The sequence below is a fragment of the Pseudomonas sp. Snoq117.2 genome, from assembly GCF_900110545.1.
In the GTDB taxonomy this organism is placed as follows: Bacteria; Pseudomonadota; Gammaproteobacteria; order Pseudomonadales; family Pseudomonadaceae; genus Chryseomonas; species Chryseomonas benzopyrenica.
Genome location: NZ_FOED01000002.1, coordinates 166,873 through 279,708, shown reverse-complemented (window position 1 = coordinate 279,708; position 112,836 = coordinate 166,873). Strand labels below are relative to the sequence as shown.

Here is a 112,836-nt window from a genome sequence, read left to right as displayed (position 1 = left end):
ATCTCAATGCGCCCTATGGCCTGGCCTTCGCTAACGGCCGGATCTACGTGGCCAACCAGGATGCCTTGGTCAGCTTTCCCTATCAGGACGGCCAGACCCAGGCCAGCGGCGCGCCGGACAAGCTGGTCGAGCTGCCGGCGGCGATCAACCACCACTGGACCAAGTCCCTGGCCGCCAGCGCCGATGGTCGCTATCTCTATGTGGGCATCGGCTCCAACAGCAACGTTGGCGAGCGCGGCATGGACGTCGAGGTGGATCGCGCGGTGATCTGGCAGATCGATGCCCAGAGCGGTGCGCACAAGAACTATGCCACCGGGGTGCGCAATCCCACCGCCCTGGCCATACAGCCCGACAGCGGCCAGCTCTGGGCGGTGGCCAACGAGCGCGACGAGATCGGCCCGGACTTGGTGCCGGACTACCTGACCTCCATCCGCGAAGGCGGCTTCTATGGCTGGCCCTACAGCTACTGGGGGCAGAACGTCGACACCCGCGCCCAGCCGCAGGATCCGGCCAAGGTGGCCGCCGCCATCAAACCCGACTACAGCCTGGGCTCCCACGTCGCCGCCCTGGGCGTGACCTTTTCCACCGCGGCGGTGGGTGGGCAGTTCACCGATGGCGTCTTCGTCGGCGAGCACGGCAGCTGGAACCGCGACAAGCCGGTGGGCTACCGCGTGGTCTTCGTGCCCTTCCAGCAGGGCCGTCCGGCCGGCGAGCCCATCGACTTCGCTACCGGGTTCTACGGCGACGACGGCAAGACCCGCGGCCGACCGGTCGGGGTGGCGGTGGATCAGCGCGGTGGCGTCCTCATCGCCGACGACCTGGCCAACACCGTCTGGCGCGTGACGCGTACCCAGTAAGGTGCGAGAAGGATCGGCTTGCCGCGCAGTCGGGCGGCAAGCCGATCAATGCATGCGGTGCTGCAGATCGCCGAGCACCACCAGGCTGCCCACCACCATCAGCACCAGGATCAGGCTGGTGAACAAGAGCAGATAGAGGTCGTGGCGGTGCGAGCGGCCCAGGCTGATATGCAGGAAGCAGCGCAGGTGCACCAGGATCTGCAGCAGACCCAGGCCGAAGATGACCCCCAGGGTGGTGCCGCGCGGCCAGCTCGGGAAGAGCACCAGACCGATGGGGATCAGGCTCAGCGTCACCGCCAGCAGCAGGCCGATCACGTAGCTCGTCAGCTCCCGACGATAGTCATCTCTCTTCATGGCAGCAGCCCCTGCAGGTAGACCACCGAGAGGATGGCTACCCAGACGATATCGAGAAAATGCCAGAACAGGCCCAGCCGCATCAGCCGGGTCTTCACCGGCGTATCCAGGCCGAACACCCTGAGTTGCACCAGCATCACCACCAGCCACAGACAGCCACTGGCGACGTGCACCCCGTGCATGCCCACCAGGGCGAAGAAGGCCGAGAGAAAGGCGCTGCGCTGGGGCAGGGCGCCCTTGTCCGCCATGCTGAGGAAGTCGTGCACCTCCAGGCCCAGAAAGACCAGGCCCAGCGCCAGGGTCACCAGCAGCCAGGTCACCAGGGGCCGCAGGCGACCCTCGTGGTACTTCATGGCCAGGGACGCCAGGCCATAGGTGAAGCTGCTGGCCAGCAGCACCAGGGTCTGCAGGGTGACACTGCCGATCTCGAAGACGTCCCGGGCGACCGGGCCCCCGGCGGTGGCGTGCTGCAGCGTCGCGTAGATGGCGAACAGCAGCGCGAACACCAGGGCGTCGCTCATCAGGAAGATCCAGAAGCCGAACAGCGAGTATTCGGCCTCGGCGTGGGTCGCGTGATCGGTGTGACCGACGTTGAGGCCGGCGTGGTTCATATCACGCGAACTCATGGCCCCATCTCCGCCAGGCCACGATTGCCCGGCCCGGTTTCCTCGTCGCGCGTGACGGGGCGGGTCGCGGCGACCTCATCCAGCCAGGCCTCATGTTCGCGCCGAACGTCCGCCGCCGAGATCAGTCGCTCGGTATCGCGCTGGAAACTGCGGGCGATCACCGCCCCCCAGGCCACCAGCAGCCCCAGTACCGCCATCCAACCGATGTGCCAGACCAGGCCGAAGGCGCAGGCGAAGCCCGCCGCGCCGACGATGACCGGGACGGCACTGTTCTTGGGAAGCACCAGATCGGCATAGGTCCGCGGCCGGTCGTAGGCCAGGCCCTGTTCCTTGAGCCAGGTGAAGGGATCCCGGTCGTTGATCGGCAGCGGCACGGCGAAGTTGTATTCCGGCGGCGGCGCGGCCACGGCCCATTCCAGGGTGCGGCCATTCCAGGGATCGCCCACCGGCACCCGCGTACTGTCGCGCCGGCGGATGCTCACCACCAGCTGGATCACCAGGCTGGCCAGGGCGGCGAGCAGGATCACCGCGCCCAGCTCGGCGACCCACAGCAGCGGGGCGAAATCGGGATTGTGGATCGCCTGGCTGCGCCGCGGCAGGCCGGAGACGCCCAGCACGTACAGCGGCATGAAAGCGAGCAGGAAGCCCAGGCCGAAATTCAGGGCGGCGATGCGGCCCCAGCGCTCGTCGAGGCGAAAGCCGAAGGCCTTGGGAAACCAGAAGTGATAGCCGGCCAGCATGCCGAACAGCATTCCGGGGATCAGCATGTTGTGGAAGTGGGCGACCAGGTACACGGTGTTGTGCACCTGATAGTCCACCGGCGGTGTGGCCAGGGTGATGCCGGTAAGGCCGCCGATGACGAACAGCATGATGAACATTACCGCGTAGATCAGCGGCGTGGTCAGGCGGATGCGACCGCGGAACATGGTTGCCATCCAGTCGTAGATCTTCACCCCGGTGGGAATGCCGATGAGCATGGTGGCGATGCCGAAGGCGGCGTTGATCTTGGGGCTCTGGCCCATGGTGAAGAAGTGGTGCAGCCAGACGGTAAAGGACAACACGGCGATCACCAGGGTGGCCCAGACCAGCGAGTGATAGCCATAGAGACGCTTGGTGGAAAAGGTGGCGAAGACCTCGGAGAACACCCCGAAGGCCGGCAGGATCAGGATGTACACCTCCGGGTGGCCGAACAGCCAGAACAGGTTGATGTAGTTCATCAGGTTGCCGCCCTGGGTATTGGTGAAGAAGTGGAAGTCCAGGTAGCGGTCCAGGGCCAGCAGCAGGGTGGCCACGGTCAGCGGCGGCATGGCGAAGATCATCAGGATGCTGGTGCATAGTGCCGTCCAGCTGAACAGCGTCATATGGAACAGGCGCATGCCGGGCGCCCGTTCCTTGTAGAGGGTGACGGCGAAGTTGAGGCCGGTCAGGGTGCTGCCCAAGGAGCTCAGGGTCAGGGCCCAGATCCAGTAGTCGGGCCCGACGCCGGGCTGGTACTCGGCACCGGTGTAGGGCGGATAGCCGCTCCAGCCACCGGTGGAAAAGCGCCCCAGCACCAAGGACACCATCACCAGCGCCGCCCCGGCCACGGTCAGCCAGAGGCTGATGGCGTTGAGCAGGGGAAAGCGCACGTCGCGGGCGCCGATCTGCAGCGGCATGACGAAGTTGATCAGCCCGGTGAGGAAGGGCATGGCGACGAAGAACACCATGATGGTGCCGTGGGTGCTGAACAGCTGGCCGAAGTGTTCCGGCGGCAGATAACCCGGCGCGTCGATGGCCAGGGCCTGCTGGGTGCGCATCATCACCCCTTCCACCACGCCGCGGCTGAACATCACCAGGGCCAGCACCACATACATGATGCCGATGCGCTTGTGGTCCAGGCTGGTGAACCACTCCTGCCAGAGATAGCGCCACTTGCCGAGCCAGGTGATCACCCCGGCGGTAGCCAGGGCGCCGAGGATCACCACGCTGGCGCCGCAGGTGGCGACCAGGCTGTAGAAGGGCAGGGCGTCGTAGCCCAGGCGGCCGAACAGCAGATGCCAGAGGGCCGAGGAATCAGTCATGGGCGGCTCCGGTGAAGGTATCGCAGGCGGGTACCGGATCCTGGCGATAGCGCGCCAGCACCCAGGTGAAAAGGGCGGGTTGGGTCAGGCGCAGCTGGGCGGCCTGCTCCAGGGTGCCGGGACGGGCCAGCACCTGGTAATGAGCGCAGTCCAGTACCTCGCGAGCCTGGCTCATGTGCTGGGTCCAGGCCTGGAAATCCGCCTCCGCCAGCACCCGGATCGGGAAGTGCTGATCCTGGAAGCCCTCACCGCTGTACTGGGCATTGCGACCCTCGAACTGGCCGGGCACGGGAATCTGCAGATAGCGCTGGGTCTGCATGCCGGCCATGGCATAGATCTGGCCCCCCAGGCGCGGCAGCAGCAGGGACTGCATCACCGTATCGCTGGTGAGCCTGAGCTGCACCGGACGACCTGCCGGCAGGACCAGTTCATTGACCGTCGCGATCCCCTGTTCGGGATAGAGGAACAGCCACTTCCAGTCCAGCCCGATCACCTGGACCTCCAGCGGCGTCACGCCGGGTGTCGGCGAGCGATAGGGGTCCAGGCTGTGGGTGCGGGTCCAGACCAGCACCGCCAGCACCGCGACGATCAGCGCCGGCACGCCCCAGGCGAAGATGTCCAGCAGCCAAGAGAATTCCCAGCGTGGCCGGTAGGCGGCGCGCCTGTTGCCGTGGCGATAGCGCCAGACGATCAGCGGGGTGAGCAGGATCACCGGCAGGACCACCACCAGCGCCAGGCCGACAATCCACAGCAGCAGGTCGCGTTCGCCACTGGCGGCGAGACCGGCCGGGGCGAGAAAGCCGTGCTGCAGCGGCGAACAGCCAGAGAGCGAAGCGGCCAGCAGCAGGCCAGCCAGGGGCCCGACCGCCAGGCGGCGCCTCGAGGTGCTCCCCGGATGGAGAGAAGAACGACGCGACTTTCGCGCAAGGGACATGAGCGGACCTGACCGTAACCAGTTGTTGCAGCCAACAGACCGCCCGAGCAGGCGAGCCGTTCACTGGATACTGGCGCTTGGCCGCCCCGGCCCGGGGCGCGCTGGTGTGCAGGCCGCGAGCTAGGGCTGTTCGGTCTTCCACTGACCGAGCAGGATGGCGACGAATTTTTCCGCGGCGGGCGACAGGGAGGCGCCGCGGCGCGAGACCAGGCCCAGGGTCCGGGTCACCTCCGGATCGCTGAGGGGCACGCTGACCAGGGTCGGGTGGTCGGCGTCCGGCATGGCCAGACTGGGCATGGCCGAGACGCCGAGGCCGGCTTCCACCATGCCCAGGGAGGTGGACAGGTGCTGCACCTCATAGAACCACTTGGGGCGGATGCCGCGGGCGGAGAGAGCATGGTCGAGCAGCACCCGGTTGCCGCTCAGGCGCCCCACACCGATCAGCCGGTGCTCGACCAGCTCGGCCCAGCTGATCGAGGGGCGCCCGGCCAATTCGTGGTCACGCCGGCAGGCCAGCACGAACTGCTCCTGCACCAGGGGCACGAACTCGATGTCCGGGTGCTGGCCGCTGAGCATGTTGATACCGAAGTCCGCTTCACCACGCAGCACGGCTTCCAGGCCGTCGTTGGCGCTGAGGTCCAGCAGGCGGATGCGGATCTTGGGGTAGTGCTCGTTGTACTGGCGGATCACCGAGGGCAGAAAATAGAAGGCCGCGGTGGGGATGCAGGCCAGGGTGACCTGGCCGGTCTGGCGTTCGGCCAACTCGCGGATGCTGAGGATGGAGTCCTCGAAGTCATCCAGCAGGCGCCGCGCCTTGGGTAGGAAATCGCGTCCGACGCTGGTGAGACCGACGCGACGGGTGGTGCGTTCGAGCAGGGGGGTGCCCAGACCGTCTTCCAGCTTCTTGATGCGTCGACTGAGTGCCGGCTGCGACAGGTGCAGGGCGTCGGCAGCCTCATGGAAGCTGCCCAGTTCGGCGATTTTCACGAAAGATCGAATATCTTGCAGCTCATAGTCCATGAACAGCCTCTGATCGAGCGTCTCGAGTATTGATTATCCAAGTGGAATAATAGCGACGATATTTGCATTGGATAGATTTATCTACGGCTGCCAATCTTGCCCCTAGAACATCAATAAACGCTATTGATCAACAAGAGACAGCAGTCATGCAACGTATTCCCTGCGTTCTCATGCGCGGTGGCACCTCCAAGGGCCCCTTCTTCCACGCCAGCGACTTGCCCAGCGATCCCGTCCAGCGCGACGAGATGCTGATCGACCTCATGGGTGCCGGTCATGAACTGGAAATCGACGGCATTGGTGGCGGTAGCCCCCAGACCAGCAAGGTCGCCATCATCAGCCCGTCCAGCCATCCCGATGCCGACGTGGACTATCTCTTCGTCCAGGTGATGGTCGCCGAGCGCCGCGTCGATACCGCGCCCAACTGCGGCAACATGCTGTGTGCCGTGGGTCCCTTCGCCGTGGAGCAGGGGCTGGTCGCCGCTGAAGACGGCAAGACCCTGGTGCGCATCCGCAACCTCAACACGGACAGCTTCGTCGATTCGCTGGTGCACACGCCCGGCGGCGTGGTGCGCTACGAAGGCGATACCGTCATCGATGGCGTGCCCGGCACCGCGGCACCGGTCCAACTGACCTTTCTCGACGCCGTGGGCAGCAAGACCGGCAAGCTGTTTCCCACCGGCCAGGCTACCGATGTCTTCGACGGCGTGCCGGTGACCTGCATCGACATGGCCATGCCGATGATGATCGTCGACGCCCGCCACCTGGGCGTGACCGGCAGCGAGCGCCCGGCCGAGCTGGACGCCGACTCCGGGCTGCTGGCGCGGCTGGAAGCCCTGCGGCTGCAGGCCGGCCGGGCCATGGGCCTGGGCGATGTCAGCGGCAAGGTGATCCCCAAGCCGGTACTGGTGTCTGCACCCCAGCACGGCGGCACCCTGCAGGTGCGCTATTTCATGCCGCACAGCTGCCACCGCGCCCTGGCCATTACCGGTTCCATCGGCCTGGCCACCGCCTGCGTCACCGCGGAAACGGTGGTGATGGCGCTGCTCGGCGAGTCGGCACGAGAGCTGACCGACGTCCGCCTGGAGCATCCCAGCGGCGGGATCGACGTCGTGCTGTCGCGCGGCGGCGCGGACGGCACTACCATCCAGGCCTCGGTCGTCCGGACCGCGCGCCGCCTGTTCGCCGGCCACGTGTACGCGCCCACCGCGCGGAGGCTCGCCAGCTAAAGCGATATCCCCCCAACCACCAGCGCATCCGCACAACTTCAATAAACGGTGATGCCCCATGAAACTTGCCAAATCGCTGTACTTCCAGATCCTCTGCGCCGTGGTCCTCGGGGTGCTGGTCGGTCACTTCTGGGCGCAACAGGCCGTCGCGCTCAAGCCCCTGGGTGACGCCTTCATCAAGCTGATCAAGATGATGATCGCCCCCGTGGTGTTCTGCACCATCGTCACCGGCATCGCCGGCATGACCGACAAGAGCACCCTGGGTCGGCTGATGGGCAAGACGCTGCTGCTGTTCCTGGTGCTCACCGTCATCAGCCTGTTCATCGGCCTCGGCGCGGTCTATCTGTTCCAGCCTGGCGTGGGCATGAACATCGATCCCGCGACCCTGAGCACCGCCAGCATCGCCCAGTACACGGCATCGGCGGCCAAGCTCAGCGTGGTGGACTTCTTCATGCACATCATCCCGGACACCTTCATGGGGGCGTTCAACAAGGGTGAGGTGCTGCCGGTGCTGTTCATCGCCGTGCTGTGCGGCTTCGCGCTGTCCGCCATGGGCGAGCGCGGTCGGCCGGTGCTGGACGTGCTGGAGTCGGCCTCCCAGATGGTCTTCCGCATCTTCGGCTACCTGATGCGCTTCGCGCCGGTGGGTGCCTTTGGCGCCCTGGCCTTTACCGTCGGCCAGTACGGCATCACCTCGCTGGGTTCCCTGGCCAAGCTGATCGCCACCCTCTACATCGCCTGCGCCTTCTTCGTCTTCGTGGTGCTGGGCGCGCTGTGCCGCTCGCGCGGCTTCAGCCTATGGAAGCTGCTGCGCTACTTCCGCGAGGAATTCCTGGTGGTGCTCGGCACCTCGTCCACCGAGCCGGTGCTGCCGCGCATGCTGCAGAAGCTCGAAGGCCTGGGCTGCAAGAAGGGCGTGGTCGGCCTGGTGCTGCCCACCGGCTACTCCTTCAATCTGGATGGCACCGCCATCTACCTGTCGCTGGCCGCGGTCTTCATCGCCCAGGCCTGCAACATCGACCTCACCATCGGCCAGACCCTGACCATGCTGGCGATCATGCTGCTGTCCTCCAAGGGTGCGGCAGGGGTGACCGGCAGCGGCTTCGTCGCCCTGGCCTCGACCCTCACCGTGATCCATGACATTCCCCTGGCCGGTCTGGCGCTGCTCATCGGCATCGACCGCTTCATGTCCGAGGCCCGCGCCCTGACCAGCCTGGCCAGCAACGCCGTGGCCACGGTGGTGATCGCGCTGGGCGAGGACGCCTGCGATCGCGAGCAGCTGATGCGCGCCCTGGAAACCGGCAAGGCCGAACCCCTGGCGCTGCCCGAGGCCGCCGAGTGGACGGCACCGGACGTTCGTCCCCACGCCTGATCGTTTAAACCCCGCTACCGCTGCAGTCCCACCTCCGCGCCGTCAGCTGGCCGGAGGCGGGGATCGGCTGGCCTGCGTCTGGCCAGGCACACGACAAGAACAAGGGATATGCCTATGCTCGCGCTTCTCGGTCTGATCATGGTGGTGACCTTCACCTACCTGATCATGAGCAAACGTCTGTCGCCCATCGTGGCGCTCACCGTGGTGCCCATCGTCTTCGCCCTCATCGGTGGCTTCGCCCCCACCACCGGCAAGATGATGCTCGACGGCCTGAAGATGGTGGCGCCCTCGGCGGCGCTGCTGCTGTTCGCCATCCTCTTCTTCGGCCTGATGATCGATGCCGGACTGTTCGATCCGCTGATCCGCAAGATCCTCAAGCGGGTCAACGGCGACCCGGTGAAGATCGCCATCGGCACCGCGCTGCTCTCGCTGCTGGTGGCCCTGGACGGCGACGGCACCACCACCTACATGATCACCTGCGCGGCCATGCTGCCGCTGTACAAGCGCATCGGCATGAATCCCATGGTGCTGGCGACCGTCTCCATGCTCTCGCTGAGCATCATGAGCGGCATGAGTCCCTGGGGCGGCCCGGCCACCCGCGCCATCGCCGCGCTGGGGCTGGACGCCACCGCCTACTTCATTCCCATGCTGCCCACGGTGATCGGCGGGGCGGCCTGGGTGGTCTTCACCGCCTTCCTGCTCGGTCGCCGCGAGCGCGCGCGCATCGGCAACGTTGCCCTGGAAAGCGGCGGGGCGGCGGGCGGCAAGTGCTATATCGAGGAGATCCTCGGTGACTCGCCGAACAAGCGCCCCCGCCTGGCCTACGTCAATCTGGTGCTGGTGATCGCGGTGATGACCGCCCTGGTCATGGGCGTGATGCACGCGGCCATCCTGTTCATGATCGGCTTCGTGCTGGCGCTGATGATCAACTACCCGCAGCTGGAGTTGCAGAAGGAGCGCATCCTGGCGCACTCGGGCAACGCCATGACCGTGGTGCTGCTGGTGTTCGCCGCGGGCATCTTCGCCGGCATCTTTTCCGGCACCAAGATGGTCGATGCCCTGGCCCAGACCCTGGTCGACTGGATTCCGCCGGCCTGGGGCCACTGGTTCCCGCTGGTGGTGGCCATCACCAGCATGCCGCTGACCTTCGTGCTGTCCAACGATGCCTACTACTTCGGTGTGGTGCCCATCCTGGCCAATGCCGCCGCGGCCTATGGGATCGATCCGGTGGAGATCGCCCGCGCCTCGGTGCTCGGCCAGCCGGTGCACCTGATGAGTCCGCTGGTGGCCTCGACGCTGCTGCTGGTGGGCATGGTCGACCGCGACATCGGCGATTTCCAGAAGGCCACCGTCAAATGGGCGGTACTGACCTCCCTGGTCATCACCGCCATCGCACTGCTCACCGGCGCCATCTCCTTCTTCGTCTGATCCTCCTGGCGGGCGGGCATGGTCGTGCCCGCCCGCTGCAATCCCACTCCAAAAACAACAAGAGACGCCCTCATGTCCCAACTCCTCAAGGGTGGCGCGGGTTGCGCCGCCCTGTGCGCCTGTATGCCCTTCGCCGACGCCGCCGGCTTCCTCGAAGACAGCAAGCTCAAGCTGCAACTGCGCAACGTCTACTTCAACGAGAACTTCCGCGACGAACAGGGCCTGAGCGCGCGCGCCGCTGCCACGGCCAAGAGCGAGCGCACCGAGTGGGCTCAGGGGTTCCTGCTGGACTACCGCTCGGGCTTCACCCAGCGCACCCTTGGCTTCGGCCTGGACGCTCTCGGCCTGCTGGGCGTGCGCCTGGACTCCGGGCGCGGGCGTAGTGGTACTGGATTGTTGCCGGTGCACAGCGACGGGCGGGCGGCGGCGGAGGCCAGCGCCTTCGGCGCCACCGCCAAGGCGCGGCTGGGCAAGACGGTGGTCAAGCACGGCACCCTGTTGCCCAAGACCCCGGTGCTGGTCTACAACGATGCCCGCCTGCTGCCCCAGACCTACCAGGGCACCCAGGTCACCAGTGACGACATCCAGGGCCTGACGCTGACCCTGACCCACCTCGATCGCTTCAAGCTGCGCGATTCCACCGACAGCAACGGCCTCTTTCCCGACGGCTACGGCGGCAGCCAGTCCGGCAATTTCAGCTACGGCGGTGCCGAGTACCAGGTGAGTAAGAGCCTGAGGCTCAGCTACTTCCACGGTGAGCTGAACAACTTCTATCGCCAGGATTTCGCTGGCCTCCAGCATGACCTGCCGCTGGCAGGGGGCGTGCTGACGGGCGACCTGCGTTACTTCAAGAGTCGCGATACGGGCGCGGCCTACGCGGGCAAGATCGACAACGACATGCTCAGCGGCCAACTGACCTATTCCCACAGCGGCCATACGGTCGGCGCGGGGTTGCAAAAGCTCAGCGGGGATGCCGGCCTGCCTTACATCAGCGGTGCCACCGTCTATTCCTTCAGCAACGTCGGCATCGGCAAGTTCATCGAGGAAGACGAGAAGACCTGGCTGCTCAGCTACGTCTACGACTTCAAGACGCTGGGGCTGCCCGGGCTGACCTTCATGACCCGCTACATCAGCGGCGAAAACAGTCGCTCCGGCAGCGAAGGCCTGCACGAGTGGGAACGCGATGTGGAACTGGCCTACGTGGTGCCCAAGGGCTCGCTCAAGGGGTTCGGGGTCAAGCTGCGCAACTATGTCTATCGCGCCGACTTCGCCCGTGGTCGGGACAGCAATCGCCTGTACCTGACCTACGACCTGGCGCTCTGGTAGCAGAGGGGAGGAGGGGAGTCGCGAGGGCGACTCCCCTGGGGTTCACTGCGCGGGGATGGGCTTGAGGCCGCTGTCCTGGATGGCCTTGGCGGCGTCCTTCGAGGCCAGGTACTGCAGCAGGGCGCGGGCCGCATCCGGGTGCGTGCTCTTGCTGACCACGGCGCCGGAATAGAGGGTCATCTTCTGCGCCTGGTCGGGGATCAGGCCGACGATGTCGATGCCTTGCACGGGCTTCAATTCGCTCAGTTGCTGGAAGCCCAGCTGCGCGTCACCGCGGGCGACGACTTCGCCCACCGGCTCGGCGGGGATCATGCGCGCCTTGGCCTTGAAAGCATCGCTCAGCTGCATGCGCGGGAACAGGATGTGCGCCAGGTAGACGCCGCTGGCGCTGTCAGAATAGGCCACCGACTGGGCGTTCTCCAGGCTCTGCTTGAAGGCGTCCATGGTGGAGATGTCCGGCTTGGGCGCGCCCTTGCGCACCGCCAGGGCGATGAACGACTGGCCCAGGTCGACGCGGCTGTCCTTGAGCGCCTGGCCGTTGGCGACCAGCTTGTCCAGCGCCGAACCCACCATCAGCACCACGTCGGCCGGCTCGTTGCGGGCCAGGCGCTGGGGGATGGCCTGGGGCGTGTCGCCCATGGACGGCGCGGCGGCGATGTCCAGTTTCACGCCGGTGGCCTTTTCATAGGCCGGCGCGACCTCGCGGATGGCGCCCATGATCCCGCCCGAACTCAGCACCGTGAGGGTGGTGGCGGGTTGCGCCGCCAGCAGCGGCGTGGAAGCCAGCAGCAGGGCGCCGAAGGCGAGGGTGGGCAAACGTCGAAACATGGTGATGACTCCAGGGTGAAAAGACCGACGATAGACCGCGGGCGAGGCGGGAGCGCGTTAGTCCGAATGAAGAAAAATTTAGTTTACCGGCCTGGTGGTTTTCCCTAGGGTGTCCGGTCCGCCAGACCGGGCGCCAGATCCAGAGGCCGCTATGACCCAGGCTTTGGTCATCGAAGACGACGAGGTGACCGCTCACGCCATCGCCAGCGAATTGCAGGCGCAAGACTATCAGGTGCGCTGGGAACGCACCGGCCGCGACGGCCTGGCCGCGGCCATCGCCGGCGGCCACGACATCATCACCCTCGACCGCATGCTGCCGGATTTCGACGGCCTGACCATCGTCAGCACCCTGCGTGGCCTCGGCATCGCCACCCCGGTGCTGATGCTCAGCGCCCTGTCCGATGTCGACGAGCGCGTCCGCGGCCTGAGATGCGGCGGTGACGACTACCTGACCAAGCCCTTTTCCCTGGTGGAGATGATGGCCCGTCTGGAGGCACTGCTCAGGCGGCCGGTGGCCCAGTCCGCCAGTCACCAGCTGCGGGTGGGCGAGCTTACCCTGGACCTGATCGAGAACACCCTGACCCGCGCCGGCGAGGCCATCGCCCTGTTGCCCACCGAATTCAAGATCCTCACCTACCTGATGCGCAACGCCGGCCAACTGGTGACCCGCACCATGCTCTTCGAGCAGGTCTGGGGCTATCACTTCGATCCGGGCACCAACATCATCGACGTGCACATGGGGCGGCTGAGACGCAAGATCGAGCGGGCGGGGCGGCCGCTGGTGCATACCGTCCGCGGAGCCGGCTATGTCCTCGTCGTCCCGGACTAGGGCCGGCAGGCGCTGGCGCTCGGGGAGCAGTCGCCTGCTGGCGCTCTATGCGCTGCTCTTCGTGGCCTGGGGTGCGGTCTTCACCGGGGTGCTCTACTGGCAGATCTCCGGCTATCTGGGTGCCGTGGCGGAGCGCACCCTGCTGCAGCGGGCGCACTACTACGGCAAGGTGGCGGATGCCGACCTGCTGGGCGAGCTGCAGGCCAGCGAGGTCTATTCCATGCCCGGTATCGACGCCTACGGCCTGTTCGAAGCCGATGGCCGCTATGTCGCCGGCAACCTGGTCAAGCTCTTGCGCAACCTGCCGGACGATGGCCGGGTGCACTACCTGCAGCGGGGACTCCGGACCTCCGACGCCCTGGACCAGACGCGCAGCAGCCATGCCTTTCTGCAGCGCCGCGCGGACGGCCGCATCCTGGTGCTGGCCCGCGACGGCGGTTCCATTTCGGCGGTGGGCGGCATCATCGGCCAGGCGCTGTTCTGGGGGCTGTCGCTGACCTTGATTCCCGGGCTGATCGGCTGGCACCTGTTGCGGCGGCGCCCGCTGCGGCGCGTCGAGCGACTGCAACGCAGCCTGGAGCGGATCGTCGCCGGTCATCTGGAGGAGCGGCTGCCGCTGTCACCGCGGCACGACGAACTGGACATGCTGGCCGACGCGGTCAACACCACCCTGGCGCAGCTGGAGCGCTCGATGCACGAGGTGAAGGGGGTCTGCGACGGCATCGCCCATGACCTGCGCACCCCGCTGACGCGGCTGCGGGCGCGCCTGCACCAGCTGCAGCAGCTGCCGCTGGCCGAACCCCAGGCCGACAGCCTTGGCGAGGCGCTGGCCGAGACCGAGGCCATCATGTCGCGCTTCCAGGGCCTGCTGCGCATCTCCGAACTGGAGGACACCCGACGGCGCATGGCCTTCGCGCCCCTGGACCTGGCCGCGCTGCTGCGCCAGGCCCATGACTTCTACGAGCCCCTGGCCCAGGAAAAGGCCCAGACCCTGAGCCTGGAACTGGGCGAGGCGTTGCCGGAGGTGCAGGGCGACGCCGAGTTGCTGTTCGAGGCGCTGGTCAATCTGCTCGACAACGCCCTCAAGTTCGCCCCCGCGGGGGGACGGGTGCGGCTGGTGGCGCGCGGCGTCGGCCTGGCGGTGCGCATCGAGGTGATCGACGACGGCCCCGGCATTCCCGAAGCCGAGCGCGAGAGTGTGCTGCGGCGGCTCTATCGCGGCGATGCCAGTCGCCAACAGCCGGGCTACGGCCTGGGCCTGTCGCTGGTGGCGGCCATCGTCCGCCTGCATGGTTTCAGCCTGAGCATCGAAGCGGCCGAGCCGGTGGGCGCCCGGGTGGTCATCAACAGCGCCGGCTGAGGCGCGGCTTCCTAAATTTTTCTTCACTTTCCTTCATTTGAGACCGGGGCAGGGCGCTCCCAGGATGGCGGGCCCCACTGCCACACCGGATCCGTCGCCCGTGAAACACCCCTTGCTCTGCCTCGGTCTCGCCGCCCTGGGTCTCGCCTGGCTCGGCCAGGTCGAGGCCGCGCCCGCCGCTGCGCCCGCCGCTGCGCCCGCCGCTGCGCCCGCCGCCAATGTGCTCATTCCCTCGCCACCCCAGCTCTCGGCCAAGGCCTGGGTGCTGATGGATGCCACCACCGGCCAGGTGATCGCCGAGGAGGATTCCCACGAGCACCTGCCGCCGGCCAGCCTGACCAAGCTGATGACCGTCTATGTGGCGACCCGTGATATCCAGGCCGGCCAGCTCAAGGCCGACGATCAGGTCACCGTCAGCGAGCACGCCTGGCGCACCGAGGGCTCGCGGATGTTTCTCGATCCGCGCACCCCGGTGTCGGTGCATGATCTGCTGCAGGGCATCGTCATCGATTCGGGCAACGACGCCAGCGTGGCCCTGGCCGAGCACATCGCCGGCAGCAACGAGAGCTTCGCCAGCCTGATGAACGCCACCGCGCAGCGCCTGGGCCTGCACGACAGCCACTTCATGAATCCCACCGGGCTACCCGACCCCGAACACTTTTCCTCGCCCTACGACATGGCGCTGCTGGCGCGGGCCATCATCCAGGACGAGTCGGCCTACTATGAGCTCTATGCCAAGAAGTACTTCACCTGGAACGGTATCCGCCAGCCCAATCGCAATCTGCTGCTCTGGCGCGATCACAGCGTGGATGGTCTCAAGACCGGTCATACCGAGGCGGCCGGCTATTGCATGGTGACCTCGGCACTGCGCGATGGGCGCCGGCTGATCACCGCGGTGTTCGGCTCCAACTCCATCAACAACCGCGCGGCGGATACCCAGAAGCTGCTGACCTACGGCTATCGCTTCTTCGAGAACCAGACCCTGGACCAGGCCGGCGTCGCCCTGGGTACCCCGGCGATCTGGGAAGGCGAGCAGTCGACCTTGCCGGTGGGGGTGACCCAGGACGTGGTGCTGACCCGCCCCAAGGGTCAGCAGCCGCCCGAGCGTCGGCTGGTGCTGGAGGAGCCGCTGGTGGCGCCCATCGCTCAGGGCGCGGTGGTCGGGCGCCTGGAGCTGGTGGCTGGCGAGCGCATCCTGCAGACCCGGCCGCTGGTAGCCCTAGAGGCGGTGGAGCAGGCCGGCTGGTGGTCACGCTGGCCGGAGCATCTCTACCGGCTGGTGCTGCACTGGTTCGGCCGGATCTGACCGGCGCGGGCGGCCCTAGGCCTCGTGCTGCAGATGCTCGCGTAGAAAGGCGTTCATCCGCGTCAGGGTCAAGCGCACGCCTGGCAGCACCCCGAGCATCTCGATGAAGCCATGGATCATGCCCGGCAACTCGTGGTACTCCACGGCGTTGCCGGCGCCGATCAGCGTCTGGGCGTAGAGGCGGGCGTCATCGCGCAGGGCGTCGCATTCGGCGCCAAAGATCAGCGCCGGCGGCAGGTCGGCGTGGGAGGGGGCATGGAGGGGTGACACCCGCGGATCGCGGGTATCCACGTCCCGCAGATACATCCCGGAGAAGTAATCCATCATCGGCCGGGTCAGGGGCGGGACCTCGGCATTCTCGATGCGCGAGGGGTGGTTCCAGGCGTCGGGCGTGTTGTCGACGCCGGGATAGATCAGCACCTGGGCCTTGAGCCGGAGCGGTCCTTCGCGCAGGTGCAGGGCAGCCATGGCCGCCAGGCCGCCGCCGGCGCTGTCGCCGGCCACGGCGACGCGGTCGAGATCGAGATTCAGGGCGCTGCCGGCCTGGGCCAGCCAGTGCAGGGCGGCCAGCACATCGTCGGGGCTCGCCGGTGCCGGATGCTCGGGGGCGAGAGCATAGTGCACCGCCAGCACCGCAAAGCCGGTGCCCAGGGCGATCTGGCGGCAGAGCGAATCATGGCTGTCCAGGTCGCCGATCACCCAGCCACCGCCGTGCAGATAGACCACCAGCGGGCGCGGTCGATCGTCTTCCGCATAGGGGCGGTAGAGGCGCAGCGGGATGGGGCCGAGCGGACCGGGAGCGCTGAGTTCGTCCACCCGCGTCACCGGCGCCGGCGGCAGGCCGAGGGCGCGATTCAGCTGCACATAGGCGGCGCGCGCCTGCGCCGGGGTGAGGCTGTCCAGCGGCGGCTGCGGGTGGGCGGCCAGCTGCGCCAGCAGGCCGGCAACCTCGGGAGTGAGGCGCGCGAAGACGTCGGGCATGGGGCTTCTCCTGTGGTCCCGGGCGCCAGGATGGACGCCGGGTCGCCGCCAGCCTCGCCGCAGACTTTGGGCGGGTCTATCGATCAGATGAACGATGGCGACCGGCGTTGGACCCCGGTTCGCGCGCGGCCGTTGCGCGGACGCGCGGGTAGCAGAGGGCGGCCTATCCTGCATCTGAACGATAGGCGCGCCGCAGCGGTACGGTAGACTCGGACCCAAGCCAGGCCCCGTCAGGGGGCCGGCATCCTACCCAAAGACAATCAAAACAATGGGGGTAGCATGGATCAGTCAGCCGTCGTTTCCTGCAGCGTGCCCAGTGCGGTGGTCGCTCGCTTCAGCCAGGTCGTCCTGGCGCTGCAGGCCCGCCTGCGTGGCGGGGCCATCACCGAATTCCATGCCCAGGCACTGGAGCAGCTGCAGCGCCTGGTCGCCTTCGACAAGGCCTGGTGGGGCAACTCCGCCTGGCGCGACGGCGTCCCCGTGGCGCACAGCACCTTCCTGTTGGGGCTGCCTGGCAGCTATACCCAGGAATGGGATGCCCTCAAGGCCGAGGACCACGCCCTTGGCGACCTGCATCAGGAGCAGGGCCGCTGTCAGCTGTTCGATTGCCGGGACCAGAGGGCCGCGCCGGCCCTGGCCGCCCTGGGGCAGCGGTATGGACTGGCGCATGGCCTGCGCATCGTGCTCACCGACGACCAGACCCGCCTGGGCGTGCACCTCACCCTGTTCCGCGAGGATCCCGCCGCCCCCTTCACCGCCCTCGAATGCCAGCTGGTGGAATGGCTGATGCCGCACCTGCTGCATGCCGAGCGCGAGAGTTGCCTGCGCACCCTGGCGACCCTGAGAGACAGCCAGGGCAGTTTCGACGAAACGGCCCTGGCGGTGTGCGATCGCTATGGCGTGCTGCTGTCCATGGAGCCCGGCTTCGCCGCCCTGCTGGCCGGCGAGTGGGAGGGTTGGCAGGGCAATCGCCTGCCGCCCGCCTGCGATCCTCAGGGCACCTACCAGGGCCGCACCCTGCAGCTCGATGCCCAGCCGCTGGGCGATCTGCTGCTGCTCAAGGCGCGTCGGCGCAGTTCGGCGGAACGCCTCAGCGCCCGAGAACTGGAAGTGGCCCAGTGCTTCGCCCTGGGCCAGACCTACAAGGAAGTCGCCCGCAGCCTGGGCATGGCGCCGGCCACGGTCCGCCATCACCTGAGGCGCATCTACGAGAAGCTCGGCGTCAACCGCAAGGCGCAGATCGCCCAACAGGTCGCCGCCGCGCCGGACTGATCCTCCCCCGATCCCCTATGCCAAGACTGGGCGCCGCCCGTGCCCGGTGAGGCCTCGCTCGCCCGCTCGAATGCCCTGAGGAATCCTGCCATGCCGTCTCTGCCCGGAATGCTGACTCGCGCCGCCGTCCTGTCGCTCGCCGCGCTGGCCGCCACCACCCACGCCACCGAAAAGGGCATGCCGACCACCGCGGCCGGGGTGCAGGACTTCGGCGCCGGCTTCATGCCGCCGTCGACGCCCTTCGGTACGGTCGGCCTGCGCTTCAGCGACTATCAGGCACGGGTGATCAAGGACAGCCATGGCAAGGACGATGGCAACGATTTCAACATCAACGTCCTGGCCATCGGCCTGGCCTACCTGCGCATGACCGACCAGCAGCTGTTCGGTGCGCGCTACGGCTTCGGCGCGGTCTCGGTGTTCTTTCGCATGGACGCCGATCTCGGCATCAACGCCGGCGGCCAGCGCGTGTTCAGCGACAGCGCCGAGCTGTTCCGCCCGGCCGATCTGCAGCTGATTCCGCTGATCCTCGCCTGGGAGCCAGCGCCTGGCGTCGGCATCAACACCCAGCTGTCGATCCAGGCACCTACCGGCGACTACGACAAGGATCGCCTGGTCAGCCCCGGGACCAACCACTGGACGGTCTCGCCGATCCTCAACGCCAGCTATATCAGCCCGAGCGGACTGGAGCTGTCGTCCAGCTTCCAGGTCGACCTCAATGCCCGCAACGCGGCCACCGACTATCGCAGCGGGGTGGAGTATCGCCACGAATTCGCCGTCGGCCAGCATTTCGGCCCCTGGACCGCGGGCCTGGGCGGCTACTACTACCGCCAGCTCAGCGACGACGACGCCCCCGGCCTGACCCGCGGCAACCGTGCCCGGACGCTGGCACTGGGGCCGGCGCTCAGCTTCTTCGAGCCCACCTCGGGGCTACCGGCCATCTGGCTGCACGCCTACAAGGAATTCGAGGCGCGCAACCGGGCAGAGGGCTATACCGTGGCGCTGAAGCTCGGCGCCAGCTTCTAGACCGCACCCATCATCTCGCGCACCCGCGCCGCCAGGGCATCGACGGCGAAGGGCTTGGTGAGGATCTCCATGCCGGGATCCAGATGGCCATTGCCGATGGCGGCGTTCTCGGCATAGCCGGTGATGAACAGCGTCTTGAGCCCCGGGCGTGACTGGCGCCCCGCATCGGCCATCTGCCGCCCGTTCATGCCGCCGGGCAGGCCGACGTCGGTGATCAACAGGTCAAGGTGCACGTCCGATTGCAGAATCTTCAGACCCGTCAGGCTGTCGGCCGCTTCGATCACCGCGTAGCCGAGGTCTTCGAGAATATCCATGACCAGCATCCGCACCGTCGGCTCGTCGTCGACGATCAGCACCGTTTCGCCCTGGCTGGTACCGGCCACGTCCAGGCGGGTGGCCAGGCCTTCGGCGGCCGGTGCCTCGCCCAGGTAGCGCGGCAGGTAGATGCACAGGGTGGTGCCCTGGCCGACTTCGGAGTAGAGCCGCACCTGGCCGCCTGACTGACGAGCGAAGCCATAGATCATCGACAGGCCCAGGCCGGTGCCCTGGCCGATGGGCTTGGTGGTGAAGAAGGGTTCGAACACCCGGGCGGCGACCTCGGGCGGTATGCCCACCCCGGTATCGGTCACGCACAGCGACAGGTATTGGCCTTCCGGCAGGTCCTGAGCGCGGGCGATTTCACGATCCATCCAGCGATTGGCGGTTTCGATGGTGATGCGACCGCCCTTGGGCATCGCGTCGCGGGCATTGATGCAGAGATTGAGCAGCGAATTCTCCAACTGGCTGGGGTCCACCAGGGCGGGCCAGAGGCCGGCGGCGCCGACGGTTTCCACCTGGATGCCAGGACCCACGGTGCGCTGGATGAGTTCGGTGAGGCCATCGATCAGCTGGTTGACGTCCACCGGGCGTGGCGCCAGGGTCTGGCGCCGGGAGAAGGCCAGCAGTCGGTGGGTGAGGGCGGCGGCGCGCTTGGCGGCGCCCTGGGCGGCCACCAGATAGCGATCGAGTTCGCGCAGCCGTCCCTGGGCGATGCGCGTCTCCATCAACTCCAAGGCACCGGAGATGCCGGCCAGCAGGTTGTTGAAGTCGTGGGCGAGGCCGCCGGTCAACTGGCCGACCGCCTCCATCTTCTGCGACTGGCGCAGCTTTTCCTCGGCCTGCATCAACTCGGCCGAGCGTTCGGCGACCCGGATCTCCAGGGTCTCGTTGAGGGTCCGCAGGGCGGCCAGGGCCTTGTCCCGCTCGGCTTCGATGGCTCGCCGCTCCTCGACGTCGATGAGCACCCCGGGAAAGTGCAGCGGGGTGCCGTCGGCGGCGTGATCGACCCGGCCATTGGCCTCGATCCAATAGTAGCGGCCATCGGCGCGCCGTACCCGGTACTGGTGGGCGAAGGGACCGCCCTGGGCGATCACGACGTCGATGGCGTGGGCGAGACCGTCCTTGTCGTCGGGATGGACGTTGGTCACCACCTGGGCCAGGCTCAGACCTTCGCGACCCAGGCGCGGGTCGAGGCCGAAGACCGTGGCGAAGGCCTCGTCCACGGTGAATCGGTCGGTGGGCAGGTCCCAGTGCCAGGTGCCGATGATGGCGCCAGCGGACAGAGCCAGCTGCACCCGCTCGATGTTTTCCCGCGCCAGGGCCTCGCTGATGCGCAGCCGTTCCTCGGCGTTGCGCCGCTCGGTCACGTCGCTGAAGAGGATGGCGATCTGGCGTTCGTCGGGATCGCCCACCCGCACGGCGCGGACATCGAACCAGCGCTCGAAGGTGTTGGCGTAGTTCTCGAAGGTCGCCGGCTCGCCGGTCTTGGCCACGTGGCCGTAGGTATCGAACCAGAACCGTTCCAGGTTGGGGGCGAATTCGGTCACCCACTTGCCGCGCAGGTTGACCCCGGCTTGGCGTTCGAAGGCCGGGTTGGCCTCCAGGAAGCGGTAGTCGATGGGCTTGTCGTCGGCGTCGAACTTGACCTGGACGATGGCGAAGGCCGAGCCGATGGTCTCGATGATGGCGCGAAAGCGTTCCTCGCTCTTGCGCAGGGCGGTTTCGGCGGTCTGCAGTTGGCTCATGTCCAGCATGGCGCCGATCATCCGCGTCGGGCGGCCGTAGCTGTCGCGGATCACCCGGCCGCGATCGAACACCAGGGCGTAGGAGCCGTCGGCCCGCAGGAAGCGGTACTCGTCGGTCCAGACCACGCCGTCGCCATCAATCACCCCGTGGATGGAAGCATCGATCCGTGCGCGGTCGTCCGGGTGGATCTGGCCGAGCCACCAGCTGCCAGTGGGTTCCACGGTTTCCGGCAGGTGACCATAGGCCGTGGTCAGGGCTTCGTTCCACAGGACCTGGCCACTGTTGAAGTCCCAATCCCAGATGGCGTCGTTGGTGGCTTCGGCCACCAGGCGATAGCGCTCCTGGGTTTCCTTGAGCGCCAGGCCCGCCAGGTGTTCGACGGTGCGATCGCGCAGGATCTTGACGAAGCCCAGGGGCTCCCCGTCTTCGTCGGTGAGGGCCATCATCTCCCCCGAGGCCCAGAAGCGCTGGCCGTCCTGGCGCAGGTGCCAGCGCTCGTCTAGGGCGCTGCCGTCCCTCAGGGCCTTGGCCATCTCGTATTCGGCGCGATGGTTGGCGCGGTCTTCGGGGGTGAAGAAACGCGAGGCTTGCTCGCCGATCATCTCCCGAGCGCTCCAGCCCATGACCTGCTCGGCACCCGGATTCCAATCGGTGATGCGCCCCTGACGGTCGCTGACCACGATGGCGAATTGGGTAGTGCTTTCCAGCACCGCGCGACTACGAGCCTTGCTGGAGCGGGGCGCGGCAGGCTGCAGGGCGGCACGCAGGCGCAGAACTTCGGCTTCGAGCTCTGCGCGGGTCAGCGTGGCCAGGGGTACCTCACTCATCTTGCTGGAAATCCTCGGCGAAAGCGGTCACGGGAGGGTTGGACCGCGAAAAACGCCAGAGTGTGGCGGGCGCGCTTCGGGCAGAAAAGCCTCTGCCGCTGATCGGCAAGCCGACTGGATGAGAGGACGCTCCAGCGCGAGAAAAGCACTGCGCCTTAGAGCGAGACGGCGACCTGGTCCAGTCGCCTGGCCTAGAGCAGGGCAAGCGAGGCGGGCAGGGCAGCGAAACCGGCACGTCCGAGCGACGGCCAGGCCTGCAAGGCGCCCGCAGGTTCGCTGGATGAACGGTCCGCGCCTGGAACCCGGTCGTCGCCCGCGCTCTCTACGGTTGCACGAGACGGACCCGGCAAGGGTTCGCCGCTTTCCCTTCGATCGCTCAAGGAGCACCACCGCATGGCCCAGGAATCCTCAGCCGCACCGGGCGCACTCAAACGCGCCATCACCCTGCCCATGCTGTTGTTCTTCATCCTGGGCGACGTTCTGGGCGCGGGCGTCTATGCCCTGGCGGGCACCATCGCCGGCCGGGTCGGCGGCGCCATCTGGGCACCCTTACTGATTGCCCTGCTGTTCGCCCTGCTGACCGCGGCCTCCTATGCCGAGCTGGTCACCAAGTACCCCAAGGCCGGCGGGGCGGCGGTGTTCGCCGAACGGGCCTTCGGGCGGCCCTGGCTATCCTTCCTGGTAGGCTTCTCGATGCTGGCCGCCGGGGTCACCAGCGCCGCGGGATTGGCCGTGGCCTTTACCGGTGGCTATCTGCAGGCGCTGGTGCCCTGGCCCGCCAGCTGGGTCTGCCTGGGCTTTCTGCTGTTGATAGGCCTGCTCAATGCGCGCGGCATCAAGGAGTCGCTGTCGGTCAATCTGGTGATGACCCTGATCGAGCTGTCAGGTCTGGTGATCGTCGTCGCGGCGGCGGCCTGGTTCGTCGCCCAGGGGCAGGGCGAGCCGGCGCGGCTACTGGAAGTGGATGCGCCCTCGGCCACCGTGGCCATTCTCAGTGCTTCGCTATTGGCCTTCTACTCCTTCGTCGGCTTCGAGACCTCGGCCAACCTGGCGGAAGAGGTACGGGACGTCAGCCGGGTCTATCCGCGGGCGTTGTTTGGCGCTCTGGTCATCGCCGGTATCGTCTACATGCTGGTAGGCGCCGGCGCCGCCCTGGTGCTGCCGGTGGCGCAGCTCAAGGCCTCGGGTGCGCCGCTGATGGACGTCCTCGGCGCCTCGGGCCTGGGCGTGCCGACCCGAGTGTTCGCCGTCATCGCGCTCATCGCGGTGGCCAATGGCGCGCTCCTGACCATGATCATGGCCAGCCGTCTGGCCTACGGCATGGCTCGTCAAGGCCTGCTGCCCGCGGTGCTCGGCCGGGTGCTGCCACGGCGGCAGACTCCCGGCATCGCCATCCTCGCCACCACCGCGGTGGCCATCGCCCTGACCTTCACCAGCACCCTGGATGTGCTGGCCGAAACCGTGGTGCTGCTGCTCCTGGTGGTGTTCATCAGCACCAACCTGGCGGTGCTGGTGCTCAAGCGCGACCGGGTCGAGCATCCGCATTTCCGCGTGCACTGGATCTTCCCGGTGCTGGCCCTGGCCTCCTGCGCGCTGCTGATCGCCCAGCAGGGCGCGGCGACCTGGTGGCGCGCCGGGCTGATGCTGCTGGTGGGCGTGGCGCTCTATGGGCTGACGCGGCTGGCCGGCGCGCGCCGGGTAACGGCCTAGGCGCCCACCAGGGCATAGAGGGTCTGCATGTCGGCCGGCTTGGTCAGGTGATGATCGAAGCCGGCCGCCAGGGCCTCGGCCTTGTCCTGGGCCTGGCCCCAGCCGGTCATGGCGATCAGCTTGACGGCCTGACCGGCCGGCGTCTCGCGGATCGCCCGCGCCAGTTGATGACCGGTCAGGCCCGGCATGCCGATATCCGAGATGACGATCTCGGGGCCGTAGCTCTGGAACAGGGTCAGGGCCTGCTGGCCATCGTAGGCGACACGCACCTCGTGGCCGTCCAGCTCAAGGAGTTCGGCGATGGTGTCGGCGATGTCGGAGTTGTCGTCTGCGACCAGGATCCGGCGGGTGGCGGGCGCCGCCGAGGTGGCCGCCACGGCCTCCTGCTCTGTGGCCGGGGGCGCCACCGTCAGCGGCAGGTTCACGGTGAAGCGGCTGCCCTGGCCCAGGCCGGCGCTGGTGGCGGCGATGTCGCCGCCCTGCAACCGTGCCAGCTCGCGGGAAAGGGCCAGGCCGATACCCAGGCCAGGCGAACGCTCCGCCAGGCGTGGATCGATCTGGCCGAACATCTGGAACAGATCGCTCAGGCGTTCTGGGGCGATACCGATGCCGTTGTCGGCAATCTCCACCCGTACCTCTTCGTCACCCGTGGAGACGGCGAGCACGATCCGACCGCCCTCCGGGGTGTAGCGGGCGGCATTGCCCAGCAGGTTGACGAAGATCTGCTCCAGGCGCAGCGGGTCGGCGTACAGCCAGAGCGGCGCCTCGGGCAGGTGCAGGTCGAAGCGCTGGCGCTTGTCCTGCATCGGCGCCAGGGTCGCATCGGCCGCTGCCTCGAGTACCGACTGCAGGGTGACGAAGGTGTTGTGCAGGGTGATGCGGCCGAAGGTGATGCGCGAGATATCCAGCAGGTCGTTGAGCAGGGCGCCCATGCGCTCCACCTGCCGCTCGATGGTCTGGCAACTGCGCTGTTGCTGTTCGGGCGACGCCTGCGGCGCGGCGATCAGTGCCGCCGCGTGGCGAATGGGCGCCAGGGGATTGCGCAGTTCATGGGCCAGCACGGCGAGGAATTCGTCCTTTTGCCGATCGTTGTCGCGCAGCTGCTGCTCCTGGCGCTTGCGTTCGCTGATGTCCAGAAACCACACCGCGACGTTGCCGTCGAAGGGCGTGGCGCCGATCTGCAGCCAGCAACTGGCGCCCTGGGCATCCGGGCCCTGCAATTCGACGGACCAGGCGACTTCCTCGGCCTGGTGGTCCGCGCAGAGCTGCAGGATGCGGGTGCTGGCCCAGGGCAGGCGGGCGTTGGCGTCACGGCTGTCGAGACCCAGGGTGGTGGTCCCAATGGGGTTGAGATAGTCCCAGGCGAAAGTGCCTTCGGCAGCGGGTACGGCGATGCCAAAGGACACCTGCGAGCTTTCCAGCGCCACCCGCAGGCGGCGTTGCGACCGCAGGGCAGCCTCCTGGATACGGGCACGATCGATCACCAGCACCGCCTTGGACGCGCACAGGTCGGCCAGGCGCTGCTCGCGCGGCGTGGGCTCGCGTGCCTCCGGCAGGTGCACGGTGAGGGCGCCCAGGGTGCCGTGCAGGGTGCTGCGCAGCGGCACGGCATGTACGGCTGCGAAACCCAGGCGGCAGCCGATGGCGGCCAGGGCGGAGAGTTCGGGTGCCTTTGCCAGGTCGGGCACCAGCACCCGTTCACCCTGCTCGATGGCGGCTGCACAGACACTCTCCGCGGGAGCCAGGGCGGTCAGGCGTGCCTGGTCCTCGGCCGAGAAACCGGCGGTGACATAGAGCCGTGGCGGCTGGCCGTCTTCCACCAAGGACACGCAGCCCAGGGGCGTCTGATGAAAGCGACAGAGGACGTCGAGAATCTCCTGCAGCTGCTGTGGCAGTGAAGGCAGTTGCAGCAGGCGATGATTGAGCCGTTGCAGGATTTCCAGGTCGGCGACCTGCAACTGCAGCTGCGCCTGGCTCAGTTGCAGGCCGCGCAGGTAGTCGTCGCGCTCCTCTTCGATCAGCCGCCGGGCTTCGGCGGCGGCCAGCAGCGCTTCGCCCACCTGGCGGATCTCCAGCACGTCGCTGTCGGGCAATACCGGCGGCAGGCGCCTGCCCAGGGCCTGAGCGGCCTCCTGCAGGGCCTGCACCGGACGGCTGATGCGCCGTGACAGCAGCAGGGCTACCGTCCAGGCAAAGGCTACCGACAGCACCAGGCCGCCGCCATAGAGGGCGAAGGAGCGATTGGCGGCCGCGGCCACCTCTTCGGTGGGGATCGCCGTGGTCACCGTCCAGCCGGAATCGGGCAGGCGCACGAAGGCCGTATAGACGTCGTGGCCTTCCCGGGTACGCGAAGTGCCGACGCCTTCTTCGCCCGGCTGCGCCAGGATCTCCGCCAGACCTGGCAGGGCCGGCTCGCCCAGGCTTTCCTCGTGCCGGCTGGTACGAGCGATGCGCCGGCCATGGCGATCGAATACCGAACCCACCCAGTCCTTGGGCAGGGCGCGGGTCAGGCGCGCCGCGCGGATGCTCTCCGGCGTCATCACCGCGGTCAGCACGAAATTCAGTCGACCCTCGCGCAGCACCGGGACCCGGATCGGAAAGGCCAGAAGGCCGGCGGGACCGCGGCCGAGTTGCCCGATCACTGGCCGGCGTTGGGCGAGTACCTCGGCAAAGCTGTCCGGTTCGGCGAGAGGACCGCCAACGGGCCGGTTGACGCTCGATATCCGCCGGACGACCTGGCCGTCCGGCGTGGCGAGCAGCACCGTTCGCCAACCTGGCACCAGCGGCAGGATGCGCCCGACCAGGGTTTCGAAATCGCTCAGGTCGCCCGTCCGCAACAGGGGCGACTCGGCCAGCGCCTGGAGAATGGTCACCGAGCGGCGCAATTCGCTTTCGATGGTGGTCGCGGCTTGGCGACTGGACTCCAGTGCCCGCTGTTCGGCTTCGTGCTGCTGGTGTTGCACAAGCAGCCAGAGTCCCAGGCCGGCTACCAGCGCCAGGGGCACGATTCCGGCGAAGGCGATGGCCAGCAGGCGATTGCGCAAGGGGACCAGACGCGCAGGGCGAAGCTTCGTCGGCGGCATGGGGATTTCGATTGAGGAAAAGTCTCATTCTAGCCTGACTGTGCATGGCATTTTGCCAGGGCGGCGGTTGCTCGTCAGGTTGACACATTCCCCTGGAGCCCGCGTCAGCTCTAGCCTGCAGCTCGTGGGGGGTACGCCGTTGATCGCCGATGGGTGGCTATTCAGCCAGTAACGGTAGCGCCGACCAGAAGGGGTGAATACGCCTTTCCTGCCTGGAGTTGCGCCATGCGTACCCTGAAATTGTCGGCCCGTTCGGCCGTGTGTTTTGCCGCCGTTACCCTGTTGCTGCTGGTACTGGCGGTTACTTCGGCCGTGGGCTTGAATTCCCTGTACCAGGCCGAACAGGATGTCGAGACCAACTGGATGGCCAGCATCGCGCAAACGGCGAAGATGGATAGCCTGGTACTCAGGTTGCGTCTGGAAACCCTGCGCATGGTGGCCTCGGAAGACGAGCAGATGAAGCAGACCGCCGCGGCGACCATCACCCAGGCACGCGGCCAGCTGCAGAAGGAAGTGGCGGCTTATCAGGCCCTGGTCGCTTCGCCCGAGGAGCAGCGGTTGGCCGATGCCGTGTCCGCCGGCGTCAAGGCCTACGACGCACGTCTCGACGAGATCGTTGCCATCGCCCGGACGCGTCCGGCCAGCGAAGGGACCGCCTACGTCAATGCCAATATCCGTCCGCTGACCAACGACCTGCAGGAGAAGATCGTCGCCCTGGGTGACTTCAACCAACGCGGCGCCAAGCAGGCGGGCGAGCTGGCCAACCAGACCTATAGCCGTAACCTCTGGCTGCTCGGGATCATCTCCGCCGTGGCCGTGGTGCTTACCGTGGTGCTGGCCGTGCTCTACACCCGCAGCATCCTGCAGCCGCTGCGCCAGGTGCTGGCCATCAACAAGCGCATTGCCGAAGGCGATCTGCGGGTCGCGGCCCAGGCAACCGGTCGAGACGAGATGGCCGACCTGATGCGCGCCACGGTGCAGATGCAGCAGACCCTGCGCGACACCGTCAGCCACATTGGCGAGGCCTCGACCCAACTGGCGTCCGCCGCCGAAGAGATGAATGCCGTGACCGACGAGGCCAGCCGTGGCCTGCAGCGCCAGAATGGCGAGGTGGAGCAGGCTGCCGCGGCGGTCAACGAGATGACCGCCGCCGTCGAGGAGGTGGCACGCAACGCCGCCTCGGCCTCGACCTCGGCGCAGCAATCCGAGCGTTCCACCGGCCTGGGCGCGGCCCGCGTCACCGAGACCGTCAACGCCATCCATTCGCTGACCAGCACCGTGTCCCACACCAGCGAGCAGATCGTCGCTCTGGCCGGTCAGGCGCAAGGCATCGCCACCGTGGTCGATGTGATCCGCGGCATCGCCGAGCAGACCAACCTGCTGGCGCTGAACGCCGCTATCGAAGCCGCCCGAGCCGGTGAACAGGGCCGCGGCTTCGCCGTGGTCGCCGACGAGGTGCGCGCCCTGGCCCATAGAACCCAGGAATCCACCCGCGAGATCGAGCAGATGATCGGCGGCATCCAGAGCGGTTCGGAAGGCGCCGTGCAGGCCATGCAACGCAGCCGCGACGAGGCCACCGCCACCCTGAAGATCGCCAACGAAGCCGGCGCCGCCCTGGAGGAGATCGCCCGCTCCATCACCGAGATCAACGAGCGCAACTTCCTTATCGCCACGGCTTCGGAAGAGCAGGCCCAGGTCGCCCGGTCGGTGGACCAGAATCTGGTCAGCATCCGCGATCTGTCGATGCAGACCTCGGCCGGTGCCCACCAGACCGCAGCGGCCGCCCATGAGGTCTCGCGCCTGGCGGTGGATATGAATCGCCTGGTTGGCCGCTTCTCGGTCTGATCCGGACGTAAAGGTCAGGAAAGGCCCTGCCGAGAGCGCCTCGGTGGGGCCTTTTCGTTTCCAGGCCGCTGGCGGGCAGGGGTTGCAGGACCAACGGACGGGAACCCATCCGGGGTGCGCCAGGGTCTGCAGCCAATACCCCAGGAGAGACGGCCATGTACCTCGTCCAGTTGCTGCTACCCCTCAACGACAATGACGGCCAGCGCCTGCCAGGGGCGCTGTTTCAGGAGGTGCGCCAGGTGTTGGTCGAGCGCTTCGGCGGCCTGACCGCCTTCAGCCGCGCCCCGGTCGAAGGTCTGTGCCAGGACGAGGCCGACCGGGTCGAGGACGATGAGTTGCTGGTCTACGAAGTGATGACCGAGACCCTGGATCGGGCCTGGTGGGACGGCTATCGCCGCCAGCTGGAAACGGCCTTCCGCCAGCGCGAAATCCTGATTCGCGCCCAGCCCACGGAACGACTCTAGGCCTCGGCCAGTACGACCCGCGCACGTCCAGCCCGCTTGGCCTGGTAGAGGGCGGCGTCCGCCCGACGGATCAGCTCATGGACGTTGAGCGTGCCATCGACGCAGTGGGCGATGCCGATGGATGAGGTGGTACTCAGGGTGACGCCCTGGATGTGCCAGGGTTCCTGCAGGGCGCGGCACAGGCGCTCGGCCATGGCCAGGGCGGCAGTGGGCGTGGTATCGCACAGGTAGACGATGAATTCGTCACCGCCGATACGGCCGAGCAGATCCTCCCGCCGCAGGCAGGCGCTGACCCGGGCGACGAACGCCACCAGGAGCAGATCGCCGAACTCGTGGCCGAATTCGTCGTTGATGGCCTTGAAGCGGTCGAGATCCAGGTAGAAGAGGGCACAGGGGCCGCTGGCGTCGCTGGCTCTGTGGCGTGCGATCTGGTCGAGAATGCTGCGCCGATTGGCGACCCCGGTCAGGGCGTCCAGATAGGCCAGGGACTTGTAGCGACTCTCGCTTTCCTGCAAGGCGGTCTCCGCCAATTTGCGCTCGGTGACATTGCGGCTGACGATGGTCAGCAGCCGGCGTTCGCCTCGTGCGTCGAAGTGCGGGGTCTTGACCACTTCCCAGGTATTGATACGTCCATCCGGACCCATGAAGGACTTTTCGACCAGCGTAGGCGCGGCGTTCTGCCAAGCGAGTTCGTCGGTCTGGATGTTGTAGACGAACGCCTCGGCAAAGGCGGGAAAGCGTTCGATCAATTCGGCATCGGTGACGCCGACGTAGTCGAAGCCGACCATGGCATAGGCTTCGAGCACGATACGGTTGACGAACAGCCAACGCCCCTGGCCGTCCTTGGCGACGATGAACTCCTGGATCGAGTCGAGGAGGGCGCGAAGATCGACAGCGGAATCGACAGGGGACATGGGCAGGGCCTGGAAGTCGAACGAATTGTCGGGTTATCGGCCTGGCGCGGCGGGAACTGAGGTCTGTCGTCCGGTCACCCGTCGCCGTGTTGTCGGGGAGAGGAGGCAGGTAAGGCGATCGGGGCGTTCGCCGACGAATGGCAGACCGGGCAGGCGCAGGCGTTTGACGGCTTCAAGCGAGACGGCCGCCTCGTGCGTTCGGACCGGTCGGAACCAAGCTGTGGCCTGCAGGCCGAATAGGGTATTCATCAGCTGCCAGATGTGCCCTCTATGCAGACCACTACAAGAGCCGTGACCGGCCAGCACCCTGGGTCGACTCCCGTCGCCTTGGAACCCGCCAAGGCGCTCTATCGCGAGCTGCTGGTGGAAAAACCCAGCCATGGTGCGCGGGAGCAGGCGCGGCACTATCTCGATGACCAGCTGCAGGCCGTGAGTGCCATGCAGGCCGACCTCCCGGCGGATCCCCAGGCGCTGGACGCCTGGGTGCTGGAGAACAACGCCCGGGTCGGCGCCCAGTACCAGGACTATCTGGCTGCCCGCAAAGCCGGCGCACCGCGGCGCTATTTCGGCAGCAAGGCCCATGCGCTGTACTTCCTGCGTGGCGTGGCGCCCACCAAGCTGGTGGATGGTGCCTGGCTCTATGGCACGCTCGCCCACTGGGACGACTTGCGCTATCGCGCGGCTATCCAGATCTACCTGGAGGAACTGGGTGACGGTCAGCCCGACAAGAATCATGTGGTGCTCTATCGCAAGCTGCTGGCCAGCCATGGCTGTGAAGATTTCTCGCAGTTGAGCGACGATCACTATGTCCAGGGCGCCATCCAGTTGGCTCTGGCCTATAACGCCGATCACTACCTGCCCGAGGTGCTGGGTTTCAACCTTGGTTACGAGCAGCTGCCGCTGCACCTGCTGATCACCTCCTACGAGCTCAACGAACTGGGTATCGATCCCTATTACTTCACCTTGCATGTGACCGTCGACAATGCCGGCACCGGTCATGCGCGCAAGGCGCTGCAAGCCGTGCATGACGCCATGCCCGCCGAGGGCCGCGCTGTCTTCTACCAGCGCGTGGTGCAGGGCTACCTGCTCAATGAACTGGGCGCCAGCACCACCTCGGTGATCGGCGGCTTCGAGCTGGAACAGGCGGTGATCGAGGTACTGGCGGAAAAGAGTACCGTTGGCCGCTATGTGCATTCGGACTATTGCCGCATCGGTGGCCGTAGCGTCAGCGACTGGTTGACCGATCCCGCGCAGATTCCCGAATTCCTCCAGGTGATGCAGGAGCAGGGCTGGATCAAGCGTCATGAAGACCCGACCAACAGTCGCTTCTGGCGCCTGATCCAGGGTGAGCGCGCCGAGATGTTCGGCGTCTTCACCGCCTACGAGCAGCAGCTGATTCACGACTGGATCGCCGGTGACTTCGTGCACAGCGGCGCCCGGCACCAGGCGGCCGCCGAGCGGGTGTCCGTCTTGCCGCGCCGCGAGGTGAGCTTTCGCGCTCGCCAGCGTCAGCAGGAGCGTCTGTGTCCAGCGCTGGAAGCCGAGCAGGGCACGGCGGCCAATGCGAGCAAGGCCCAGGCGAGCGACTTCGATAGTGATGAAGTCGCCCTGGAGCAGCGTCTGGCTAGCCAGCCCAGCCGCGCGGCCGCCATGGCATTACTGGTGGAGCAGCTGTCACCGGCGCGCCACCACAGCCGTGCCGGTCTGCTGGCGACACGACTGTTCGCCTCCCTGTTGGGCTGATCCCTATTCAAGGACCCGCAAGGGTCCTTTTCATTTCGACTGTCATTGAAGGAACCACCCGTGACGGCCATGGAACATCCCGAACGCATCGCGACCAGCCCTGACGCGGTCGCTGCCCTGAAACTGCTGATCGAGACGCTGCGTGCAGCGGACTATCACTTCATCACGCCCACCCCGGCCTCTCACGCGCGGGTCAATGTCCGGCCAGGCAACGCCTGGGCGCGGGATCTGCAGGGCATCTTCGGCTGGAGCCGGCCGTTTTCCCCCGAGCTGCTGCCTGGCTCTCTAATCGACACCCTGGCGGCAGCCGAGCTGCTGACCGCGGTGCCGGGCGGCTGGCGCAGTCGGGTGCGGGTATCGAGCCTGGGTGACCAGTTGTTCGTGCATTCCGCCTATCCCACCGAGGATGCCGATGCGGTGTTCTTCGGCCCCGACACCTATCGCTATGCCAATGCCCTGGAAGCCCAGTTGCGCTTCGAGACCGGTGACATCCGCCGCGCCGTGGACATCGGCAGCGGGGCCGGTCCCGGCGCCATCCTGGTCGCCCTGGCGCGGCCCGATGCCGAGGTGCTGGCGGTGGACATCAACGAGCGCGCCCTGGCGCTGACCCGGGTCAATGCCGAGCTGGCCGGTGCCGACAATGTCAGCGCGTGCTACAGCAACCTGCTGAACGATGTGGCGGGCGACTTCGATTTCATCCTGTCCAATCCCCCTTATCTGGTCGATCCCGGCGAGCGCGCCTATCGCCATGGTGGCGGTCCCCTCGGGGCTGGCCTGTCGCTGGCCATCCTGGACACGGCGCTGCAGCGCCTGGCGCCGGGCGGCACCCTGCTGCTCTATACCGGCGTCGCCATGGTCGAGGGTCGTGATCCCTTCCTCGAAGAAGTCCGCACCCGCCTGGACGGCCAGGACGTGGCCTGGCGCTATCGCGAGCTGGATCCGGATGTCTTCGGTGAAGAACTGGAAGCGGGCGTCTACGCCCATACCGATCGCATCGCCGCGGTCGTGCTGACGGTGACGCGGCCGCACTGAGGGTGCACGGCAGCGGCTACACTGGCGGGTGCCTCTATCGCCCGCCCGTGTCCCGGAGTCCGCCATGCAACTGCTGCTGAACCAGACCTCACCCTACGCCCGCGCCGCGCGCGTCACCGCCCTCGAAGCTGGCTTCGGCGAGCGTCTTGAGCTGGTGTGGAGCGATCCCTGGAACGACGATCCGACCTTGCTGGCCGCCCATCCCGGCAACAAGGTCCCGGTACTGATCACCGACGAGGGCATCGCCCTCAGCGAGACCCTGCTGATCTGCCTCCATCTGCATCTGTTGGCCGGCGGCAGTCCGCTTTCCGCCAAGCGCCTGCAACTGGCCGGTCTGGGCCAGGGCCTGATCGACGCGGCCTTCGGCACGGTGATCGCCCGCAAGCATGGCGGTGCGGCCCAGGATGAGTCGGTGCTGGGCGCCCGTCGGCTGGCGGCCATCGACCGGCTGCTGGTGCGCTTGGACGAGGCTTCCACACTGGATGCAGAGGACCTCGATTTCAGCCACTACCTGGTGGCGGTCGGCCTCGACTACCTGAGCTTTCGGCTGCCGGAAATCGGCTGGTCCGCGCACTCGCAGCTGGTGGCCTTTCACCAGCGGCTCCTGGCGCGTCCCAGCTTTGCCGCGACGGCTTTCCAGTAAGGCAAAAAAGCCCCACGCGGCGGCCCCCGCCGACCGCGTGGTAAAGCCCTAGAGCTCGATCAGGATCTTCAGCTGGGTCCCGGCCTTGTCCAGCAAGGCTTCGAAGCCCTGTTCCACCACGTCGTCCAGCGCGATGTGGCGGGTCACGACCTTCTCCGCCGGTAGCTGGCCGCTGGCGATCAGCGCTGCTACCTGGGGCCACATCAGCGTCGAGTAGCACCAGGAGCCGCGCAGGTCGACGTCCTTGTAGGTCAGGGTGAAGCCATCCAACGCCGGCGGCTTGCCCTGCATCCCCACCTGGACCACCACACCCTGGCGGCGGACCGCTTCCAGGCACAGCCCCAGCGGTGCCTCGGCGCCCACGCATTCGAAGGCCACATCCACCCCCACGCCCCCGGCGGTGCGGGCACGCACCTCGCGCAGCACATCGGTGCTGCCGGGATTCAGGGTGATGAGCCCCTCCACCAGGCGGTGGGCCATCTCCAGCCGGTTGTCGTTGAGGTCCACCAGGAAGATCCGGGTGGCCCCGGCCGCGCGGGCGGCCATGACCTGCAGCTGGCCGATGGGCCCGGCGCCGGCCACCAGCACGCTGTCGCCGGGCTTCACGCCGCCCCGGTGAGTGGCATAGACGGTCACCGCCGTGGGCTCGATCAGCGCCGCGTGCTCGGTGCTGAGGTCGTCCGGCATGGGGATGGCGTTGTAGTCCTCCACCAGGGAGTACTCGGCCATGCCGCCCCAGGGATGGGACAGGCCGATGATGGCCAACTGTTCGCTGAGCTGGTACTGGCCGCGGCGGCCGTAGTAATCGTCCCGTGGCGACACCATCGGCTGGATGGAGACCCGGTCACCGGGCTTCACCGACGTCACCTGGCTGCCCACGGCCTCCACCACGCCGGAATACTCGTGGCCAAGGATCTGCGGCACCTTACCGCCGGTGTAGCTGTGCGGCGCGGTGGGAATGAAGATGGGACCGCCAAGGTACTCGTGCAGATCGGTACCGCAGATCCCGCAGAACTGGTTTTTCACCAGGACCTGGGTAGGGCCCGGCGCGCCGGGAACCGGGACGTCTTCCACCCGGATATCGCGGGCGGCATGGAAACGGGCTGCTTTCATCGTGAGGCTCCTCTAGCGTTCGCAGCGGGGCAGGAAGGCCTGGATCAGGGCATTGACCCGGTCCGCGGCTTCCATCTGCACCATATGGCCCTGGCCCTCCAGGATCTCGACCTGGACGGTTCCGGGCAGGCCTTCGGCATGCTGGACCGGAATGATGGCGTCGGCCTTGCCCCAGATCACCAGGGCGGGCAGATCGCCGTCGAGTGCCTGGCGCAGCACCTGGGCCTGCTGACCATTGGGGAAGAGCGTGTCGGCCAGTCGCTTCAGGGCCTGGTCCACCCCTTCCAGGCGCTTGTACTTGAGCAGGTCTTCCAGCAGTGGTCGGGTGACCAGGCCGGGATCACTGAACAGCAGGCTGACCGGTCCCTTGAGCTGGTTGCGGCTGGTGGCGGCGACGAAGCCTTCCAGGTAGGCGCCATTGATGTCCCGGCCCAGTCCCGCACTGCCGATCAGGACCAGGCCGGCGACCCGCTGCGGCGCCGTCTGCACCAGTTGCAGGGCCACGGCGCCACCCATGGAGTGGCCGACGAGCACGGCGCGGGGGATGTCCAGATGGTCGAGCAGAGCCAGCACGGCGGCGCCCAGCTCGGCGAGATCCGCCGTGGCGAGCGTCTTGCCGGACTGGCCGTGACCCGGCAGGTCCAGGGCGATCACCCGGCGCCCGGCGGCCAGCGCCTCGTGGTTGAACAGCCAGTTGTCCAGATCGCCGGAAAAGCCGTGGATCAGCACCAGCGGCAGGCCGCCTTCACCGCGCTCCAGATAGCGCAGCGGCCGGCCGTCGAGTTCGATGCGCTGGGCCTGGGGACCGGCATCGGCAGCGTCTTCGCCACCGGGCACGAACTCCTCCTGGAAGCGCGCGATCACCGCCTCGATCTCGGCGTCGCTGGCTTCGCCTTCCACCACGATGGCCAGCAGGGCGCCTACCGCCAGGGTCTCGTCCTGCCGCGCCAGGCAGCGGCGCAGGGTGCCGGAGAAGGGCGCCTCCACGCTGCTGCTGATCTTGTCGGTCTCGACGTCGAGCACCTCGTCGCCCTTGGTGATGCTGTCGCCTTCGGCCTTGAGCCAGGCGTTGACCCGGCCTTCGCTCATGGACAGGCCCCATTTGGGCATGGTCAGGGTATGGATCTGGCTCATGCGGCCTGCCTCCCTTGGGTGATCTTCAGTACGGCGCGCTCGATCTTGGCCGCGTCGGGGATGTAGAGGTCTTCCAGGGCATCGGAGAAGGGCACCGGGGTGTGCGGCGCCGTGACCAGCTGTACCGGGGCGCGCAGGTCGTCGAAGGCGTGCTCGGCAAGCAGGGCGGCGATGTCGGTGGCCACCGAGCAGCGCGGATTGGCCTCGTCGATGACCACTGCGCGGCCGGTCTTCTCGACGCTTTCCAGGACGCTGTCACGATCCAGCGGGCTGGTGGTGCGCAGGTCCAGCACCTCGCAGGAGACGCCCTGGCGCGCCAGGTTGGCAGCGGCCTCCATGGCCAGGTGCACCATGCGGCCATAGGTGATGAGGCTGACGTCGTCGCCCTCACGCAGGAAGCTGGCCTCGCCGAAGGGGATGGCGTAGGACTCCTCGGGCACCTCGCCCTGCATGCCGTAGAGCAGCTTGTGCTCGCAGAAGATCACCGGGTCGTTGTCGCGGATGGCCTGGATCAGCAGGCCCTTGGCATCGTAGGGCGTGGCCGGGCAGACCACCTTGAGGCCGGGGATATGGGTCCACCAGGAAGTCAGCATCTGCGAATGCTGGGCCGCGGCGCGGAGACCCGCGCCGACCATGGTGCGCAGGACCAGCGGGGTGACCGCCTTGCCACCGAACATGTAGCGGAATTTAGCCGCCTGGTTGAGGATCTGGTCCAGGCAGCAGCCGGCGAAGTCGACGAACATCAGTTCGCACACCGGCCGGGTGCCACGGGCGGCGGCGCCTACCGCCGCGCCGACGTAGCCGATCTCCGACAGCGGGGTGTCCAGCACCCGCCCGGGAAACTTGTGGTAGAGGCCCTTGGTGACCCCGAGCACGCCGCCCCAGGCGTCTTGCTCGCCGGGCGCCCCGGCGCCGCCGGCGTTGTCTTCGCCCATGAGGAAGACGGTGGGGTCACGGCGCATCTCCTGTTCCAAGGCTTCGTTGATGGCTTGCTGGTAGCTGATCTTTCTGGCCATGGTGGCGCTCCTTGTTGTTTTCCGATCAGGCGTAGGTGACGTAGACGTCGGTGAGCAGGTCTTCCGGGCCAGGCTTGGGATCGGCCTTGGCCTTGCGCACGGCGTCTTCGATGAGCTGTTCCACCTCCTGGTCGATGCTGTCGAGCAGGGCGGGCTGGAGTTGGCCGGAGCGCGTCACCCGCTCGCGGAATTGCATCAGGCAGTCGCGCTGCTCGCGGGCCTGCTTGACCTCGTTGGGATCGCGATAGGTCTGGGCGTCGCCCTCGAAGTGGCCGAAGTAGCGGGTGAACTTCACCTCGATCAGCGAGGGGCCTTCGCCGGCCCGGGCGCGGGCCACGGCGGCCGCGGCGGCTTCATGGACGGCGAAGAAGTCGAAGCCGTCTACCGTCACTCCGGGCATACCGAAGCCTGCGGCGCGGTCGGCGATGTGGTCGCAGGCCACCGACCAGTTGGCGGCGGTGGCCTCGGCGTAGCCGTTGTTCTCGGCGACGAAGATGCAGGGGAGATTCCACACCGAGGCCAGGTTCATGGCCTCGAACACCGCACCCTCGTTGGAGCCGCCGTCGCCGAAGAAGGCCACGGCAACGGCGTCGCTGCCCTTGAGCTTGGCCGCCAGGGCGGCGCCGGCGGCCAGGGGCGCGCCAGCCCCGACGATGCCGTTGGCACCGAGCATGCCCTTTTCCAGGTCGGCGATGTGCATGGAGCCGCCCTTGCCCTGGCAGACCCCGGTCTTCTTGCCGTAGATCTCGGCCATCATGCCGTAGACGTCCACGCCCTTGGCGATGCAGTGGCCGTGGCCACGGTGAGTGGAGGCGATGCTGTCCTCGTGGCCCAGGTGGGCCATGACGCCGGCGGCCGAGGCCTCCTCGCCGGCATAGAGGTGGACGAAGCCGGGAATCTCGCCGGTGGCGAATTCCACGTGCAGCCGCTCTTCGAAGGCGCGGATGGTGCGCATCACCCGGTAGGCATGGCTCAGATTTTCGACGCTGGGGTTCTCGCTCATCTTATTGTTCTCCAGGATTGCCGAGGGGCGACGCGGGCAGGCGGCGGACCAGCAGGCGCTGCTGCGCCGCCAGTTCCAATACCCGCTCCACGTCGATGCTCAGGGGGCCGTCGAGGTCCAGCGTCACCTGCGGACGCTCCTCGGGGCCGAATTCGATTTCCCGCTCGCCGTCCAGCGCCAGGGTGCCGGTAGCGAGGGACAGCGCCCGGGGTTCGCCGGGCAGGAGCAGGCCACTGGCGGCGATGCCGGCCTGGGCCAGTACGCCGGGGGCGAGGGGAACGGTCAGTTGCGCCGGAGCCTCGGGCTCCAGCCGCACCCAGCCGCCATGGGGGGCGCTGCGCGCGACCGGATGCCAGAGGCCGCAGAGGGCCGACAGGCCGATGGCCCAGGGCTCGGCGAAGGTAGTGAAGACTTCCGCGAGATCCTCCACCCGGGTCACCGCGCGGGCGCCGAGATAGGCCTGGCGACAGACCGCCACGTCCACCAGCGCCCAGTCGCGGATGTCGCGCTCCGGCACTTCCACCCGCAACCGCTTGTTGCGCCGCAGCGCGATTGCCGGGTCGACCCGGCCGGCCGCGACCAGGCCGCCGGCCAGCCCCGCGCTGGTGGCCTCACGCAATTCCGGAAAGGCGTTGTTGGTGCCGGTGGAGAGGGTCAGCAGCGGCAGGTCGCCCACCTCGGCAGCCACCGCCTTGTGGGTGCCGTCGCCGCCGAGCACGGCAATCACCGCCGCGCCCTGGGCCAGCATTAGCCGCGCGGCGCGCCGGGTGTCGTCCACGGTCTGGGTCAGCGGCAGGTTGAGAAACGTAAGCTCCGGCCAGCGCTGCTCGCGGGCCTGGCGACTGCCGCTGGCCTTGAGCACGGCGGCGGCGATGCCGGTCATGTCCGGCGGCAAGAGCACCCGCTCCACGCCGGTGGCGCCAAAGGCGGCCAGCAGGCGCATCACCACCCCGGCCTTGTCGGTGCTGGAGGTCAGGGCAGCGTTACCGGTCAGCCGGCGCAGGTCACGGCCGGAAGCGGGGTTGGGCAGGATGCCGACGGTTACGGGCATGGCTGAGCTCCGAGGCCGGGGCCAGCGGTCAGGGCAGGCGTACGGTGATGCCAGGGTGCGCTCATGGGTCTGGCCCTCTTGTCGTTGTGATGGGAGCGTCGCAGAGCCCTGAGCAAGGCCGGTGCCAAGCCGCGATGAATCCGCTGCAGTGCAGGCAGGGCGCGGGTTTGGAAGGAGGCGGCAGGTAGTGGGAGGAGCGCCTCCACGCGCCGGGGCGTCTCACGACTGCGACGGGATGGCGAGACGCTGAGACGATTCGTCTCACGGTGTCGCGGACTTGAAGGCAGCGCCCTGGGAGCGCTAAATGAAGGCCAGAACAATGACCGGCCTTCCATGCCATGACCGGAATTCAGGGAGAGACGCCCATGTTGTCTACCCAGGCCCGCTATCACGCCCGCGCCATCGACCAGGCCCTGCGCGCGCCCTTGCGCGCGGCCAGTCCGCCCGGGCGCATCCTCGATTCCTGGCGCCGTTCCTTCGAGCAGTATCAGCTCGACCCGGGCAGCCTGCGCGGCCCGCGCATCCTCTCGCGCTACGAATTGCGCCAGCACCAGCAGGCGGCGGAAGACTTCCTGCGCGTCGCCGATGGCGAGCTGGGCGCCCTGCATGCGCGGGTCGAGGCAGCCGACTATTGCGTGCTGCTGGCCGATGCCCAGGGCCATACCCTGGACTACCGGGTCAGCGACCGGCTCGATGAAGAATGCCACCGCGCCGGACTCTACCTGGGTACCTGCTGGTCCGAGCAGGAGGAGGGCACCTGCGGCGTGGCAGCGGTGCTGACCGACCGCGCGCCAGTGACGGTGCACAAGGCCGATCACTTCCGCGTGGCCTTCACCGGCCTGACCTGTACCGCCGCGCCGGTGTTCGCCCCTGGCGGCGAGTTGCTCGGGGTGTTGGACGTCTCGGCGCCGCGCTCGCCGGACGACCGCCGCAGCCAGCTGCTGATCCAGCAATTCACCCGCGACAGCGCCCAGCGCATCGAGAATGCCTACTTCATGCACAGCGCCCGGGGCGACTGGGTACTCTGCGGCCATGCCCAGGCCAGCTATCTCGACACCCAGCCGGACTTGCTGCTGGCCTGGGATCAGAGCGGACGCCTGACCGGCCTGAATCGCCCGGCCCGGCAACTCTGCCTCGCTCAGCTGGGCTATCTGCCGCAGCGCCTGGACGAGCTGTTCGGTCGCGATGCCCCGGCGCGGTTGCAGGAGGACCATGGCGAACCCCTGCGCCTGGGCGAAGCACATTTCCACGCCCGGGTGCGCGCCCCGCGTCAGCGCCTGGGCGTGGTGATTCCGCTGATCCGCGGGCCCATCGAGGCCGAACCCGAGCAGGAGCCCCGAGTCAGCCAGGCGCTCGCGACCGCCCTGCGGCTCTATCGCCATGGCCTGCCGATCCTGGTGACCGGCGAGACCGGCACCGGCAAGGAGGTGTTTGCCCGCGGCCTGCACCAGGGTGGCGATCGTGTCGGGCGGCCCTTCGTCGCCCTCAATTGCGCGGCGCTGCCGGAAAGCCTGATCGAGAGCGAATTGTTCGGCCATGCCGCAGGGGCCTTTACCGGCGCCCAGCGCCAGGGTCGTGATGGCCTGATCGTGGCGGCCGATGGCGGTACCCTGTTTCTCGACGAGATCGGCGACATGCCCCTGGCGCTACAGACCCGGCTGCTGCGGGTGCTGGCCGAGGGGGAGGTGCTGCCGGTGGGCAGCGCCCAGGCGCGGCGGGTCGATGTGCGGCTGGTCTGCGCCACCCACCGTGATCTCCAGGCGCAGGTCGCCGCCGGGCTGTTTCGCGAAGACCTGCTCTATCGCCTCAATGGCGCCGTCTTCCAGCTGCCGCCGCTGCGCACGCGTGCCGACCGCCTGGCACTGGCGCGGCGGCTGCTCGAAGAGGAATGCGGCGAGCGCCCTGCGCCGGAGCTGGCGCCCCAGGTGCAGGAGGCCATCCTGGCCCATGACTGGCCGGGCAATGTGCGGGAATTGCGCAATGCGCTGCGCTACGCCTGCGCCCTGTGCGATGGCGCGCTCATCACCCTTGATCACCTGCCGGCCAGTCTGGGGCCGGGCATGCCGCTGTCCACGGAGCCACGGCCCCAGGTCGATAGCCCTGAACGGCGATTGATCCTCGCCGCGCTGGTGCGGCACCGTTGGAAGGCCGTTCCTGCTGCCCGAGCGCTGGGTATGTCCCGGGCCACCCTCTATCGACGGCTCAAGCTGCACGGCATTGCCATGCCGCACCGCCAGCCCGAAGACTGACGTCTTCCGCCGAACGGTCGTGGCCGCTGGCAGCTGCCCTGGCACGGCGATCTCAGCGATCGAGCGAGGCGGTCACCATCGGCGCGCCAGGCTCCGGTCGTCCCAAGCGGGACGTCAGTGTGGCCGCCCACGGGTCACACCTCAGACACAGACTGCGAGGAAGACCCCCGATGCGTACCCTGCCACTGTTGCTCGCCCTACCTGCCGCCTTGGCCCTGCTGAACCGCACCTCGTCCCGGCGTACGTCGCGGCCCGATCGCCAGCAACTGAATGGCCGGACCATCGTCATGACCGGTGCCTCCAGTGGCGTCGGCCGCGGTGTGGCCCTGGCGCTGGCCCGGCACGGAGCCAATCTGGTGCTGGCGGCGCGGCGGACCGAAGCCCTGGAAGCCCTGGCGGTGGAGGTGCAGGCGCTGGGCGTCGCGGCCCTGGTGGTGCCGACCGATGTCGCCGACGTGGCGCAGATGACGGCGCTGGCCGAACAGGCCGAGCAGCGCTTCGGTCGCATCGACGGCTGGATCAACAATGCCGGCGTGGTAGCGGTGGGCCGCTTTGAAGAGATCCCGCTGGACGATCACCTGCGCCTGCTGGATACCAATGTGAAGGGGGTGGTGATCGGCAGCCATCTGGCCCTGCAGCGCTTCCGGCGCCAGGGCTATGGTCGGCTGGTCAACGTAGCCTCGGTGGACGGCGAGATTCCCCATGCCTATCAGGCCTCCTATTCGGCATCCAAGGCTGCGGTGCTAAGCCTTGGCCGGGTCCTGCAGCAGGAACTGCGTCGCGGGCGGCAGCCCAACATCCAGTTGTCGACGGTGCTGCCCTGGGCGCTGGATACCCCGATCTGGGGCCATGCGGCCACCTATACCGGCCATCGTCCCGATCTGCCGACCAAGGATGCACCGGACAAGGCGGTACAGGCCATCGTCAAGGCGCTGCTGCAGCCGCAAAAGGAGATCACCGTGGGCTACAAGGCGAAGATGGCCTACTGGGGCCATCGTCTGGCGCCGGAGCTCAACGAACGCTTCACGGCCGCTGCGGTGCAGCGCGCCGAGATCGACTGGAATCCGGTCAAGGCCGATACCTCGGGCAACCTGCAGCAGCCCGATCAGGCTGGACGGACGATCCGGGGGTCGGATTTCTGAGGGGGGTGTCTGAGCTAGTGCCAGGATGCGTTCAGAGCCCCGGCCTTTGTCTCGGGACCCACGATGGTCAGCTCACCCTGGGGCGTAAGGGCGGTCTGCAGCGCCCTGGCCAGGGCAGGCTGGGTGCAGAGCAGGGCGGTCGGGGCAATGCCGATCAGTGTGGCGGCAAGCTCCGGCCAGCAGGCGGGAGCCGCTGGATCGAGCTCCAGCCGGGGCAGTAGCGCCAGCCCCTCCGCCAGCATGACCTGGCAATGCGCCTGCAATTCGGCGTCGGCTTCGGCGGCTGGCCGTTGCGGGGCGGTCACCAGCAGGATCCGACGATGGCCGAGCGTCAGTAGATGCTGGGTGGCGAGGGCGATGCGCTGGCCGTGCGCTGCGGCGGCGCGACCGCGGGGCGACGTGGCAACCAGCGCCACGCGTGCCGAGGGAGTGACTCCAGGGGTGCGCAGGCGGAGGGCGGGACGGGTATCCATGGATAGGCCTCTGCCACGAGGTGGCGGTCAAGAGGCCCAGCGTGCCGGATGCGGATGGCAGCTTCATGACAAACCTCAGCTGCTTTCTTACCGCGGTACCTGCCAGTGACCCTGGCATCGTGAGTCGACGTAGACGCCTTGCGTTCTCCATCGAGGCAGCTAGCCTGAAGTGGGTGACGTTCCTTCGGGAGCCTGTAGATGAACAGGTTGCATGAACGCTTGGCCAAACTCGATCCGCCCGTGCGCCACGAGTTGGAGCGGCGCAACGATGGCCTGCTGATCACCCTCATCGAGCCTGATCACAATGTGCGGGTCTCGCGGTTGCTCAAGGCGGACGACATGCGCGAGGTCGAGCAGGTGAATCTGATCCTGCTGCACGCCATCAACGAACTCAGGCGCAAGGGCGCCCAAGTGCCCCTCGACAAGGACACCGTCCTGCTGACGCGCTTGCCCGGTGCTGGCGTCGGCACCCCCGGTTGAGTCGCACCTAGTCCTCCAGCTCCAGATCCAGCAACGCCGCGCCCAGGCCCTTGCCATGGGCATCCAGGGCCAAGGAGCGAGTGACGCCACCGCGCAAGGCGCCTGGCAGCACGAAGTTCAGCGCGCCCAGGGCGGGTAGCTCGTAGCGGCGAACGGGCGCGGCATCGGTCGGACGACTGTCGGCGAACCAGGCCGCCACCCGTTCCGCGGTGAGCACCTCGCACAGGCGGTCGAAATCTCCCCGGCGATAGGCGATCACCGCCATGTTCGAGGTGTCCCCCTTGTCGCCGGTACGGACGTGGGCGATCTCGCGTAGTTTCATGGCAGCGTCTCCAGCTCCAGGGTAGGGGTGACGACCGCACGCGGCCACAGCAGCGAAGCCACGGCGATGACCTCGCGGACCGCCTTGGTCGCACCGCCGCCGCCCGCTGGGCCATTGGTATAGAGGGTTTCCACCTCGTTGCCGATCTGCACTGCCGCCGCGCGGGTGGCGCAGCGGCCAACGACCCGCAGCCGTACCTCCCAAGGTTCGCCGGTCGCCCGGGCAGCGAGCGTCTCTCCATGGAGAGCGTCGCAGCCGATCAGCTCACAGCGCAGCTCTTCGACCGGTACGCCGCAGAGATGCAAACGCTCACGTACCACGGCAGCGGCCAACCGGGCGCGGGCGACGGCGCCGGGACCCGCGTAGGAGAGCTGGCCTTCGCCGTGCCAGCCATCGCGATAACCCACCGACACCTTGAGCTGGTCCGGTCGCGCGGTGCCGCGAGCGCCGCTCACGGCGACCCGATCCGGCCCCGCTTGCTGCAGGGCGACGCCGGAAAAATCGGCGGTCACGTCCGGCGTCAGATAGGCCGCTGGGTCATGCACCTCGTAAAGCAACTGCTCGGTGCAGGTCGCCGGGGTCACGCAACCGCCGGAGCCAGTGACCTTGGTAAGGGTGGCGTGGCCATCCGCATCCACCTCGGCCAGGGGAAAGCCCAGGCGAGCGAGGTCGTGCACGTCCTTGTAGCCGGGATCGGCGAAGTAGCCGCCGGTGACCTGGCCGGCGCATTCCAGCAGATGGCCGACCAGGGTGCCGCGTCCGCGCCGCTCCCAGTCCTCCGCCGCCCAGCCGAACTCATGCACCAGCGGCGCCAAAAACAAGGAAGGGTCTGCCACCCGGCCGGTGACGATGACATCGGCGTCGGCTTCCAGGGCCTGGACGATGCCGTCCACTCCCAGGTAGGCGTTGGCCGAGATCACCCGGTCGCCCAGTTCGGCCAGGGTCTGGCCATTGTCCAGCAGGGCGTCGGCCGGCAGCTGGGCCAGCACATCGTCGCCGGCTACCGCGGCGATCTTCAGCCCTGTGACGCCCAGCTCCCGGGCCAGGGCCGCGACCTTGCGCGCCGCGGCGGAGGGATGGGCGGCGCCCATGTTGGTGATCACCCGCAGGCGCGGACGATCCGCCTGATTCAGCAGCGGCAGGATGCGCCGCATCCGTGCCTCCAGCAGCGGATCGAAACCGGCCTCGGGATCGGCCAGCCGCGCCTGTTGCGCCAGGGCGATGGTGCGTTCGGCCAGGCATTCGAACACCAGGTAGTCGAGGCGGCCATGCTCGGCCAGCTCCACGGCGGGTTCGATGCGATCACCGGAATAGCCGGCGCCGCAGCCGATGCGAAGAAGACGGCTCATCTAGAAGACTCCCAGAAGCAGGGCGGTCAGGGTCATCAGGACCGAGGCCGCGAACAGGAAGGGGATGGTGAAGCGCTGGTGATCGGCGAGGTCCAGCTTGCACAGGCCCACCAGCAGGAAGGTCGCCGGGGTCAGGGGGCTGACCGGGAAGCCGGTGGTGTGCACCCCGAGCAGCGAGGCCTGGGCCACCTGCACCGGGTCGACACCCAGGTTGCGGCCGACCTCGGCGATCACCGGCATGACGCCGAAGTAGAAGGAATCCGGATCGAACAACAGGCTCAGCGGCATGGACAGGAAGCCCACCACCGCCGGGATCAATTGCCCATGCCCGGCCGGGATGCCGGCCACCGCTACCTGGGCCATGGCCTTGAGCATGCCGCTGCCCTGCATGATGCCGGTGAAGACGCCGGCGGCGAAGAGGATGCTGGCCATGGTCAGGGCGGTCTTGGCGTGGGCGTCGATGCGCGCCTTCTGGGCGTCCACCGAGGGGTAGTTCAGGCACAGCGCGGCCACGGTGCCGAGCATGAACATCACCACCGGATCGACCCAGCCGGCGATCATCACGCCCATCACCACCAGGGTCAGCAGCAGATTGATCCAGAAACGCTCTGGGCGGCGCAGGGCGCGCTCGGCCTCGCTGAGCACCCGCTCCGGCGCGGCACCGGCGCCACCGCCGGCGAGCCAGGGCGCCTGGCCGGCCAGGGTCAGGCGCTTCTCCTCGCGGCGGCCGAGCCACCAGGCACTGGCGAAGACGAAGGCCAGACCCACCAGCTGCACCGGGATCAGCGGCTGGAACAGATCGGCCACCGGCACGTGCAGGGCGGCGGAGGAGCGCAGCACCGGGCCCGTCCACGGCAGGAAGTTGACCCCGGCGGCCATGGCCGCGACGCAGGCCAGGATGCGGCGATCCAGGCCCAGGCGGGTATAGAGCGGCAGCATGGCAGGGATGGTCACCAGGAAGGTCACCGCGCCGGAGCCGTCCAGGTGCACCAGCAGGGCGAGCAGGGCGCTGCCGCAGACGATGCGCGTCGGCCGGGTGCCGACGGTGCGCAGGATGCGGTCGATGATGGGATCGAGCATCCCGGCGTCGGTCATGATGCCGAAGAACAGGATGGCGAAGACGAACATGCCGATCACCGGGGCGACGCCCTTGATCCCGGCGATGATGAAGGCGCTGGTCCCCAGGCCGAAGCCACCGATCAGGGCGGCGGCGATGGGAATGACGATCAGGGCGACCAGGGGTGAAACGCGTTTGCTCATGACCGCGACGAGCAACGCGAGAATGGTGACGACACCGAGCAGGGCGAGCATGGCGGACTCCTTGGACCGTGGCACGGCAAGCAGGCACACGGGAGGTTTTGTTGTTGTGCCCGCAGTATTCGAAGACGGCCGACGTCCTGTAAATTGGAATCTTCCGAAGCAGCGTTCAGAAAAACAAAATGAAGAATCTGCTCCAGCACGTGCAGGCCTTTCTCGCCGTGGCCCGCCAGGGTTCCTTCGCCCGCGCGGCCGAGGAGTTGCATCTGTCTCCTCCGGCGCTCACCGTGCAGATCCAGCAACTCGAAGCCTGGCTGGAGGTTCAGCTGCTGGAGCGCACCCCGCGAAGGGTCCAGCTCACCACCGCCGGCGAAGAACTGCGTGGGCCCCTGGAGCGCATCCTGGTAGACCTGGGCGATGTCCAGACCCATGCCCGGGACCTGGCGGGCCTGCGTCGCGGACGCATCACTCTGGCCGCCTTGCCATCCTTCTTCATGGGCCCCTTTCCCGAATTGCTGAAGACCTTCCAGGCCCGTCATCCGGCCATCGAGGTCCGCCTGCAGGATGTGGTGGCCGGTAGAGTCGAGGCGCTGGTCCGGGAAGGACAGGTGGATCTGGGTATCGGCGTCCGGCCACGGGCCGTGGGGCTGGACTTCCAGCCGCTGTATGTCGATCACCTGCAGCTGTTCGTGCCCCGCGACCATCCCTGGGCGGGCCGCGCCGAAATCACCCTGGGCGAACTCGACGCCGTACCCTTGCTGCTCACCGGTCGCGACAGCAGCGTGCGCGAGTGCCTGGACTTCGCCTTCGCCGCCGCCGGCCTGCGCCTGGTGGCAGCGCTGGAAGCCAACTACATGAGCACCCTGCTGGCCCTGGTGGCAGCCGGCCAGGGCCTGGCCCTGCTGCCGGAATCGGCGGGCGGCGAGGCCCCGGTGGTGGCCCTGCCGGTCCGCGGCGAAAGCCTGGCCCGGCCACTGGGCATCCTGACCCCCACCGGCCGCAGCCTTACGCCGGCGGCTCAGGCGTTCGTCGCGCTGCTCCGGGAGCGGCTGCAGGCAGACTAATACTCGAAGGGCTGGCCCAGCTCCTGTTGCAGCCAGTCGAGAAAGCGCCGCACCCGGGCGTAGCGCGAGTGCGCCCGGGGAAACACCAGGTGGTGCGCGGCCACCGGCAGGTCGTCGTCCTGGGGCAAGACCCGCACCAGATCGCCGCGGTCCAGATAGTCCGCCGCCAGCACCGTGCTCTCCAGGGCGAAGCCCAGACCATGGCGGGCGGCTTCCAGGGTCATGTAGGAGCGATCGAAACTCAGGGTGTAGGGTCGCTCCGGCAGCGCCAGGCCCTGCTGGGCGAACCAGTTGGGCCACTTCATGAGGGTGGCCTCGGACAGGATCAACTCACTGTGCAACAGATCCGCCGGCGACTGGACCGGGCGTTTTTCCAGCAACTGCGGCGCGGCCAGGACCGCCAGGCGTTCGCGCTGCAGGGTGCGGATCTCCAGGTTCGGCCAGCTGGGCAGGCCGTGGCGGATGTCGATGTCGACCTTGTCGCGGCTGAAGTGCAGGGATTCGTAGGAGCAGGAGAGATTGATCTGCAGGTCGGGATGACTCTGGCGGAATAGCTCCAGCCGCGGCATCAGCCAGAGCAGGCCGAAGCTCGGCGCCGAGTGCAGGCGCAGGCATTCCAGGCCGGCATCGCTGGCCGCGCGATCCGTGGCCATGGCCAATCGGTGCAGCACCTCGCTGACCTCTTCCAGGTATTGCTCTCCGGCCGGGGTCAGGGTCATGCCGCGCGCACCGCGGACGAAGAGCGCGCGACCCACCAGAGCCTCGAGCTTGGCCAACTGATGGCTGACCGCCGAGGGCGTCAGCGCCAGTTGCTCGGCAGCCCGGGCGACGTTGGCGAAGCGGGCGGTCTGCTCGAAGGCTTGAAGGGCTTTCAGGGGTGGCAGGGAAAGTGTCTTGCCTGAATCCATGGGTCGCGGTCCTGTGGCGTTTCACGGTCGATTCTCGGTTGGCCAGGCGGGGCTGCCAAGTCGTAGGCATGAATTTTATTCAGCACGGTCTGACGCAGGCTGCGTTGCTGGGGCCCTGAGGCAGGGGCACTCTGGCCCTCAGCGACAGCCCTCCACAACAACAAAAAGGATAGCGTCATGCCCCTGCATTCCCTGCTGCTGCAAGACAAGATCGCCCTCGTCACCGGCGCCGCCTCCGCCCGTGGCATCGGTCGCGCCACGGCCCAGGCCTTCGCTGCCCAAGGCGCGCGGGTGATCATCCTCGATCTGGATGCCAGCGCCGCGCGGGATGCCGCCGCCAGCCTCGGCGAAGGTCACCTGGGCCTGGCGGCCAACGTGGCCGACGAAGCCCAGGTCAGGGCTGCGGTCGACCAGGCGCTCGCCCAGTACGGTCGCCTCGACGTGCTGGTCAACAATGCCGGCATCACCCAGCCGGTGAAGACCCTGGAGATCGGCCGCGCCGACTACGACCGCATCCTCGACGTCAATCTGCGCGGCACCCTGCTGATGTCCCAGGCGGTGATTCCGGCCATGCGCGAGCAGGGTGGTGGCAGCATCGTCTGCCTGTCCTCGGTGTCCGCCCAGCGCGGCGGCGGCATCTTCGGCGGCCCCCACTACAGCGCCGCCAAGGCCGGGGTGCTGGGCCTGACCAAAGCCATGGCGCGGGAATTCGGACCGGACGGCATCCGCGTGAATGCCCTGACCCCCGGCCTGATCCAGACCGACATCACCGGCGGACTGATGCACGACGAACGCCGCCAGTCGATCATCGACGGCATCCCGCTGGGGCGTCTCGGCGAGCCCAAAGACGTGGCCAATGCCGCGCTCTTCCTGGCCAGCGATCTCTCCGGCTACCTGACCGGCGTCACCCTGGACGTCAACGGCGGCATGCTGATCCACTGATCGCCCCCTCGTGTTCAACGCTCTGCATCGAAAAGGGTGCCCGCGGCTGCGGCGCCCATAACAACAAGAGATCAGACCATGACTACGCTCACCCTGGCAGCGGCCACCTCGGCGCGCGCCAATGCCTATCGCAAGACCGCCTGGCGGCTGATGCCCTTCCTGATGCTGTGCTACTTCTGCGCCTATCTGGACCGGGTCAACGTCGGCTTCGCCAAGCTGCAGATGATGAACGACCTGGCGCTGAGCGAAGCCGTCTACGGCCTCGGCGCCGGCATGTTTTTCATTGGCTATTTCCTCTGCGAGGTGCCCAGCAACATCATCCTGCACAAGGTCGGCGCCCGCCGCTGGATCGCCCGCATCATGATCACCTGGGGCATCCTTTCCGGGATGTTCGCCTTCGTCGAGACGGCCTGGCAGTTCTACCTGCTGCGCTTCCTGCTCGGCGTGGCCGAGGCCGGCCTGGCGCCGGGCCTGCTGCTCTATCTCACCTACTGGTTTCCCTCCTACCGCCGCGCCCGCATGACGGTGCTCTGGTTCGTCGCCATTCCCTTGTCGGGCATGATCGGCGGACCGCTGTCGGGCTGGATCATGAATAAGTTCGCCGGGGTCCACGGCTGGGCCGGCTGGCAGTGGATGTTCGTCATCGAAGCCATTCCCACGGTAGTGGTGGGGCTGATGGTGCTCGGCTATCTGAAGGACGGCGTGCACCAGGCGACCTGGCTGGACGATGAGGAAAAGGCGCTGATCCAGAAGGAACTGGCCGAGGACAACCAGCACAAGACCGAGCACGCCAGCGTGCGCGACTTCATCCGTGATCGCCGGCTGTGGCTGCTGGCCGCCATCTACTTCTGCGTGGTCATGGGCCAGTACGCCATCACCTTCTGGCTGCCGACTCTGGTGCGCAACTCCGGGGTCGCCGATCCGCTGCACATCGGCCTGCTCACCAGCCTGCCCTATATGTGCGCCATCGTCGCCATGCTGCTGGCCGGGCGCAGCGGGGACAAGCATCGCGAGCGCCGCTGGCACCTGGTGATTCCCATGCTGCTGGGCGCCTGCGGCCTCAGCCTCGCCGCGGTCTTCGGCCACAACGTCACCCTGTCGATCCTCAGCCTGTGCCTGGCCGCGGCCGGCATCCTCTCCGCGTCCTCGCTGTTCTGGATGTTGCCCACCACGCTGCTGGGCGGGGTCACCGCCGCCGCTGGCATCGCCGCGGTGAACAGCTTCGCCAACCTGGCCGGCTTCTGCTCGCCCTACCTGATCGGCTGGATCACCACCAGCACCGGTTCCAGCGCCATCGGCATGTTCCTCATCACCGGGGTGCTGGTGATAGGCGCCACGCTGGTCCTGCGCATTCCTGCCGCCCTGGTTCAATCGCTAATCGAGGTACAGATCATGACCGCTTCTTCGCCACAACGCGCACCGCTCTCGCTGGCCGAGCGCGCCCACAACATCCGCCGCCATGCCCTGCGCATGGGCCAGATCCAGGGCCAGGGTTATGTCGGCCAGGCCCTGGGCGTCGCCGACGTCCTGGCCGTCGCCTACTTCCATGCCCTGAGCTACCAGCCGCAGGACCCCGACTGGGAAGGGCGCGACCGCTTCTACCTGTCCATCGGCCACTACGCCATCGCCCTCTATGCCGCGCTGATCGAGGCCGGGATCGTGCCGCAGGAAGAGCTGGAGACCTATGGCTGCGACGACAGCCGCCTGCCCATGTCGGGCATGGCCGCCTACACCCCAGGCATGGAGATCACCGGCGGTTCCCTCGGCCAGGGCCTGGGCATCGCCGTGGGCGCCTGCCTCGGCCTCAAGCGAAAGCAATCGAAATCCTTCGTCTACAACCTGCTGTCCGATGGCGAACTCAACGAAGGCGCCACCTGGGAAGCGGCCATGTCGGCCTCTCACTGGCAGCTGGACAATCTCATCGCCCTGGTGGACGTGAACAATCAGCAGGCCGACGGGCACTGCCGCGAGATCCTGGCCTTCGAGCCCCTGGCCGAACGCTGGCAGGCCTTCGGCTGGTTCGTCCAGCGCGTCGACGGCAACGACCGCGACGCGCTGGTCGCCGCCTTCGACCGGGCCCGCCAGCACCCTGGCCGGCAGCCCCGGATCATTCTCTGCGATACCCGCATGGGCAAGGGCGTGCCCTTCCTGGAAACCCGCGACAAGACTCACTTCATCCGCGTCGAGGCGCACGAATGGGCCCTGGCCCTCGACGCCCTGGATGCCGGGAGGGACTTCTGATGACTACCAGCACCGCCACCAAGCCACGCCTGACCACCTCGGCGATGATCGCCAGCATCGCCGCCGAGGGCCAACCGACCCGGCCGGCCCCTTTCGGTCACGCCCTGGCGGCCCTGGCCGAACAGCGCCCGGACATCGTCGGCCTCACCGCCGACCTGGCCAAGTACACCGACCTGCACATCTTCGCCAAGGCGCACCCCGAACGCTTCTACCAGATGGGCATGGCCGAGCAGTTGCTGATGAGCGCCGCCGCCGGCCTGGCCCGCGAAGGCTGCGTGCCTTTCGCCACCACCTACGCGGTGTTCGCCTCGCGCCGCGCCTACGACTTCATCTGCATGGCCATCGCCGAGGAGAACCTCAACGTCAAGATCGTCTGCGGGCTGCCGGGGCTGACCACCGGGTACGGCCCCAGCCACCAGGCCACCGACGACCTGGCGATCTTTCGCGCCATGCCCAACCTCATGGTGATCGACCCCTGCGACGCCCTGGAGATCGAGCAGGCGGTGCCGGCCATCGCCGCTCACCAGGGGCCGGTCTACATGCGCCTCCTGCGCGGCAATGTGCCCCTGGTGCTGGACCGCTACGACTACCGGTTCCAGCTCGGCAAGGCTCAGGTGGTGCGCCCCGGTCGCGACGTGCTGGTGGTGTCCACCGGGCTGATGACGATGCGCGCCCTGGAGGCCGCCGAGGCCCTGGCAGCGGATGGCGTGGACGTCTCGGTGCTGCACGTGCCGACCATCAAGCCCCTGGACGAGGCGACGATCCTGGCGGAAGCGCGCAAGCCGGGACGGCTGGTGGTGGCGGCGGAGAATCATTCGCTGATCGGCGGACTGGGCGAGGCGGTCGCGACCACCCTGCTGCGCAACGGCGTGACGCCCACCTTCCGCCAGATCGCGCTGCCCGACGCCTTCCTCGACGCTGGGGCGCTGCCGACCCTGCACGACCGCTACGGCATCTCCACCACGGCGGTCTGCCAGCAGATCAAGGGCTGGTTGTAGGGCCGGGATGAGGCGCCTGGTTACCCTCGGGATTGCACCGAGGGAGCCAGGCGCCGCCAGGGCGATTCGAAGACTCGACGCCGCCCGCCCATCCGGGCAAGGTGGGCAGCTGTCTCTCACCGCCCGCTGGCCGCCATGTCCGATACCGATGAACTCACCCTGCGCAAGCTGGAGATCTTTCTGGCTTTCATGCGCAGTCGCAATCTGGCGCGGGCCGCCGCCGAGCTGGGCACCAGCCATGTCAGCGTGCACCGCGCCATCCATTCGCTGGAAAACGCCCTGCGCTGTCCGCTGTTCAAGCATGAGGGGCGTACCCTGACGCCGCTGGACGGCGCCTTCGTGCTGGAGGCGCGCGCCGAGCGACTGATGCAGGACCTGGCCGAGACGGTGCGGCTGACCCGGCAGGCGGCGGGCTTCTCGGCCGATCGCTTTCGCCTGGGTGCGCTCTATTCGCTGACGGTCAAGACCGTGCCCCAGCTGATCATGGGCCTCAAGCTCAGGCGCAGCGAACTCAACATCGACCTGGTGCTGGGTTCCAACGCCGATCTCGCCGAACAGCTGCACGACTTCAAGCTGGACGCCATGCTGGTGGCCCTGGACGACGCCGTGGTGGATGCCGATTGTGAGAGCGTCGAGCTGTTCAGCGACGATATCTTCCTGGCCGCACCCAGCGACTCGCCCTTCGCCGACCAGGCCGAGGTGGACCTGCGCGATCTCGCCGGGGTGCCCTTCGTGACCCTGACCCAGGGCTTCGCCACCTTTCGCGACGGCCGCCAGGTGTTCGCCCAGGCCGGCTTCGAGCCGGAGGTGATCATGCAGGTCAACGACATCTTCTCGCTGATGAGCATGGTCAGCTCTGGGGTGGGCTATGCGCTGCTGCCGGGGCGGGTCGAGGCGGTCTACCAGAACCGCCTCAAGCTGTTGCCCCTGGCCCCGCGCTACCGCCTGCAGCAGCGCATCGGCGCGGTCTTCCTGCGCAGCCGCGAGCGCGATCCCAATCTGCTGGCCTTCGTCGCCGAATGCCGGATGTACGCGCGCAACTAACCCACCAGCGCCCGCACGCAGAAAAACAGCAGCGACGGCCCCAACAGGCAGCCCAGACCCGTGTGGAAGGTGGCGGTGAGGGCGCCATAGGGCACCAGGCGGCGGTCGGTGGCGGCGAGCCCCGCGGTGACGCCGCTGACGGTGCCGGCCAGACCGCCGAAGACCATCGCCGAGCGTGGGTTGTCCAGCGCCAGCAGCCGCGCCGACGCGGGCGTCGCCACCATGACGATGATGGCCTTGATCAGGCCGGTGGCGATGGACAGCGCCATGACGTCGGAGCTGGCGCCCAGGGCGGCGCCGGTCACCGGGCCGACGATGTAGGTCACCGCGCCCGCGCCTATGGTGGTCATGCTCACCGCGTCGCGGTAGCCGAAGGCCCAGGCCACGGCGGCGCCGACGATGAAGGGCAGCACGGTACCGAGGAGCAGGGCCACGGCGCCGATCAACCCGGCCTTGCGTGCCTCGGTGGCCTGCACCTCGAAGGCCGTGGCGACGATGGCGAAGTCGCGCAGCATGGCGCCGCCCATCAGGCCGATACCGGAAAACAGCGCGAGGTCGGCCAGGCCCTTCTGGCCGCCGGTGACGGTCCCGCCGACCCAGGCCAGTACCAGGCCGATGACGATGGCGATGGCCGAGCCGTGCACCCGGCCAAAGGTCAGTCGGCGCGAAAGGATCACCGAGATCCACATGATCAGGCCGATCAGCGCGAAGGCGGCGACCAGGCCGTTGTGTTGCAGGGCTTTGGTGACGATGTCGTTCATCCTAGCGACCTCCGACCGGTGCGGCATGGGTGACCGCTGGCGCGGGGGCCGCGGCGGCGTCCGGCAAGGGCGGTAGCGGTTCGCCGCGATGGCTGCGGCTGATCAGGGCGATGGTCAAGCCGCAGATCCCCACGGCGCCCACGGCGGCCAGCACCGCCACCGGTCCGCCGTGCAGGGCGGTGACCACGTTCTGCTGGGCCGCCATGGCCACCACCACCGGGATGTACAGCGCGCCCCAGAAGCCGACGCCGAATTCGCATTCCTTGCTCATGCCGCCATGCCGCTCCATGTAGAGCCGGGCGCAGATCAGCAGGAGCATGGCGATGCCCACCCCGCCGACATTGGACCTGACCCCGAGCAGGACGCCCAGGAAGTCACCGATGATGACGCCTGCAAGCATGCAGACGGCCAGGAGCGCTACACCGTAGATGATCATTGTTGTTGTCCTCGGTTGTGCTTGGGGTGGGGTGAAGCCTGGCCGCTGCGCCCGCTTTTACCCCCTCTCCCTCGGGGAGAGGGCTGGGGTGAGGGCAGCCGCCGTATGGGGATTGCTCAGTCCAGTCGTGCCGCCTCCTCGCGCCTGAGCGCGTCCAGGGTGTCAGGATGGGTGTCCTGCCAGGCCAGCACGCCGCTGGCGGGCAAGACGCGTTTGGCCAGTTGGCTGAGGACGCTGCCGGGCGCCAGTTCGATGGCCAGCCGCACGCCGCGCTCGCGAGCGGCTTCCAGGGCGGCGTGCCATTCGATGGGCCGCGCCATGTTGAAGGCCAGGTCGTCGCGTAACTGCTCGGCACGCACCAGCCGTCGTGCCGAGGTACCGCTCAGATAGGCCAGCCGGGGCGCGCGTAGCTCGACCTCGGCAAAGGCCTGGTCAAGAGTCTGGGCGGCTTCGGCGAGCAGCGGGCAGTGGGACGGCACGCTCATGACCAGGCGCTTGGCCGCTGCGGCGCCCTGGGCACGCGCTGCCTCGGTCAGCACGGCCAGGCCGACATCGCTGCCCGCGACCACGTATTGCTGCTCGGCATTGGCATTGGCCAGGTACAGCGGCGCGTCAGGCCGATGGTGATTGGCGACCAGGCCCTCCACCGTGCCGCGGTCCAGCCCAAGTATGGCCAGCATGCCGTAGCCCTTGGGATAGGCCGTCTGCATCAGCTCGCCACGAAGGGCCACCAGGCGCAGAGCGTCGGCGAAGTCCAGGGCCTCGGCCACCACCGCCGCGGCATAGGCACCGATGGACAGCCCGGCCACCAGCTGTGGCTCTGGTCCGCGGCTCAGCAGCAGGCGCGCCGTGGCGACGCCGGCGATCAGCAGGCACAGCTGCACGGCGCGGGTGTGTTCCAGGGCCTGGGCGGAGTCCAGGTTCAAAGGATCGAGGTCCAGTACCGCGGCGGCCTCCGCCAAGGTGCGCCGGACCTCGGGGTCCTCGGGCAGGGCGTGCAGCATGCCGGGACGCTGGGCGCCCTGGCCGGGAAACTGGAAGAGGGTACTCATGCGGCGCGCGCCTCCGGCCAGGGATCGCTCACCAACTGGGGACCGGCCGCGGTCTTGAGCAGCACGCGTGGGGCGTCTCCGGCCCAATCGGCCAGGGCGACGCCGCCGAGCGGGGTCTCCAGGAGGATATCTAGCCGGCACTGTGCCTGCGCCTGCAGCGACGCCAGCAGGGCCCGCGCCTGGTCGCGCGGCAGCGGGGCGGTGCAGCGGATCAGCAGATCCAGATCGCTCCCGGCATGCAGCGCCGGCCAGCCGGAGGCCAGTTCGTAGCCCGCAGCGCCGGTAGGACCCCAGGGCAGGTTCAGGTCATCCAGCAGGGTTTGCACGCGGGCCAGGGTGTCGAAGACCGGTAGATCGCGGCAGCCGGTCGTGATCCGCAGGTTTTCAGGCCCGCGCTGTTGCACTACGGCGGCTGGTACAAGCCAGGCCGCCAAGCGCTCGGCGCGGGTAGCGCCGCGCAGGCCGACCGGGATACGGCCGGCCTCGGGTGCGGTTCGGCGGACCACTACGGGCAGGCCAGCCTGGGCGATCTGGTGGGCCCAGGTGGGGGCGTCCGCGGGAAGGGTATCCGGGGTCAGGCCCCATAGGAGGTCGTGGGGCCTGTGTTGGGCTTCGCGTCGCTCAACCCAACCTACACAGGTGTCCCGTAGGTTGGGTTGAGCGCCAGCGAAGCCCAACGGGCCCATCCGCCCGCTCATCACGCGCTCCATCCCGCCCGTAGGCGATCGCGTACTGCGCGAGAGGCCGCGCGGTTGGCGCCGTCCAGGCGCAGTTTGAGATCGGTGGCGCCGCTGGCGAGCACATCGGCCTGGGCCTCGGCCAAGGCCTGGCGTACCTGCTCCAGATCTTCGGTCGAGGGCTGGTCGGGCTGGCCGACCTCCAGCTGCCGCCAGAGCAGGCCCAGGGAGGCATAGCTGTCCAGGTCGTAGGCCATGGGCGGGATGTCGGCGGCCAGGCGCTCCAAGTCTTCGACGCTGCGCAGGGTCACCCGCGCCGCCGAGGCCTTGCCCATGGCATGCACCTGCACCTGGGGATCGCGCAGGGCCAGCAGGCGATTGGCCTGGTAGCCATGGGCGAGAAAACCCCCGGACATGGCCTTGCCTACCAGCAGGCCCAGCACCGGGTGTCCGGCCAGGCGCGCCTCGGCATAGGCACCCGCGGCGCCGGCCAGGGCCTGGTGGATGCCATAGGCCTCCTCGCGGCGACCGTAGGCCTGGCTGGGCACATCCACCAGGGCGATCAGGGTGCGTTTCACCGGGGTGCCAGCATCCTCGGCGATGGCCTGCTGAATGGCTCGGGCCAGGCCCCAACCTTCCAGCAGGCCGACCTCGCCCTGCCGGGCCCGGGGAAAGGGATTCTCGGCATCCGCTACCACCGCCAGCCAGCGTGCGGGCCGGCCGGCCAGTTCGAGGTCGGCGACGCGCAGGGAGGCGGGCAGGCCCGTGACGGTTTCACCCTGGCTGGCCAGGGCCTGGAACCAGGTCAGGCCGCGTTGCGAAGGCTGGGTGCTCATGGCTGGTCTCCGGCATAGAGGTGGCGGACCGCGGCGGCGTCCGCCTGGGGACGGGTATCGAGATCGACGAGGCGCGTCAGGTAGTGGTCGGCCCGCTGGCTGCGCAGAGGGGCGGCAACGCCCTGGGTGAAGCCCTGGCGGATGGCGGTGGTCACGGCGGCGCTGTCGTCGGCAACGAAGATGTCGGCCAGGCCCGTGGCGACCCGCTGTTCGCCGCCGGTCAGGCTCCAGATGAAGGGGCGGTCGCGGGAATCGTATTCCTCGATGCCGGCTTCCTGCTCGATCACCTGGGGACCGTTGAGTCCCAGGCGTGCCTCGCGGGTGACTATCAGTTGGGTGCACAGGCCGGCGGCGATGGACATGCCACCAAAGCAGCCGACGCTGCCAGCGATGACGCCGATGACCGGCTGATGCGAGCGCAAGGCAACGATGGCCGCCTGGATCTCGGCGATGGCGGCCAGCCCCAGATTGGCCTCCTGCAGGCGCACGCCGCCGGTTTCCAGCAGCAGCACGGCGCGGGTCGGGATGCCCGCGAGGTTGTCTTCCAACGCCAGCTCCAGGGCACCGGCGATCTTGGCGCCGCCCACCTCGCCCATGCTGCCACCCTGGAAGGCGCCCTCGATGGCGCAGACCACCGCGGGCTGGCCGTCGATCAGCCCCTTGGCCGCCACCACGCCGTCATCGGCCTGGCAGACGATGCCCTGCTTGGGCAGCCACGGCGACATCAGCCGTTCGAAGGGCCCGACCAGCTCGCGAAAGCTGCCGGCATCGAGCACCACACGGGCCCGCTCGCGGGCGCCGAGTTCGACGAAGCTGCGGCTGTGCAGCAGCTCCTGGACATCGGGAAGAGGGGCTTCAGCCATGGGTGCTGTCCTCCAGGTCGAGGGTTTCCAGGCCCTGTTCCAGGCGCAGGCGTACCACGCCCGGGGTGGCGCCGAAGTCATGGATGTCCAGGGTCAGCGCCGGCAGGTCCTCGCGGGTGGCGAACAGCCGGTCGAAGAGGGCGCGCCAGCGCGGTTCGCTGCCGTTGACCGAGGTGGTCACCTTGAGGGTGAAATCGGCCGTGGCGGGTTCGAGCAGGACCTCCAGGTCCCCCGAACCGACACAGCCGACCAGGGCGCGACCCTGGCGGCGCTGGCTGGCCGGATAGCTGCAGGTGAAGTGTTCCATCAGAGGTCTCCAGGGAGCCGGGGCTCCAGGCGATCGACGAGAAGGGTGGCGGCCAGCAGATCGGCGGCGCCGCCGGGGGAGGCATTGGCGGCCAGCAATTGGCGGTCCAGCGTCAGCAGCTGGCGGCGCCCGCCGAGACTGGCGCTGCCCCCGGCCTGCAGCACGGCGCGGGCGCCCTGCTGCATGGTGGTGAGGGCCGCAGGGCCGGCACGGTGCAACACACAGGTATCGTCCAGCGCGGTCATGATGGCCAGAAGCGCATCCAGGCGAGCGTTCTGCTCGCCGGCACCGGCCTGGCGGCTGGCGCGCAGCTGCGGCAGGCCGCGCTGGTGGATGGCGGGAAAGCCCGCGGCGGCCTCGGCCCGGGCGCCGCCGACGCCGTAGCGCTGGGCGACGCTTTGGCCATGACTGGGCGCGGCCTGGGGCGCGTCCGGATCGGGCAGGCTGGCCAGGCGACCGGCCGCCAGGCACAGCGCCTGGGCAGAAGTCGGACGTTCATGTACCGCCGCCGTCACCAGCAGCCCCAGCGCCCAGATGGCGCCGCGATGGGTATTGACCCCGCCGGTGACCTGCAGCATGGCGGCTTCGCCGTCACGCCCCAGTTGGCCGATCAGGCAGCGCAGTTCGGCGGCGGGCAGCCCTCGCTCGGCGGCTTCGGCCATGGCCTGGAAACAGGGCTGCAGGGCCTGGGCCGAGGTCAGCATCAGGCCAAGGGTAAGGTCACTGTGGGCGCCCTGGCCGCGGCGATCCACCAGGGCCGGCTTGGGCGAGAGTTCGGCTTCGTCCACCAGGGCGGATACGGCCAACTCGGCCAGGCGCTCGGCGGGCGATGAGGTACGGCGGGCGAGGGCGCGCATCACCAGCTCCTGAACTTGGCCGGGGGTTGATAGAGACCGCCGGACCACTCCACCAGCTCGCCGATGCTCTTGGCCGCGAGCAGCTCGCGACTGGCATCGGTGCGGCGGATGCCGAGGTCCTCGGGCAGGGCCACCAGGCCTTCCTCGCGCAGGCGGCGGGCCTCGGCCGGATCGCTGCGCAGGCCGATGGCGGTGACCCCGGCCACGGCGGCGATCATCGCGCGGCGCTCTTCCAGGGAGCGGGCGCGGTAGAGATAGGCGATGCCTTCCTCGGTGAGCAGGTGGGTCACGTCGTCGCCATAGACCATGATGGGCGCCAGCGGCATGCCGCTCTTGCGCGCGACGTCCACCGCATCCAGGGTGTCGACGAAGGTGGGCTTGCCGCCTTCCTGGAAGGTCTCGACCATCTGCACCACCAGCTTCCTGCCGCGTTCGAGCAGGGCCGGTGCGCCGTCGCCGGTCTGCTGCCGCATGTCCAGCCAGGCCGGGGTGGGGTGACGCCGACCGTGCGGATCATGGCCCATGTTGGGCGCGCCACCGAAGCCGGCCAGGCGACCCCGCGTCACGGTGGAGGAATGGCCGTCGCCATCCACCTGCAGGGTGGCGCCGATGAAGAGGTCCACGGCGTACTGGCCGGCCAGCTGGCAGAGCAGCCGGTTGGAGCGGAGCGAGCCATCGCGACCGGTGAAGAAGACGTCCGGGCGCTGGGCGATATAGCCCTCCATGCCCAGTTCGGTGCCAAAGCAGTGCACGCTTTCCACCCAGCCGCTCTCGATGGCCGGGATCAGCGTGGGGTGGGGATTGAGGGTCCAGTGCCGGCAGATCTTGCCCTTGAGGCCCAGGCGCTCGCCGTAGGTGGGCAGGATCAGTTCGATGGCCGCGGTGTTGAAGCCGATGCCATGGTTGAGCGACTGCACCTGGTGGCGTTCGTAGATGCCGCGGATCGCCATCATCGCCATCAGCACGTGGACCGGCTTGATGTGGCGCGGATCGCGGGTGAACAGCGGCTCGATATAGAAGGGCCGGTCGGCCACCACCACGAAATCCACCCAGTCCGCCGGGATGTCGACTCGCGGCAGTTCGGACACGTCGTCCACCAACTGGTTGACCTGGACGATGACGATGCCGTCGCTGAAGGCCGCCGGCTCGATCAGCGCCGGGCTATCCTCGGTGCTAGGGCCGGTATAGATGTTGCCGGCGCGATCGGCCATGAAGCCGGCGCTGAGCACCACCTTGGGAATCAGGTCCACCAGCAGCCGGGCATAGAGTTCGATGTAGGTGTGGATGGCGCCGACTTCCAGTAGGCCGTCCTCCAGCAGCTGGCTGATCCTCAGGCTCTGGGTGCCGGCAAAGGAGAAGTCCAGCTTGCGGGCGATGCCGCGCTCAAACAGGTCCAGGTGCTCGGCGCGACCGACGCTGGGCATGATCATGTGCAGGTCGTGCAGCCGGGCCGGATCGACCTGGGCGAGGCTGCGGGAGAGGAAATCGGCCTGCTTCTGGTTGTTGCCTTCCAGCACCACCCGGTCGCCGGGGGCGAGCAACTGTTCCAGGGCCGCGACGATGGAGGCGGTGGGCAGCACCTTGCCATCGGCCAGCGCAGCCACCCGGTCCAGGCGCTGCTGCTTGTCGCTGCGGCGCCTGGCGATCCGAGCCGGTGGGGAGGATGTCGTTGTCATTGGGGTCTCCACGAATCACCTGTCGTGGAGCCACCCTAGCCTTCGACTGCCGGGCGTTCAATCAACCTGAGGGCGGAAACGTTACGCTGAAGTTAACGATTCCGTTGAGCTCAGGTGCTTGCGACCGGCTCAGGTCTTGTCGACCGGGGTGAAGATCGAGGTGGTTTTGGAGAACCAGCTGGTGGGGGTCACGTCGACGTTGGCGTTGTCGAATCTCAGGCTGTTCTGCACCTGCTTGAGCGTCAGGTTGGCCTGCCAGTATTGCTCATGACTGAGCTCCTGGTTGGCCCTGTGCACCAGGTCCAGGGTTTCCTGGGCCGGCAGCACGGCGGTGGAGTAGTCGACGTCGACGCCGGCCACCTTGAGGATCGCGCCAGCGCCCTGGGTGTCGCCCTGCTGGATCTTCTCGTTGGCCTGGGCCACGGCCTGGTTCTTGGCCGGGGTGGCGACATAGTCGTCACGCAGCGCCATGCCGCTCCAGATCGGCAGCCAGGACGTGGCCTTGGCGTCCTGCGCGGAGACCTGCATGAGTTTGCCGTCCTGACCCCGCAGGTCCCTGGCCGACTTGAGGTAGGCGGTCTTGTCGGTTTGGGCGGTCTGCAGCGCGCTTTCGGCGGCGGCCAGTTGCTGCTTGGCCTGATAGACATGGGCCTCGAAGAGGTCCTGGCGGGCGGCGACCACGTCCATGAAGGCCTGCTGGCCCTGCTGGGAGATCGCCGGCAGGGTGGCGACCTGCTGGGTGGCGATGTCGGGTCGGGTGTCGGCCAGGGCGGCGGTGGAAAACACCGAGGCGAGGGTCAGGACGAGAAGGCTCTTGGCGATACGAGGCTTGAGGTTCATGTGCTTCTCCCGGATACGAAAGTGACTGGAACCGCGGGGGTATCGGGCAGGGTTGCGAGATACCTTGGGATCAGTGTCGATCCGGTGAGCTTAACGGACGCTTAGCAGGCTATCGGTAGGTGTAAAACGATGTTTCGGACGCTGGAACGGAAACAGCGCCCGCCCCGGAGAGTCCGGAGCGGGCGCTGTTGGCGGGCCGAGGGCCTAGCGCACCAGGCAGGGCTTCTTGTTATCGAAGGTCCAGTTGGGCGAGAGGAATTGCATGGCCATGGCGTCGTCCCGCGCGCCCAGGCCCTTGGTCTTGTACAGCTCGTGGGCGCGGGCGAGGGCGTCCAGGTCCAGCTCCACGCCCAGGCCACCCTGCTGCGGCACCTCGACCAGGCCGCCCTTGATCTCCAGGGGCTGGCGGGTGAGGCGTTGACCGTCCTGCCAGATCCAGTGGGTGTCGATGGCGGTGATCTTGCCCGGCGCCGCGGCGGCGACGTGGGTGAACATGGCCAGGGAGATGTCGAAGTGGTTGTTGGAGTGCGAACCCCAGGTCAGGCCCCAGTCGTTGCACATCTGCGCCACCCGCACCGAGCCCTGCATGGTCCAGAAGTGCGGATCGGCCAGGGGGATGTCCACCGATTGCAGCTGGATGGCGTGACCCATCTGGCGCCAGTCGGTGGCGATCATGTTGGTGGCGGTGGGCAGGCCGGTGGCGCGACGGAATTCGGCCATCACCTCGCGTCCGGAATAGCCGTTCTCGGCGCCACAGGGATCCTCGGCATAGGCCAGTACGTGGTGCTGGTCGCGGCACAGGCGGATGGCTTCCTTGAGCGACCAGGCGCCGTTGGGGTCCAGGGTCACGCGTGCCTCGGGGAAGCGCTCGGCCAGGGCGGTGACCGCCTCGATCTCGGCGTCGCCGCTGAGCACGCCGCCCTTGAGCTTGAAGTCCTTGAAGCCGTAGCGGTCATAGGCGGCCTCGGCCAGTCGCACCACCGTCTCGGGGGTCAGGGCCTCTTCGTTGCGCACGCGGAACCAGGCGTCGTCGCTCTCGGCTTCGCTGCGATAGTCCAGCGTGGTCTTGTTGCGGTCGCCGACATAGAACAGGTAACCGAGCATCTCCACGGCATCGCGCTGCTGACCTTCGCCGAGCAGGGCGGCCACCGGCACCTCCAGGTGCTGACCGAGCAGGTCGAGCAGGGCGGCTTCGATGGCGGTCACCGCGTGGATGGTGACCCGCAGATCGAAGGTCTGCAGGCCACGACCGCTGGCATCGCGGCCGGCGAAGGCCTGGCGGACCTGGCCGAGGATGCGCTGGTACTGGCCCAACGGCTGGCCGATCAGGAATTGGCGGGCGTCTTCCAGCGTCTGGCGGATGGTCTCGCCGCCGGGCACCTCGCCGACGCCGGTGCGACCGGCGTTGTCCTTGAGGATCAGCACGTTGCGGGTGAAGTAGGGGCCGTGGGCGCCGCTGAGGTTGAGCAGCATGCTGTCCTGGCCGGCGACGGGGACGACCTCTAGGGAGGTGACCACCGGGGTGCCGGTGTGCAGGGCCGGGGTGGCATTGAATTGAGTCATGGTCGGGCTCCTTGTCGATCAGCGAGAGGTTTCAGCGGCGAGCGGGGCTTCGGCGGGCGGCGTGGGTACCCCACGCAACTCGACGCGCTTGATCTCGCCCACGACGAACAGATAACTGATGGCGGCCACCAGGGCATTGGCGCCGACGAACACCAGGGCCATCTTGAAGGAGCCGGTGGCGGCGATGATGTAGCCGATGATGATTGGGGTGGTGATGGAGGACAGGTTGCCGATGGTGTTGAACAGGCCACCGGAAAGGCCGGCGATCTGCTTGGGTGAGGTGTCGGACACCACCGCCCAGCCCAGGGCGCCGATACCCTTGCCGAAGAAGGCCATGGCCATGAAGCCCACCACCATCCAGTCGGCGTCGACGTAATTGCAGAGGATCATGCTCATCGACAGCAGCATGCCGGCGACGATGGGGGTCTTGCGTGCCACGCTCAGGCTGTTGCCGCGACGCAGCAGATAGTCGGAGATCACCCCGCCCAGCACGCCGCCGATGAAGCCGCAGATGGCCGGCAGGGAGGCGATGATGCCGGCCTTGAGGATGGTCATGCCGCGTTCCTGCACCAGGTACACGGGGAACCAGGTCAGGAAGAAGTAGGTGAGGGCGTTGATGCAGAATTGGCCCAGGTAGATGCCGGCCATCATGCGATTGGTCAGCAGCTGGCCGATGTAGCTCCACTTCGGGCCTTCGCTCTTCTTGCCGGGGGTGTCCAGGTCGACCAGGCCGCCGTTGCTGGCGATGTACTCGACTTCGGCGGCATTGACCCGGGGATGTTCACGGGGGCTGTAGATCACCGCCATCCAGACCGCCGAGAAGGCGATGCCCAAGACGCCCATCACCACGAAGACGTGCTGCCAGCCGAAGTGATAGACGATCCAGCCCATCAGCGGTGCGAACAGCACGGTGGCGAAGTATTGCGCCGAGTTGAAGATCGCCGAGGCGGTACCGCGCTCCTTGGTGGGGAACCAGGCGGCGACGATGCGGGCGTTGCCGGGGAAGGAGGGCGCCTCGGCCAGACCGACCATGAATCTCAGGGCGAACAGCAGGAATACCGCGGTGCCGATGCCGAATTCACCGATGTAGCCTTGCAGCAAGGTGAACACCGACCAGGTGAAGATACTCGCCGCATAGACCTTCTTCGAACCGAAGCGATCCAGCAACCAGCCGCCCGGGATCTGACCGAGCACATAGGCCCAACCAAAGGCGGAGAAGATGTAGCCGAGGGAGACGGCACTGATGCCGAGGTCTTTTTGCAGGGCGGAGCCGGCGATGGAAATGGTGGCGCGGTCGGCATAGTTGATCGTGGTCACGACGAACAGCATGAACAGGATCAGATAGCGGACGCGCGTCTGCTTGGTTTCTTGCATGGAGAGCTCCCACTGGTTTGTTTTTGTGTGCGGGCGGAGATCGAGCAGCGGTCTTATGTTGTAAGTCGTCTGACAACGATAGCGTTATCATTAAACAGATAACGCTATCATTCAACCGGTAAATCTGTGGTCGGGTGCAAAAAACCCGTTAGGAGCTCTGGCGCTCGATGAGAACGAAACCGGTGTCGAGATTGACCGCGGTCCGCTCGCCGGCGAGCCGGTCGAGCAGCGACTGGGCGACGCTGCGGCCCATGACATCGGCGTTGACGCTGACGGTGGACAGCGCCGGGGTCGCGAAGCGGCCATTGGTGGTGTCGCCGAAACCCATCACCGCCAGCTGCTCGGGAATGCGCAGGCCGCGGCTGTTGGCCTCGGCCACCACGCCCAGGGCCAGGGTATCGGAGCTGCACAGCGCCAGTTCCGGTGGCACCGGGCGTTCCAGCAGGCGCGCCAGGCCGATCCGCCCGACCTCCCAGGTGGCGGGCAGCGGCAGCACTTCCATGGGCACTTCGCCGATACCCAGCTCGGCCAGCCGCGCCTGCAGCGCCAGGTTGCGGCGCATGGCGCGGGGATCGTCCACCGAGATCACCCCGAAGCGGCGATAGCCGCGGGCGACGAAATGATCCGCCAGGGCCATGCCAACCTGCTCATGGGAAAAGCCCACCTGCATGTCCAGGGCCTCGGCGCTCAGGTCCCAGGCTTCCACCACCGGGATGTTCAGGGCCGCCAGCCGCTCGCGACTGGCCGGGGTGTGCAGGGTGCCGGTAAGGACGATGCCATCGGGCCGGCGGCCGAGGATGGCTTCCAGCAGTTCCTCTTCCTTTTCCGGTGAATAGCCGGTGGGCCCGATCAGCGCCTGGTAGCCCGCCTCGGTGAGCCGCTCCATGATCGCCTGCACCACGGTGGCATAGATGGAATTGGCGATGGTGGGCAGCAGGATGGCCACCAGGCGACTCTTGCTGGAGGCGAGGCTGCCCGCCAGCAGATTGGGCACATAGCCCAGCTCCTTGACCACCGCCAGGACGTGCTCGCGAGTGGCGGCGCTCACCAGACTCGGCCGATGCAGCGCCCGGGACACGGTGATGGGCGACACCCCGGCGGCGAGGGCGACCTCGCGCACGGTGAGGGGCAGCTCGGTGGTGCCATCGAGCTGGGCGAGTTCGCGTCGGGACTTCCTGGCCAAAACGGGTCCTTGGATGAGAGAGACCGCCATTATGGGAGCAAGCCCCAGCGGTTGCTATGGGCGTCCGCCAGAGCGCTGGCTAGTCGAGCGCTCTGGCGGTCCAGGCGCGGCCGACCCGCGACTGATAGGGTCGCTCCAACTGCGCGGAAACGGCCTGTCCCGTCGCCACCAACTTGGCCAGGTCGAGGCCGGTGGCGATGCCCAGGCCGTCGAGCAGATAGACCAGGTCCTCGCTGGCGACATTGCCGCTGGCGCCGCTTGCATAGGGGCAGCCACCGAGCCCGGCGACGGAGCTGTCGAACACCGCGACCCCTTCGAGCAGGCTGGCGTAGACGTTGGCCAGGGCCTGGCCATAGGTGTCGTGGAAATGCCCGGCCAGCTGGCTGAGCGGCACCTCCCGCCCCAGCCGCTGCCAGAGCGCCCGGGTTCGGCCGGGGGTACCGACGCCGATGGTATCGCCGAGGGAAACCTCGGCGCAGCCCAGCTCCAGCAGCTCGCGGGTCACGCTGGCCACCTGGTCGGGTGCGATCTCGCCGTCGTAGGGACAGCCCAGCACGCAGGACACATAGCCGCGCACCCGGATGCCCGCCGCCTGCGCGCCCTCGACCACGGGTACAAAGCGCGCCAGGCTCTCGGCGATGGAACAGTTGATGTTGCGCTGGGAGAAGCCCTCCGAGGCGGCGGCGAAGACGGCGATCTCCTCCACCCCCGCCGCCAGGGCGGCCTCGAAACCCTTCATATTGGGCACCAGCACCGAGCGCACCACGCCCGCTGGGCGGCCCAGTCCCACCAGCACCTCGGCGGTCCCGGCCATCTGCGGTACCCACTTGGGCGAGACGAAGCTGCCCACTTCCAGCTGCTGCACGCCGCTGGCGACCAGGGCCTCGCATAGCCGGATACGCTCGGCGATGCCCAGTGCCTGGGGCTCGTTCTGCAGGCCGTCGCGTGGCCCGACCTCGACCACCCGCACCCGGGACGGCAGGGCCTCGCTCATGGTGCCGCCTCCTCCAGTTCCACCAGGGGCGTACCCTCGGCCACCAGCTCGCCAGGGCTGCAGAACAGCGCGGCCACGACGCCGGCGCGCGGCGCGCGGATGCTGTGTTCCATCTTCATCGCCTCCAGCACCACCAGCGGCGCGCCGGCTTCCACGGTGTCGCCCACGGCTACCGAGACGGCGACCACACTGGCGTTCATTGGCGCCGTGAGCCCGCCGGCCTCCGCCTGGCGCGCGACCTCGGCGAGGGGATCGGCCCAGGTGACGGCTTCGAAGCGCTCCCGCCATTGGAGAAACAGCGTCTGCCCACGGCGATAGAGGCGGGCGCTCTGGCGGATGCCTTCGGCCTGCCAGTGGAGGCGATCAGCATTCAGCTCGACCGCCGCTGAGCCGGGCAGGGCGACGGCGCGCACCTCACCGCGACAGGCCAGGCGCAGCGCTATCTGGGGCGGTCCACCCAGGCGCCAGCCCTGACGGGAAGCCCAGGGAGACGTCGGCTCGGCAGCGGCCGGCAGCGTCGCCAGCCAGGCCTGGGCCGCCAAGGTCCAGAAGGCGTCGGTCAGCTCTCCGGGTGCGGGCAGCAAGGCATCCCGGTGACGCTCGATGAAGCCGGTGTCCAGCTCGGCCGCGGCAAAGGCCGGATGGGCGAGCAAGCGCTGCAGAAAGGGCAGGTTGGTGGCGAAGCCGCCCACCGCGGTCTCCGTCAGCATGGCCAGCAGCCGCTGGCGCGCCTGTTCGCGGCTGTCGCCCCAGGCGATCAGCTTGGCCAGCATGGGATCATAGAAGGGCGAGACCTCGTCGCCTTCCTCCACGCCGCTGTCCACCCGCCGCCCCGGACCGGCCGCCGGCTCGCGATAGAGCTGCAGGGTGCCCGAGGCCGGCAGGAAGCCCTGGTCGGTGTCCTCGGCATAGAGCCGTACCTCGATGGCATGGCCGTGCAGCGGTACCTGGGCCTGGGTGAGGGGCAGCGCCTCACCGGCGGCGACGCGCAATTGCCAGGCCACCAGATCCAGGCCGGTGATGGCCTCGGTGACCGGGTGTTCCACCTGCAGCCGGGTGTTCATTTCCATGAAGAAGAAGTCGCTGCGGGCGTCGAGCAGGAATTCCACGGTACCGGCGCCCACATAGCCGATGGCCTGGGCCGCCTGTACCGCGGCTTCGCCCATGGCCCGGCGTAATTCTGGGGTAAGACCGGGCGCGGGGGCCTCCTCGATGACCTTCTGGTGGCGGCGCTGGATGGAGCAGTCGCGTTCGTTGAGATAGAGGCAATGGCCGTGCCCGTCGGCGAAGACCTGGATCTCCACGTGGCGCGGTTGCAGCACGTACTTCTCCACCAGCATCCGCGCATCGCCAAAGGCCGAGAGCGCTTCGCGCTGGGCCGAGGCAAGGCCCTCGGCCAGGTCGGCTTCGCGCTCGACGATCTTCATGCCCTTGCCGCCACCGCCGGCGGTGGCCTTGAGCAGGACCGGATAGCCGATGCGCGCCGCGGCGTCGCGAAAGGTGGCGAGGGACTGGTCCTCGCCGTGATAGCCCGGCACCAGGGGTACCCCGGCGTCGGTCATCAGCGCCTTGGCGGCGGACTTGCTGCCCATGGCGCGAATCGCCGTAGCGGGCGGCCCGACGAAGACCAGTCCCGCCGCGGCCACCGCCTCGGCGAAGGCGGCGTTCTCGGACAGAAAGCCATAACCCGGATGGATCGCCTGGGCGCCGGTGGCGAGGGCCGCCTCGATGATGCGTTCGCCGGCCAGATAGCTATCTGCTGGCTTGGCGCCCCCGAGGTCTACCGCGAGGTCGGCCTGGCGCACATGGCGTGCCCTGGCGTCGATGGCGCTGTGCACGGCGACGGTGCCCAGGCCCAGGGCCTTGGCGGTACGCATCACTCGGCAGGCGATCTCGCCCCGGTTGGCGACGAGCAGACGGTCGAAGGTCATGGCGAGGTCTCCTGCCAGGCGGGACGACGTTTTTCTAGGAAGGCCTGCAGGCCTTCCTGGGCTTCGGGGGTGACGCGCACCTCGGCGATCAGGCCCTCGGTGAAGGAGCGCACCTCGGCCCGAGGGGCGCCTGCGCCAGCGCCCTCCAGCAGCCGCTTGCATGCGCGCAACGCCTGGGGCCCGTTGTCCAGCAGACGGGCGATCCAGGCCTCGACCAGGGGCTCCAGGTCGGCCGCCGGCGCGGTCTCGGCCACCAGCCCCAGCTCGGCCGCGCGCGCGCCGGAGAAGCGTTCGGCACCCAGCATGTAGCGCCGGGCCGCCCGTTCGCCCAGGGCGCGGATGACGAAGGGGCCGATGACGGCGGGCACTAGGCCGATGCGCACCTCCGACAGGCAGAAGGTGGCGTCACTGGCGGCCAGTGCCAGGTCGCAGCAGCTGACCAGCCCTACCGCGCCGCCAAAGGCTGCGCCCTGCACCACGGCGAGGGTGGGCATCGGCAAGGCCTGCAGGCGATACATCACCTCGGCTAGGCGCTCGGTGTCGGCCTGATTGGCGGCCGCGTCCAGGGTAGCGGACGCCTGCATCCAGGCGAGATCCGCGCCGGCGCAGAAGTGCCGGCCGCGCCCGCGCACGAGTAGAAAGCGCAGCTCGGCATCGGCGGCGATCTCGGTGAGCGCTGTGCCCAACTCCGCGATCATCCGTGCATCCAGGGCGTTGTGGCGGTCCGGACGGTCGAGCCAGAGGGTGGCGAAGCCGCGCGGGTCGCGGGTCAGATCCAGGGTGTGGAAATCAGTCATGGCCTACATCCGGAAGACGCCGAAGGTCGTCGGCTCGAGGGGGGCGTTGAGACTGGCCGACAGCGCCAGGGCGAGGACCTCGCGGGTCTGGGCCGGGTCGATCACTCCGTCGTCCCATAGGCGCGCGCTGGAATAGTGGGCATGGGCCTGACGCTCGTACTGCTCGACGATGGGTGCCTTGATGCGCGCCGTCTCTTCGTCGTCGAAGGCTTCTCCGGCACGTTCGGCCTGCTCACGCTTGACCTGCACCAGCACCCCGGCCGCCTGCTCGGCACCCATCACGCCGATGCGTGCGTTGGGCCACATCCACAGGAAGCGAGGATCGTAGGCGCGACCGCACATGCCGTAGTTGCCGGCGCCAAAGCTGCCGCCGATGATCACGGTGAACTTGGGCACCCGGGCGCAGGCCACTGCGGTGACTAGCTTGGCGCCGTGCTTGGCGATGCCGCCTTCCTCGTATTTCTTCCCGACCATGAAGCCGGTGATGTTCTGCAGGAAGAGCAGGGGGATGCGCCTCTGGCAGGCCAGCTCGATGAAGTGCGCGCCTTTCTGCGCCGATTCGGCGAAGAGAATGCCGTTGTTGCCGAGGATGGCCACCGGATGACCCTGCAGATGGGCGAAGCCACAGACCAGGGTGGTGCCGAACTGCGCTTTGAATTCATCGAAGACGCTGCCGTCCACCAGCCGGGCGATCACCTCGCGCACCTCCAGCGGCTGCTTGGGATCGGCCGGGACCAGGCCGTAAAGGTCCTCGGCCGGATACAGCGGGGCGATTGGCGCCTTGAGCTGTAACTCACCCAGCTTGCGCCAGTTGAGGTTGGCGATGCAGCGCCGCGCCAGGGCCAGGGCATGGGTGTCGTTCTCGGCATAGTGGTCGGCCACGCCGGAGGTACGGCAGTGGACATCGGCGCCGCCCAGTTCCTCGGCACTGACCACCTCGCCGGTCGCCGCCTTCACCAGCGGCGGCCCGGCGAGAAAGATGGTGGCCTGCTGGCGCACCATGATGGTCTCGTCGCTCATGGCCGGCACATAGGCGCCGCCAGCGGTACAAGAGCCCATCACCACGGCGATCTGTGGGATGCCCTGGGCACTCATGGTCGCCTGGTTGAAGAAGATCCGCCCGAAGTGCTCGCGGTCGGGGAAGACCTCTTCCTGGCGCGGCAGGTTGGCGCCGCCGGAATCCACCAGATAGAGGCAGGGCAGGCGATTCTGCAGGGCGATGGCCTGGGCGCGCAGGTGCTTCTTCACCGTCAGCGGATAGTAGGAGCCGCCCTTCACCGTGGCGTCGTTGGCGATGATCATGCACTCGATGCCCTCGATGCGGCCGATGCCGGCTACCACCCCGGCCGCTGGTACCTCTTCCTCATAGACGTCGAGGGCCGCCAGGGCGCCGATCTCCAGGAAGGGCGAGCCGGGGTCCAGCAGCTGGTCGATGCGCTCGCGGGGCAGCAGCTTGCCGCGGGCGGTATGGCGTGCCTGGGCCTTGGGCCCGCCGCCTTCACGGATGTGCGCCAGGAGCTGGTCGAGCCGGGCCAATTGCTCGGCCATGACGGCGGCATTGCGTTGATAGTCCGGGGCACGCCGGTTCAGGGTGGAGGTCAGCACGGTCATGGCAGGCTCCTCACCGGGTTTCGTTGAACAGCTCGCGCCCGATCAGCATGCGGCGGATCTCGCTGGTGCCGGCGCCGATCTCGTAGAGCTTGGCGTCGCGTAGTAGGCGGCCGGTGGGGTACTCGTTGATATAGCCGTTGCCACCTAGAATCTGGATGGCTTCCAGGGCCATCTGGGTAGCCTTCTCTGCGGTGTAGAGAATCACCCCGGCGGCGTCCTTGCGGGTGGTCTCGCCACGGTCGCAGGCCTGGGCCACGGCATAGAGATAGGCACGGCTGGCATTGAGACCGGTGTAGAGGTCGGCCACCTTGCCTTGGATCAGCTGGAATTCGCCGATGCTCTGGCCGAATTGCTTGCGGTCATGGACGTAGGGCAGGACCACGTCCAGGCAGGCCTGCATGATGCCCACCGGGCCGCCGGCGAGGACTACGCGCTCGTAGTCCAGGCCGCTCATCAGCACCCTCACGCCCCCGTTCACCTGCCCCAGCACGTTGTCCTCCGGCACCTCGACGTCGTCGAAGAACAGCTCGCAGGTGTTGGAGCCGCGCATGCCCAGCTTGTCGAACTTACTGCCGCGGCTGAAACCGGTCCAGTCACGCTCGACGATGAAGGCGGTGATGCCATGGGCGCCTTGTTCCGGCTCGGTCTTGGCGTAGATCACATAGGTATGGGCATCGGGACCGTTGGTGATCCAGGTCTTGCTGCCATTGAGCACGAAGCGATCGCCACGCCGCTCGGCGCGTAGCTTCATGGAGACCACGTCCGAACCGGCGTTGGGCTCGCTCATGGCCAGGGCGCCGACGTGCTCGCCGCTGACCAGCCGGGGCAGGTAGCGCGCCTTCTGCTCCATGGTGCCGTTGCGATGGATCTGGTTGACGCAGAGGTTGGAGTGGGCGCCATAGGAGAGGGCGACCGAGGCGGAGCCGCGGCTGATCTCCTCCATGACCACTGCATGGGCGAGATAGCCGAGTCCGGAGCCGCCGTACTCCTCGCCCACGGTGATGCCGAGCAAGCCCAGGTCACCAAAGGTGCGCCACAGGTCCATGGGAAAGCTGTTGCTGGCATCGATCTCGCCCGCGCGAGGCGCTACTTCGCGGGCGACCAGGGTGCGCACCTGATCGCGCAGCAGATCGAGGGTCTCGCCCAGGGCGAAGTTGAGACTCGGGTAGCTCATGGGGTCACCTATTGTTGGGATTGTCGGGTGAGAGCGGTCGGCCGATCGGGCGCGCATGGGGCGGCCACCCGGTACGGCGCGGAGCTGAAAAAAACAGGGCGGGGCAGCGCTGATGACCAGGCGCGGGCGTGGCGCGCAGGTGGACGCTGGAAAACCGTCGGGCAGGGCGGCCAACGGCAGGACAAGGGTGCGCACGGAGCGCGGCTGCGGAACGCGGGCGCCAGGGCGCGCATGGTCCGTCCTCCTGTTCATTATTCTTGTCATGGCGACCGCGAGAGGAAGGCGGCGCGCCTGTGCCTCTGAGTCTAGGAGAGGAAATGCGCTATCGTGAAACGATAAAAATAGAATCCAGGTATTGGAAAATCAGATGGCACTGCACAAGGACATCTCGATGCGGCAACTGCGCTATTTCGTCGCCGCCGCCGAGAACAGCCAGTTTTCCCTGGCCGCCAGCGCGGTCAACGTCAGCCAGTCGGCGGTGACCACGGCGGTCAGCCAGTTGGAGACGACGCTTGCGGTGCGGTTGTTCGAGCGACTGCCCCATGGAGTCAAGCTGACCGCCGAGGGGCACCAGTTCTACCACCATGCCCGACACATCCTCGACACCCTGCAAGACGCCGTGAGTCAGCCGCTGTTCCAGAGTCATGCCCTGACCGGCCAGGCCCGGGTCGGCGCTTCCTATGCGGTGCTCGGCTACTACCTGCCGACCCTGCTGGCGCGCTTCAAGCGCAGCTATCCGCAGATCGACATCGACCTGCGCGACATGGATCGACCCAGTATCGAGGCGGGCATCAACGATGGCACCCTGGAGCTCGGCCTCACGGTCATCTCCAACGTCGACGCCGCCCAGCCCTTCGAGCGGCATCTGTTGATGCGCTCGCCGCGCCAGCTCTGGCTGCCCAGCGCTCATCCGCTGCTGGCTCCGGAACGCGTCACCCTGGCCGACATCGCGCCCTATCCCTATATCCTCGCCACGGTGGACGAAGGGGAAACCTCCACGCTGCGCTACTGGCGCGCGGCCGGCCTGGAACCCAACGTGGTGTTCAAGACCTCGTCCATGGAGTCCCTGCGCGGCCTGGTCGCCCATGGCTTTGGCGTGACCATTCTGTCCGACATGCTCTATCGCGGCTGGTCCCTGGAAGGGCGCAAGCTGGAAGCCCGCCCGGTGGCCGATGCCATCCCACCCATGGAGCTGGGCCTGATCTGGAGTCCCGAGGAACGCCTGAGCCCTGGGGCCCAGGCGTTTCGGCAGTTTCTGGTATCGGCGGCGGGATAGCGGAGGCACCTGCTTGGAGTCAGCCCTTGGACTGCGCCGGATCCGCACTGCGCGGATAGGTGCGCTCTTCCTCGATACGACCGTCGCTGGTGTGGATCTTGACGCTGCCGGTCTTGCCGTCCATGAACTGCGCAGCCTGGTGGACGATGGCGTCCTTGGTAGAGGCCTTGAGCAGGGCGCGATCGCCGTGCTCTTCCTTGAATTCCCAGCCGGTGTCGGTAGGTACGATGTGGTAGTTCTGCATCTGGTCTCCCTGGGGCCGCTGGCCCGTGCCTGATCTTGGATTGCGCCTGTTTCGACCCGCGTTCGCCCAGGAACATTCGAGCGAAGCGGGTAGCCACCAGCCTCGACCCCTAGCCCTGCAGATAGACCACCTGGGTGTGGGTGTACTCATAGAGCCCGTGCTTGCCGTCGGCACCACCGATGCCGGACTTGCGCACCCCGGCGTGAAAGCCCTGCATGGCCTCGAAGTTTTCCCGGTTGATGTAGGTCTCGCCGAAGTCGATCTCGCGCATGGCGTGCATGGCCTTGCTCAGGCTGCGCGTATAGACGGAGGAGGTCAGGCCGTATTCGCAGTCGTTGGCCAGGGCGATGGCTTCGTCGAGATCGTCCACCACCTGGATCGGCAGCACCGGGCCGAAGATCTCCTCGCGCATGATCGGCATCTCGGCGCGACAGTCCGCCAGTACCGTGGGCTGGAAGTGAAAGCCGCGACCCAGGTCGGCGCGGCTGCCGCCGGTGACCAGGCGAGCGCCCTGGCCGAGGGCGACATCGACCTTGGCCGCCACCTTGTCCAGGCCGGCGGCGTTGATCAACGGCCCCATCTCCACGCCAGCATCAGCCTGGGGGTCGCCATAGCGGGTGGCGGCCATGGCGCGGCCGATGCGCTCGATGAAGTCCTCGGCCACCGCGCGTTCCACATAGACCCGCTCGGCGCAATTGCACACCTGGCCGGTGTTGATGATGCGCGAGTCACGGATCGCCCGGACCGCCAGGTCCAGGTCGGCATCGGCCAGGACAATGGCCGGCGCCTTGCCGCCCAGCTCCAGGTTGAGCTTGGTCAGATTCGGTGCCGCAGCGGCCATGATCCGCGAGCCGGTGCCGACGCTGCCGGTAAAGCTGACCATGTCGATGCCGGCATGGGCACTGAGCTGGCCCCCCACGGCGCCGGCACCGCTGACCAGGTTGAAGACCCCGGGCGGCAGGTCGGTCTCGGCCACCAGGCGGGCGAATTCATGGGCATTGATCGGGGTTTCTTCGCTGGGCTTGATGACGATGGTGTTGCCGGTGATCAGCGCCGGCGCCAGCTTGCGGGCGATCAGGAAGAAGGGGAAGTTCCAGGGCAGGATGCCGGCCACCACGCCCAGCGGCTTGCGCAGTAGAAAGATCTGCTCGTCGGGTCGGTCGCTGGTGATGATTTCGCCTTCGATGCGCCGCGCCCACTCGGCCATGTAGTCGAGATAGTCGGCGGTGAAATTGACCTCCACCTCGGCCAGGTCATGGACCTTGCCCTGTTCGGCGACAATGGTCCGGGCCAGCCGCGGTGCGTGCTCGCGCAGCTTTGCCGCGATGCGCCGTAGATAGCCGGCGCGCTCGATGGCTGGTTTCCGTGCCCAGGCCTTCTGGGCACGGCGGGCGGCGGCGATCGCCTGATCGACGTCTTCGCGACTGGACGCCGGCACCCGGGCCAGGGCCTCGCCGGTGGCCGGGTTATGGACGAGAAAGTCCTCGGCGGCCGGCAGGAAACGGCCATCGATGTAGTTCTGGTAGAGGGGCAGATCGGCCATGGCGAACTCCGGGTCAGTAGGTGCGAGAGGGCGCCTGGGGCACTTCGAGGGGGCGATAGCGGGCCAGGTTGGCCAGCGCCGCCTGGCGGAACAGGCTGATGTCGATGCCGACGGCAACGAACTGGCACCCCCAGTCGCGATAGCGCCGGGCATCGTCTTCCTGGGGCGCCAGGATCCCGGCCACCTTGCCGGCAGCGCGGGTCGCCTCGATGGCGGCGCGGATGCGCGCCTGGACCTCCGGGTGGCCCGGATTACCGGCATGCCCCAGGCCACTGGAGAGGTCCGCCGGACCGACGAAGACGGCGTCCACCCCCTCCACCGCAGCGATCTCGGCGACATTGTCGCTGCCCAGGCGCGATTCCACCTGGACGATCAGGCACAGCTCGCTATGGGCGGTGTGCAGGTAGTCGGGCACTGCGTCCCACCGGGTGGCGCGGGCCAGGCCGCCGCCGACGCCACGGATGCCGTGGGGCGGATAGCGCATGGCTCGTACCAGGGCGCGGGCCTGCTCGGCGGTCTCCACCATGGGCACCATCAGCGTCTGCACGCCGATGTCCAACAATTGCTTGATCAGCACCGCATCGCCGGTCACGCAGCGCACCACCGGTGCCGTGGAATAAGGCGCCACCGCCTGCAATTGCGCGAGGATGCTCGGCACCGTATTGGGGGCGTGCTCGCCGTCGATCAGCAGCCAGTCGTAGCCGGTACTGGCAGCGATCTCGGCAGCGTATCCGGTGGCGAAACCGGCCCAGAGGCCATAGAGGGTGTCGCTGCCCGCCAGGCGGGCCTTGAAGGGATTGCGGGGCAGATCCATGACGGTCTCCAGGAGGATTCAGGAAGGGGTATCGGGGAGGCGCACCAGCAGCCCATAGCTCAGGGCGCCGGCCACCGCGACGGCGGCGGCGATGCCCAGCGCGAGACCAAAGGAGCCGGTCTGCTGGACGATCATGCCGGTGATGACCGGGGCGAAGGCGCCGCCGAAGTAGCCGCCAAAATTCTGGATGCTGGCCAGGGACGCCACCTGGTGCGAAGGCACGGCGACGCTGACCAGCGACCAGGTGCCGGCTACCGCCACGTTGAGGCTGAACAACGCCAGGCTGAAGCAGAGGATGACGCTGCCGATGCCGGTCACCCCGGCGCTGCACAGGGCGAACAGCCCGGCCGCAGCAAGACCGCCACAGATCGGCAGTTTGCGGCTGAAGGCCAGGCTGCGACCGCTGCGGGTCAGGCGATCCACCAGCAGGCCGCCGCTGATGACGCCACAGGCCCCGGCCAGGAACGGCAGGCTGGCGACCCAACCGGCCTGGGACAGGGACAGGTGATGGACCCGTTCCAGGTAGGCCGGCAGCCAGGTCAGGAACAGCGACAGCATGTAGATGATGCCCACATAGCCAATCACCACGCCCCAGGTCAGGCGGCGGCGGAACAGCCCCAGCCAGTCGGCGAAGGTCAGCCGCAGACCGGCGTCCTGAGGCGGCAGGCCGGCGTCCAGGTGCGCCCGCTCGGCGGCGTCCAGCGCCACCTGCACCCGGTCGCGATAGCTCAGGTACCAGAGCGCCGCTACCAGGACACCGAGCACGCCCATGGCGATGAACATCTGCCGCCAGCCGAGCCAGAGCAGCAGGGCGGTGAGGATCGGCTGGGAGATCGCCGGCCCCAGGGACGACGACAGGTTGAAGATGCCGGAGGGCAGGCCGCGTTCGCGGACGTTGAACCACTCGCTGACCACCTTGGCACCGGCCGGGAATTGCGGCGCCTCGCCGATACCCAGGCCGATGCGGGCGAGGATCATCAGGTGCAGGCTGCTGAGCAGCCCCAGCACGCCCTGGGCGATTGACCAGAGGCAGATGCCCAGGCCCAGGGTCAGGCGCGCGCCGAAGCGGTCCAGCAAGCCGCCGATGGGCAACTGCGCGAAGGCATAGGCCCAGGCGAAGGCCGACAGCAGCAGGCCCATTTCGGTCGGCGTGAAGCCCAGCTCGCCGCTGATGGTCTGGTTGGCGATGGCCAGGGTGCTGCGGTCGAGGTAGTTGACGAAGCCGGCCAGCACCAGCAGCGCCAGCGCGACTACCTGCACCCGCTTGAGGCGGGCACTCTTGGGGGGTAGTGGCGTCGCGGCGGGGCGCGCATCCGGTACCGGTGTCACCAGGGTATCTTGGGTCGCTTTCATCCAGCCCTCCCGGGCAACGCCTCAGTGGCTATAGGGTCGTTCCAGGGCGCACTCCGGATTGAGGCGCACGCCGAAGCCAGGCCGATCCAGCGCCGAGGCGCGCATGCGGCCCCGCACCGGTACGGGTTCGTCGAGCAGTTGCGGATGGAACATGGGCACCACCTCGTCGGCCTTGGGTGCCATCATCAGGAACTCGGCGAAGGGGCTGTTGGTGCGGGTGATGACGAAGTGGTAGCTGTAGACCGAGGAGCCGTGGGGCACCACCAGGGCGTTGTGGGCATCGGCCAGCGCCGAGATGCGGACCAGCTCGGTGAGGCCACCGCACCAGCCGACGTCGGGCTGGAGGATGTCGCAGCAGCCCATCTCCAGCAGTAGCCGGAAGCCCCAGCGGGTGGCCTCGTGCTCCCCGGTGGTGACCAGCATCCCGCGCGGCACGTTGCGCCTGAGTTCGGCATAGCCCCAGTAGTCGTCCGGCGGCAATGCCTCCTCGATCCACTTGAGGCCGAATTCATGGGCGCCCTGGGCCAGGCGGGTGGCGTAGTTCAGGTCCAGGCTCATCCAGCAGTCGAGCATCAACCAAAAGTCGTCGCCGACCCGTTCGCGCATGGTCGCCAGGGCCTCGAGATTCTTGCGCAGGCCATCCTCGCCCTCGGCCGGGCCGTGCTGCAGCGGCAGCTTGCCACCGATGAAACCCATCTCCTTAGCCAGGTCCGGGCGCGCGCCGGTGGCATAGAACTGCAATTCGTCACGGACGGCGCCGCCGAGCAGCTGGTGTACCGGTTCCTGGCGCAGCTTGCCGAGCAGGTCCCAGAGCGCAAGATCCACCCCGGAGATGGTGTTGAGCACTATGCCCTTGCGGCCGTAGTAGAGAGTCGAGAGGTACATCTGGTCCCAGATCTTTTCCAGGTCGGTGACCTTGGCGCCCTCCAGGAAGCGCGCCAGGTGTCGCTCGACGATGAAGGCGCCCAGCTCGCCGCCGGTGGTGACGGCGAAGCCCACGGTACCGTCACTGGCCTCGACTTCCACCACCAGGGTGCCCAGCACGTTGATGCCGAAGCTGCGGCGGCTCTGGCGGTATTCCGGGTACTTGGCCATGGGCGTGGCGATGTGGTCGTCGATCCAGTGGCCGTCGCCCTGGTCGTGATAATCGGCGCCGCCGCCACGAAGGGTGTAGGCACGAACCTGCTTGATGGTGGGTAGGGTCATGGAAAGGGCTCCCTTAGTGACTGGGCGTGAGCTGGGCTTGGGGATCGGCCTGGCGACGCTGGCGCAGGCCGAGAATCAGGGCGGCCGCCACCAGGGTGGTCCCGGCGAGCAGATAGAGGCCGGCGCCGGGGTGGGCGAAGGTCACCTCGGCCCAGCGCTTGGCCAGGGGCGCGATGAAGCCGCCGATGGCGCCGCAGGTGTTGATCAGGGCGATGCCGCCGGCCGCGGCGCTGCCGCGCAACTGGTCGGACGGAAAGGTCCAGAACAGCGGCTGCACGGCGATGAAGCCGGCGGCGGCGAAGCACAGGGCGATCAGCGCATAGAGCGGCGAGAAGGTCACCGAGGCGGCGATGCCCAGCCCGGAAATGGCCAGGGTGGCGGCCGCGGTGCGGCGGCGTTCGCCGGTACGATCCGACCAACTGGGGATCAGCCAGGCGGCGAGCAGGGCGCAGACCCAGGGAATCGCCGAGACCAGGCCGACCAGCAGCCCGACCTTTTGCCCGAGCAGCCCGGCGACCTGAGTCGGCAGATAGAAGACCACGCCATAGACGCTGGCCTGGATCAGCAGGTAGATACTGCACAGCAGGAGGATGCGCGGCTGACCGAGCAGGCGCAGCAGCCCGCCCTGGTGCGGCTTGGCGGCGTCCTCGGCGTCCAGCGCCTGTTGCAGCGCCTGCTTTTCCGCGTCGCTCAGCCAGCGGGCATCGCGCGGCCGATTGTCCAGGTAGAACCAGGCCCAGACACCGACCAGGCTGGCCAGCACCCCTTCCACCAGGAACATCCACTGCCAGCCGTGCAGGCCGCCAAGGCCGTCGAATTCCAGCAGCAGCCCCGACAACGGGCTGCCGAAGATGAAGGCCAGGGGCGCGCCGAAGTAGAAGAAACCCAGTGCCCGGGCGCGATAGCGCGAGGGGAACCAGTAGGTGAGGTAGAGGATGACGCCAGGGAAGAAGCCGGCTTCGGCCACCCCGAGCAGGAAGCGCAGCACATAGAAGGATGTCGCCGTGTGGGCGAACATCATGGCGGCGGAGATCAGGCCCCAGCTGACCATGATCCGGCACATCCACAGCCGGGCGCCGACGCGGTGCATGATCAGATTGCTGGGAATCTCGAGAAAGGCGTAGCCGACGAAGAAGACCCCGGCGCCAAAGGCGAAGGCCGCGTCTGAGATGCCGGTATCGGCCTGGAAGGCGACCTTGGCGAAGCCTACGTTGGCCCGGTCGAGAAAGGCCATGACGTACATCAGCAGCAGGAAGGGCAGCAGGCGCCGGGTGACCTTGGCGACCAGCCCCGGTGACAGGGTGGTGTGCATGGCGATCTCTCTTGTTGTTGTGATTCGGCCACGGCTCAAGGTAGTCGCAGTTGCAATGCCTGGATAATCGCTTTTTGTTTAGGACCGATACCCTTAAGGTATCGGTATGCCTCACCCGCCTGGCCAGAGCCGTTGAGCCCGGCTGGACGCCTCCGCTCGCGCCTCCAGGATGCTGCCGATGAACGCTTCCCCCCATGCCCGTGCGCTGTTCGGCCGGCTGCGCTACAAGCACCTGCTGATGCTGGTGACCCTGGCCGGGACCCGCAATCTGCACCGTGCTGCCGAAGCCCTGCACATGTCGCAGCCGGCCACCACGCGCATGCTGCAGGACGTGGAGGAGGCCTTTGGCTGCGTGCTGTTCGAGCGTCAGGCGCGCGGGTTGCAAGCGACCGCGCTGGGAGAAGAGGTCCTCGACTTCGCCAGGCGCGCCCTCAACGGTCTGGATCGTTGCGCCGAAGATCTCAATGCGCGACGCGCCGGGGGGTACGGGCATCTCGCAATCGGCGCCATCATGGGTGCCTTGCCCGACCTCGTGGTGCGGGCTATCGCCGAAAGCAAGGCGCGCCAGCCGGGCCTGCAGCTACGCATCCTAGGCGACACCAGCGATCAGCTCACCGAATTGCTCGAGCAGGAACGGATCGACGTGGCCATCGCCCGGTTCACCCAGCCGGCGGACCGCGGGCGTTTCGTCTTCGAGCCACTGGGCAACGAGCATCTGGCCGTGGTGGTGCGTACCGGACATCCGCTGACCGGTCGCATCACGCCCGATCTGGCGGAACTGGTGGCGGACTGGCCGTGGATCCTGCAACCCGAGGCCAGTCCGGCACGGGTGGCGCTGGAAGCGGCTTTCGCCCGCCGTCAGCTGCCGCCCCCCGCAGACGTCATCGAATGCGGCTCGGTGTTCGCCATGCTGCAACTGGTGCAGATCACCGACGCCATCCTGGTATTAACCGAGGCGGTGGTGCGCGATCACCTGCGTACCGGGCTGATGGTCTCGCTCGACCTGGAAATCACCGAACCCCTGACGCCCTTCGGTATCCTGCTGCGCACGGGGCAGGTACCCAGCGCGGCCCTGGAAGGATTTCTCGGCCTGCTCAGGCAGCAGGCCGCTGGCGCCACGGCCTGAACGAGACGCGGGCTTTCGCCGCCGCCGGTGCACGGCGAGAAATATTTTCTCTACGCCTGTTGTTTCTTCCCTGATAAATCAGTATCTTAGCCGCCGCTGGTGCAGAGAACCCCCGCTGAACAGGTTCTCGGCAACTGCCAGCCGGATGCCGCAAGGCTTCCATGCGCAGCGGTAGTTCAGTCGGTTAGAATACCGGCCTGTCACGCCGGGGGTCGCGGGTTCGAGTCCCGTCCGCTGCGCCATATACCACCCACGAGCTCTGCCTCGCGGGTATCGAAAGAAGCGGCCCTCGTGGCCGCTTTTTTTCGTCTGGTACTTTTGTCGCCAAGTCTTGCTGCCTGGAAACCCCAACGCTTCGGTAGCCTCCAATGGCTATTGTCGGTTTACGGGAGTGGCCATGAAGATCGCCTGTCTGGGTTGGGGTTCGTTGATCTGGAAGGCGGCGGAATTGCCGGTCGCCTCGGACTGGTTCGCCGAGGGCCCCCTGTTGCCCATCGAATTCGCCCGGGAGGGCGACAGCGGCGAATTGGCCACCGTGCTTTGCGAAGGTGTGGCCGAGGTCCAGGTACTCTGGGCCTTTCTCGCGGTCGACACCCTGGAAGCGGCCCGCGAAGCTCTGCGCGAGCGCGAAGGCGTTCCAGTCGAGCAGCCCGCGTGCATTGGCAGCTGGCCAAGCGGTCCGCAATCGCCATTCCAGCAACGAATCGCAGCGTGGGCAGGCGAGCAGGGGCTCGATGCGGTGGTCTGGACTGCCTTGCCGCCGCGCAGCGGTGGCCTCAATCAGCGCATGCCCAGCGTGGAAGAGGCGCTCGAGTACCTGCGTAAACTCGACCTTGAGCGCCAGGCTCACGCGCGGGACTATATTCGCCGAACGCCGGTGGCCATAGATACTGAATACCGGCGGGTAATAGCCCATACCTTCAATTGGCAGCCCGCGCCTGAAGCGCAGCTGGATCTGGATGCGTCCGCCTGAGGTCCATTCCAGCGCGTTTCTCCAACGCTTTTTCCAAGGAACTGACCGCGGTTCAACCGAGTTCTCATTGATTATGCAAGTTGAGATTGGAACTTTTAATCGGTCGGTCTTCCTTGCGCTATAGCCTGCCACTACCTAATTCACTGGAAACCTTGAGTATTGGCGTCTGACAGCACCGACTCATCGGCTTGGATTAACGTCTTCTTAACATTCAAACTTGCCATCGCGCATAATGCCCCCTATTTTTCAAAAAGGTTATTTGCCACTGGCAACCAAGACATCAATCCTTTATCTTCGCGTTCAAGTTTCGCCCGCGGGCGAAATCATACATTCCCTTTTTCATGTTGTTGTCAGGAGCGTCCATGTCCCGTCTCGCCGAATTCCGTGCTGCCGAAGAACAACTTCGTGCTCAGCTGCAATTGCTCGAAGACCTCAAACAGGACAGTTCCCTGCAGAAGGAAATCGAATTCGAAAGCAAGCTGCAGGAGTTGATGGACGAATACCAGATGAACCTGGGCGATATCATCGGCATCCTGGATCCGAACGCCGCCCCCAAGCACAAGGCCCAGACGCCGCATCCGGAAAAGCCGGTTGGCAAGCGTCGCCCACGCAGCACCAAGCGTTATCAGCACCCCAAGACCGGCGAGATCATCGAGACCAAGGGCGGCAACCACAAGGTGCTCAAGGCTTGGAAGGCCGAACACGGCGCCGATACCGTGGAAGGCTGGTTGCAGTAAGGCGTTACCCGGGTTTCGGTCGGTGCCGTGCAAGACGTGTCTACCGACCGGAATCTTTCTACCGCTAGAGGCGCCTGAGCACGTTCCGCAAATCCGCCAGCATCAGACCGCCAATATCGGGCGATTGTCGTCCATGCGCATCTTGGTCGCCGATTCCGGTCATATTCATCATATCTTCAATGTTTCTACGTCGGGGTTGGAAGGCCATGCCGGTCGCGCTTTTGCAGGCGCTTCGGAAAGTGGTGAAGACTGGCCGGGCAGGTGCTTTTCTTAATGGACGAATCCTATCCAGCCTAGGCGGACTAACCGTCGTAACGCAGGCGATAGCCCACACCGGGCTCCGTCACGATATAACGCGGGGCGACCGGATCGTCTGCCAACTTCTGTCGGAGATGGCCGATCACGATGCGCAAATAATGACTGTCCTGCGCATGAGTCGGGCCCCAGATATCGATCAGCAACTGGCGCTGAGTTACTACGCGTCCTGGATAGTGGGCGAGGGCAGCCAGCACGGCGTATTCCTTGCGCGTCAGAGCGATCTCGCTCGCGGCCAGAGTGACCCGGCGATAGGCGAAATCCACTCTCAAGTCACCCACGTCCAAGGCCGCGATCTGCGGGGTCGCCGTGGCCGGGCTCTGGCGCAGCAGGGCGCGACTGCGCGCCAGGAATTCCTGGATACCGAAGGGCTTGGTCACATAGTCGTTGGCGCCGGCATCCAGGGCGCGCACCTTCTCGCGCTCGTCCGCCCGCACCGACAGCACCAGCACCGGCACCGCGGACCATTCGCGCAATTCGACCAGCACCTCCTGGCCGTCGCGATCGGGCAGGCCCAGGTCGAGGATGACCAGATCCGGCTGGCCCAGCGCCGCCTGGGCGAGGCCCTCGGTGCCGGTGGCGGCTTCACTGACCTGATAGCCCTGGGCCGCGAGGCTGATGCGCAGGAATTTGCGGATCTGGGGTTCGTCGTCGATGACGAGGACGTGAGCGGGCATCTGGGGCTTTCCAGGCAAGAGGGCATCATCATAGCGTCTGGTACTGCAGGGATACGCAGCCTTATTCCGCAGGTGGCGCCGCCGGTAGCGGCAGGTGCATCCGCAGCGTGGTGCCACGACCGTCCAGGCCGTCTTCCACGCTGACCCGCCCGCCATGGGCCCCCACCATGCCCTGGCAGATCGCCAGGCCCAGGCCGGTGCCCTGGCCGCCCCGGTCACCCCGCGCGGCGGTATAGAACATGTCGAAGATCCGCGCGCGGTCCTCGGGCGGAATGCCCGGGCCTTCGTCGGCCACGGCCAGCTGCAGTTCATTGCCCTGGCGCAGCACGGTGATTTCCAGCCGGCCGCCGGGTGCGGAGAAGCGGATGGCGTTCTCCAGCACATTGACCAGCGCCTGTTCGATCAGCGCCGGATGCACCCAGAGCAGTGGCAGACCCGCCTCGATCTGGGTGGCTACCTGCAATTCAGTCAGCAGCGGCTGCAGGCGCTGCAGGGCGCTGGCGAGGATGTCGCCAGGATCGACCCAATCCCGGGCCAGCTGCAGACTGCCGTGACCGAGGCGGGTCATGTCCAGCAGATTCTGGATATAGCGATCGAGGCGTTCGGCCTCCTGGCGGGTGGCTTCCAGCAATTCCTGTCGATCGCTGGCGGGAATGGCGTCCCCGAGGGTGGCCAAGGCGTCGATGGAGCCGCGCATCACCGTCAGCGGCGTGCGCAGGTCATGGGACACCGAGGCGAGCAGGGCGCTGCGCAGCTGTTCGGTCTCGCCGTGCAGGCGGGCGGCCTCCAGATCCTCGCTGAGGCGGACCCGTGCCAGGGCCTGGCCCAGGGGCTGCGCCAGGCTGGCCAGCTGGCGACGCTCCGCGTGGTCCAGGGGTTGGGCGTTGTCCCGTCGCACGCCCAGCACAGCCAAGCTGCCGCTCTCACTCAGCAGCGGCCACCACCACCAGCCGCCGGAGGGCAGGGTGTCGGTGCCGCAACCGGCTGGCTTTTCCTGCTTCCAGGCCCATTCGGCGGCGATGCGTTCGTTGTCGGCCAGGATCAGATCGCCCGGTTGGGTCACCAACTGCCCGGCCTTTTCCGGCAGCAGCAGGCAGACGTGGCGAGTCGCGTCGCCCAATTGCTTGAGCGTGACACTGACCACCGCCTGGCGATCGCTGGCGGCGCTCAGCTGACGGGTGAAGTCCAGTAGCGCCAGCGTCTCGCGCTGGGTCAGGCGTAGCGCCTGCAGCTGGCGCCGCTGGCGAGCGGCTAGATCCCCGGTGAGCAGCGCCATCAGCAGGAAGAAGGCCAGGGTGAGGACATCCTGCTCGCGGTTGATGGTCAGCGAGAAGGCCGGCGGAATGAACAGGAAATCGTAGGCGAGAAAGCCCAGCAGGGCGCAGAACAGCGCCGGGCCGCGACTGCTGCGTACCGCCACCAGCAGGACGGCGGCAAGAAAGATCAGCGAGATATTGGGCAGTTCCAGCAGCCCGGACAGGCCTTCGGCGATGGCCGCGGCTACCGTGGTCGCCAGGATCGCGGCGCCATAGGGGCCGGGTTTGATCGCCCGCCGCGGGCGGGCGGCGGCCGGGGCGTCGCGATCCAGATCGAGGATGGCGATCTCCAGCCCCTGGGCCAGGCGCAGCAGGCGACTGGCCAGGCGGCGCCGCAGACTGAAGCCGCGCGGGCGTCCGCGGCCGATCAGCAGCACGCTGGCGCGCTGGTCGCGGGCATGGCGGACCAGGGCGCGGGCCGGATCGCTGTCGCGCAGCGTCAGCACCTCGCCACCCAGGCGTTCGGCCAGGCGTTGGCTAGCCTGGAGGTTGGCGCGGGCAGCATCGTCCAGCGGCTGGCCGGTATCGACGTGGACGAGGGTCCAGGGCAGGTGGCGCTGGTCGGCGAGGCGACTGGCATGGCGCACCAGGCGCTCCGCCGAAGGCGCGGTGCCGGCGCCGACGATCAGTCGGCCCAGCAGCGGCGGGGCAGCCTGGCCCTGCTGGCGGTATCTCAGGGCGAGCGCCGAATCCACCTGGGCTGCGGCGGTGCGCATGGCCAGTTCACGCAGGGCGGTGAGATTGGTCTGGCTGAAGAAGGCATCGATGGCCGCGCGGGCCTGCTCGGGCACATAGACCTTGCCCTCGCGCAGCCGCTCCAGCAGCTCTCGCGGCGGCAGGTCGATGAGCACCAGGTCATCGGCATCGAGCAGCACCTGGTCGGGCACGGTCTCGCGGACCTGGACGCCGGTGATGTCGCGCACCTCGTCGTTGAGGCTTTCCAGATGCTGGACATTGACCGTGGTGTAGACGTGGATGCCGGCGGCGAGCAGATCCTCCACGTCCTGCCAGCGCTTGGCATGGCGACTGCCAGAAGCGTTGCTGTGGGCGAGTTCGTCGACCAGTACCAGCTCCGGCGGATCGGCTAGCAGGCCTTCCAGATCCAGTTCGGTCAGCTTGAGGCCGCGGTGCTCGACCCGCCGCAACGGTTGCTGCGGCAAGCCGGCGAGAAGGGCGGCGGTCTCCCGCCGCCCATGGGTTTCGACGATCCCGGCGCGCACCCGACGGCCCTGGTGCAGGGCGGTCTGGGCCGCCTGCAGCATGGCGTAGGTCTTGCCTACGCCGGGCGCCGCCCCCAGGAAGACCTTGAGGCGCCCGCGGCCTTCCCGGTGTTCGGCGAGCAGCGCTTCGGCGCGCCCGGTGCTGTCGCTCATGGAGCCAGTTCCGCCAGGGTCAGATTGAGAAGCAGGACATTAACCGTTGACGGACCGAAGCGCGAGGTGCGCGTCTGCTCGCTCACCAGGGCGTCCAGCCGCTCCGGTGGGAGACCTCGCGCGGCGGCGATACGGGCGATCTGATAGCGGGCGCCGGCCGGGGTGAGGTCCGGGTCGAGGCCGCTGGCGGAGGTGGTCACCAGTTCCTGGGGCACCGGGCCCTGGCCGGCCACCTGCACGTCGGGCAGCGCCTTCTCGATCCGTTCGCGCAGCCCCGGCGCCGATTGGGCCAGGTTGCTGGCACTGCTGGAGACGGTGGCGTAGTCGCCGGCGGAAGGGCGCGGCTGGAACCACTCGGGGCCGGTGAATTTCTGCGCGATCAGGCGTGAGCCGAGGACGCTGCCGTCGGCGCGCTGGATCAGGCTCCCGCCGGCCTGGTCGGCGAACAGCACTTGGCCGAGCACCGTCACCAGCAGGGGGTAGGCGCCCCCGGTCAGGGCGCTGAGCAACAGGAGCATCAGCGCGGCGGAACGTAATTGCATGAGCATGGCGGTCTCCTCAGACCAGACCCAGGGCGCCGAGCGCCAGGTCGATAGCTTTGATGCCGATGAAGGGCACGACGATGCCGCCCAGCCCATAGATCAGCAGGTTGCGGCGCAACAGGGCGGCGGCGCTGGCGGCCTTGACCCGCACCCCGCGCAGCGCCAGGGGAATCAGCGCGACGATGATCAGGGCGTTGAACACGATGGCCGACAGGATGGCGCTCTGCGGGCTGGCCAGGTGCATCACGTTGAGCGTGTTGAGCTGCGGATAGATGCCGGCGAACAGCGCGGGCAGGATAGCGAAGTACTTGGCCACGTCGTTGGCCACCGAGAAGGTGGTCAGGGCGCCGCGGGTCACCAGCAGTTCCTTGCCCACCTGCACCACGTCGAGCAGCTTGGTGGGGTCCGAATCCAGATCCACCAGGTTGGCGGCCTCGCGGGCGGCCTGGGTGCCGTCGTTCATCGCCATGCCGACATCGGCCTGGGCCAGGGCCGGTGCGTCGTTGGCGCCGTCACCGCACATGGCTACCAGCTTGCCCTCGGCCTGTTCGCTCCGGATGCGCTCCAGCTTCTTTTCCGGCGTGGCCTCGGCGATGACGTCGTCCACCCCGGCCTCGGCGGCGATGGCGGTAGCGGTCAGGGGGTTGTCGCCGGTCACCATCACGGTGCGGATGCCCAGGATGCGCAACTCGGCGAAGCGCTCGCGGATGCCCGGTTTGACCACGTCCTTGAGGTGGATGGCGCCCAGTAGCCGGCCTTCGCCGCAGACCAGCAGCGGGGTGCCGCCACTCTTGGCGATGGTCTCGATCTCCCGGGCCAGCACCTCGGGCAGGTCGGTACGGGTCTGGCCGAGAAACATCAGCACGGCGTCCACCGCACCCTTGCGATACTCACGGCCCTGCCAGTCGATGCCCGACAGGCGCGTCTCGGCGCTGAAGGGAATGGCCGCGACCTGGGCGCGCGGCGGCTCTTCCAACGGGTGCAGGTTGCGCAGGTACTCCACCACCGAGCGGCCTTCCGGGGTCTCGTCGGCCAGCGAGGCATAGAGGGCGCCTTCGGTCAGGGCCTTGGGGGTGATGCCCTGGGCCGCGTACAGGGCACTGCAGCGGCGATTACCGAAGGTAATGGTGCCGGTCTTGTCCAGCAACAGGGTATGGACGTCACCGGCGGCTTCCACGGCGCGCCCCGAGGTGGCGATCACGTTGAGCCGCACCAGGCGATCCATGCCGGCGATGCCAATGGCCGAGAGCAGGCCGCCGATGGTGGTGGGGATCAGCGTTACCAGCAGCGCCACCAGAAAAAGCAGCGGCAGCTCGCCACCGGCCAGGGCGGCGAAGGGCTGCAGGGTCACTACCACCAGCAGGAAGATCAGCGTCAGGCCGATCAGCAGGATGTCGAGCGCGACCTCGTTGGGGGTCTTCTGGCGCTTGGCGCCTTCCACCAGGGCGATCATGCGGTCCAGGGTCGATTCGCCGGGGTTGGCGGTGATTCGCACCCGGATCCAGTCCGACACCACCCGGGTGTTGCCGGTGACCGCCGAGCGATCGCCGCCGGATTCGCGGATCACCGGCGCCGATTCCCCGGTAATGGCCGCCTCGTTGACCGCGGCCACGCCTTCGATGATCTCGCTGTCACCGGGGATCAGCTCGCCGGCTTCCACCCGCACGATCTGGCCCTTGCGCAGCGAGCTGGCCGGCACCATGCGGTGCTCGCCGTTTTCCTCCAGGCGCGCGGCAAGGTTCTGGCCGATGCCCTTGAGGCTGTCGGCGCGGGCTTTGCCGCGCCCCTCGGCGAGGGCTTCGGCGAAGTTGGCGAACAGCAGGGTGAACCATAGCCAGAGGGTGATCTGCACCGCCACCCCGGTGCTCACGCCATTGTTGGGCGCCAGGCACAGCAGGGTGGAGAACAGCGCGGTGAGCTCCACCACGAACATCACCGGCGAGCGGATCTGCTGGCGCGGGTCGAGCTTGACGAAGGCCTGCCGCAGCGCCTGGCGCCACAGGGTGCCAGGGGTAGGAGTGGGCAGGGTGTGGGTCTGGGCATCCATTTCAGCGGACTCCGAACAGTTGCAGATGGTCGGTGATCGGCCCCAGGGCGAGCGTCGGCAGGAAGGTCAGGCCGCCCACCAGCAGCAGGGTGATCACCAGCAGGGTGACGAACAGCGGGCCGTGGGTGGGGAAGCTGTTGGGGCCGAGCGGGACGGCACGCTTGGCCGCCAGGCTGCCGGCAATGGCCAGGACCGGCAGGACGTAGCCGAAGCGACCGATCAGCAGCGCCAGGCTCAGCATCAGGTTGTGGAAGGGCGTATTGGCGCTGAAGCCGCCAAAGGCCGAGCCGTTGTTGGCCGTGGCCGAGGTGTAGGCATAGAGCAGCTGGCTGAAGCCATGGGGACCCGTGGCGCCGATCCCGGCCACGCCGGCCGGAACGCTGGCGGCGATGGCGCCCAGCACCAGCACGCCCAGCGGCATGACCAGCAGGGTCGCCACCAGCAGTCGCACCTCGGGGGCTTCCAGCTTCTTACCCAGGTACTCCGGCGTGCGGCCGACCATGAGGCCGGCGATGAAGACGGCGATCAGCACGTTGAGCAGCATGCCGTAGAGACCAGCCCCGACGCCGCCGAATATCACCTCGCCGAGCATCATGTTGAACAGCGCGATCAGTCCGGTCAGGGGTGCCAGGCTGTCGTGCATGGCATTCACCGAGCCGTTGGACGCGGCGGTGGTCACTGTTGCCCAGAGTGCTGACGCCGTACCGCCGAAGCGGGTCTCCAGGCCTTCCAGGGACGCCCCCTGGGTGATCGCCAGGCCGGCCAGCGCGGGGTTGGCGTGGTTCTGGGCACCGATGGCCACGCCGCCTCCAACCACCAGCAGGCCGAACATGGCGGCGAAGATCGCCCAGCTCTGCCGCCGATCCTTGACGTAGTGACCGAAGCTGAACACCAGGGCCGCCGGAATCATCAGGATGGCCGACAGCTCCAGCAGATCGCTCAGCGCCGTGGGGTTCTCGAACGGATGCGCCGAGTTGACGCCAAAGAACCCGCCGCCATTGGTACCCAGTTGCTTGATGGCGATCTGGCTGGCGGCCGGACCCAGCGGCAGGGTCTGGCTGGCCCCCTGCAGGGTGGTGGCATCGACGTAGGCGGCGAAGGTCTGGGGGACGCCCTGCCAGATCAGCAGCAGAGCGAGTGGCACGCACAGGGGCAGCAGGATATAGAAGACCGCGCGAAACAGGTCCACCCAGAAATTGCCGATTTCCTGCACGCTGCGGCGGGTGATGCCGCGGGCTAGGGCGGCGAGCACGGCCACGCCCACCGCGGCGCTGACGAAGTTCTGCACGCCCAGGCCGACCATCTGGCTGAAATAGCTCAGCGAGGCTTCGCCGCTATAGGCCTGCCAGTTGGTGTTGGTGACGAAGCTGATGGCGGTGTTCAGCGCCAGGGTCCATTCCAGCCCGGGCAGATGCTGCGGATTCAACGGCAGACCGCCCTGGAGTACGAGGATGGCGAACAACAGCCCGATGCCCAGCCCATTGAACAGCACCAGGGCGATGGCATAGGTGCGCCAGTCCTGGCCGCGACCATCTGAGCCCGCCACCTTCAGCGTCAGGCGCTCCAACGGGCCGCCGACAAAGGTCAGCCAGGTCCGCTCGCCTTCCAACGCACGGTAGAAGTAACGCCCCAGGAAAGGGGCAGGAAGAAAGGTCAGGGCCAGGAAGGCCAGGATCAGGAACGCGGCTTGGCTGTCCATGCCGCCTCCCTAGGATCGGCCGGCGCGTAGCAGCGCCGCCAGCAGATAGACGAACAGACCCAGTGCCAAGAGCAGGGCCAGAAGATTCCAGGGGGTCATCACGAGTTCTCCAGAGACGGCCGTTGCCGCGTGGAGAAATTGTCGGGAGGAGGGGTGTAAAGAAGCGAGGCGGGGAGCGGTGACGGGGCGTAAAGAAAGCGTTAAATCGGCCCCGCCCGCCAGGGCTGGCGGGGCCTTGCGACTATTGCTTGGGCGCGGCCTGCTGGTCTTCCTTGGCCTTCTTGTTGGCCTCATGGTGCCCGATGGCGCAGCCCGCGGCGGCGCCGGCAACGCCGTGACCACCGGCGACATGACCCGCGGCGCCCCCGACCACGGCGCCCTTGACGCAGCCAGCGGCAAAGGTGGCTTGGCTGGCGCCGAGTAGCAGAGCGGAAAGGGCAAGGGTAGGCAGGAGCTTCATGGTGGCGACCTCTCGTGGGTGCGAAGTAATGTCCTGTAACAATTGACCTTGCCGAGCCTCGCCAGTTCTCCTGCGCTACAGCTTGGCCGCCAAGTCGCCCTGGACGCCATTAATCACCTGGGTCGTTGGCGGACTATCGATATCGCGGCCATGGCCCGCTCCTACAGCCATGCCTGAAGCTGAAGGAGCGGGCCATGGCCGCGATACGGACTGGGCTTGGGAGAGCGTGAAGAGTCTGCGTTAAAGCCGTCTCAGGCGCTGTGCGAATGGCTGCTTCGGTGAATAGTCGCGATGCTGATAGCGACTCATGTCCACCGCTGGAAAGCGCCTCATCGCATTCAGGAATGACCGTGCTGCTGCTCTTCCTTGGCCTTCGCCGCCAGGTGATGGCCGATGACGCAACCGGCGACGGCACCGGCGATGGCGTGGTGACCGGCCACATGCCCCGCCACGCCGCCAACCACGGCGCCCTTGATACAACCCGCTGCCATCGTCGTCTGACTGAGACCGAGCAGCAGGGTGGATAGGCTCACGATAACAAGACGTTTCATGGGGTGATCTCGGTAGATGGAAAACTTGAGGGTAGGGCGTTTGGGTTAACCGCCGCTTAAGACCGGTTCAAGGGGAGGCAGCTGTCCTGGACAGCCAGGATCGCGGCGCAATAAAAAACCGCCCCGAAGGGCGGTTTTTCAGTACCTAACGCTAACGTCAGACTTCGACGGCGGCGATACGGGCCTTCTCGGCGCTTTCACGGAATTCGGCGATCTGGTCGAAGCTCAGGTAGCGGTAGACGTCCGCGGCCATGCTGTCGATGCTCTTCGCGTATTCCATGTATTCCTCGACGGTGGGCAGCTTGCCCAGGATCGAGGCCACCGCGGCCAGTTCCGCCGACGCCAGGTAGACGTTGGCGCCGTCGCCCAGGCGGTTGGGGAAGTTACGGGTGGAGGTGGAGACCACGGTGGCGTTGGCGGCTACGCGGGCCTGGTTGCCCATGCACAGCGAGCAGCCCGGCATTTCCATGCGTGCGCCAGCCTTGCCGTAGATGCCGTAGTAGCCTTCCTCGGTCAGCTGGTGCTGGTCCATCTTGGTCGGCGGCGACAGCCACAGGCGGGTCGGAATCGAGCCCTTGACCTTGTCCAGCAGCTTGCCGGCGGCGCGGAAGTGACCGATGTTGGTCATGCAGGAGCCGATGAATACCTCGTCGATCTTGTCGCCGGCCACCTGGGATAGCAGGCGGGCGTCGTCCGGATCGTTGGGCGCGCAAAGCACCGGCTCGTTGACCTCGGACAGGTCGATCTCGATGACTTCGCTGTATTCGGCGTCGGCATCGGCGGCGAGCAGTTCCGGGTTGGCGATCCAGGCTTCCATGGCGCGCGCACGGCGCTCCAGGGTGCGCGGGTCACCGTAGCCTTCCTCGATCATCCAGCGCAGCAGGGTGATGTTGGACTGCAGGTACTCGGTGATGGACTCCGGCGACAGCTTGATGGTGCAACCGGCGGCGGAACGCTCGGCGGAGGCATCGGACAGCTCGAACGCCTGCTCCACGGTCAGGTCTTCCAGGCCTTCGATCTCGAGGATGCGGCCGGAGAAGATGTTCTTCTTGCCTTTCTTCTCGACGGTCAGCAGGCCCTTCTGGATGGCGTAGTAGGGGATGGCATGCACCAGGTCACGCAGGGTGATCCCGGGCTGCATCTTGCCCTTGAAGCGCACCAGTACCGACTCCGGCATGTCCAGCGGCATGACGCCGGTGGCCGCGGCGAAGGCCACCAGACCGGAACCGGCCGGGAAGGAGATGCCGATCGGGAAGCGGGTGTGGGAATCGCCACCGGTGCCGACGGTGTCGGGCAGCAGCATGCGGTTCAGCCAGCTGTGGATGATGCCGTCGCCCGGACGCAGGGAAACACCGCCACGGGTGCGGATGAAATCCGGCAGGGTGTGGTGGGTCTTGACGTCGATGGGCTTGGGATAGGCCGCGGTATGGCAGAAGGACTGCATCACCAGGTCAGCCGAGAAGCCCAGGCAGGCCAGGTCCTTCAGCTCGTCGCGGGTCATCGGGCCGGTGGTGTCCTGGGAGCCGACGGTGGTCATCTTCGGCTCGCAGTAGGTGCCGGGGCGCACGCCCTCGACGCCGCAGGCCTTGCCGACCATCTTCTGCGCCAGGGTGTAGCCCTTGCTGCTCTCGGCCGGCTGGTCCGGCTTGTTGAACAGGTCGGTCGGACCCATGCCCAGTTCGGCACGCGCCTTCTCGGTCAGGCCACGGCCGACGATCAGCGGGATACGGCCGCCGGCGCGGACTTCGTCCAGCAGCACGGGGGTCTTGAGTTCGAAGGTGGCGAGCACCTCGTCGCTGCCATGGCGGGTGACCTTGCCAGCCTTGGGATAGACGTCGATGACGTCGCCCATTTCCAGCTCAGACACGTCGAATTCGATCGGCAGGGCACCGGCGTCTTCCATGGTGTTGTAGAAGATCGGCGCGATCTTGGAGCCGAAGCAGAAACCGCCCGCGCGCTTGTTGGGCACGTAGGGGATGTCGTCGCCGAAGAACCACAGCACCGAGTTGGTGGCGGACTTGCGGGAAGAACCGGTGCCGACCACGTCACCGACGTAGGCGACCGGGAAGCCCTTGGCACGCACTTCCTCGATCTGCTTGAGCGGACCGATGCTGCCTTGTTGCTCGGGCACGATGCCGTCGCGGGCCATCTTCAGCATGGCCAGGGCGTGCAGCGGGATGTCCGGACGCGACCAGGCGTCAGGGGCGGGGGAGAGGTCGTCGGTGTTGGTCTCGCCTGGCACCTTGAACACGGTCAGGGTGTACTTCTCGGCGATTTCCGGACGCTTCTTGTACCACTCGCCTTCGGCCCAGGACTGCATGACGGCATTGGCGTGGGCATTGCCCGCCTTGGCTTTCTCGGCCACGTCGTGGAAGGCGTCGAACATCAGCAGGGTGTGCTTGAGTTGCTCGGCGGCCACGGCGCCCAGTTCGGCGTCGTCCAGCAGCTCGACCAGGGTGGCGATGTTGTAGCCGCCCTGCATGGTGCCCAGCAGCTCGGTAGCGCGCTGACGGGAGATCAGCGGGGACTGGGCTTCGCCCTTGGCGATGGCGGAGAGGAAACCGGCCTTCACGTAGGCGGCTTCGTCGACGCCCGGCGGTACGCGGTTGGTAATGAGGTCGACGAGGAATTCTTCCTCACCGGCCGGGGGATTCTTCAGCAGTTCGACCAGACCGGCCGTTTGTTCGGCGTTCAGCGGCTGGGGCACGATGCCCTGGGCGGCACGCTCTTCTACGTGTTTACGATAGGCTTCAAGCACAGGTTGACCCTCATCAGTGGTCCAATATTGCGTCCGGGGGCTGGCGCCCCGAAATGTATCCGGCAGGGTATGACGGGGGAGGCTGCGGGCAGGACCGCCGTCGCGCCGGACGCATTCCGCTGGAAGCTGTTTTCAAAGTTTTACGCCGGCTGCTGGAGAGCTAATCGGCAGCAGGCGGTTGATGAGGCCGCCGCTGCCGGATCGCCGGATACTTTGCTCGTGACGCTTTGAAAACAGCTTCGTATCGGACATTGCGCCTATAAGGCTGCCTAATTCTACGCCAAGCCTCTGACGAAGTTAAGCGCCGCGTTGTCGCATCGTGTGCGTCACGCCGTTAGACCTTGGCCGTAGCCTAGCGACCCAGATGCGCGAAGCGTCCGCTGAAGGGCTTGGCGATGGGATAGGCCAGGTCACCGTGCTTGCTGGTGCCCAGGCCCAGGTCGACCAAGGATTCGGCCAGCTTGACCGCGGCGCTGACACCTTCGATCACCGGAATGCCGATGGCCTCGCTCAGGGCTTCGCGCAGATCGGCCATGCCGCCACAGCCCAGCACGATGGCCCCGGCACCTTCCTCGTCCCGGGCGCGACGCCCCTCGGCGGCGATCAGCTCGATCAGGCTGTCGTCGGCGGCCTCCAACGCCAGCACCGGCAGGTCGATGCAGCGCACCGAGGTGCACAGCTCGGCAAAGCCGTAACGCTGCAGCAGGTGCTCGGCGATGATGCGGGTGCGGGTGAGGGTGGTCACCACGGCGAAGCGGGTGGCCAGCAGGCTGGCCAGGTGAAAACCGGCCTCGGCGATACCCAGCACCGGCCCCTTGGCCATTTCCCGCGCGGCCAGCAGGCCCGGATCGCCGAAGCAGGCGATGACATGGGCCGCGCAGCCCGCGTCGACGCCCTTGCGCATTTCCTCGATCACGCCAACCGCAGCCACGGCTTCGTCGTAGTGACTCTCGATGGAAACCGGACCGGCTTCGGGGTTGCTGGCGAGAATGGTGGTACCCGGACGGGCGATGGCCTGGGCTGCGCGACCGATCTTGGCGGTCATGTTGGCGCTGGTATTGGGATTGATGACCTGAATCTGCATGGGACGCCTCAACTGCGTTTGAAGATGCTGCGGAAATCGGGCTCGGCGGCCACAGGCCGGTCGATCCGCAGGGATTCGCGGATCAGGCGCAGATGCTGCGCCATCCAGTCGCTGGCGGCCGCGCCCTTGCCCTGGATGAGCAGGTCCAGCAGGTCTTCGTGCTGGCCGCAATCGCAACCCAGACTGTGCCGCGAGCCATAGATGGCGATCAGCAGCGAGGAGCGACTGGCCAGTTGGGCGACCTGCTCGGTCAGCACCTGATTGTCGGCGAGGGCGGCGAGTTCGACGTGGAAGCGCGCGGACAGCTGGATCGCCAGGCTGTGGCGGCCGCCATGCTGGGCCTCGTGCTCCTCGAGGCACAGCTGCCGCAGGGGCGCGAGCTGGGCGCTGTCGACCCGTGCGGCCACCAGGGGCATCAGCGCCGGTTCGATCAGCTGGCGTGCGGCGAGGATGTCCTGGGCTTCCTTGGCGCTGGGCTGGGCGACCTGGGCACCGCGATTGGCGCGCAGGGTCACCAGGCGTTCCAGGGCCAGCCGCTGCAGCACCTTGCGAATGCCGGTGCGGCTGATGCCGAAGGTTTCCGCCAGGGTGTCTTCCGGCAGCCGGGTGCCCGGAGTCAGGCGATGCTCGACGATGGCGTCGAGGATGTCCTGGTAGATCCGCTCGTCCCGGGGCGAGGCGGCAACGGCGAGCGGCGAGGGTACTGCACTCATGGGCTGGCTCCGGCGATTTGCCTATATTGTATACAAGTTATGGGGCCTCGACGATGGGGGAATCTGGTCGACTCTGTGCGCCAAGGTAGCGCCTGTCTGCCACCAAACGCCCCAGGGGAGTGCACGTCCGGTAACGTCTGGAATGCTGCATTGGTAGCTCTTCCTGTGAAAAATCCCTAGTGAGCCAGCGAGTTAAAGGTATTTCGCGGTAACTGGCACGGTCTCTGCTCGGTGGGATTGTATACAAAACAAGGCGGGCGCCGTATGCAGGTACCCGCCACCATGGAGGAGGCGATTCATGAACCAGCAGATTCCCCCGGGCTACAGCCCACGTCTGTACAACGAAGACCTCGGCCCGGTCGAGCAGAAATGGAGCTGGTACAACATCTTCGCCTTCTGGATGAGCGACGTGCACAGCGTCGGTGGCTATGTCTTCGCCGCCAGCCTGTTCGCCCTGGGGCTGGCCAGCTGGCAGGTGTTGATCGCGCTGCTGGTGGGGATCTGCATCGTTCAGGTCATCGCCAATCTGGTCGCCCGGCCCAGCCAGCAGGCCGGCGTACCCTATCCGGTGGTCTGCCGGCTGGCCTTCGGCGTCTTCGGCGCGAACATTCCAGCGGTGATCCGTGGCCTGATCGCGGTGGCCTGGTACGGCATCCAGACCTACCTGGCCTCCAGCGCCCTGGTCATCGTGGTGCTGCGCTTCTTCCCCGCGCTGGCGGTCTATGGCGACAGCGATTTCCTGGGTCTTTCCTACCTGGGCTGGGGTGGCTTCCTGACCCTCTGGTTCCTGCAGGCCTGCGTGTTCTGGGCCGGCATGGAGTCCATTCGCCGCTTCATCGACTGGGCTGGCCCTGCCGTCTATGCGGTGATGTTCCTGCTCGCCGCCTGGATCGTCTGGCGCGCCGGCTGGAGCAATATCAGCTTTACCCTGGCGGAAAAGCAGCTGACCGGCTGGGCGGCCTTTGGCCAGGTGATCGTCGCCATCGCCCTGGTGGTGTCCTATTTCTCCGGGCCCACGCTCAACTTCGGTGACTTCAGCCGCTACTGCCGCTCCATGCAGGACGTTCGTCGCGGGAATTTCTGGGGCCTGCCGATCAACTTCCTGGCCTTTTCCCTGGTCACCGTGGTGATCGTCTCCGGCACCCTTCCGGTGTTCGGCGAGATGATCCACGATCCCATCGCCACCGTGGCCCGCATCGACAACACCACCGCGGTGCTGCTGGGTGCCTTCACCTTCGTCACCGCCACCATCGGCATCAACATCGTCGCCAACTTCGTTTCGCCCGCCTTCGACTTCGCCAACGTGGCCCCGAGCAAGATCAGCTGGCGCGCGGGCGGCATGATCGCCGCGGTGGCCTCGATCTTTCTCACCCCTTGGAATCTGTTCAACAACCCCGAGGTGATCCACTACACCCTGGACGTCCTGGCATCCTGCATCGGCCCGCTGTTCGGCATCCTGCTGGTGGACTACTACCTGCTGCGCAAGGGCCGCATCGATGTCGATGCGCTGTTCGACGACAGCCCGAGTGGCGCCTACTGGTATAGCGGCGGCGTCAATTGGGTCGCGGTCCAGGCACTGGTGGCCGCGGCGCTGATCGGGCTGTGCTTCACCTTCGTGCCCTGGTTCAAGCCCATCGCCAACTTCGCCTGGTTCACCGGCTGCTTCCTGGGCGGGCTGTTCTTCTACGGGCTGAGCCGCCGTAGCGCCAATCCGCTGCCAAGCCGGAGCGTCGCCGCGGTGTGATTTGGCCTGGGGTTCTGCACGACCGGCGCGGGTGGCCCGCGCCGGTCGTCGACGTTTCCGGCTAGACTAGGCGTTTTGCTCCAAGGCTTGCCGCCCATGCCCGCTCCTGTCATCAAGACGCCCTGTATCGGCCTGTGCTCGACGATGTTCGGCGACCACGTCTGCCGTGGCTGCAAGAGATTCCACCACGAGGTGGTGAACTGGAATCTCTACGGCGAAGAAGAGCGCCGCGCCGTCTGGGCGCGTCTGGAATTGCTGCTGGTGCAGGTGGTGTCGGCCAAGGTCGATGTCTTCGATCCGCGGCTCTTGCGCCAGCAATTGCAGCAGCGCAGCATCCGCTTCCGGCCGGATCAGTCGGAATACTGCTGGGCCTACCAGCTGCTGGCCCGCGGTGCGCGCCACATCCAGCAGCTGGATGCCTATGGCGTGCGCCTCTTGCCGGAATTTCGCGAGCGCCCCCTTGCCGATCTGCGTGACGCCATCGACCGGGAATTCTTCCTCCTGTCCGAAGCTCACTACGATCGCTACATCGCCCCACGCTTCCTGCTCGAAGGCGTCGACAGCCGCGTCTGAGTGCTGCCGGGCGAGTGGCGCTGCCCAGACGCGCGCCTTTCTCTATAATGCGCGGCTTTTGCACGGGATTACGCTGATGTCCTTGCCCGAGATGAACGAATTCCTCGGTTGCCGCACGCCGGATGCCTGGGTCGAGGCCGCGCTGCAGGACCTGCCGACGCTGCTGCAGGACCACGCCAACAACGAGAAGAAGGCCGCTGGCGCCGCCTTTCACTATCTGTTCACCTATTCCAATCGCGCCGAGCTGTCCTGGAAGATGTCCCGCATCGCCCGTGAAGAGCTGCGCCATTTCGAGCAGGTGCTGCAAATCATGAAGCGCCGTGGCATCGAGCACCGCAACGTCAGTTCGGCCCGCTATGCCGGTGCCCTGCGCAAGCTCTGTCGCAACCACGAGCCGCTGAAGCTGACCGACAGCCTGGTGATCGGCGCCTTCATCGAGTGTCGCTCCTGTGAACGCTTCGGTGCTGTGGCGCCCCACCTGGACGCGGAGCTGGGCAAGTTCTATAGCGGCCTGCTGGCCTCCGAGGCCCGGCATTTCCAGGACTATCTCAAGCTCGCCTATCTCTATGGCGAGCGCGACGACGTCGACGCCAAGATCGCCGAGGTGCGCGCCCTGGAAGTGGAGCTGATCACCTCCAGCGACCGCGAGCTGAGATTCCATAGCGGCATCCCCTCCGCAGCCTGAGAGCCTTTGAACTGGCTCTGCACCGCCTTACTTGCAGGCCTTGGTCTCGCCTACATAGGGATTGCCACGCCCCATGATGCAGGCCAGCCGTTGGTTGCGCTGGCGCTCCCAGGCTTCCGGCGGATACTGCTTGGTCCAGGCGGTATAAAGCTGGCGGTCCTGCTTGGACAGGCGCAGGCCGTAGCGGTCGCTCATGTAGAAGTAGGTGCGCGCCACCATGCCGCGGATCTCCGGGCGCGGCATGGCGGTCTTGGCCTTGAAGTCCACCACCATCTGGCAGGCACCGTATTGGCTCGGTTTCTGCGGCAGCCAGCCGAAGGCGAAGTTGCTGCGATCGCCATTGACCTCGCCGACCACCGGCACCAGGTTGAAGAGATCGGCTTCGGCCTTCTGGTACACCGGATCGTTGGCAGTGCAGTTCTTGCGGCCGCCTTTCTGCCAGCATTGGCGCTGATGGCCGATCACCCAGGCCGGCACGATGTGTTCCCATTCGATGCGGCTGGCGCGCTGGGCGCTCTTGCGCGGGACGTAGCCACAGCTCTTGAGGTCCACGGTCTTGCCGTTGTAGTGGCAACCGCAATAGAAATCCACGCCCTGCTTGGCATAGACCTTGGCCGCGACCACCTTGGCTTCGCTGAAGGTGCGAGGCGGCTGGGGGGTCGCCAGGGCGCTCAAGGAAGCCAGGCTCAGGCAGAACAGCAGGGCGGGGCGCAACGACATGGAGAATCCGTCCGAAAAAGCGCGGATACTACCGACCCGCTTGGGGTCGCGGTGTGATTGGGTTCACTGGAATCCGCCTCGCGACCGCCTGGCAAGGGCGCAGAACACGATTCGATATCAATGACTTAGAGGTATGGCATGGCAGCCTGGGACATCTTCTGCACTGTGGTGGACAACTATGGTGACGCCGGCATCACCTGGCGCCTGGCCCATCAGCTGGTCGCCGAACATGACCAGCAGGTCCGCCTCTGGATCGACGACCTCTATCCCCTGGCACGCATCCAGCCGGGGGTCGATGGCGCGGCCGAGCAGCAATGGCACCGTGGCGTCGAGGTGCGTCTCTGGCACGCCGATTGGGCCGCAGCGGAGCCGGGCGACGTGGTGGTGGAGGCCTTCGCCTGCCAGCTGCCGGACGGCTTCGTCACGGCCATGGCGCGTCGCGCCGAGCGACCGCTCTGGCTGAACTTGGAATACCTGAGCGCGGAGGAATGGATCGAAGGCTGCCACGCCCTGCCGTCGCTGCAACCCACCGGGCTGAACAAGTATTTCTTCTTTCCCGGCTTCACCGCCAAGGTGGGCGGACTGCTGCGTGAGCACGACCTGCTCGATCAGCGTGACGGCTTCCTCCAGGCGGCCACGGCCCGGGACGACTTTCTGGCTGGGCTGGGCGTTCGACGCCAGACCGGGGAGCGACTGTTCTCGCTGTTCGCCTACGAGAACCCGGCGCTGATCGACTGGCTCGATGCCCTCAGCGCCGGCACGCGCCCCACCTGCCTGCTGGTACCGGAGGGCCGGGTGCTGGCCAACATCGCCGCCTGGCTCGGCGTCGACTGGCTCAAGGCCGGCGACAGCCACCGTCGCGGCGCCCTGCGGGTGCAGGTGCTGCCCTTCGTCTCCCAGCAGGACTACGACCGGCTGCTGTGGTGCTGTGACTTCAATGCCATCCGTGGCGAGGACTCCTTCGTCCGCGCCCAGTGGGCGGCGCATCCCTTCGTCTGGCACATCTATCCGCAGGAAGAGGACGCCCACTTCGTCAAGCTCGAGGCCTTTCTGGCGCGCTATGTCGCCTCGGGCACCCCTGAACTGGGCGCTGCGGTCAGTGACCTATGGCTAGCCTGGAACGGTCGCGGCGACCTGGCAGTAGCCTGGTCGGCGCTGGAGGCGCAGGTCGAGGACTGGCGTCTGCTGGCGCGGGATTGGAGCGATCGGATGGCTTCTCACAGCGATCTTGCCGCCAGCCTGGTGCATTTCCATACAGATTGGCTATCATATGGCGCCTCGAAATCCCGTTCTTCCATCCATACGGATAACCGCATGAAAACCGCACAAGAGTTCCGTGCCGGCCAAGTGGCCATGATCGACAACGCTCCCTGGGTCATCCAGAAAGCTGAATACAACAAGTCCGGCCGTAACGCTGCAGTGGTCAAGATGAAGCTGAAGAGCCTGCTCTCCGGCAGCGCGACCGAGACCGTCTTCCGCGCCGATGACAAGCTCGAGCCGGTGATTCTGGATCGCAAGGAAGTGACCTATTCCTACTTCGCCGATCCCCTGTATGTGTTCGTCGACAACGACTACAACCAGTACGAAGTCGAGAAAGACGACCTGGGCGAAGCCATTGCCTTCATCGAAGACGGCATGACCGACGTCTGCGAAGCGGTGTTCTACAACGACCGCGTCATCTCCATCGAGCTGCCCACCACCATCGTGCGCCAGATCGCCTACACCGAGCCGGCCGTTCGCGGCGACACCTCGGGCAAGGTCATGAAGACCGCGCGCCTGAACAATGGCTACGAGCTGAAGGTTTCCGAGTTCTGCGATATCGGCGACCACATCGAGATCGACACCCGTACCAACGAGTACAAGTCGCGCGCCAAGGTCTAAGAACTTATCCAAAGTCTGCTGCGCGTCGGCCAAACGGCGTTGAAAATGGTTTCGGAATGCTCATTTACTACTTGTAAACTCCGCTTCCTCAACCCTTTTCGCCTTGTTTGGCTCTAGCTCGCGAGACTTTGAACAGGCTCTAATCCAGGCGTCTCGACAGAAAGCCCGGCTTGCCGGGCTTTTTGCTGTCTGGGTGTCTGCCAGGATCGACCGCTGTTTCAACCTTTCTTCGCTGCTGGATAGTGCCATCGTGGAATCGCTGTTTACGTTGTTGATCGATGTCGTCCTCGGCGCGCTGCTGGGCGTGGTGGGTGGCCTGTTCGGCATCGGCGGCGGCTTGATCGCCATTCCGGTGCTGGCGCTGCTGTTCGGCCTCGACCAGCAACTGGCCCAGGGCACCGCCCTGGTGATGGTGGTGCCCAACGTGCTGCTGTCGGTCTACAAGTACAACCAGCGCAACCGCATCGACTGGCAACGCGCCGGGCTGCTGGCCGCGGCCGGGATGCTGTCGGCCCTGGTGGGCACGGCGTTGGCGGTGTCCCTGGATGCCCGCTCGATGCGCCACGGCTTCGTCGGCTTCCTTTTCCTGCTGGTGCTCTACAACCTCTGGCAACTCTATCGTCGTGGCCAGCCGCCGCTGACGACGCCGAGCCGGCTGGGTCTCGGCGTGCTGGGGCTGGTGGCGGGTATGGTCGGCGGGCTGTTCGGTGTCGGTGGGGCGGTGATCGCCACGCCGATCCTGGCCGGAGTCATGGGCCTGACCCAGGTGGCGGCCCAGGGCATGTCCCTGGCCATGGCGCTGCCTACCACCGGGGTCACCCTGGCCAGCTACGCCTGGCATGGGGAGGTCGACTGGAGCGTGGGTATTCCGCTCGCCCTGGGTGGGCTGCTCAGCGTGAGCTGGGGCGTGAAGTTGGCGCACCAGCTGCCAGAGCGCCTGCTGCGGCTGCTGTTCTGTGGCTTCCTGCTGCTGTGTGCGGTGCTGCTGGCGCTGCGCTGATTAGACGTTGTCTGAAAACTGCCTGCGCATGGGTGATGCTGCGTTAAAAATCAGCTGGATCGCCAGCTCGGTCAGAATGCTCATTTACCATTTGTAAACTCGAGCGCGAGTCCAATCCGCTTCCTCGCTGATTCTTGCTTTGCCTCACCTTCGCTCGGCGACTTTTCAGACAAGTCCCACTGCCGAAAGCCCTCGGCGATATGCTCGGCGAGAGTGTCGATGATGGGTGAAGCGCTGCGCGGATTGCGCACCAGTTCGATGGAGCAGGCCGGCAGATCGGGCATGCCCTCGGCTTCGCTCAGGCGGCGCAGTTCGCTGGGCAACAGGCTTTCCAATTGCGCGGTGACGGCCAGGCCCGCCTTGACGATGCCCAGCAGCGCCGCCAGGCTCGGGCTGCTGTAGGCCAGACGATAGCCACGCCCACGACTGTCCAGGGCGCGTCGGGCCCATTCGCTGAGAAAGCACGAGGTGTTGAACATCGCCAGCGGCAACGGATCGCGCTGGTGGATATCGAAACCCGGCGCCTCGGCCCAGATGAAGCGCTCGCGACGCAGGGGCAGGCCGATCTCGTTGCCCGGTTCGCGGGTGACGATGGTCAGATCCAGGTCCTGACGTTGCAGCAGGCCCGCGGTGGTCTCGCAGTGGACATCCACCTGCACCAGCGGATAGGCCTTGGCGAAGCCCGCCAGGATGCCCGGAATGAACCTCATGACATAGTCATCGGGGGTGCCGATGCGCACCGTGCCCACCATGTGCGGCTCGCGCAGGGTAGTCATCACCTCGCCATGCAGCTTGAGGATCCGCCGGGCGAAGCCCAGCAGGATCTGGCCTTCCGCCGTCAGGCGTACCTGGCGGCCCTCCCGCTCGAACAGCCGCCGCTGCAGTACGTCTTCTTCGAGCTTGCGCATTTGCATGCTCACCGCCGACTGGGTGCGATTGACCACCTCGGCGGCACGGGTGAAGCCGCCCTGGTCAGCGATGGCGACAAAGGTGCGCAACAGATCGGTCTCTATGCTGGGATAGTTCATGGCATCAGCCTGGTGAATGGATCGCATCAGAAAGATTCGTTGGATTGATGTTATGCCAGCTTCCAGACTTGAGCCATACCCCTTGGAGAAGGAGTTTCACCATGGCTCGGCTCGCTACTCACCATGATTCGTTCGCTCGCGCCCGTGGATATCTGGACGTCAGCTGCCGCCTGCGTCGGGCCCTGGCCTGGTTGCAGCGAGCGATGCAGGTCTCCCGTCAGCGCCGTGCGCTCTATCGGCTGGATGACAGTGCCTTGCACGACCTGGGTCTGAGTCGCGCCGATGCCTGGCAGGAGGCTGACAAGCCCTTCTGGCAGCAGCCGGCAGAGGAGGGCGGCCGCCGATCCTGCTAGGGTGGAGCATCACCTCTCGCTATCAGGAGTTCGGATGGAAAGCCTTTCCCTGCGCGAGGCCAGACGCCTGGCCTTGCGCGCCCAGGGCTTCGGTAGCCAACCCAAGGGCGGCGCGGGCGCTGCCGCCCTGTACCGTCAGGCCGTGCGCCTGAATGTGCTGCAGATCGACTCGGTCAACGCCCTGGTGCGCTCGCACTATCTACCGCTGTTCAGTCGTCTCGGCCGCTATGCCTTCGCCGACTTCGATGCCCTGGCCTGGGGCCGGGGGCGCAAGCGCCAGCTCTATGAGTGCTGGGCCCACGAGGCCTCGCTGGTGCCAGCCGAGGTCTGGGCCGAGTTGCGCTGGCGTCGCGAGCAGGCGCGCCAGGGCGTCGGCATCTATCGCCAGCTGGCACGGTTCGCCGTCGAGCAGCCGCAGGTCGTCGCCCAGACCCTGGAAGCGGTCGTGCAGCGCGGCGCTCTGGGCGCTGGCAGCCTGGCGAAGCGTGCCGAGCAGGCCGGTCCCTGGTGGGGCTGGAGTCCGGGCAAGCTGGCGCTGGAGTGGCTGTTCGCTGCCGGCGAGGTGACGGTGGCGGGGCGGCGCGGTTTCGAGCGGCTCTATGACCTGCCCGAGCGGGTACTGCCGGCGGCGCTGCTCGCGGCTCCGGCCCCCATGCCTGAAGCCGCACGGCGGGCACTGCTGTTGCGCAGCGCCCGTGCTCTGGGGGTTGCGAGCGAGGTCCAGCTGCGCGACTACTTCCGTCTGAGTCCCGCCGAAGCACGCCAGGGTATCGCCGAGTTGCAGGAGGAGGGCAGTCTGCAGCCGATCCAGGTGCAGGGTTGGTCGAAGCCAGCCTATGTGGTGGATACCCCGAACCCCAGGCGGCCGGTGCAGGCCGCCGCATTGCTATCGCCCTTCGATTCCCTGGTCTGGGAGCGCGAGCGCACCGAGCAGTTGTTCGGTTTCCGCTATCGACTGGAGATCTACACGCCGGCGCCCAAACGGGTCTATGGCTACTATGTGCTGCCCTTTCTCTACCGAGAGCGGCTGGCCGCGCGGGTGGATCTGCGCGCCGAGCGGGCGCAGTCGCGCCTGGCGGTGCATGCGGTGCACCTGGAGCCGGCGGGGTTGGATGAGGAAGGCCTGGATGCCCTGGCTGGGCAGTTACGGGCCCTGGCCGACTGGCTGGGCCTCGCCGACCTGCAATTGCACGGGCCGGCGGACGTCTTGCGGGAGGCAGTGGCGCGGCGCTAGAGAGCGCCGCGCATGCTGCTCAACGACGGATGCCCTTGAGCGTCTCGGCGATCATGAAGGCCAGTTCCAGGGACTGATCGGCGTTCAGGCGCGGATCGCAATGGGTGTGGTAACGATCGGAGAGGGCGTCCTCGGTGACCGGACGGGCGCCGCCGATGCACTCGGTGACGTTCTGTCCGGTCATTTCGATATGGATGCCGCCAGCATAGGTGCCCTCGGCCTTGTGCACGCCGAAGAACTCCTTGACCTCGCCCAGCACGCTGGCGAAATCCCGGGTCTTGTAGCCGCTGGAGGCCTTGATGGTGTTGCCGTGCATGGGGTCGGAACTCCACAGCACCTGGCGGCCTTCACGCTCGACGGTCTGGATCAGCCGCGGCAGGTGATCGCCAACCTTGCCCACGCCCATGCGCACGATCAGGTTGAGGCGGCCTGGATCGTTCTCCGGATTGAGGGTGTCGATCAGGCGGATCAGGTCTTCGCTGGTGGTGGAAGGGCCGACCTTGACGCCGATGGGGTTGTTCACGCCACGCAGGAATTCCACGTGGGCACCGTCGGGCTGACGGGTGCGGTCGCCGATCCAGAGCATGTGCGCGGAGCAGTCGTACCAATCGCCGGTCAGGCTGTCGCGGCGGACGAAGGCTTCTTCGTAGTTGAGCAGCAGCGCCTCGTGGGCGGTGAAGAAGTTGGTTTCCTTGACCTGGGGCGCGGTGTCCAGGCCGCAGGCGCGCATGAACGCCAGGGTCTCGTCGATGCGGTCCGCCAACTGGTGATAGCGGTCGGCCAGGGCCGAGTTGGCGATGAAGTCCAGGTTCCAGCGATGCACCTGGTGCAGGTCGGCGAAGCCACCCTGGGCGAAGGCGCGCAACAGGTTGAGGGTCGCGGTGGACTGGTTGTAGGCCTGGATCAGGCGCTGCGGATCCGGGACACGGCTGCCTTCGGTGAAGTCGATGCCATTGACGATGTCGCCGCGGTAGGCCGGCAGGGAGACGCCATCCTGGACCTCGTCATTCGCAGAGCGTGGCTTGGCGAACTGGCCGGCCATGCGACCGACCTTGACCACCGGGCAGCCGGCGGCAAAGGTCATGACCACCGCCATCTGCAGCAGCACCTTGAAGGTGTCGCGAATTTTGCCGGCAGAGAATTCGAAGAAGCTTTCCGCGCAATCGCCGCCCTGCAACAGGAAGGCCCGCCCCTGGGTGACCTCAGCGAACTGTCGGCGCAATTCGCGGGCTTCGCCAGCAAAGACCAGAGGCGGATAACCCGCCAGGGTGCGCTCGACATCGGCGAGACGGGCTTGATCGGGGTATTCGGGCTGTTGCTGGATGGGCAGGCCTCTCCAGCTGGTGGGGCTCCAGGGCGCGGACATGATTCTCTCTGAGTGGTGCGACGAAGCCTTCCATGGTAACCGATAGCAGCGACAACTCTCGATAGACAGTGCCCATCGCGGCTACCATGGGCGGCTATAGAGGAGGGTGGTGATGGTCGAGACGGAAGTGTTGCTGGAAGAGGTCGTCGACGACCATGGCCGGATTCGGGTGGTGGAGGTGGGGCCTTATCGCTTCCTTGAATTTGGCGAAGAGGTGGAGCAGAGCTGCGTCTTCACCACGGACCCCGCCTGGCTGGAATACGACTACAACCGCGCCATGCTGCTGGGCGCGCTCTGCCACCCGCAGCCGCAGCGGGCGCTCTTTCTCGGCCTGGGCGCCGGCACCCTGACTCAGGCCTGCCTCAAGTGGCTGCCCCTGGAGGCGGTGGAAGCCCTGGAGCTGCGCCCCGCGGTGCCGCGCCTGGCACGGCAGCATCTTGGCCTTGGCGAAGATCCGCGGTTGCAGATCCGGATCGGCGATGCCCTGGAGCTGCTCGATAGCGCGGCGCCGGCAGATCTGATCTTTGTCGATCTCTACACCGATGTCGGCCCGTCCAGCGCCCACCTGGCCTGGCGCTTTCTGGAAAACTGCCAGGCCAAGCTCAACCCGGGCGGCTGGTTGATGATCAACCAGTGGAGCGCCACCGACGGCAAGCCGCTGGGCGCGGCGCTGCTGCGCGGGCTGTTCCGCCATCATTATTGGGAGTGCCCGGTGGTGGAGGGCAACGTGATCCTGCTGGTACCGGCGAGCCTGGAGCAGGAGCTGGACGAGGCTGGCACACGGCAGCGCGTTCGCGAACTGAGCCTGCGCATCGGCTTCGATCTGGAGGCCTATCTGAACAACCTGCGTGCGGCAACCTGACCCTAAAAGTAGACCAAGGTTCTCTGGAGAAATGTCCAGGGTTCGGGTATTATTCGCCCCGGTCTTTTTGACCTTCCGTTCAGGAACTGCATCTTCCCGGTCCGCCGCCATGGTTACACCGGTCGTGCGTTCGCCCGACGGCGAACAATCCTAGACGCTCCACCCCTTTTTCATCTTTATTTCGCAAAAAGCTCACACCTTGGCTGCCTGGGCGACTTCGGTCATTCGGATAAGCGCAGCTCTTGGCTTTGGGGTCTTTGCGAAGCACACGAGGCAAGACAATGACCCAGGACATCAGCAATTTCGCTGCGCTCAATCTCAATCCCGCCATCCTCGCCGCCATCAAGGCCGTCGGCTACGAAGAGCCGTCGCCCATCCAGTCGCAGTCCATCCCGGTGATCCTCGCCGGCCACGACATGATCGGCCAGGCGCAGACCGGTACCGGCAAGACCGCAGCCTTCGCTCTGCCGCTGCTCTCGCAGCTCGACCCGTCCCGTCGCGAACCCCAGATTCTGGTGCTGGTTCCCACCCGTGAACTGGCCCTGCAGGTGGCTACCGCCTGCGAAACCTATTCCACCGAGATGCCCGGCGTGAAGGTCGTGGCCCTCTACGGCGGCGCGCCCATGGGCCCGCAGCTGAAGTCCCTGCGCATGGGTGCCCAGGTACTGGTCGCCACCCCCGGTCGTCTGTGCGACCACCTGCGTCGCGACGACAACCTGCTGGCCACCGTCCAGCACCTGGTGCTCGACGAAGCCGACGAGATGCTCAAGCTGGGCTTCATGGATGACCTCGAATTCATCTTCGAAGCCATGCCGGAATCCCGCCAGACCGTGCTGTTCTCGGCGACCCTGCCGCCGTCGATCCGCGCCATCGCCGAGCGTCACCTCAAGGAGCCGCAACACGTCCGCATCGCGGCCAAGACCCAGACCGTCGCCCGCATCGAGCAGGCGCACCTGATGGTCCACGCCGACCAGAAGCCGGCCTCGGTGCTGCGCCTGCTGGAAGTGGAGAACTTCGACGCCCTGATCGCCTTCGTGCGCACCAAGCAGGCGACCCTGGACCTGGCCGAGCTGCTGGAGCGCCAGGGCTATCGCGTCAGCGCCCTGAATGGCGACATGCCCCAGGCCCAGCGCGAGAAGACCATCGAGTCCCTCAAGGACGGTTCGCTGGACATCGTGGTCGCCACCGACGTCGCTGCCCGTGGTCTGGACGTGGCGCGCATCACCCACGTGCTGAACGTGGACATGCCCTACGATCCGGAATCCTATGTGCACCGGATCGGTCGTACCGGCCGTGCCGGTCGTGAAGGTCGTGCGTTGCTGCTGGTCACCCCGCGCGAGCGCCGCATGCTGCAGGTCATCGAGCGCGTCACCGGTCAGCGCGTCGGCGAAATCCGCCTGCCCGACGCCGAAGCCGTGCTGGAAGCCCGTATCTCCCGCCTGGCCGATGGCGTGGGTTCGCTGCTGGCCGATGCCGACACCACTCACGGCGCCCTGCGTCAGGAACTGTGCGAGCGTCTGCAGTGCGATCCTTCGACCCTGGCGGCGGCCCTGCTGGCCAAACTGACCAGCGGCCGCGCCCTGGATATCGAGTCGGTGCGTCGCGAGCAGCCGCTGACCCCCGGCGCCGGTCGTGGCGAACGTCCCCGTGGCGAGCGTCCTGAGCGGGGCGACCGCCCTGAGCGCGGCGAGCGTCCGGATCGCGGCGAGCGTCGTCCGATGCAGCCGCTGCCGGAAGGCCGCGTGCGTTGCCGCACCGCCCTGGGCGCCCGTGACGGCGTTGCCGCCAAGAACCTGCTGGGTGCCATCATCAACGAAGGCGGCATGGATCGCGAGGCCATCGGCCGCATCCAGATCCGTGACTCCTTCAGCCTGGTGGAGCTGCCCGAGGAAGGCCTGGAGCGTCTGCTGACCAAGCTCAAGGACACCCGTGTAGCTGGCAAGGCCCTGCGCCTGCGTCGCTATCGCGAGGATTGATTCCCGCGGTCCCATGAAGAAGCCCCGGATATCCGGGGCTTTTTTCTGCCTGCAGGAAAGGCGGAGGAGTTAGAGGATCACCTTGTCCTTCAACTTTTCCGCCGCCAGTTGCAGCGCCTGGATGACTCGCTCCTTGTCGTAGTTCTGGATGTTGTTGGTATCCAGGTACATGGAGAAGCCCGGCAGTTCGTGTTCGACATAGCTGGGGGAGGCGCCCAGGTCGCGACGGAAGTCCACCACCTGGTAGATCTGCACCGGCTTGCTGAAGCCCTTGACGGTGATCCAGCTCTTGTCGCGGCACATGATGGTTTCCTTGACCAGCGAGTAGGTCTCGTGGCTGATCAGGATCTCGCCGGCATCGGCGGCATTCTCCAGGCGGCTGGCCAGGTTCACTTCGCGACCGATGATGGTGTAGTCCATGCGCGTGCTGGAGCCGAAGTTGCCGACCGTGCAGTAACCGGTGTTCAGGCCCATGCGGATTTCCAGCGGCTTGTTGATGCCCTGGCTGCGCCACTGCTGGCGCAGGACCTTCATGTGCTTGCGCATGGCGATGGCCATGGAGACCGCGGCCACGGCGTCCTTCTTGGCGCCCTGGCTGTTGGCGTCGCCAAAGAACACCATCACGCAGTCACCGACGAACTTGTCGATGGTGCCGCCGTACTTCACGGCGATCTTCGACATCTCGTTGAGGTAGTTGTTGAGCATGTCGGTGAGGGCTTCGGCCTCGAGTTCTTCGGACAGCTCGGTGAAGCCCTTGATGTCGGAGAAGAACACCGTGATCTTCTTGCGCTGGGTGCCCAGGGCGATGTGCTGCTTGCCCGTGAAGATGGATTCCCAGACCTGGGGCGAGAGGTATTTCGCCAAGTTATGCGCCAGGATCGCCGACTTTTCCTGCTCGCGCTTGAGGTCGTCGTTGATCTGGATGAGGCGCTTGCGCTGCCGGTGCAGGAAGTAGCCGGTACCCCAGAGGTGCAGCATGGTGCCCACTACGCTGGTGACCGCCACCAGTAGCGGGCTGGTAAGGTCGACGCCATGAAAGAAGGTGGCACTGCCCAGGGCCGCGGCACTGGTGGCGAACAGCAGGCAGAGGCCGAGCAGACGGGGACCACCGCGCAGCATGCTGGTGTAGCCGAGCATGAACAGCAGCATCAGGGTAGGCATCAGCGGAAAGCGCAACACCACCGCGGCCATGCCGACGTGAATGGCGTCTATGGCGGCCAGCAGGATATCGGTCTGGGCGCCACGATCGCGTCTGAGCTTGATGCTCAGGGTCTGGGCCAGGTGCGGATAGAGCAGGGCATAGGGGATCAACCACAGGCCCACGGCATCGGTCTGGGTGTAGTAACCCGCAGTGACGCTGGCGGCGGCGATCAGATAGGCGAACACCCGGGCGTAGTAGACGCCCAGGCTGTCACCGGACGCAGCGAGGAACCGGTTGAGCGCAAACTTCATCTGTCGGGTCCGTTTCGAGAAAGGCGAGAGGTCGGGATAACTCCGTTCGCGACGATGAAAGCGGCCGGGTTTTCTAGCATTCGCGATCTTAGCTGACCATCCGGGTAGCGGCCAAGAATGTCAGTGATTCCGCTGCTGTGACAGCCAAATTCGGCCGTCGTCCCTGGGTTACACTGCGGCATCCTTACAGGAGAGACGCTATGGATGCCCTCGAAGCTCTTTGCAATCGCGCCTCGGTCGGTCGCCTGACCGAACCGGGCCCCACCCCCGAGCAACTGGAGGTCCTGCTGCGCGCCGCGGACCGGGCGCCGGACCACAAGCTGCTGCGCCCCTGGCGGCTGATCCTGGTGGCCGGCGAAGGTCGCACGGCGCTTGGCGAGCTCTATGCCGACGCCTTGCGCCGTCGCGAGCCCGACGCGGATACCGCGGCCGTGGAAAAGGCCCGGCGCATGCCGCTGCGGGCGCCCCTGGTGATCGCCGTCGTTGCCGTGCCCCAGGAGCACCGAAAGGTGCCCGTTCAGGAGCAGATCATCACCGCCGGTTGCGTGGCCCACGGTCTGGTCAATGCGGCCTTCGCCCTGGGCCTGGGTGCGGTCTGGCGCTCCGGTGAGTTCAGCTACGACCCCTGGGTCCTGCAGGGCCTTGGCCTGACCGAAGGCGAGCAACTGGTGGGCTACATCTACCTGGGCACGCCCGAGGTGGCCCCGCGGCTTCCGGCGCCACGTGATCTGAGCGCTCAGGTCAGCCATTGGCCAGCACCGGTCTGAGCGGCAGGGTGACGGTGGCGAGAAAGCCGCCGTCCGGGTGATTGCTCAGGTGCAGCTCGCCACCATGGCGCTCCACGGCGCGGCGGGCGATGGCCAGCCCCAGGCCGTACCCTGTGGCGTGCTGCTGGTCCGAGCGGAAGAAGGGTTCGCCCAGGCGCGGCAGGTCGTCGGCCTTGACGCCGGGGCCATGGTCACGTACCTGGATGCGTACCTCGCCGGCGGTCGCGGCTGCCGAGATGACGATGGGGCGGGCGGGCGGATTGAAGCGCAGCGCATTGCGCAGGAGATTGTCCAGGGCGCGTTCCAGGACGTCCGGCCAGCCGTCCAGGCGCAGGGCGGCGGGAACGTCGAGTTCCACCCGCTGCTGGGGTGCGCTGAGTTGAGCATCGTCCACCAGGCCTTCGAGTAGCGGATGCAGTTCCAGCTGCTCGGGTGGGCCTGGATCCGCTTCCTGACGCGCCAGGGCGAGGATCTCGCCGATCAGGGTTTCCAGGCGGTCGCATTCCAGAGTCAGGCGCGGCCACATGTTGCCCAGGTCATGGGGGTCGGAGCGTTCGGCCAGCGCCAGGGCGATGCGCAGGCGGGCCAGCGGGGAGCGTAGCTCGTGGGACACGTCGCGCAGCAGCTGCCGCTGGCTGTCGATCAGGCGCTGCAGATGGGCGCCCATGCGATTGAAGTCTTCGGCCAGCACGCCCAGTTCGTCCTTGCGGCGGGCGAGGCGGGCGAGGGTGTCCTGCTGGTAGGCGGTCTGCCCGAGATCATGGACCGCACGCCTTAGATGATTGAGCGGGCGGGTCAGGCTGAGGGTCAGCAGCAGGCTGAACAGGGTCAGCACCACCGTGGCGATGGCCAGCATGCCGACCGGCCAGAACAGGCTCTGCCGGCGCCAGGCACCCAGCTCGGGGGTGGGCAGGTGGTAGATGAACAGGTAGGTCTGGCCGCTCGGGCTGGTGTATTCGTCGGTCAGGCGTCGCCAGGGCAACGGCCGGTTGGGGTCGCGGGCGCCGGGGCCGGGGCGCTGCTGACGCTGCGGCTGGTCGAGATCCTGGTCGAAGATGCGCGGTGGCAGGGTGCCGCGCACCAGGGGCGAGCCGTTCTCGCCCAGCACCAGCACATCGATGCCATAGCGGCCCTTGCGCTGTTCGAGTAGGCCTTGAGCGGCGGCGGGACCTTCGTTTTCATAACGTTGCACCCACTGTTCGGGGAGGCCGCGCAGGCCGGGATGCTGCGC

Annotated in this window: 98 protein-coding genes, 1 tRNA gene and 3 pseudogenes (2 of these 102 cut by a window edge); 42 read left to right on the top strand and 60 right to left on the bottom strand. The window is 67.2% G+C overall.

All coding sequences use genetic code 11. The features are described 5' to 3' along the window. Positions 1-857, top strand: the 3' portion of a protein-coding gene (locus tag BMZ43_RS07205; protein WP_027602115.1) for a PQQ-dependent sugar dehydrogenase. It extends 439 nt beyond the left edge of the window; 857 of the gene's 1,296 nt are visible here — the last part of the coding sequence; the start codon falls outside the window, past its left edge; its stop codon occupies positions 855-857. 45 nt (positions 858-902) lie between these two features. Here BMZ43_RS07205 and BMZ43_RS07200 read toward each other — a convergent pair whose 3' ends face one another. The 5 genes from BMZ43_RS07200 to BMZ43_RS07180 all read right to left on the bottom strand — a co-directional run bounded on the left by BMZ43_RS07200 (position 903) and on the right by BMZ43_RS07180 (position 5,851). Then, a complete protein-coding gene (locus tag BMZ43_RS07200; protein ID WP_017641225.1) occupies positions 903-1,211 on the bottom strand; it encodes a cytochrome o ubiquinol oxidase subunit IV in 309 nt (102 codons plus the stop codon). Next, entirely contained in the window at positions 1,208-1,837 is a 630-nt protein-coding gene (locus tag BMZ43_RS07195) for a cytochrome (ubi)quinol oxidase subunit III (RefSeq protein WP_026083865.1), read from the bottom strand. The genes BMZ43_RS07200 and BMZ43_RS07195 overlap by 4 nt, the downstream gene beginning before the upstream one ends. Then, positions 1,834-3,897, bottom strand: a complete 2,064-nt coding sequence (locus tag BMZ43_RS07190; protein ID WP_093251684.1) for a cbb3-type cytochrome c oxidase subunit I — start codon at positions 3,895-3,897, stop codon at positions 1,834-1,836. Before BMZ43_RS07190 ends, BMZ43_RS07195 begins: the two co-directional genes overlap by 4 nt. Next, complete coding sequence (locus BMZ43_RS07185; protein WP_093251678.1) at positions 3,890-4,831, bottom strand: cytochrome ubiquinol oxidase subunit II; 942 nt, start codon at positions 4,829-4,831, stop codon at positions 3,890-3,892. The genes BMZ43_RS07190 and BMZ43_RS07185 overlap by 8 nt, the downstream gene beginning before the upstream one ends. Before the next feature lie 120 nt (positions 4,832-4,951). Beyond that, positions 4,952-5,851 carry a LysR family transcriptional regulator gene (locus BMZ43_RS07180; RefSeq protein ID WP_093251675.1) on the bottom strand — a complete coding sequence of 300 codons (900 nt, stop codon included), beginning with the start codon at positions 5,849-5,851 and terminating at the stop codon, positions 4,952-4,954. A gap of 146 nt (positions 5,852-5,997) precedes the next feature. Between BMZ43_RS07180 and BMZ43_RS07175 the strand changes: the two genes are divergently transcribed. The 4 genes from BMZ43_RS07175 to BMZ43_RS07160 all read left to right on the top strand — a co-directional run bounded on the left by BMZ43_RS07175 (position 5,998) and on the right by BMZ43_RS07160 (position 11,203). After that, entirely contained in the window at positions 5,998-7,077 is a 1,080-nt protein-coding gene (locus tag BMZ43_RS07175; RefSeq protein WP_093251673.1) for a 4-oxalomesaconate tautomerase, read from the top strand. Positions 7,078-7,135: 58 nt separating this feature from the next. Then, positions 7,136-8,449: a C4-dicarboxylate transporter DctA gene (gene dctA / locus BMZ43_RS07170; protein ID WP_093251670.1), complete on the top strand. Its 1,314-nt coding sequence runs from the start codon at positions 7,136-7,138 to the stop codon at positions 8,447-8,449. Between the two features lie 114 nt (positions 8,450-8,563). Next, positions 8,564-9,877 carry a CitMHS family transporter gene (locus BMZ43_RS07165; protein WP_017641218.1) on the top strand — a complete coding sequence of 438 codons (1,314 nt, stop codon included), beginning with the start codon at positions 8,564-8,566 and terminating at the stop codon, positions 9,875-9,877. A gap of 72 nt (positions 9,878-9,949) precedes the next feature. Next, positions 9,950-11,203, top strand: coding sequence for an OprD family porin (locus BMZ43_RS07160; protein ID WP_093251667.1), 1,254 nt, complete (start codon positions 9,950-9,952; stop codon positions 11,201-11,203). Positions 11,204-11,245: 42 nt separating this feature from the next. Here the strand turns inward: BMZ43_RS07160 and BMZ43_RS07155 are convergent, their stop codons facing one another. Further along, positions 11,246-12,031, bottom strand: a complete 786-nt coding sequence (locus tag BMZ43_RS07155; RefSeq protein ID WP_093251664.1) for a substrate-binding domain-containing protein — start codon at positions 12,029-12,031, stop codon at positions 11,246-11,248. Between the two features lie 151 nt (positions 12,032-12,182). Between BMZ43_RS07155 and BMZ43_RS07150 the strand changes: the two genes are divergently transcribed. The 3 genes from BMZ43_RS07150 to BMZ43_RS07140 all read left to right on the top strand — a co-directional run bounded on the left by BMZ43_RS07150 (position 12,183) and on the right by BMZ43_RS07140 (position 15,526). Continuing rightward, complete coding sequence (locus tag BMZ43_RS07150; RefSeq protein ID WP_093251656.1) at positions 12,183-12,860, top strand: response regulator transcription factor; 678 nt, start codon at positions 12,183-12,185, stop codon at positions 12,858-12,860. Then, positions 12,838-14,220, top strand: a complete 1,383-nt coding sequence (locus BMZ43_RS07145; protein WP_093251651.1) for a sensor histidine kinase — start codon at positions 12,838-12,840, stop codon at positions 14,218-14,220. The genes BMZ43_RS07150 and BMZ43_RS07145 overlap by 23 nt, the downstream gene beginning before the upstream one ends. 136 nt (positions 14,221-14,356) lie before the next feature. Then, positions 14,357-15,526 (top strand): D-alanyl-D-alanine carboxypeptidase family protein, encoded by a 1,170-nt coding sequence (locus tag BMZ43_RS07140; protein WP_256562905.1) that lies wholly within the window; start codon positions 14,357-14,359, stop codon positions 15,524-15,526. Positions 15,527-15,541: 15 nt separating this feature from the next. Here BMZ43_RS07140 and BMZ43_RS07135 read toward each other — a convergent pair whose 3' ends face one another. Beyond that, positions 15,542-16,507 (bottom strand): alpha/beta hydrolase, encoded by a 966-nt coding sequence (locus BMZ43_RS07135; RefSeq protein WP_093251640.1) that lies wholly within the window; start codon positions 16,505-16,507, stop codon positions 15,542-15,544. 279 nt (positions 16,508-16,786) lie between these two features. Between BMZ43_RS07135 and BMZ43_RS07130 the strand changes: the two genes are divergently transcribed. Further along, entirely contained in the window at positions 16,787-17,779 is a 993-nt protein-coding gene (locus tag BMZ43_RS07130) for a helix-turn-helix transcriptional regulator (RefSeq protein ID WP_093251634.1), read from the top strand. A gap of 108 nt (positions 17,780-17,887) precedes the next feature. Further along, entirely contained in the window at positions 17,888-18,802 is a 915-nt protein-coding gene (locus BMZ43_RS07125; RefSeq protein ID WP_017641210.1) for a SphA family protein, read from the top strand. Here BMZ43_RS07125 and BMZ43_RS07120 read toward each other — a convergent pair. Next, positions 18,799-21,693, bottom strand: coding sequence for a PAS domain-containing hybrid sensor histidine kinase/response regulator (locus tag BMZ43_RS07120; protein WP_093251627.1), 2,895 nt, complete (start codon positions 21,691-21,693; stop codon positions 18,799-18,801). The genes BMZ43_RS07125 and BMZ43_RS07120 overlap by 4 nt on opposite strands. Before the next feature lie 393 nt (positions 21,694-22,086). Between BMZ43_RS07120 and BMZ43_RS07115 the strand changes: the two genes are divergently transcribed. Beyond that, positions 22,087-23,403 carry an APC family permease gene (locus tag BMZ43_RS07115; RefSeq protein ID WP_093251623.1) on the top strand — a complete coding sequence of 439 codons (1,317 nt, stop codon included), beginning with the start codon at positions 22,087-22,089 and terminating at the stop codon, positions 23,401-23,403. Here the strand turns inward: BMZ43_RS07115 and BMZ43_RS07110 are convergent. After that, the gene (locus BMZ43_RS07110) at positions 23,400-26,486 is read right to left on the bottom strand and encodes a hybrid sensor histidine kinase/response regulator (protein ID WP_093251620.1); all 3,087 of its coding nucleotides are present in this window, start codon (positions 26,484-26,486) and stop codon (positions 23,400-23,402) included. The two genes, BMZ43_RS07115 and BMZ43_RS07110, sit on opposite strands and share 4 nt — an antisense overlap. Positions 26,487-26,711: 225 nt before the next feature. On the opposite strand from BMZ43_RS07110, the pseudogene BMZ43_RS27235 reads away from it, so the two are divergent. The 3 genes and pseudogenes from BMZ43_RS27235 to BMZ43_RS07100 form a co-directional block, all read left to right on the top strand. Continuing rightward, positions 26,712-27,476, top strand: a pseudogene (locus tag BMZ43_RS27235) (MCP four helix bundle domain-containing protein); the annotation flags it as partial. Further along, positions 27,450-28,331: a methyl-accepting chemotaxis protein gene (locus BMZ43_RS27230; RefSeq protein ID WP_371099790.1), complete on the top strand. Its 882-nt coding sequence runs from the start codon at positions 27,450-27,452 to the stop codon at positions 28,329-28,331. The pseudogene BMZ43_RS27235 and the gene BMZ43_RS27230, both read left to right, overlap by 27 nt. Before the next feature lie 155 nt (positions 28,332-28,486). After that, positions 28,487-28,795 (top strand): hypothetical protein, encoded by a 309-nt coding sequence (locus BMZ43_RS07100; RefSeq protein ID WP_017641205.1) that lies wholly within the window; start codon positions 28,487-28,489, stop codon positions 28,793-28,795. Here BMZ43_RS07100 and BMZ43_RS07095 read toward each other — a convergent pair. Next, positions 28,792-29,709: a GGDEF domain-containing protein gene (locus BMZ43_RS07095; RefSeq protein ID WP_093251614.1), complete on the bottom strand. Its 918-nt coding sequence runs from the start codon at positions 29,707-29,709 to the stop codon at positions 28,792-28,794. The genes BMZ43_RS07100 and BMZ43_RS07095 overlap by 4 nt on opposite strands. A 270-nt stretch (positions 29,710-29,979) precedes the next feature. On the opposite strand from BMZ43_RS07095, the gene BMZ43_RS07090 reads away from it, so the two are divergent. The 3 genes from BMZ43_RS07090 (at position 29,980) to BMZ43_RS07080 (ending at position 33,127) form a co-directional block, all read left to right on the top strand. Beyond that, positions 29,980-31,452 (top strand): iron-containing redox enzyme family protein, encoded by a 1,473-nt coding sequence (locus BMZ43_RS07090; protein ID WP_093251611.1) that lies wholly within the window; start codon positions 29,980-29,982, stop codon positions 31,450-31,452. Between the two features lie 69 nt (positions 31,453-31,521). Further along, complete coding sequence (locus BMZ43_RS07085; RefSeq protein ID WP_093252795.1) at positions 31,522-32,484, top strand: methyltransferase; 963 nt, start codon at positions 31,522-31,524, stop codon at positions 32,482-32,484. A 64-nt stretch (positions 32,485-32,548) separates the two neighbouring features. Next, on the top strand, positions 32,549-33,127 hold the full coding sequence (locus tag BMZ43_RS07080; protein WP_017641201.1) for a glutathione S-transferase N-terminal domain-containing protein: 579 nt from the start codon (positions 32,549-32,551) through the stop codon (positions 33,125-33,127). Between the two features lie 48 nt (positions 33,128-33,175). On the opposite strand, the gene BMZ43_RS07075 is transcribed toward BMZ43_RS07080, so the two are convergent. Genes BMZ43_RS07075 through BMZ43_RS07055 form a run of 5 tightly spaced genes read right to left on the bottom strand, consistent with a single transcriptional unit; the run spans position 33,176 to position 38,444 of the window. Beyond that, positions 33,176-34,240 (bottom strand): 2,3-butanediol dehydrogenase, encoded by a 1,065-nt coding sequence (locus BMZ43_RS07075; RefSeq protein ID WP_093251608.1) that lies wholly within the window; start codon positions 34,238-34,240, stop codon positions 33,176-33,178. A gap of 12 nt (positions 34,241-34,252) precedes the next feature. Continuing rightward, entirely contained in the window at positions 34,253-35,374 is a 1,122-nt protein-coding gene (locus tag BMZ43_RS07070) for an acetoin dehydrogenase dihydrolipoyllysine-residue acetyltransferase subunit (RefSeq protein WP_093251604.1), read from the bottom strand. Further along, entirely contained in the window at positions 35,371-36,390 is a 1,020-nt protein-coding gene (locus BMZ43_RS07065; protein ID WP_093251600.1) for an alpha-ketoacid dehydrogenase subunit beta, read from the bottom strand. Before BMZ43_RS07065 ends, BMZ43_RS07070 begins: the two co-directional genes overlap by 4 nt. A 25-nt stretch (positions 36,391-36,415) precedes the next feature. Next, positions 36,416-37,393, bottom strand: coding sequence for a thiamine pyrophosphate-dependent dehydrogenase E1 component subunit alpha (locus tag BMZ43_RS07060; protein ID WP_017641197.1), 978 nt, complete (start codon positions 37,391-37,393; stop codon positions 36,416-36,418). A gap of 1 nt (position 37,394) precedes the next feature. Continuing rightward, a complete protein-coding gene (locus tag BMZ43_RS07055) occupies positions 37,395-38,444 on the bottom strand; it encodes an ATP-NAD kinase family protein (RefSeq protein WP_093251595.1) in 1,050 nt (349 codons plus the stop codon). Positions 38,445-38,809: 365 nt separating this feature from the next. On the opposite strand from BMZ43_RS07055, the gene BMZ43_RS07050 reads away from it, so the two are divergent. Together BMZ43_RS07050 and BMZ43_RS07045 are read left to right on the top strand one after the other, a co-directional pair. Continuing rightward, positions 38,810-40,693, top strand: coding sequence for a sigma-54-dependent Fis family transcriptional regulator (locus BMZ43_RS07050; RefSeq protein WP_093251584.1), 1,884 nt, complete (start codon positions 38,810-38,812; stop codon positions 40,691-40,693). 170 nt (positions 40,694-40,863) lie between these two features. After that, the gene (locus BMZ43_RS07045; RefSeq protein WP_093251578.1) at positions 40,864-41,835 is read left to right on the top strand and encodes an SDR family NAD(P)-dependent oxidoreductase; all 972 of its coding nucleotides are present in this window, start codon (positions 40,864-40,866) and stop codon (positions 41,833-41,835) included. Positions 41,836-41,849: 14 nt separating this feature from the next. On the opposite strand, the gene BMZ43_RS07040 is transcribed toward BMZ43_RS07045, so the two are convergent. Continuing rightward, positions 41,850-42,308, bottom strand: a complete 459-nt coding sequence (locus BMZ43_RS07040; protein WP_093251573.1) for a type 1 periplasmic-binding domain-containing protein — start codon at positions 42,306-42,308, stop codon at positions 41,850-41,852. A gap of 198 nt (positions 42,309-42,506) precedes the next feature. Here BMZ43_RS07040 and BMZ43_RS07035 point away from each other — a divergent pair, with 198 nt between their 5' ends. Beyond that, complete coding sequence (locus BMZ43_RS07035) at positions 42,507-42,788, top strand: hypothetical protein (protein WP_064309489.1); 282 nt, start codon at positions 42,507-42,509, stop codon at positions 42,786-42,788. 7 nt (positions 42,789-42,795) lie between these two features. On the opposite strand, the gene BMZ43_RS07030 is transcribed toward BMZ43_RS07035, so the two are convergent. Genes BMZ43_RS07030 through BMZ43_RS07020 form a run of 3 tightly spaced genes read right to left on the bottom strand, consistent with a single transcriptional unit; the run spans position 42,796 to position 45,803 of the window. Continuing rightward, a complete protein-coding gene (locus tag BMZ43_RS07030; RefSeq protein WP_093251570.1) occupies positions 42,796-43,110 on the bottom strand; it encodes an AtuA-related protein in 315 nt (104 codons plus the stop codon). Further along, positions 43,107-44,459 (bottom strand): acyclic terpene utilization AtuA family protein, encoded by a 1,353-nt coding sequence (locus BMZ43_RS07025; protein WP_093251563.1) that lies wholly within the window; start codon positions 44,457-44,459, stop codon positions 43,107-43,109. The genes BMZ43_RS07030 and BMZ43_RS07025 overlap by 4 nt, the downstream gene beginning before the upstream one ends. Continuing rightward, positions 44,460-45,803, bottom strand: a complete 1,344-nt coding sequence (locus BMZ43_RS07020; protein ID WP_256562904.1) for a CitMHS family transporter — start codon at positions 45,801-45,803, stop codon at positions 44,460-44,462. It abuts the gene before it with no gap. 95 nt (positions 45,804-45,898) lie between these two features. Between BMZ43_RS07020 and BMZ43_RS07015 the strand changes: the two genes are divergently transcribed. Next, a complete protein-coding gene (locus BMZ43_RS07015) occupies positions 45,899-46,780 on the top strand; it encodes a LysR family transcriptional regulator (protein WP_093251553.1) in 882 nt (293 codons plus the stop codon). On the opposite strand, the gene BMZ43_RS07010 is transcribed toward BMZ43_RS07015, so the two are convergent. Continuing rightward, positions 46,777-47,688, bottom strand: coding sequence for a LysR substrate-binding domain-containing protein (locus BMZ43_RS07010; RefSeq protein WP_093251548.1), 912 nt, complete (start codon positions 47,686-47,688; stop codon positions 46,777-46,779). The two genes, BMZ43_RS07015 and BMZ43_RS07010, sit on opposite strands and share 4 nt — an antisense overlap. Before the next feature lie 192 nt (positions 47,689-47,880). Between BMZ43_RS07010 and BMZ43_RS07005 the strand changes: the two genes are divergently transcribed. From BMZ43_RS07005 to BMZ43_RS06985, 5 genes and pseudogenes are all read left to right on the top strand, one after another. Beyond that, positions 47,881-48,630 carry an SDR family NAD(P)-dependent oxidoreductase gene (locus tag BMZ43_RS07005; RefSeq protein WP_093252784.1) on the top strand — a complete coding sequence of 250 codons (750 nt, stop codon included), beginning with the start codon at positions 47,881-47,883 and terminating at the stop codon, positions 48,628-48,630. Positions 48,631-48,708: 78 nt separating this feature from the next. Then, positions 48,709-49,998 (top strand): annotated as a pseudogene (locus tag BMZ43_RS07000) (MFS transporter); the annotation flags it as partial. A 24-nt stretch (positions 49,999-50,022) separates the two neighbouring features. After that, complete coding sequence (locus BMZ43_RS06995) at positions 50,023-50,871, top strand: transketolase (protein ID WP_093252773.1); 849 nt, start codon at positions 50,023-50,025, stop codon at positions 50,869-50,871. Next, a complete protein-coding gene (locus BMZ43_RS06990) occupies positions 50,871-51,869 on the top strand; it encodes a transketolase family protein (RefSeq protein ID WP_093251543.1) in 999 nt (332 codons plus the stop codon). The genes BMZ43_RS06995 and BMZ43_RS06990 overlap by 1 nt, the downstream gene beginning before the upstream one ends. 135 nt (positions 51,870-52,004) lie before the next feature. After that, entirely contained in the window at positions 52,005-52,913 is a 909-nt protein-coding gene (locus tag BMZ43_RS06985) for a LysR family transcriptional regulator (protein WP_027599555.1), read from the top strand. On the opposite strand, the gene madM is transcribed toward BMZ43_RS06985, so the two are convergent. The 18 genes from madM to BMZ43_RS06895 all read right to left on the bottom strand — a co-directional run bounded on the left by madM (position 52,910) and on the right by BMZ43_RS06895 (position 71,845). After that, a complete protein-coding gene (madM, locus tag BMZ43_RS06980) occupies positions 52,910-53,674 on the bottom strand; it encodes a malonate transporter subunit MadM (protein WP_093251533.1) in 765 nt (254 codons plus the stop codon). The two genes, BMZ43_RS06985 and madM, sit on opposite strands and share 4 nt — an antisense overlap. A gap of 1 nt (position 53,675) precedes the next feature. Beyond that, positions 53,676-54,110 (bottom strand): malonate transporter subunit MadL, encoded by a 435-nt coding sequence (gene madL / locus BMZ43_RS06975; protein WP_093251526.1) that lies wholly within the window; start codon positions 54,108-54,110, stop codon positions 53,676-53,678. Between the two features lie 116 nt (positions 54,111-54,226). Beyond that, positions 54,227-55,162, bottom strand: a complete 936-nt coding sequence (mdcH, locus tag BMZ43_RS06970) for a malonate decarboxylase subunit epsilon (protein WP_093251520.1) — start codon at positions 55,160-55,162, stop codon at positions 54,227-54,229. Next, the gene (locus tag BMZ43_RS06965; RefSeq protein WP_256562884.1) at positions 55,159-55,860 is read right to left on the bottom strand and encodes a malonate decarboxylase holo-ACP synthase; all 702 of its coding nucleotides are present in this window, start codon (positions 55,858-55,860) and stop codon (positions 55,159-55,161) included. The genes mdcH and BMZ43_RS06965 overlap by 4 nt, the downstream gene beginning before the upstream one ends. After that, on the bottom strand, positions 55,860-56,675 hold the full coding sequence (gene mdcE, locus BMZ43_RS06960; protein ID WP_093251510.1) for a biotin-independent malonate decarboxylase subunit gamma: 816 nt from the start codon (positions 56,673-56,675) through the stop codon (positions 55,860-55,862). The genes BMZ43_RS06965 and mdcE overlap by 1 nt, the downstream gene beginning before the upstream one ends. Further along, complete coding sequence (locus BMZ43_RS06955) at positions 56,672-57,538, bottom strand: biotin-independent malonate decarboxylase subunit beta (RefSeq protein ID WP_093251505.1); 867 nt, start codon at positions 57,536-57,538, stop codon at positions 56,672-56,674. Before BMZ43_RS06955 ends, mdcE begins: the two co-directional genes overlap by 4 nt. Beyond that, a complete protein-coding gene (locus tag BMZ43_RS06950) occupies positions 57,531-57,845 on the bottom strand; it encodes a malonate decarboxylase subunit delta (protein ID WP_017641175.1) in 315 nt (104 codons plus the stop codon). Before BMZ43_RS06950 ends, BMZ43_RS06955 begins: the two co-directional genes overlap by 8 nt. After that, complete coding sequence (locus tag BMZ43_RS06945) at positions 57,845-58,702, bottom strand: triphosphoribosyl-dephospho-CoA synthase (RefSeq protein WP_093251501.1); 858 nt, start codon at positions 58,700-58,702, stop codon at positions 57,845-57,847. Before BMZ43_RS06945 ends, BMZ43_RS06950 begins: the two co-directional genes overlap by 1 nt. Continuing rightward, a complete protein-coding gene (mdcA, locus tag BMZ43_RS06940; protein ID WP_093251497.1) occupies positions 58,702-60,378 on the bottom strand; it encodes a malonate decarboxylase subunit alpha in 1,677 nt (558 codons plus the stop codon). The genes BMZ43_RS06945 and mdcA overlap by 1 nt, the downstream gene beginning before the upstream one ends. 129 nt (positions 60,379-60,507) lie before the next feature. Next, positions 60,508-61,218, bottom strand: coding sequence for a YfdX family protein (locus tag BMZ43_RS06935; protein WP_093251492.1), 711 nt, complete (start codon positions 61,216-61,218; stop codon positions 60,508-60,510). Positions 61,219-61,422: 204 nt separating this feature from the next. Beyond that, a complete protein-coding gene (gudD, locus tag BMZ43_RS06930) occupies positions 61,423-62,781 on the bottom strand; it encodes a glucarate dehydratase (protein ID WP_017640445.1) in 1,359 nt (452 codons plus the stop codon). A gap of 18 nt (positions 62,782-62,799) precedes the next feature. Continuing rightward, positions 62,800-64,155 (bottom strand): MFS transporter, encoded by a 1,356-nt coding sequence (locus tag BMZ43_RS06925; RefSeq protein ID WP_017640446.1) that lies wholly within the window; start codon positions 64,153-64,155, stop codon positions 62,800-62,802. Between the two features lie 148 nt (positions 64,156-64,303). Further along, a complete protein-coding gene (locus BMZ43_RS06920) occupies positions 64,304-65,338 on the bottom strand; it encodes a LacI family DNA-binding transcriptional regulator (protein WP_093251488.1) in 1,035 nt (344 codons plus the stop codon). 79 nt (positions 65,339-65,417) lie between these two features. Then, positions 65,418-66,332, bottom strand: a complete 915-nt coding sequence (locus BMZ43_RS06915) for a hydroxymethylglutaryl-CoA lyase (protein WP_093251483.1) — start codon at positions 66,330-66,332, stop codon at positions 65,418-65,420. Next, the gene (locus BMZ43_RS06910) at positions 66,329-68,263 is read right to left on the bottom strand and encodes an acetyl-CoA carboxylase biotin carboxylase subunit (RefSeq protein WP_093251478.1); all 1,935 of its coding nucleotides are present in this window, start codon (positions 68,261-68,263) and stop codon (positions 66,329-66,331) included. Before BMZ43_RS06910 ends, BMZ43_RS06915 begins: the two co-directional genes overlap by 4 nt. Then, positions 68,260-69,060: an enoyl-CoA hydratase-related protein gene (locus BMZ43_RS06905; protein WP_093251466.1), complete on the bottom strand. Its 801-nt coding sequence runs from the start codon at positions 69,058-69,060 to the stop codon at positions 68,260-68,262. Before BMZ43_RS06905 ends, BMZ43_RS06910 begins: the two co-directional genes overlap by 4 nt. Positions 69,061-69,063: 3 nt before the next feature. Then, the gene (locus tag BMZ43_RS06900; RefSeq protein ID WP_064308605.1) at positions 69,064-70,671 is read right to left on the bottom strand and encodes a carboxyl transferase domain-containing protein; all 1,608 of its coding nucleotides are present in this window, start codon (positions 70,669-70,671) and stop codon (positions 69,064-69,066) included. A gap of 10 nt (positions 70,672-70,681) precedes the next feature. Further along, positions 70,682-71,845 carry an isovaleryl-CoA dehydrogenase gene (locus BMZ43_RS06895; RefSeq protein ID WP_093251461.1) on the bottom strand — a complete coding sequence of 388 codons (1,164 nt, stop codon included), beginning with the start codon at positions 71,843-71,845 and terminating at the stop codon, positions 70,682-70,684. 367 nt (positions 71,846-72,212) lie between these two features. On the opposite strand from BMZ43_RS06895, the gene BMZ43_RS06890 reads away from it, so the two are divergent. Next, on the top strand, positions 72,213-73,121 hold the full coding sequence (locus tag BMZ43_RS06890; RefSeq protein ID WP_064308603.1) for a LysR family transcriptional regulator: 909 nt from the start codon (positions 72,213-72,215) through the stop codon (positions 73,119-73,121). A 19-nt stretch (positions 73,122-73,140) separates the two neighbouring features. On the opposite strand, the gene BMZ43_RS06885 is transcribed toward BMZ43_RS06890, so the two are convergent. From BMZ43_RS06885 to BMZ43_RS06860, 6 genes are all read right to left on the bottom strand, one after another. Continuing rightward, positions 73,141-73,365 (bottom strand): DUF2188 domain-containing protein, encoded by a 225-nt coding sequence (locus tag BMZ43_RS06885; protein ID WP_064308602.1) that lies wholly within the window; start codon positions 73,363-73,365, stop codon positions 73,141-73,143. Between the two features lie 109 nt (positions 73,366-73,474). After that, positions 73,475-74,908, bottom strand: a complete 1,434-nt coding sequence (gene aldA / locus BMZ43_RS06880) for an aldehyde dehydrogenase (protein ID WP_093251457.1) — start codon at positions 74,906-74,908, stop codon at positions 73,475-73,477. Positions 74,909-74,921: 13 nt separating this feature from the next. After that, positions 74,922-75,722, bottom strand: a complete 801-nt coding sequence (locus BMZ43_RS06875; protein WP_093251454.1) for an aldolase/citrate lyase family protein — start codon at positions 75,720-75,722, stop codon at positions 74,922-74,924. An 18-nt stretch (positions 75,723-75,740) separates the two neighbouring features. Next, entirely contained in the window at positions 75,741-77,075 is a 1,335-nt protein-coding gene (locus BMZ43_RS06870; RefSeq protein ID WP_093251449.1) for an MFS transporter, read from the bottom strand. Positions 77,076-77,096: 21 nt separating this feature from the next. After that, a complete protein-coding gene (gene rhmD, locus BMZ43_RS06865; RefSeq protein ID WP_064308598.1) occupies positions 77,097-78,281 on the bottom strand; it encodes an L-rhamnonate dehydratase in 1,185 nt (394 codons plus the stop codon). Positions 78,282-78,294: 13 nt separating this feature from the next. Next, a complete protein-coding gene (locus tag BMZ43_RS06860; protein ID WP_093251444.1) occupies positions 78,295-79,593 on the bottom strand; it encodes an MFS transporter in 1,299 nt (432 codons plus the stop codon). 178 nt (positions 79,594-79,771) lie between these two features. On the opposite strand from BMZ43_RS06860, the gene BMZ43_RS06855 reads away from it, so the two are divergent. The 4 genes from BMZ43_RS06855 to BMZ43_RS06840 all read left to right on the top strand — a co-directional run bounded on the left by BMZ43_RS06855 (position 79,772) and on the right by BMZ43_RS06840 (position 82,429). After that, complete coding sequence (locus BMZ43_RS06855) at positions 79,772-80,719, top strand: LysR family transcriptional regulator (RefSeq protein WP_093251439.1); 948 nt, start codon at positions 79,772-79,774, stop codon at positions 80,717-80,719. Positions 80,720-80,884: 165 nt separating this feature from the next. Next, positions 80,885-80,961, top strand: a tRNA-Asp gene (locus BMZ43_RS06850). 155 nt (positions 80,962-81,116) lie between these two features. Continuing rightward, positions 81,117-81,692 carry a hypothetical protein gene (locus tag BMZ43_RS06845; protein ID WP_093251434.1) on the top strand — a complete coding sequence of 192 codons (576 nt, stop codon included), beginning with the start codon at positions 81,117-81,119 and terminating at the stop codon, positions 81,690-81,692. A gap of 362 nt (positions 81,693-82,054) precedes the next feature. Continuing rightward, a complete protein-coding gene (locus tag BMZ43_RS06840; protein ID WP_017640462.1) occupies positions 82,055-82,429 on the top strand; it encodes a histone-like nucleoid-structuring protein, MvaT/MvaU family in 375 nt (124 codons plus the stop codon). A gap of 302 nt (positions 82,430-82,731) precedes the next feature. On the opposite strand, the gene BMZ43_RS06835 is transcribed toward BMZ43_RS06840, so the two are convergent. The 11 genes from BMZ43_RS06835 to BMZ43_RS06790 form a co-directional block, all read right to left on the bottom strand. Beyond that, positions 82,732-83,421 (bottom strand): response regulator, encoded by a 690-nt coding sequence (locus BMZ43_RS06835; RefSeq protein ID WP_064308595.1) that lies wholly within the window; start codon positions 83,419-83,421, stop codon positions 82,732-82,734. 61 nt (positions 83,422-83,482) lie between these two features. After that, a complete protein-coding gene (locus tag BMZ43_RS06830; protein WP_093251430.1) occupies positions 83,483-86,110 on the bottom strand; it encodes a sensor histidine kinase in 2,628 nt (875 codons plus the stop codon). Next, positions 86,107-86,658, bottom strand: a complete 552-nt coding sequence (kdpC, locus tag BMZ43_RS06825; RefSeq protein ID WP_093251420.1) for a potassium-transporting ATPase subunit KdpC — start codon at positions 86,656-86,658, stop codon at positions 86,107-86,109. The genes BMZ43_RS06830 and kdpC overlap by 4 nt, the downstream gene beginning before the upstream one ends. A 10-nt stretch (positions 86,659-86,668) precedes the next feature. Further along, positions 86,669-88,699 carry a potassium-transporting ATPase subunit KdpB gene (gene kdpB, locus BMZ43_RS06820; protein WP_093251417.1) on the bottom strand — a complete coding sequence of 677 codons (2,031 nt, stop codon included), beginning with the start codon at positions 88,697-88,699 and terminating at the stop codon, positions 86,669-86,671. Between the two features lies 1 nt (position 88,700). Next, on the bottom strand, positions 88,701-90,398 hold the full coding sequence (gene kdpA / locus BMZ43_RS06815) for a potassium-transporting ATPase subunit KdpA (RefSeq protein ID WP_093251407.1): 1,698 nt from the start codon (positions 90,396-90,398) through the stop codon (positions 88,701-88,703). Between the two features lie 9 nt (positions 90,399-90,407). Beyond that, positions 90,408-90,497 carry a potassium-transporting ATPase subunit F gene (locus BMZ43_RS26025; RefSeq protein ID WP_017640468.1) on the bottom strand — a complete coding sequence of 30 codons (90 nt, stop codon included), beginning with the start codon at positions 90,495-90,497 and terminating at the stop codon, positions 90,408-90,410. Positions 90,498-90,639: 142 nt separating this feature from the next. Further along, entirely contained in the window at positions 90,640-90,858 is a 219-nt protein-coding gene (locus BMZ43_RS06810; RefSeq protein ID WP_017640469.1) for a hypothetical protein, read from the bottom strand. 338 nt (positions 90,859-91,196) lie between these two features. Beyond that, positions 91,197-91,409, bottom strand: coding sequence for a hypothetical protein (locus BMZ43_RS06805; protein ID WP_093251390.1), 213 nt, complete (start codon positions 91,407-91,409; stop codon positions 91,197-91,199). Positions 91,410-91,566: 157 nt separating this feature from the next. Then, the gene (gene acnB, locus BMZ43_RS06800; protein WP_093251386.1) at positions 91,567-94,167 is read right to left on the bottom strand and encodes a bifunctional aconitate hydratase 2/2-methylisocitrate dehydratase; all 2,601 of its coding nucleotides are present in this window, start codon (positions 94,165-94,167) and stop codon (positions 91,567-91,569) included. Positions 94,168-94,519: 352 nt separating this feature from the next. Then, positions 94,520-95,251: an aspartate/glutamate racemase family protein gene (locus BMZ43_RS06795; protein WP_093251383.1), complete on the bottom strand. Its 732-nt coding sequence runs from the start codon at positions 95,249-95,251 to the stop codon at positions 94,520-94,522. A gap of 8 nt (positions 95,252-95,259) precedes the next feature. Next, positions 95,260-95,964 carry a GntR family transcriptional regulator gene (locus BMZ43_RS06790; RefSeq protein WP_093251379.1) on the bottom strand — a complete coding sequence of 235 codons (705 nt, stop codon included), beginning with the start codon at positions 95,962-95,964 and terminating at the stop codon, positions 95,260-95,262. 298 nt (positions 95,965-96,262) lie between these two features. Here BMZ43_RS06790 and BMZ43_RS06785 point away from each other — a divergent pair, with 298 nt between their 5' ends. The 3 genes from BMZ43_RS06785 (at position 96,263) to BMZ43_RS06775 (ending at position 98,966) form a co-directional block, all read left to right on the top strand. Beyond that, a complete protein-coding gene (locus BMZ43_RS06785; RefSeq protein ID WP_093251375.1) occupies positions 96,263-97,708 on the top strand; it encodes an NCS1 family nucleobase:cation symporter-1 in 1,446 nt (481 codons plus the stop codon). Positions 97,709-97,804: 96 nt separating this feature from the next. Continuing rightward, positions 97,805-98,281, top strand: a complete 477-nt coding sequence (locus tag BMZ43_RS06780; protein WP_093251370.1) for a DUF1289 domain-containing protein — start codon at positions 97,805-97,807, stop codon at positions 98,279-98,281. Positions 98,282-98,354: 73 nt separating this feature from the next. Then, positions 98,355-98,966: a MiaE family protein gene (locus tag BMZ43_RS06775; RefSeq protein WP_160922795.1), complete on the top strand. Its 612-nt coding sequence runs from the start codon at positions 98,355-98,357 to the stop codon at positions 98,964-98,966. A 27-nt stretch (positions 98,967-98,993) separates the two neighbouring features. Here the strand turns inward: BMZ43_RS06775 and BMZ43_RS06770 are convergent, their stop codons facing one another. Beyond that, complete coding sequence (locus tag BMZ43_RS06770) at positions 98,994-99,686, bottom strand: endonuclease (RefSeq protein ID WP_017640477.1); 693 nt, start codon at positions 99,684-99,686, stop codon at positions 98,994-98,996. Positions 99,687-99,824: 138 nt separating this feature from the next. On the opposite strand from BMZ43_RS06770, the pseudogene earP reads away from it, so the two are divergent. The 3 genes and pseudogenes from earP to BMZ43_RS06760 all read left to right on the top strand — a co-directional run. Then, a pseudogene (gene earP, locus BMZ43_RS26470) lies at positions 99,825-100,952 on the top strand (elongation factor P maturation arginine rhamnosyltransferase EarP); the annotation flags it as partial. A 48-nt stretch (positions 100,953-101,000) separates the two neighbouring features. Continuing rightward, complete coding sequence (efp, locus tag BMZ43_RS26465) at positions 101,001-101,567, top strand: elongation factor P (RefSeq protein ID WP_160922794.1); 567 nt, start codon at positions 101,001-101,003, stop codon at positions 101,565-101,567. Positions 101,568-101,826: 259 nt separating this feature from the next. Then, positions 101,827-102,567 carry a sulfite exporter TauE/SafE family protein gene (locus BMZ43_RS06760; RefSeq protein WP_026083774.1) on the top strand — a complete coding sequence of 247 codons (741 nt, stop codon included), beginning with the start codon at positions 101,827-101,829 and terminating at the stop codon, positions 102,565-102,567. A gap of 80 nt (positions 102,568-102,647) precedes the next feature. Here the strand turns inward: BMZ43_RS06760 and BMZ43_RS06755 are convergent, their stop codons facing one another. Next, the gene (locus tag BMZ43_RS06755; RefSeq protein ID WP_256562903.1) at positions 102,648-103,595 is read right to left on the bottom strand and encodes a LysR substrate-binding domain-containing protein; all 948 of its coding nucleotides are present in this window, start codon (positions 103,593-103,595) and stop codon (positions 102,648-102,650) included. A 101-nt stretch (positions 103,596-103,696) separates the two neighbouring features. Between BMZ43_RS06755 and BMZ43_RS06750 the strand changes: the two genes are divergently transcribed. After that, positions 103,697-103,948, top strand: coding sequence for a DUF1127 domain-containing protein (locus tag BMZ43_RS06750; protein WP_017640481.1), 252 nt, complete (start codon positions 103,697-103,699; stop codon positions 103,946-103,948). A gap of 34 nt (positions 103,949-103,982) precedes the next feature. Beyond that, positions 103,983-105,182 carry a winged helix-turn-helix domain-containing protein gene (locus tag BMZ43_RS06745; RefSeq protein ID WP_093251363.1) on the top strand — a complete coding sequence of 400 codons (1,200 nt, stop codon included), beginning with the start codon at positions 103,983-103,985 and terminating at the stop codon, positions 105,180-105,182. A 19-nt stretch (positions 105,183-105,201) separates the two neighbouring features. Here BMZ43_RS06745 and BMZ43_RS06740 read toward each other — a convergent pair whose 3' ends face one another. After that, complete coding sequence (locus BMZ43_RS06740; protein WP_017640483.1) at positions 105,202-106,548, bottom strand: class II 3-deoxy-7-phosphoheptulonate synthase; 1,347 nt, start codon at positions 106,546-106,548, stop codon at positions 105,202-105,204. A gap of 112 nt (positions 106,549-106,660) precedes the next feature. On the opposite strand from BMZ43_RS06740, the gene BMZ43_RS06735 reads away from it, so the two are divergent. Together BMZ43_RS06735 and BMZ43_RS06730 are read left to right on the top strand one after the other, a co-directional pair. Further along, positions 106,661-107,410: a spermidine synthase gene (locus BMZ43_RS06735; protein ID WP_017640484.1), complete on the top strand. Its 750-nt coding sequence runs from the start codon at positions 106,661-106,663 to the stop codon at positions 107,408-107,410. 281 nt (positions 107,411-107,691) lie between these two features. After that, positions 107,692-109,386: a DEAD/DEAH box helicase gene (locus BMZ43_RS06730; RefSeq protein ID WP_017640485.1), complete on the top strand. Its 1,695-nt coding sequence runs from the start codon at positions 107,692-107,694 to the stop codon at positions 109,384-109,386. A gap of 69 nt (positions 109,387-109,455) precedes the next feature. Here BMZ43_RS06730 and BMZ43_RS06725 read toward each other — a convergent pair whose 3' ends face one another. Then, a complete protein-coding gene (locus tag BMZ43_RS06725) occupies positions 109,456-110,838 on the bottom strand; it encodes an adenylate/guanylate cyclase domain-containing protein (protein ID WP_093251358.1) in 1,383 nt (460 codons plus the stop codon). 200 nt (positions 110,839-111,038) lie between these two features. Here BMZ43_RS06725 and BMZ43_RS06720 point away from each other — a divergent pair, with 200 nt between their 5' ends. After that, complete coding sequence (locus BMZ43_RS06720) at positions 111,039-111,605, top strand: nitroreductase family protein (protein WP_093251353.1); 567 nt, start codon at positions 111,039-111,041, stop codon at positions 111,603-111,605. Here the strand turns inward: BMZ43_RS06720 and BMZ43_RS06715 are convergent. Beyond that, positions 111,580-112,836 carry the 3' portion of a sensor histidine kinase gene (locus BMZ43_RS06715; protein WP_093251349.1) on the bottom strand. Its footprint extends 117 nt past the window's final position, so 1,257 of the gene's 1,374 nt are visible here — the last part of the coding sequence; its start codon lies beyond the right edge, outside the window — the gene reads right to left on this strand; it ends in the stop codon at positions 111,580-111,582. The genes BMZ43_RS06720 and BMZ43_RS06715 overlap by 26 nt on opposite strands.

Coding starts and splice junctions, on each gene's coding strand:
- BMZ43_RS06750 (WP_017640481.1), top strand. CDS start 103,697: ATGGCTCGGCTCGCTACTCACCATGATTCGTTCGCTCGCGCCCGTGGA.
- BMZ43_RS07130 (WP_093251634.1), top strand. CDS start 16,787: ATGGATCAGTCAGCCGTCGTTTCCTGCAGCGTGCCCAGTGCGGTGGTC.
- BMZ43_RS06860 (WP_093251444.1), bottom strand. CDS start 79,593: ATGCACACCACCCTGTCACCGGGGCTGGTCGCCAAGGTCACCCGGCGC.
- BMZ43_RS07080 (WP_017641201.1), top strand. CDS start 32,549: ATGCAACTGCTGCTGAACCAGACCTCACCCTACGCCCGCGCCGCGCGC.
- mdcE (WP_093251510.1), bottom strand. CDS start 56,675: ATGAGCACCCAGCCTTCGCAACGCGGCCTGACCTGGTTCCAGGCCCTG.
- BMZ43_RS06785 (WP_093251375.1), top strand. CDS start 96,263: ATGAACCAGCAGATTCCCCCGGGCTACAGCCCACGTCTGTACAACGAA.
- BMZ43_RS07145 (WP_093251651.1), top strand. CDS start 12,838: ATGTCCTCGTCGTCCCGGACTAGGGCCGGCAGGCGCTGGCGCTCGGGG.
- BMZ43_RS07195 (WP_026083865.1), bottom strand. CDS start 1,837: ATGAGTTCGCGTGATATGAACCACGCCGGCCTCAACGTCGGTCACACC.
- BMZ43_RS07155 (WP_093251664.1), bottom strand. CDS start 12,031: ATGTTTCGACGTTTGCCCACCCTCGCCTTCGGCGCCCTGCTGCTGGCT.
- BMZ43_RS07110 (WP_093251620.1), bottom strand. CDS start 26,486: ATGCCGCCGACGAAGCTTCGCCCTGCGCGTCTGGTCCCCTTGCGCAAT.
- BMZ43_RS06965 (WP_256562884.1), bottom strand. CDS start 55,860: ATGAGCGGGCGGATGGGCCCGTTGGGCTTCGCTGGCGCTCAACCCAAC.
- BMZ43_RS06990 (WP_093251543.1), top strand. CDS start 50,871: ATGACTACCAGCACCGCCACCAAGCCACGCCTGACCACCTCGGCGATG.
- BMZ43_RS06950 (WP_017641175.1), bottom strand. CDS start 57,845: ATGGAACACTTCACCTGCAGCTATCCGGCCAGCCAGCGCCGCCAGGGT.
- BMZ43_RS06900 (WP_064308605.1), bottom strand. CDS start 70,671: ATGACCGTGCTGACCTCCACCCTGAACCGGCGTGCCCCGGACTATCAA.
- aldA (WP_093251457.1), bottom strand. CDS start 74,908: ATGGCCGATCTGCCCCTCTACCAGAACTACATCGATGGCCGTTTCCTG.
- BMZ43_RS06985 (WP_027599555.1), top strand. CDS start 52,005: ATGTCCGATACCGATGAACTCACCCTGCGCAAGCTGGAGATCTTTCTG.
- BMZ43_RS07055 (WP_093251595.1), bottom strand. CDS start 38,444: ATGCCCGTAACCGTCGGCATCCTGCCCAACCCCGCTTCCGGCCGTGAC.
- BMZ43_RS06895 (WP_093251461.1), bottom strand. CDS start 71,845: ATGAGCTACCCGAGTCTCAACTTCGCCCTGGGCGAGACCCTCGATCTG.
- BMZ43_RS06835 (WP_064308595.1), bottom strand. CDS start 83,421: ATGCCCGCTCACGTCCTCGTCATCGACGACGAACCCCAGATCCGCAAA.
- BMZ43_RS06890 (WP_064308603.1), top strand. CDS start 72,213: ATGGCACTGCACAAGGACATCTCGATGCGGCAACTGCGCTATTTCGTC.
- BMZ43_RS06795 (WP_093251383.1), bottom strand. CDS start 95,251: ATGCAGATTCAGGTCATCAATCCCAATACCAGCGCCAACATGACCGCC.
- BMZ43_RS07090 (WP_093251611.1), top strand. CDS start 29,980: ATGCAGACCACTACAAGAGCCGTGACCGGCCAGCACCCTGGGTCGACT.
- BMZ43_RS07190 (WP_093251684.1), bottom strand. CDS start 3,897: ATGACTGATTCCTCGGCCCTCTGGCATCTGCTGTTCGGCCGCCTGGGC.
- madM (WP_093251533.1), bottom strand. CDS start 53,674: ATGAACGACATCGTCACCAAAGCCCTGCAACACAACGGCCTGGTCGCC.
- BMZ43_RS07065 (WP_093251600.1), bottom strand. CDS start 36,390: ATGGCCAGAAAGATCAGCTACCAGCAAGCCATCAACGAAGCCTTGGAA.
- BMZ43_RS06955 (WP_093251505.1), bottom strand. CDS start 57,538: ATGGCTGAAGCCCCTCTTCCCGATGTCCAGGAGCTGCTGCACAGCCGC.
- efp (WP_160922794.1), top strand. CDS start 101,001: ATGAAAACCGCACAAGAGTTCCGTGCCGGCCAAGTGGCCATGATCGAC.
- BMZ43_RS06790 (WP_093251379.1), bottom strand. CDS start 95,964: ATGAGTGCAGTACCCTCGCCGCTCGCCGTTGCCGCCTCGCCCCGGGAC.
- gudD (WP_017640445.1), bottom strand. CDS start 62,781: ATGACTCAATTCAATGCCACCCCGGCCCTGCACACCGGCACCCCGGTG.
- BMZ43_RS07015 (WP_093251553.1), top strand. CDS start 45,899: ATGAAGAATCTGCTCCAGCACGTGCAGGCCTTTCTCGCCGTGGCCCGC.
- BMZ43_RS07035 (WP_064309489.1), top strand. CDS start 42,507: ATGAACAGGTTGCATGAACGCTTGGCCAAACTCGATCCGCCCGTGCGC.
- BMZ43_RS06995 (WP_093252773.1), top strand. CDS start 50,023: ATGACCGCTTCTTCGCCACAACGCGCACCGCTCTCGCTGGCCGAGCGC.
- BMZ43_RS06770 (WP_017640477.1), bottom strand. CDS start 99,686: ATGTCGTTGCGCCCCGCCCTGCTGTTCTGCCTGAGCCTGGCTTCCTTG.
- BMZ43_RS07040 (WP_093251573.1), bottom strand. CDS start 42,308: ATGGATACCCGTCCCGCCCTCCGCCTGCGCACCCCTGGAGTCACTCCC.
- BMZ43_RS06730 (WP_017640485.1), top strand. CDS start 107,692: ATGACCCAGGACATCAGCAATTTCGCTGCGCTCAATCTCAATCCCGCC.
- kdpB (WP_093251417.1), bottom strand. CDS start 88,699: ATGGATGCCCAGACCCACACCCTGCCCACTCCTACCCCTGGCACCCTG.
- BMZ43_RS06780 (WP_093251370.1), top strand. CDS start 97,805: ATGCCCGCTCCTGTCATCAAGACGCCCTGTATCGGCCTGTGCTCGACG.
- BMZ43_RS07050 (WP_093251584.1), top strand. CDS start 38,810: ATGTTGTCTACCCAGGCCCGCTATCACGCCCGCGCCATCGACCAGGCC.
- BMZ43_RS07165 (WP_017641218.1), top strand. CDS start 8,564: ATGCTCGCGCTTCTCGGTCTGATCATGGTGGTGACCTTCACCTACCTG.
- BMZ43_RS07060 (WP_017641197.1), bottom strand. CDS start 37,393: ATGAGCGAGAACCCCAGCGTCGAAAATCTGAGCCATGCCTACCGGGTG.
- BMZ43_RS07175 (WP_093251673.1), top strand. CDS start 5,998: ATGCAACGTATTCCCTGCGTTCTCATGCGCGGTGGCACCTCCAAGGGC.
- BMZ43_RS06740 (WP_017640483.1), bottom strand. CDS start 106,548: ATGTCCGCGCCCTGGAGCCCCACCAGCTGGAGAGGCCTGCCCATCCAG.
- BMZ43_RS06725 (WP_093251358.1), bottom strand. CDS start 110,838: ATGAAGTTTGCGCTCAACCGGTTCCTCGCTGCGTCCGGTGACAGCCTG.
- BMZ43_RS07120 (WP_093251627.1), bottom strand. CDS start 21,693: ATGAGTGAGGTACCCCTGGCCACGCTGACCCGCGCAGAGCTCGAAGCC.
- BMZ43_RS07200 (WP_017641225.1), bottom strand. CDS start 1,211: ATGAAGAGAGATGACTATCGTCGGGAGCTGACGAGCTACGTGATCGGC.
- BMZ43_RS06855 (WP_093251439.1), top strand. CDS start 79,772: ATGAACGCTTCCCCCCATGCCCGTGCGCTGTTCGGCCGGCTGCGCTAC.
- kdpA (WP_093251407.1), bottom strand. CDS start 90,398: ATGGACAGCCAAGCCGCGTTCCTGATCCTGGCCTTCCTGGCCCTGACC.
- BMZ43_RS06755 (WP_256562903.1), bottom strand. CDS start 103,595: ATGAACTATCCCAGCATAGAGACCGATCTGTTGCGCACCTTTGTCGCC.
- BMZ43_RS06840 (WP_017640462.1), top strand. CDS start 82,055: ATGTCCCGTCTCGCCGAATTCCGTGCTGCCGAAGAACAACTTCGTGCT.
- BMZ43_RS07030 (WP_093251570.1), bottom strand. CDS start 43,110: ATGAAACTACGCGAGATCGCCCACGTCCGTACCGGCGACAAGGGGGAC.
- BMZ43_RS06915 (WP_093251483.1), bottom strand. CDS start 66,332: ATGAGCGAGGCCCTGCCGTCCCGGGTGCGGGTGGTCGAGGTCGGGCCA.
- kdpC (WP_093251420.1), bottom strand. CDS start 86,658: ATGCTCATGCAATTACGTTCCGCCGCGCTGATGCTCCTGTTGCTCAGC.
- BMZ43_RS07085 (WP_093252795.1), top strand. CDS start 31,522: ATGGAACATCCCGAACGCATCGCGACCAGCCCTGACGCGGTCGCTGCC.
- madL (WP_093251526.1), bottom strand. CDS start 54,110: ATGATCATCTACGGTGTAGCGCTCCTGGCCGTCTGCATGCTTGCAGGC.
- BMZ43_RS07150 (WP_093251656.1), top strand. CDS start 12,183: ATGACCCAGGCTTTGGTCATCGAAGACGACGAGGTGACCGCTCACGCC.
- BMZ43_RS07025 (WP_093251563.1), bottom strand. CDS start 44,459: ATGAGCCGTCTTCTTCGCATCGGCTGCGGCGCCGGCTATTCCGGTGAT.
- BMZ43_RS06910 (WP_093251478.1), bottom strand. CDS start 68,263: ATGACCTTCGACCGTCTGCTCGTCGCCAACCGGGGCGAGATCGCCTGC.
- BMZ43_RS26025 (WP_017640468.1), bottom strand. CDS start 90,497: ATGACCCCCTGGAATCTTCTGGCCCTGCTCTTGGCACTGGGTCTGTTC.
- BMZ43_RS07100 (WP_017641205.1), top strand. CDS start 28,487: ATGTACCTCGTCCAGTTGCTGCTACCCCTCAACGACAATGACGGCCAG.
- BMZ43_RS06905 (WP_093251466.1), bottom strand. CDS start 69,060: ATGACTGATTTCCACACCCTGGATCTGACCCGCGACCCGCGCGGCTTC.
- BMZ43_RS07180 (WP_093251675.1), bottom strand. CDS start 5,851: ATGGACTATGAGCTGCAAGATATTCGATCTTTCGTGAAAATCGCCGAA.
- BMZ43_RS07115 (WP_093251623.1), top strand. CDS start 22,087: ATGGCCCAGGAATCCTCAGCCGCACCGGGCGCACTCAAACGCGCCATC.
- BMZ43_RS06945 (WP_093251501.1), bottom strand. CDS start 58,702: ATGCGCGCCCTCGCCCGCCGTACCTCATCGCCCGCCGAGCGCCTGGCC.
- BMZ43_RS06870 (WP_093251449.1), bottom strand. CDS start 77,075: ATGAAAGCGACCCAAGATACCCTGGTGACACCGGTACCGGATGCGCGC.
- BMZ43_RS06805 (WP_093251390.1), bottom strand. CDS start 91,409: ATGAAACGTCTTGTTATCGTGAGCCTATCCACCCTGCTGCTCGGTCTC.
- BMZ43_RS06810 (WP_017640469.1), bottom strand. CDS start 90,858: ATGAAGCTCCTGCCTACCCTTGCCCTTTCCGCTCTGCTACTCGGCGCC.
- dctA (WP_093251670.1), top strand. CDS start 7,136: ATGAAACTTGCCAAATCGCTGTACTTCCAGATCCTCTGCGCCGTGGTC.
- BMZ43_RS06720 (WP_093251353.1), top strand. CDS start 111,039: ATGGATGCCCTCGAAGCTCTTTGCAATCGCGCCTCGGTCGGTCGCCTG.
- BMZ43_RS06845 (WP_093251434.1), top strand. CDS start 81,117: ATGAAGATCGCCTGTCTGGGTTGGGGTTCGTTGATCTGGAAGGCGGCG.
- BMZ43_RS06735 (WP_017640484.1), top strand. CDS start 106,661: ATGGTCGAGACGGAAGTGTTGCTGGAAGAGGTCGTCGACGACCATGGC.
- BMZ43_RS06925 (WP_017640446.1), bottom strand. CDS start 64,155: ATGCAAGAAACCAAGCAGACGCGCGTCCGCTATCTGATCCTGTTCATG.
- BMZ43_RS07010 (WP_093251548.1), bottom strand. CDS start 47,688: ATGGATTCAGGCAAGACACTTTCCCTGCCACCCCTGAAAGCCCTTCAA.
- BMZ43_RS06875 (WP_093251454.1), bottom strand. CDS start 75,722: ATGGATCTGCCCCGCAATCCCTTCAAGGCCCGCCTGGCGGGCAGCGAC.
- BMZ43_RS07095 (WP_093251614.1), bottom strand. CDS start 29,709: ATGTCCCCTGTCGATTCCGCTGTCGATCTTCGCGCCCTCCTCGACTCG.
- BMZ43_RS06745 (WP_093251363.1), top strand. CDS start 103,983: ATGGAAAGCCTTTCCCTGCGCGAGGCCAGACGCCTGGCCTTGCGCGCC.
- mdcA (WP_093251497.1), bottom strand. CDS start 60,378: ATGACAACGACATCCTCCCCACCGGCTCGGATCGCCAGGCGCCGCAGC.
- BMZ43_RS07160 (WP_093251667.1), top strand. CDS start 9,950: ATGTCCCAACTCCTCAAGGGTGGCGCGGGTTGCGCCGCCCTGTGCGCC.
- BMZ43_RS07075 (WP_093251608.1), bottom strand. CDS start 34,240: ATGAAAGCAGCCCGTTTCCATGCCGCCCGCGATATCCGGGTGGAAGAC.
- BMZ43_RS07125 (WP_017641210.1), top strand. CDS start 17,888: ATGCTGACTCGCGCCGCCGTCCTGTCGCTCGCCGCGCTGGCCGCCACC.
- rhmD (WP_064308598.1), bottom strand. CDS start 78,281: ATGACCCTACCCACCATCAAGCAGGTTCGTGCCTACACCCTTCGTGGC.
- BMZ43_RS06885 (WP_064308602.1), bottom strand. CDS start 73,365: ATGCAGAACTACCACATCGTACCTACCGACACCGGCTGGGAATTCAAG.
- BMZ43_RS07070 (WP_093251604.1), bottom strand. CDS start 35,374: ATGAGCCAGATCCATACCCTGACCATGCCCAAATGGGGCCTGTCCATG.
- BMZ43_RS06830 (WP_093251430.1), bottom strand. CDS start 86,110: ATGAGCGACAGCACCGGGCGCGCCGAAGCGCTGCTCGCCGAACACCGG.
- BMZ43_RS07135 (WP_093251640.1), bottom strand. CDS start 16,507: ATGCCCGACGTCTTCGCGCGCCTCACTCCCGAGGTTGCCGGCCTGCTG.
- BMZ43_RS07185 (WP_093251678.1), bottom strand. CDS start 4,831: ATGTCCCTTGCGCGAAAGTCGCGTCGTTCTTCTCTCCATCCGGGGAGC.
- BMZ43_RS07045 (WP_093251578.1), top strand. CDS start 40,864: ATGCGTACCCTGCCACTGTTGCTCGCCCTACCTGCCGCCTTGGCCCTG.
- BMZ43_RS06935 (WP_093251492.1), bottom strand. CDS start 61,218: ATGAACCTCAAGCCTCGTATCGCCAAGAGCCTTCTCGTCCTGACCCTC.
- mdcH (WP_093251520.1), bottom strand. CDS start 55,162: ATGAGTACCCTCTTCCAGTTTCCCGGCCAGGGCGCCCAGCGTCCCGGC.
- BMZ43_RS27230 (WP_371099790.1), top strand. CDS start 27,450: ATGCGCGCCACGGTGCAGATGCAGCAGACCCTGCGCGACACCGTCAGC.